The following is a 112,768-nucleotide window of genomic DNA, read 5'->3' as shown; positions in this document are numbered from 1 at the left end:
ACCGCACGATGGCGCAGGGGTTCGCGGCCGCCGCCGCCGATGCCGGCATCGCCCGCGTGGTCTACCTCAGCGGCCTGCACCCCTCGGGCGAGCTCTCCGAGCACCTCGCCTCGCGGGTCGAGGTGGGAGAGATCTTCCTCGCCGGTCCGGTGCCGGCCACCGTCCTGCAGGCCGGGGTGGTCCTCGGCGACGGTTCGGCGTCCTTCGACATGCTGCGCCACCTCACCGAGCGGCTCCCCGCCATGGTCGCGCCCAAGTGGGTCGACAACCGGATCCAGCCCATCGCCGTCGACGACGTCGTGCACTACCTCGTCGGTGCCGCCGACCTCCCCGCCGACAGCAACCGCACGTTCGACATCGGCGGGCCCGAGGTGCTGACCTACGCCGACATGATGCAGCGCTACGCGCGGGTGGCCGGCCTGGGCCGCCGGCTGGTCGTCTCCGTCCCGGTGCTGACGCCCCGCCTCGCGGGCCTCTGGGTCGGGCTCGTCACGCCGATCTCGGCCGGCATCGCCCGCCCGCTGGTCGGCAGCCTGGTCCACGAGGCCATCTGCCACGAGCACGACGTGGAGGACGCGATCGGCCCTCCGCCCGGCGGCCTGGCCAGGTTTGACGAGGCCGTCCGCGCCGCGCTGCGCACCGTCGACCCGCTGCTCTGGCGGCGCACGGTGCAACGCACGGCGGGCACCGTGGCGGCCGCGGCCGTCGTGGGATCGCTGCTCACCGACCCGAAGTCGCGCTGGTACGCCTCCCTCGACAAGCCGTCCTGGCAGCCGCCACCCGCCGCCTTCCCGGTCGTCTGGACCGGCCTCTACGCCGAGGTCGCCCTCCTCACCGCCGCGGCCTCGGCCGTCCTCGCCGAGCGCGACCACCCCGACCAGGCCCGCGACCTCGAACGCGCCCTCGCGGTCAACATGGTCCTCAACGCCGGGTGGACCGGGCTGTTCTTCCGCGCCCACCGCCCGTGGGTGGCCGCCGCCGAGTGCGCGGCCCTGACCGTGAGCAGCGTGGACCTCGCCCGACGTGTGGCGCCAGCCGGACGGGGTAAGGCCACCGGACTGCTCGCGTATGCCGGGTGGTGCGCCTTCGCGACCGCCCTCACCACAGCCATTGCCCGACGCAACCCGCAGCACTGACCACAGGAGCACCTGAATGCCCACCGTCCGACGCACCGTCACCACCACGGCCCCGCCCACCCGGGTGCTGCCCTACCTGCTGGACTTCGAGAACGCCGTGGAGTGGGACGCCGGCACGGTCAGCTGCGAGCTGCTGTCCGGCGACGGCTCCCCCGGCACGGTGTGGCACAACGTGTCGAAGTTCGCCGGGCGCACCGTCGACCTCGACTACACGCTGGAGAGCGTGACCGACCACGGCTTCGTCATCGTGGGTCGCAACGAGACCACCACCAGCCGAGACACGATCACCGTCTCCCCCGACGGCACCGGGTCGTCGGTCGACTACCAGGCGGAGTTCTCCTTCACCGGGCTCGGCCGCTGGCTGTGGCCGGTGGCGATGCCGTTGCTCACCAAGCTCGGCAACGACACCGCCCGCACCCTCAAGTCGGCCCTCGACCGGCTGTAGCCGTGCCGAGGCTGAGGAAGGTCTCGCCCCAGTCGAAGGGCTGGCGGCGCCGCCGCGCGGGCAAGGGTTTCGTCTACCTCGACGAGACCGGTGCCCGTCTTGGCGCCGCTGACGTCGAGCGGATCCGGTCGCTGGCGATCCCACCGGCGTGGGAGGACGTCTGGATCTGTCCGCTGCCCCAAGGACACATCCAGGCGGTGGGTACGGACGTCGCGGGCCGGCGCCAGTACCTCTACCACCCGGTCTGGCGGCTCAAGCAGGACCAGACGAAGTTCGACCGGGTGCTCTCGGCGGCGGCCAAGCTGCCGGCGGCCAGGCGCCGGATCCTCAGTGACCTCGCCCTCGAGGGCATGCCGCGCGGTCGGGCCGCCGCCACGGCGGTGCGGCTGCTCGACCTCGGGTACTTCCGCATCGGCAACGACGCGTACACCCAGGACAACGGCTCGTTCGGTCTGACCACCCTCGAACGCCAGCACGTCCGGCGACGCGGTGACGTCATCGTGTTCACCTTCGTCGGCAAGTCGGGCATCGAGCACACGATCGAGATCGACGACGCCGCGGCCATCGAGGCGCTGGACCGGATGCGTCGACGCAAGTCGGCGAGCCGGCGCCTGCTGGCCTACCAGGACGCCCGGCGCTGGGCCGACCTCGACTCCACGGCCGTCAACGCCTACCTGGGTGAACTGCTGGGCGGTGAGCTGACTGCCAAGGACTTCCGCACCTGGCACGCCACCGTGCTGGCAGCGGTCGCCCTCGCCGCGAGCGACGAGCCCGGCGACACCCCGGCGTCCCGCAAGCGCGCGATCAAGGCAGCCGTCGACGAGGTGGCGGGGTACCTCGGCAATACCCCGACCATCGCCAAGAACTCCTACATCGACCCGCGCGTGCTCGACCGCTACGAGTCGGGCTCCACCATCGACGTGGACCCGTCGCGCTACCGCACGCCCGAGCGCCGCCAGGCCGCCATCGAGAAGGCCGTGCTCGCGCTCCTGTCCGACGCCTGAGCGGCTCGCCCGGCTCGGTCGACCTGACCGAGCCGGGCGAGCCCGGTGGCCAAGGTGACTCGTCGCGGGTGCCGCGCCCCGGGACGTCGGGCACCCGGCATACCATGGCGCGGTGAGCGAAGAGCAGAAGAAGCCGGAGAACCGCGCCCGCCCCACCACGGACGAGTTCCGTGCGTTCGTCGCCGAGGACTGGGCGCCGCGCCGCCCCGGGCCCAGCGCGCTGAGCGAGGCCGCGCGGTATGCCGCGGCGCGGCGCGAGGCGGTCAGCGCCGCGTTCCAGGGCGACCGGCTGGTGATCCCCGCCGGCGGCCTCAAGGTCCGCAGCAACGACACCGACTACGTCTTCCGGCCGCACAGCGCGTTCGCCCACCTCACCGGGCTGGGCGGCGACCGCGAGCCCGACGCCGTGCTCGTCCTCGAACCGCGCGATGACGGCACCCACGAGGCCGTCCTCTACTTCCGTCCGCTGGCGGGTCGCGACACCGACGAGTTCTTCGCCGACGCCCGCTACGGCGAGTTCTGGGTCGGGGCACGTCCGACCATCGAGGACATCGAGACCGAGCTCGGGGTGACCGGGCGCCACATCGACGAGTTCTCCGACGCCGTGGTCAAGGACGCCGGTGAGGTGACGGTGCGCCTGGTCCGCGACGCCGACCGCGACCTCACCCGTGAGCTCGACACCGCGCGCACGTCGGTAGCGACCTCCGCGACGGCCGAGCAGGACGACCTCACCGAGGCCGACGACGAGCTCGCCCACTTCCTGTCGACCCTGCGCCTCACCAAGGACGAGTGGGAGGTCGAGGAGATGCGCAAGGCGGTCGCGGCGACCCACCACGGGTTCGAGGCCGTCATCGCCGACCTGCCCGAGGCCATCGCCAAGGGCCGCGGCGAGCGCTGGGTGGAGGGCGTCTTCGGCCTCACCGCGCGGCACGAGGGCAACGGCGTCGGGTACGACTCCATCGCCGCCGCCGGCGACCACGCCACCACCCTGCACTGGATCAAGAACACCGGGGAGCTGCGTGACGGCGACCTCATCCTGCTCGACGCCGGGGTGGAGGTGGAGTCGCTGTTCACCGCGGACATCACCCGCACGCTGCCGGCCAACGGCACGTTCACCGACGCCCAGCGCGAGGTCTACGACGCCGTCTACGCAGCCCAGGAGGCAGGGCTCGCCGCGGTCAAGCCGGGCAACAAGTTCTCCGACGTCCACGCCGCCGCGATCACGGTCATCGCGGAGCACCTGCACGCCTGGGGCCTGCTGCCCGAGGGCGTCTCGGTCGAGGACACGCTCGACAAGGAGCACGGCCAGTACCACCGCCGCTGGATGGTGCACGGCACGAGCCACCACCTCGGGCTCGACGTGCACGACTGCGCCCTGGCCACCCGCGAGGAGTACATGGACGCCGAGCTGCTGCCGGGCATGGTGCTGACCGTCGAGCCGGGGCTCTACTTCAAGGCCGACGACCTCAAGGCACCGGAGCGGTTCCGGGGCATCGGGGTGCGCATCGAGGACGACGTGCTGGTGACCGAGGACGGCCACGAGAACCTGTCGGCAGCCATGCCGCGCAGCTCCGCCGACGTGGAGGCCTGGATCCGCGCCGTCCAGGGCTGAACCATTATTTGGGGCGCGACTCCTCCCGCCCGCCCTCGTTCCTCGGGCAGGCAGCGGGAGGTCGTCGTCGCGCCCGTATCCCTAGCGTCGTTCGACGACGTCGAGGGTGAGGGCCTTGTCGACGCCGGCCGCCTGGCCGCCCCAGCCGAGGATCATGCCGATCAGCTCGGCCGGCTTGGGGAAGGTGTCCGGCAGGGCGTCGTTGTAGGCCCGGTGCGCCTCGAGTGACGCGACGGCCTGGTCGACGTGGTCGCCCACGTCGACGTAGTGCGTGGCGGTCGGGGAACCCGCGAAGCAGAGCCGCTTGACGTTCCAGGGCTCGAAGCCCTCCTCGACCAGCTCAGGGAAGATCCAGCGGTTGCCGGCGTCGGCCACGGCATCGGCGCAGGCGAGCCCGACGGCCCGGTGGTCGGCCTGGTTGAGCATTCCCTGGACGAACCGGTCGCCGTAGTGCCCCGTGATGACGACCTCCGGCTTGCGGCGGCGGATCTCCCGGGCGATGTCGCGCCGCAGGGCCAGCCCGTACTCGACGTTGCCGTCCCGGTGGGTGCCGAAGTCCACCTCGGTCACCCCGACGATCGCGGCGCCGTCGCGCTCCTCCTGCTCGCGGACGCCGGCCGCCTCGTCGGGGTGCATGGTGTCGATGCCGGCCTCACCCCTGGTCAGCAGGAAGTAGGTCACCGTCTTGCCGGCTGCCGTCCACCTGGCCACCCCCGCGGCCGTTCCGTACTCGATGTCGTCCGGGTGCGCCACCACGCACAGGACGGATGCGAAGTCGTCGCCGAAGTCGGCGAGAGCGGGCTTGTCCCCTCCGGTCTCAGTCATGGACCAGAGGGTATGCCGCGCGGGCGGGTCCGCGCCCCCCCGTGGACGCCCCACCCCCGCGAGTCTTTGAGCGATCCGACGGGTCCTGGTCCGCCGGATCCTGCAAACTCTCGCGCGCCCCGCGGCCTCAGACCGTCGGGGGCGTCTGCTGCGCCTGCTCGGCGGCGGCCCGCTGGCGCTCGGCCTCGCGCGCGGCGTCGACCTGCGCCTGCGCGGCCGCCATCGGGTCCATCTTGGTCAGGAGCTCACGACCCTGGGCCGCGAACTTGTGCTCCACCAGGACCTCGTACTGGGTGGCCACGACCTGCATCACGGAGGTGAAGTCACGCGTGCCGCCGGTCAGGGCGTAGCCGATGAGCGCCCACACCAGACCGAACACGGCACCGAACGCCACCGTGAGGAGCACGCCGATGAAGCCTGCTCCGTTGCCGGTGTCGAACAGCGCGAAGATCAGGCCGACGAACAGGCCGAGCCACGCGCCCGAGACGAGCCCACCCACCGCGACCCGGCGCCGGGTGAGCCGACCAGTGACCCGCTCCAGCTGCTTGAGGCCGGTGCCGACGATCAGGACGTTCTGCACCGGGAACTCGTGGTCGGAGAGGTAGTCCACGGCCTTCTGGGCCTTCTCGTAGGTGTCGTACCGCCCGAGGGACATCGGGTACTCCAACGCCAGGACCGCGCGGGACCTGGCCATGGCATTCGGCTGCGTGCTCATGCCACCAGTGTGTCAAAGCCCGCTGGTAGTCTGCTGGACGGTACCCGATCGCCACCTGAGCGGTCCGCGCGAGCCAGCCGCGCGGCATACCTCAGCTCTTGAGCTTGAAGTCCTCGAGCAGGCGGCGGCCGATGATCATCTTCTGGATCTCGGCGGTGCCCTCACCGATCAGCAGCATGGGCGCCTCGCGGTAGAGGCGCTCGATCTCGTACTCCTTCGAGTACCCGTAACCGCCGTGGATGCGGAAGCTCTGCTCCACCACGTCGGCACAGTTCTCGGCGGCGAGGTACTTGGCCATGCCGGCCTCGAGGTCGTTGCGCGCGCCCGCGTCCTTCAACCGGGCGGCCTTGACCATCATCTGGTGGCTTGCCTCGACCTTGGTCGCCATGTCGGCGAGCCGGAAGAGGATCCCCTGGTGCTCGGCGATCTTCTTGCCGAAGGTCTCGCGCTGCTGGGCGTAGGCGATCCCGAGCTCGAAGGCCCGCATCGAGACGCCACAGGCCCGGGCGGCGACGTTGACTCGACCCACCTCGACGCCGTCCATCATCTGGTAGAAGCCCTTGCCCGGCTCGCCGCCGAGGATCTGGGCGCTGGTGGTGCGGTGGCCCTCCAGCACCATCTCGGTGGTGTCGACGCCCTTGTAGCCCATCTTCTCGATCTTGCCGGGGATGGTGACGCCCTGGGCGGTCTCGCCGAAGCCGGCCGTCTTGTCGATGAGGAAGGTCGTCATGTTCTTGTAGACCGAGTCTGCGCCGAGGTCCGTCTTCACCAGCACCGCAACGAGATTCGCGCTACCGCCATTGGTGAGCCACATCTTCTGGCCGGTGATCGACCAGTTGTCGGTGTCTGCGTCGCGGACGGCCTTGGTCCGGATCGCCGAGACGTCGGATCCCAGTCCCGGCTCGCTCATCGAGAAGGCACCGCGGATCTCGCCGGTCGCCATCTTCGGCAGGTAGCGCTGCTTCTGCTCCTCGGTGCCGTGCTGCAGCAGCATGTAGGCGACGATGAAGTGCGTGTTGACGATGCCGCTCACCGACATCCAGCCGCGGGCGATCTCCTCGACGACCAGCGCGTAGGTGAGCAGCGACTCGCCCAAGCCGCCGTACTCCTCGGGGATCATCAGCCCGAAGATCCCCATCTCCTTCATGCCCTCGACGATCTCGGTGGGGTACTCGTCCTTGTGCTCGAGCTCCTGCGCCACCGGGATGATCTGCTCGTTGACGAACTCGCGCACGAGCTTGACCAGCTCCGTCTGCTCCTCGGTCAGGCCGTCGGTCTGCTGGAGTCGGGACATGGGGTTCGCCACCTTGCGATGTTGGGATTCAGATTCGGGGGATCAGGACCTCCCGCGAGTATGCCGAGTGGCCCAGTCCCAGCACAGGTTCAGGCCGTGTGAGCCTCCCCACCCAGACCGCACCCTTACCGGGTCCCGGTAAATCAGTGGCGGCAGGCGTGGGGGGTCTGCCACGATCATCCGGTATGCCGCGCGGCACAGGCCCGCGCGCACGACTCCCTGAGGGGAACGAAGGAGGCACGAGATGTCCACGACTGTCCTGGGCGCGCCCGCTGCCCTTTCCCTTCGTTCGATGGAGTCCACCCATGCAGTTCCAGGAGCACCTCTCCTTCTCGTTTGACAGCCTCCCCGACGCACCCCCCGAGGGTGAGCGTTGGTCCAGCTGGGACGGTGCCACGCACGGTCCGAAACCCCGACCCGACTGGGTCATCACCGCGCTCGGCGCGGTCGAGTCCGACCTCGGCGTCCTCAAGACCGGCAAGGAGGCCGACGTCCACATCGTCCGGCGCTGGCTGCCGGACGGCACGACCACGCCTGCCGTCGACTCGTTCCTCGCCGCCAAGCGCTACCGCACCGGTGAGCACCGCCTGTTCCACCGCGACGCCGGCTACCACGAGGGGCGGCGGGTCCGTCGCAGCCGCGAGATGCGGGCGATGTCCCGGCGCACCGAGTTCGGCAAGGAGCTGCTCTCGGGCCAGTGGGCCATCGCCGAGTTCGAGGCGCTGGCCACGCTGTGGGAGATGGGCCTGCCCGTGCCCTACCCCGTGCAGCTCAGCGACCGCGAGATGCTCATGGAGTTCATCGGCGGCGAGGGCGAGGCGGCCCCACGCCTGGCCCAGACCCGACCGTCCGCCGACCTCCTGCCGGAGCTGTTCGAGCAGCTGCGCACCTCGATGGTCACCTTGGCCAGGCGCGGCTGGACGCACGGCGACCTCTCCCCCTACAACGTGCTGCTCCACGACGAGCGGCTCGTGATCATCGACTGGCCCCAGATCGTCGACATCATCGGCAACCCTCGGGGCTTCGAGTTCCTCGAACGCGACGTCGCGAACATGTGCCGCTGGTTCGTCAGCAGGGGGCTCGAGGTCGACGAAGGCGAGCTGCTCGGTGACCTCGTCGCCGAGGCGACGTCGCGCTGGTAGCCGGCCACGCGGCATACCGGGGTCCGGCGCGCCGCGTCCTAGGGTGAGGCCATGGCCACGATCACCCGCCGCGCCCTGCTCGCGGGGGCCGGCGGCGCGGGCGTCCTGGCCGCGGCGGGATGTCGCGGCCAGGACGTGTCGGGGGTCACCGTGCGGTCCGGGTCGTTGCGCAGCACGCACTGGCCGGGTCGCGACATCCACTGGCAGGTCGCGCACCAGACCGAGGGCGACCCCCAGACCCAGCCGGTCGTGGTCGTCCTGCACGGCAAGGGGGGCGACGCCTCCCACGCCTTCCGGGTCCTGAGGCTGCAGGAGCACGTCCGCTCGGCCGGCGTCACGCTCGCGTCGGTCGACGGCGGCGACTACTACTGGCACGCCCGACGGGCCGGCATGGACACCGGTGCCATGGTCGTCGACGACTTCCTGCCGCTCGTCGCCCGTGAGACCGGGTATGCCGGGAAGGTCGCCTTCCTCGGCTGGTCGATGGGCGGCTACGGATCGCTCCTCCTGGCCAGCGAGCTCGGGCCCGACCGCGTGTTCGCGGTGGTGGCCGAGAGCGCGGCGCTGTGGACGGACGCGGGCCTGAGCGCAGCAGGGGCCTTCGACGACCGGGAGGACTTCGAGGCGCACGACGTGTTCGACCGGAGGCGGACCGCCGTCCTGGCGAGGATCCCGGTACGGATGGACTGCGGTCGCTCCGACCCGTTCGTGCCCGGCAACACCGCCTTCGGCCAGGCCCTGCCGTCAGCGAAGCTCACCTTCGACGAGGGTGGGCACACCGCGGGGTACTGGACGAGCCACGGCGGCCCGCAGCTGCAGTGGGTGCGCCAGCAGTACGACCGTCAGTAGACGACGACGCGGCTGCCGATCGGCATGAGGTTGTCGGCCCAGATCATGTCCATGGCGGGGTTGCTGACCCGCGCGCAGCCGTGCGAGGCGGGGTAGCCGGGGACACTCCCTGCACCGTGCACCGCGATCCCGCCGTTGAAGTAGCGCGGACGCCACAGGTCACCCAGGGGGCCCTTGTCGAGGTGGTTGACGGAGCGGTAGGTGCTGAAGGTACCCACCGGCGTGGTGGCGATCCGGGTCGAGCCCTGGCTCGTGTAGCTCTGACCGCTGCCGGTGCTGGTGTTGAGGATCGTGGTGACCTTGCCGCCCCGCACGACGAGCAGCAGCTGACGGGCTTTGTCGATCTCGATGCCGGTGCCCCCGATCCGGGACTGCGGGCGCACGCCGTTGAGCAGTGCGCGCCGGGTCGCGGGTCCGAAGACGCCGTCACGGCCGAGTCCGGCGGCCTTCTGCAGGGCCATCACCGCCTGGGAGGTCAACCCGCCGTACACGCCGTCTGCCGATCCGTTCCAGTACCCGAGCGCGGTCAGGCGCTGCTGGACCTCCTTGACGTACGGCCCCTTGTCGCCCGCGTAAAGCGTGTCTCCGGCGGTGGGCTCCGGCTTGGGAGTGGGCTTGGGTGGGGTCGGCTTGCTGGTCGGCTTCGGCACCGTCGTGGTGGTCGTGGGTGCGGGGGTGGTGGAGGTCGGCTCGGGCGTGGTGGTTCCCGAGTCCGTCGGGACGGGGTCGACCGTCGTCGGGTCTGGTGTGGCGGGGTCGTTCGCGGAGGTCGCGCCCTGGGCCGCTGAGGGGGTGGCCGAGGTGCTCTTGCCGAACGTGATGCCGCCGCAGCCGCTCAGCGCGAGCGCGCCGACCAGCACCGACGCGGCCAGCCCGGCCCGTGATCGAGTCCGCCTGCAGTCCATCGAGTCCCCTTCCTGGCCGGTGGATGCGTCCACCGGCGACGACCTGTCAGTCATGGTGACGCACGCGGCGGCGTTTCGGTTGTCCACCGCGCCGAGATCGTGACCATGCCGAATCGTGACCAGGCGGGATCGTGACCAGGCGGAGTCGTGACCAGGCGGGATCGTGACCACGGTGAGCTGCCCGGCCCCGGGCGGCGGTCCCTGCCGCACCGCCCCGGGCCGGGCACCATGTCCCCCGACATGGCGCGGTCGCTCTCCCCGAGAGCGACCGCACTCACCAAGACGCGGCCGAGGCCGGAAAGGTTGCCTCGATCTCCCTGTTGATTTCTCAACCAGGGGGGCCAGCTCGGGTCAGCCCTCCGCCAGGGCGGTGATCGCCTCGTGGATGGCCAGCACCCGCCGGGCGGTCTCGACGTGCAGGCTCTCGACAAGGCGCCCGTTGAGTGTGACGACACCCGCACCGGCGCCGGCCTCCCACGCTGCCAGCACCGCCCGCGCGTCCTCCACGGCCGCCTCGTTCGGCGCGAACGCCGCGTTGCACGGCTCGACCTGTCCGGGGTGGATCAGGGTCTTGCCGTCGAAGCCGAGCTGCCGCCCCTGCACGCACTCGGCGACGAAGCCTTCGGCGTCCTTGACGTCGTTGAACACACCGTCGAGGATCACCGTCCCGGTGGCCCGAGCCGCCAGGAGGCACAGCGACAGCCCGGTGAGCAGCGGGGCGCGCCCGGGTACGTGCTCGGCGTGCAGCTCCTTCGCGAGGTCGTTGGTGCCCATCACGAGCACGGAGAGGCGGTCGGAGGCCGCGGCGATCTCCTCGCAGTGCAGCATCGCCCGGGGGGTCTCGACCATGGCCCAGAGCGCGGTGCGTGCGGGAGCGCCCGCTGCCTCCATGGCGGCGACCAGGGCGCGCACCTCGTCGCCCGACCCCACTTTGGGCACCACGACGGCGTCGGGACCGGCCGCACAGGCCGCACGGAGGTCGTCCTCGTGCCACTCGCTGCCGAGGCCGTTCACCCGGATCGCGAGCTCACGACGCCCGTACTCACCCGACCGAGCCGCCGCGCAGGCGTTGGCGCGCGCCGCGTCCTTGGCGTCGGGGGCGACGGCGTCCTCGAGGTCGAGGATCAGGGCGTCGACGGCCAGCGTCTTGGCCTTCTCCAGTGCCCGTTCGTTGGAGGCCGGCAGGTAGAGCACCGAACGGCGCGGACGGTAGGCCGTGGCGGCGACCACCTCAGGCACCGTCGCCGTCACGCGGGGCCGGCTCGGCGGCATACAGCGTCGCGAGCTCGGGGTCGGTGGCGGCGAGCCGCTCGGCGAGCTCGAGCATCACCTGGCACTGCTTGAGGGAGGCGTCGTCCTCCATCTTCCCGTCGAGCATGACCGCGCCGGTGCCGTCACCCATCGCCTCGACCACCCGGCGGGCGTGGGCGACGTCCTCCGCGGACGGGCTGAAGACGCGCTTGGCGATCTCGATCTGCACGGGGTGCAGCGACCAGGTGCCGACACACCCGAGCAGGAAGGCGTTGCGGAACTGGTCCTCGCAGGCGACGACGTCCTTGATGTCGCCGAACGGCCCGTAGTACGGGAAGATCCCGTGCATCGCACACGCGTCGACCATCCGCGCGATCGTGTAGTGCCACAGATCCTGTTGGTACGTCTGACGACTCGCGTTGATGTCACCGTCCACGGGGTCCGCACGCACGAGGTAGCCGGGGTGGCCGCCGCCGACGCGGGTGGTCTTCATCCGACGGTCGGCTGCGAGGTCGGCCGGGCCGAGGGAAAGCCCCTGCATGCGCGGGCTGGCACCGGCGATGGCCTCGACGTTGGCCACGCCGCGGGMCGTCTCGAGGATCGCGTGCACGAGGATCGGTCGCCGCAGTCCGGCGCGCGCCTCGAGCTGGGCGAGCAGGCGGTCGACGTAGTGGATGTCCTCCGGCCCCTGCACCTTCGGCACCATCACGACGTCGAGCTTGTCGCCGACCTCGGTCACGAGGGTGGTGAGGTCGTCCAGCACCCAGGGGCTGTCGAGGGAGTTGACCCGGGTCCACAGCTGCGTGGAGTCACCGAAGTCGGTGGCCCGCGCGATCTCGACGAGTCCGGCGCGCGCGGCCTCCTTGCGGTCCGCCTTGACGGCGTCCTCGAGGTTGCCGAGCAGCACGTCCACGGTGCCGACCATGGCCGGGATCTTGGCGGCCATCTTCTCGTTGCTCGGGTCGAAGAAGTGGATCACGCGAGAGGGGCGCGAGGGCACCTGCGTGAGCGGGGTGGGAGCACCCACCGCCAGCGGGGCGAAGAAGTCCTTGGGGCTGCGCACGCGGCGACGCTAGCAGCGACAGTCTCACCGCGGTTATGACACAGTTCACGTGTGACCGAGCCCGCGCGCGAGCCTGCCGATGTCGGCACCGCGCCGACGCAGCCCGAGGGCACCGTGACCACGCCCCCGACCGTCACGCCGGTCAACGTCACGCCGGTCAACGTCACGCCGGTCAACGTCACCGCGCTGTTCTCGGAGGCCGCGACGAAGTCGGGGCTGATGTGGGTCCAGCCTCCCGGCGAGCGTGCGTGGCCGTTCTGGCACGCCTGGGCCGACGACACCGTGTATGCCGTGTCGGGGCCCGGCGAGCAGACCCTCCCCTGGCTCCCGGGCGAGGTGCTGCTGATCCTGAGGAGCAAGGACACCGGCGGTCGGCTGCTGACGGTGCAGGCCACCGTCCACGAGATCGCCCCCACCGACGAGGCCTGGGGGCCGGCGACCGAGGCGCTGCGAGCCGGTCGCCTCAACGCCCCCGAGGACGCGGTCGAGCGGTGGGCGCGCGAGTGCACGGTGCGGGCGCTGCGGCCGTTCGGCGCCCCGGTGGAAGGGCCCGGTTCGTACCCCACGACCTCCGGGGCCGCACCCGTGCCACCCAGCGAGGCGACGACCGCCACCTGGCGCCCGTGGCACTGGCGGGGACGCCCGCGGCGGCGGCGCGGGAACCGCCTCCCGGACGACGGCTGACCAGCCGGTTAACCTTGCGGCGTGAGCACTCCGTCGCGCGTCTTCGTCGGCCGCCTGACCAGCCTGAGCGTGTTCGACCCGCTCGGTGACCAGGTCGGTCGCGTTCGCGACGTCGTCGTCACGTTCGGCGCCTCCCGCCGCCGTCCCCGCATCATCGGCCTCGTCGTCGAGGTGCCCGGGCGGCGCCGCGTGTTCGTGCCGATGACCCGCGTGACGTCCGTGGACGGCGGACAGGTCATCACCACCGGCCTCGTGAACATGCGCCGGTTCGAGCAGCGCACCAACGAGGTGCTGGTCATGGCCGAGATCCTCGAGCGGCCGGTCACGGTGCACGACCCCGAGGGCGACTACGAGGCCACCGTCGAGGACGTCGCCATCGAGCGCGAGCGCAGCCGCGACTGGGCGATGTCGAAGGTCTTCGTGCGACAGGGCGCGGGGCGCAGCTCGCTCGGGCCGTTCCGCCGCCGCCGTGGGGCCACCGTGCTGGTACCCGTCGAGGACGTCACCGGCATCCACCAGTCCACGGCCGGGCAGTCGGCGGCGATGCTGCTGGAGACCTACGACGACCTGAAGTCAGCCGACCTCGCCGGCGTCATCCACGACCTGTCCCCCAAGCGCCGGGCCGAGGTGGCCGAGGCGATGGACGACGACAAGCTCGCCGACGTGCTCGAGGAGCTCCCCGAGGACGACCAGGTCGAGATCCTCGAGACGCTGCCGGTGGAGCGTGCCGCCGACGTGCTCGAGGCGATGGAACCCGACGACGCGACCGACCTGCTGCACAACCTCACCGCGGAGAAGCAGGAGGAGCTCCTCCAGCTCATGGAGCCGGACGAGGCTGCCGACCTGCGCCGGCTGCTGACCTACGACGAGGAGTCGGCCGGCGGCATGATGACCACCGAGCCGGTCATCCTCGGTCCGGAGGCCTCGATCGCCGAGGCCCTGGCCGTGGTGCGCCGGGCGGAGATCTCGCCGGCCCTCGCGTCCACCGTCTACGTCTGCCGGGCACCCCACGAGACCCCCACCGGCAAGTTCCTCGGCATCGTCCACATCCAGCGGCTGCTGCGTGAGCCGCCCCACGGCGCCATCGGCGGCATCCTCGACAAGGAGATCGAACCGCTGACCGCGGATGCCCCACTGGGCCAGGTGACGCGGATCCTGGCCACCTACAACCTCGTCGGCGTGCCGGTGGTCGACGGCGACGGCCGGCTCATCGGTGCGGTCACGGTCGACGACGTCCTCGACCACATCCTCCCCGACGACTGGCGTGAGGACCGGCACGAGGTGACCCATGGCTGAGCGCGACCGCCGGGTGGCCTCCAACCGGCTCGACCAGCCCCGTGAGGTCCGCAGGGCCCTGCTGCCACGTCCCACGATGAGCCAGGAGACCTTCGGGCGGTGGAGCGAGCAGTTCGCCCGCTTCATGGGCACCGCCTCGTTCCTCATCGCGATGACGGTGTTCGTCGTCTTCTGGGTCGTGTTCAACCTCGTGTCGCCGAAGGACTGGCGGTTCGACAACTACCCGTTCATCTTCCTCACGCTCATGCTGAGCCTGCAGGCGTCGTATGCCGCGCCGCTGATCCTGCTCGCCCAGAACCGCCAGGCCGACCGCGACCGCGTCGCGCTCGAGCAGGACCGCGCCCGCGACGAGCGCAACCTCGCCGACACCGAGTACCTCACCCGCGAGGTGGCCTCCCTGCGTCACGCGATGGGCGACGCCGCCACCCGCGACTTCCTCCGCTCCGAGCTGCGAGGGCTGCTCGACGAGCTGGAGGACCGCGGCCTCGAAGTGCGCCGACGTGAGGCAGATGACAGCCCCTCGAGCGCGACCGGTTCTTCGAGGGAGCTGGGCGCGACCTAACATGGGGGCATGTGCCCCAGCCCCAGTGACGCCCCGAGCGACGCCCGCAGTGACGCCCTCGGCGACAGCGGGTCTGCGGCCGCCCCGGTGACCGACGACGCCCTCCTGCAGGCGCTGTCGACGGTCATCGACCCCGAGATCCGCAAGCCCGTCACCGAGCTCGGCATGGTCGAGAGCGCCACCGTCGACGCGACCGGCCGGGTCGCCGTCACGATCCTGCTGACCGTCTCCGGCTGCCCGATGAAGGACACGCTGACCAAGGACACCACCGCGGCCCTCACCAAGGTGCCGGGCGTCACCGCCGTCGACGTCACGCTGGGCGTGATGAGCGACGAGCAGCGGGTGGCCCTGCGCCAGCAGCTGCGCGGCGGCAACGCCGAGCGCGAGATCCCGTTCGCGAAGCCCGGCTCGCTCACCCGCGTGTATGCCGTGGCGTCGGGCAAGGGCGGGGTCGGCAAGTCGTCGGTCACCGTCAACCTCGCCGCCTCGCTCGCCCAGAGCGGGCTGCGGGTGGGGGTCGTGGACGCCGACGTCTACGGCTTCTCGGTGCCCCGGATGCTCGGGGTGGAGCACAAGCCGACGCAGGTCGACGACATGATCCTGCCGCCCATCGCGCACGAGGTGAAGGTCATCTCGATCGGGATGTTCGTGCCCGGCAACCAGCCCGTGGTGTGGCGCGGCCCGATGTTGCACCGCGCGCTCCAGCAGTTCCTCGGAGACGTCTTCTGGGGTGACCTCGACGTCCTCCTCCTCGACCTGCCCCCGGGCACCGGCGACATCGCCATCTCCGTCGCCCAGCTCATCCCCAACGCCGAGATCCTCGTCGTGACCACCCCCCAGCAGGCCGCGGCCGAGGTCGCCGAGCGGGCGGGATCCATTGCGCTGCAGACCCACCAGCGCATCGTCGGGGTGATCGAGAACATGTCCTGGCTGGAGCTGCCCGATGGCTCCCGCCAGGAAATCTTCGGATCGGGCGGCGGTCAGGCCGTGGCCGAGTCACTCACCCGCGCAGTCGGAGCCGAGGTGCCTCTCCTCGGGCAGATCCCGCTCGACGTCAACCTCCGCGAGGGCGCCGACCAGGGCACGCCGGTGGTCCTGCGCAACCCGGAGTCGCCGGCCGCGGTGTCGCTGCGTGCGATCGCTCGCGGGCTGGCCACGCGCTCGCGCGGGCTGGCTGGGCGCTCGCTCGGCCTCTCCCCCGTCGGCCGCTGACCCCCGTTCTTTTCTGCAACCTGAGCGCCCTCTGGGGCGCTCAGGTTGCAGAAAAGTACGGGGGTCAGTCAGGTGGCGTCGTCGTCGTAGGGCGTGGCCTTGGCCGCGTCGTGCCCGCCAGTGCTGCCCCGGTAGGGCGACGGTGACCCGTCCGACTCCATGGGGGTGGGGTCGAGCAGCGCCTCCCGCACGATGCGGCGCGGGTCGTACTGGCGCGGGTCGTACTGACGCCAGTCGATGTCGTCGAACTCCGGTCCCATCTGCTCACGCAGCTGGCCCTTCGCGCCCTCGGCCATCGCCCGGGCCTGGCGCACCAGCCGACCCAGCTTCGCGGCATACTCCGGAAGCCGCTCGGGGCCGAGGATCACCACCGCCAGCACGATGAGCGCGATGAACTCCCAGCCGTTGATGTCCACCATGACGTGCCCTCGCCTACTTGCCTGAGCCGGACAGGGTCAGGGTGACGCTGATCGTCTGGCTGCCACGGCGCACCTTCATCGACACCTTGTCTCCCACACTCTTGGCCCGGATCGCCACGACGAGGTCGTCGGGGTTGGTCACCCGGCGTCCGTCGAACTCGATGATGACGTCACCCGCCTTGATGCCGGCCTTGCCTGCCGGGCCCTGGGGGTCGACCGGTGCCCCGCTGTTGTCGCTCTCCTTGGACAGGATCCGCACCCCGTCGCCGGTGAACTCACGGTCGAGCACCACCCCGATGACGGGGTGCTGGGCCGAGCCGGTCTTGATCAGCTGCAGGGCGGTCTTGACCACCTGGTCGCTCGGGATCGAGAAGCCCACGCCGATGTTGCCGGACTGGGTGTCGGTGGCCCCCGGGATGCGGGCGATGGCGGAGTTCACGCCGATCACCTGACCGGCCATGTTGAGCAGTGGCCCGCCGCTGTTGCCGGGGTTGATCGCGGCGTCGGTCTGGATCGCGTTGATGTACGACTGCTGGTTGCCGTCACCGCCCGGGCTGACGGGTCGGTTGAGGGCGCTGACGATCCCGCTGGTCACGGTGGACTCGAGCCCGAGGGGGGCTCCCACCGCGATCACCTGGTCACCGACGACGACGTCCTTCGACGAGCCCATCACCAGGGGCACGAGGTCGGTGCGGTTGGTCTTGAGGACGGCCAGGTCGTAGGAACCGTCACGCCCTGCGATGGTCGCGTCGATCTCGGTGCCGTCGGCCAGCTCCACCTTGATCGTGCCGCTGCTGGCGGCGCTCGCGACGACGTGGTTGTTGGTGATGATGTGGCCGTCGCGGTCGAGCACGAAGCCGGACCCGGTGCCCCCGCCGTCGGCCCCGTCGACCTTGATGGTCACGACGCTCGGCAGGGCCTTGGCGGCGATGTTGGCGATCGAGCCCTCGGGTCGGGCCGTCGAGCCGGCCCCGGCGGACGGGATGGAGGAGGGCGTGCGGTCGAGCCGGCCGAAGTCGACGCGGCCGGTCGCACCCAGCCAGCCGCCGAACACGCCGCCGAGGGTCGCGGCAACGAGGGCGGCGGTAGCCGCGACGGCCACGAGCGCACCCCAGCCGGGTCCCTTCTGCTGGGGTGCACTGGCCTCCGGCGGGTGGTGGCCGACCCACGGGGCGGGCTGGCCGGCATACCCGGCGTCTGCGGTGGAGTGGCTGATCGGGTCCCAGCCCTCGCTGGTGCGCTGGGCCGCTGCGGCGTGGGCCGGCTGCCCGGCCACCTCGGTCGGGAAGCCAGTGGGCTCCGCGACGGGCGCGGACCCGGCATCCCCAGCCGACGGGTGGGTGGTGGGCTGTGGTGTCACCTCGTCGAAGGGCCACCCGGTCGGCTCGGCCGCCCAGACCGGACCGGCAGCCGGCTCCGGCGACGACGCTGCCCCGGCGCCCGGGTGCCCGTGCAGCTCCTGGGTGTGGGACAGGTCGACGGGCTGGGTGTGGTCACCCGAGCCGCGCCCGGGAGGCGCCCACGGGTCCCAGACCGGCTCGACGGGCGGCGGGGCCATGGGCGCAGGGACGGGGGCAGGGACGGGGGCAGTCGGCTCGGACCCGCCGGGCTGGTGGGACCACGCGCGGGGGAACGAGCCGAGAGCCGAGCCGGGAGCCGAGCCGGGAGCCGAGTCGGAGAGGGCGTCGGATGCGGGGTCGGACGAGCTGGACGCGCTGGCGAGGGGGTCGGCGGGCGTCGGCCGGTCGTGGCCCTCCAGGTCTCGCTCGTCGCTCATGGGGTCGATTGTGCCGAACGACCACGCACCGTGCCCACGGTGGGTGTGGTCGAGGGGCCTGACGGGGAGCCGCCGAGGCCGGGCACCGTGAAGGCTGCCGTCGCGAAACCGGGGGTGACGGGCCGGGCCCGCTGCACCGCCGGGGGCGCCGTGGGGTTGCTCGGGGTGAGGCCACCGCTCACCACCAGGCTGAGGGCGGCAGCCGCGGTGGCTCCCGCCGCGAGACCGGCATACACCGTCGCGCGCCCGGCCGAGCGGTGCAGGGCCGGCGTGCCACGGTCGACGACGCGGACCGGTGCCACGGGGACCGGCGGCACCATCGGAGCACGCGGCGAGGTCGAGCCGCCCGGGTGCGCAGCAGGCATCTGAGTCGCCAGGGCCAGCAGCATCCCGCGCAGGTCACCCGGGAGCGGTGAACCCGCCGAGGAGCGCAGGGCGGCCAGCACGCGCCGCTCCTCGTCCACGGCCGCCCGGCAGCACTGGCACGCCACGACGTGGCGGTCCCACCGCAGCAACGTTGCGTCATCCATCGCCCGGTCGGCATAGGCCGTCAGCTGGTCGCCGAGGCAGCGGCCGCGCGAGGCGAACGACGCGCTCGCGCCCCCGGTCCACCCGGGGCGGCTCATCGCGATCCCGGCACCGCCCGGCCGAGCACCGGGATCCGGCGCCTGGTCACGGGCGCACGGTCGGCGTCCACGGCGGGACGGGCGAGCTTGGGGTCACGGTGCGCGAGGGCCTCGCGCAGCTGGGCGCGCCCACGGTGGATGCGCGAGCGCACGGTGCCGAGCTTGACACCCAGCGTCGCCGCGATCTCCTCGTAGGACAGGCCCTCGATGTCACAGAGGACGACAGCCGCACGGAAGTCGRGCGAGAGGGCGTCGAGCGCGCGCTGCACGTCGTCGTCGAAGTGGGTGGCGTCGAAGGCGGCCTCCGGGCCGGCCTCACGGGTGGGCAGCCGGGCCGCGGACTCGTCGGACAGCGCGTCGAACCGGATCCTCTGCTTGCGACGCATCTTGTCGAGGAAGACGTTGGTGGTGATGCGGTGCAGCCAGCCCTCGAACGTGCCCGGCTGGTAGCTGTGCAGCGAGCGGAACACGCGGATGAACACGTCGTGCGTGAGGTCCTCGGCGTCGTGCGGGTTGCCCGTGAGGCGGTACGCGAGGCGGTAGACGCGGGCGGAGTGCTGCTCGACGATCTCCTCCCAGGTCGGCGGCACCCAGGCGGGTCCCTCCTGGGCGTCCCCCTGGACGTCCTGCCGGGCCGTACCGATCGTGTCGGTCGCGGTCACGTCCCTCACCTCCGTCGGGCGCCGGGCGGCGCTCACACCTGTCATTCGGTCCAGACGACCGAGTGGCTTGCATCGTTCCCCACCAACCTGAGCATTCCCTGTATGCCGCGGTGCCCGGCTCGGCGCGTGCGCGGCAGTAGGGTTTCCCGCATGAGCGCACAGAAGCCGGCCAGCTGGGCCTACGCCGAGGAGTTCGTCACCGAGAACGAGGTGATCGAGTCGGCGCGGCGGCGCGGCGAGGAGCTGGGGGCCACCCCGGTCGGCAACGGCGCGGGAGTGCTGCTGCGGCTCCTCGCGGCTGCGGTCAAGGCCAAGTCGGTCGTCGAGGTCGGCACCGGCGCGGGCACCTCGGGGCTGTGGATGCTGCAGGGCATGCCGGAGGACGGCATCCTCACGACGATCGACGTCGAGGCCGAGCACCAGGGTGTCGCGAAGAAGGCCTACGCGGAGGCCGGCATCGCCCACCAGCGCACCCGCGTCATCACGGGTCGGGCCCTCGACGTCCTCCCCCGCATGACCGACGGCGCCTACGACATGGTGGTCATCGACGGCGACAAGGTGGAGTACCCCGAGTACGTCAGCCACGGCATCCGCCTCCTGCGCTCGGGCGGCGTGCTCGTGCTCGACAACATGCTCTGGCACGACAAGGTCGCCGACCCGGCCGCGCGCGACCAGCAGACGTCGGTGCTGCGCGACCTCGGCAAGGCCCTGCGCGACGACGAGCGACTCATCCCGGCACTGTTGCCGGTGGGAGACGGCGTGCTGGCGGCCGTCAAGCGCTGACGTCGGGCAGTCGCTGACGTCGGTCAGGCGGCACCGGGGCCGGGGCCGCGGCGGAACCGCCCCGGGCCCTCGGCGATGGCGACGACCTCGAACGGCTCGATGAGGGTCGGGGCCGAGCCGATGATGGCGCTGCCCGCGGACTCGGCCGCCGTCGCGGAGAACTCCCGCTGGAAGTCGTCGCGGTAGACCTGTTCGTCGAAGACGTAGGTGCCCTCGAACCACTCCCCCTCGACCATCCGCCAGGTCTTGAAGGCCAGGCCGTCGAGGAACATGAACTTGGCCATCGACGTGCCGACGACGTAGTCGCGCAGCTCCTGGGCCACGCCCTCGGGCGCCGACTCCAGGGACCAGCGCACGCTCAGTCCGTATCCCGCGTTCATGCCATCTCCTCCAGCCAGGTGAGCAGCAGGCGGGCACCGAAGCCCGTCCCGCCCTTGGTGAGGAGTCCGCGGTCGACGTCGGAGCGACCCACCCCGGCGATGTCGAGGTGTGCCCAGCGTCGCGCGCCCACGAACTCGCGCAGGAACAATGCTGCCGAGATCGACCCGCCCCCGCCTCCGATGCCCGCGATGTGGTTGATGTCGGCAACCTCGCTGTCGAGAGCAGCCCGGTAGTCCTCCACCAGCGGCATCGGCCAGAGCAGCTCCCCGGTCGCCTCCCCGGCGCCCACGAGGGCCCGGGTGAGGGCGTCGTCGGTCGCGTAGACCGGCGCCATCGAGCGGCCCAGCGCCACGCGGGCCGCACCGGTGAGCGTCGCGATGTCGAGGAGCACCGTCGGGTCGAGGTGGAGGTCGGCGTAGGCGAGTGCGTCGGCCATGACGATGCGGCCCTCCGCATCGGTGTTGCCGATCTCGACGGTTCGCCCGCCGTACTGGGTGACGACGTCACCGGGCCGGTATGCCGCGCCGCCCACGGCGTTCTCGGCCAGGGCCAGGAGCCCGGTCACCTTCACCGGCACCGCGAGCTCGCGGCAGGCCGCCAGCACCGCGAGCACGACGGCAGCGCCGCTCATGTCGGTCTTCATCGCGAGCATGCCGTCGACGGGCTTGATGTCGAGGCCGCCGGTGTCGAAGGTGATGCCCTTGCCGACGAGGACGACCCGAGGGGTCCTTGCCGTCGCGCCGTCCGGCGTGTGGTCGAGCTGCACCAGGCGAGGTGGGGTCGCCGAGGCTGCCCCGACCGCCAGCAGGCCGCCGAAACCCTCGGCCCTGAGCTCCCGCTCGCCCCACACCCGCACGTCCAGCCCGGTGCGGCCCGCCAGGGTGCGGGCCTGGGCAGCGAGCCACGCGGGGTTCTTGGTGTTGGAGGGCACGACTGCGAGGTTGCGGGCCAGCATCGTCGCGCGGGCGCGCACCACGCTGTGCCGCACCGCGGGCTCGTCGTAGGACCCAACCAAGGCGATCTCGGCGGCGGGCGCGGTGGCCGGTGCCGCGCCGTCGCGCACCCAGCGGGGACTGGAGTACCCCCCGAGGGCGAGGCCCTCGGCGAGCGCGGACTGCGCCGCGCGAGCGGCTCCACTGCCGACCGTGGCGACCAGGGCGGCACGGCCCTTGGCGGCGCGACCGAGGGCGGCACCGGCGGCACGCAGGTCGGCACTCGTGGCCCCAGCGACGCCGACCAGCAGCACCCTGCGCGCCGGACGCTCACCGGGAGGAAGCGGGATGGTCGTGACCGACCCGGCGTCCGACTTCGGCTCGTGGGTGGCCGTGACCCCTGCGACGTCGAGCCCCACGAGCGCGAGCGCCCGGGCGGTGGCGCCGGACGGCGTCAGTCCGCCGGACGGGACAGGAAGGGCCAGGAGCAGGTCGGCGGGGTCGAGGTCGGCGAGGACGTCGGCCAGGGGTTCCGCGGAGACGGTCCAGGCGCTGGCTGCGGGGTCGAGCAGTTCGAGTGCGCGCACGGACCCGACCCTACCCATCCGGCGCCACCCCGAGGCAGCCCGCCCGAGCCGACCCGGCCAACCCGCCGGAGGTTCGCCCGCGGCATACCCCGGCATGCGCGAGGACCCCCGTCGGCAGGTGCCGATGGGGGTCCTCGAAACGTGCGGTGGGGACTACTTGAGGCCCTCGCAGTTGGTGATCGCGTCACCGAGGGCACGGACCTCGTCAGGAGTCATCTCGACGACGAGTCGACCGCCGCCTTCGAGGGGCATGCGCAGGACGATGCCGCGACCTTCCTTGGTCACCTCGAGCGGGCCGTCGCCGGTCCTCGGCTTCATTGCCGCCATGAGTGTCCTTCCGTTTGGCGTGGGCTGCTGCTGGCCACGCGGATCCACGCCAGTACCTGTGATCAGCCCCGCGCGCGCCAGATTTGCTCCATTATCCCGTGAACCACCTCACAGGCGAAATCCGGGTCCGACGGCGGTCCGGCAGGATGACGGCATGACCGACACGACCGCCGACCCGACCAGCCAGCCGGGCTCCCTCGTCCTCGTCGAGCGCGACGGCGCGGTGGCCACGGTGCGCTTCAACCGACCCGATGCGATGAACTCGCTGGACATCGCCACCAAGGACGCGCTGGTCAGCGCCCTGACGGAGGTGGCGGAGGACCCCGCCGTGCGCTGCGTGGTGCTGACCGGCAGTGGCCGCGCCTTCTGCGTCGGGCAGGACCTGCGCGAGCACATCACCCTGCTCCAGGACGACGACCCGTCGCTGTGGGACACCGTGGCCCGCCACTACAACCCTGTCGTCGAGCTGCTCGCCACCATGAACAAGCCGGTCGTCGCGGCGGTCAACGGGGTCGCGGCCGGAGCCGGGGCAGGTTTTGCGCTTGCCGCCGACTTCCGCGTGATGGTCGACACCGCCGGGTTCAACCTCGCCTTCGCCGGGATCGCGCTGTCGTGCGACTCCGGCTCGTCCTGGTCCCTCCAGCGGATCGTCGGCCCGGCCAAGGCCAAGGAGCTGCTCCTGCTGCCCCGCACGGTCCCGGCCGACGAGTGCCTGTCGCTGGGTCTGGTCACGAAGGTCGTCGCAGCCGACGAGTTCGACGCGGCCGTCCGCGAGCTGGCCACGACCCTGGCAGCCGGGCCCACCCTTGCCTACGGCTCGATCCGCCGCGCCGTCGCCTTCAGCGCCGGTCACGGCCTGAGTGAGTCGCTCGCCAACGAGGGCGACTACATGACGCTCACCGGGGCGACGTCCGACCACCGGGCGGCGGTGGCCGCGTTCCTCGCCAAGGAGAAGCCGGTCTTCACCGGCGAGTGACCGCGCCCCCCCACCCCCCCCACCCAGCACAGGTTCCTCGGTGGCGGACACCGTGCAACCTGTCCCTCAGCCAGCAACGTTTGCTAGCAAAGGTTGCTCGGGATCAGGGTGGGGCGGACGCCCAGGGGGTGTAGGTCAGCAGGGTGCAGGTGAACCAGAAGAGGCCCACCAGGAGGGCCAGGGCGACCACGCCCACCCGGCGGCGCCAGTGCGCCACGACCTTGGCGCCGGTGGAGGTGCGCATGGCCACCGAGGCGACCACCGCAGCGAGGGGGAAGTCGAGCAGCAGGAAGCGCCACATGCTCGTGATCGGGCGCACCACGGCGAGCAGGTACAACGGGTACGCCAGCGCCCAGACCCGCAGCTCCACGGCGAGCCAGCGGCCGTGCCGACCGAGGATCAGCGCGATGTAGGTCGCGACGAGCGCCACGAGGATGACCACCCCGACGATGCCGTGCGCCTCCCACGCCCACGACAGCCACAGCACGAAGGGACCCGACTCGGGCTTCTGGCCCCAGGCCGCCTGCACGTCGAAGAAGGCCTTGGGCAGACCGCTGGTGATGCCGACGACGACGGGCCACGCGACCGACGACACCCCGGTCGCCACGAGCAGGAGCAGGGCGGTCACCCGCTGGCCCCCCACCGGAGTCACCCCGGCGGCGCGGTCGTCGCGCCACCGCAGGACCAGGTGGGCGATGGCCGCACACGCGATGCCGGGCGCGGCCGACCGGGTGAAGCCCAGCGCGAGCACGAGGACGGCGACCCAGGCGTAGCGACGCTGCATCAGCAGGAGCAGCGACCCCGCGATCAGCACCCCCGCGAGCGCCTCGGTGTAGGGCATCACGAGGATCCCGGTGGCCGGGTACAGGCACCAGAGTGCGCCGCTCACGAGCGCGAGGCGCTCCCGCGCCGGCTGGGGCGAGGCGTGCAGGGCGAAGTTGAAGCACCGCCAGACCAGGAGGGTGCACACCGCACCCAGCAGGAGGTTGAGCGCCACCCCGGCCACCTCGAACGAGACCCCCGCGACCATCAGCCCGCGGACCAGGAAGGGGAAGGCCGGGTAGAACGCCCACGCGCTGTACGTCAGCAGGCCCGTGTCAGGGTCGGCGGGGAGCGGGACCGGGTAGCCCTGGGTCGCCACCCGCCGGTACCAGATGCTGTCCCAGTTGCCGAGGATGTCGCCCACGGTCGGGTCGAGGTGGCCCACCCCGGCCGGTGTCTGGAACCACGTCGCGGCCACCCACATGGCGAGCAGGACGATGACCCGCGTCACGGCATACACGAGGAGCAGGAAGACGACGGGGCGCCGAAGGGCCCACCGGCCGACCACTGCGCTGCGGCCCTGGGAGGTCACCACGGCCCGCAGCCCGGTCACGGTCACGGCGGGTAGTCCGAGGGCGGGACGTACACGAGGAGCTTCCAGATCCACAGGGCCTGTCCCGCGACGCCGAGGGCGACGAGCACGCCCGCGCGCGCCCACAGCCACCGCGCGCGGCGCTCGACCCACGCCCCGCCGAGGACCACGGCAATGAGGGGAAAGAGCGGGATGGCGTAGCGGAAGATGCTCGTGAAGGGGTCGAGGACCACGGCGAGGTAGGCCGGGTAGGCCAGGCACCACGTGCGCAGCTCGGGGCCGAGCCGGGTCGCCCAGGGACCGCAGGTGAGCACGACGATGGTCGTGGCCAGGGCGGCCAGCGCGACCGGGCCGTAGACGGCCGCGCCGTCGAAGTCGCGAAAGGCCCACTGGGACATGCCGAGCCAGGGCTTGAAGGGGGTGATGACGCCGCCGACGCGCCAAGCGGCCATGGTGTCGGTGTAGGCGCTGCGGACCCCGGTGGCCTGCCACGCGATCAACGGCCAGGCCACGGCACCGACGGCGGAGGCGGCCAGGGCGAAGGCGCCCGCCGCGTACTCACCGGGCTCGATCGGGTCGACGGCCCGCCTGCGCCACCGGAGCAGGAGCGCCACCGCGACGACGACCGCGACCGGCACGGCGATCGGCCGGGTGATGCCCAGCAGGAGGGCCAACGCGCCGGTGAGCACCCAGTTCCGCTGCACCAGTGCCCAGAGCACACCGCAGAGCACGAGCATGGCGATCGCCTCGGTGTAGGCGATCTGGAGCGAGACGGCCGCCGGGAAGGCTCCCCACACCGCGACCGTGGCGAGCGCGACCCGGGCCCCCAGGCGGTCGGCGAGCAGCTGACCCATGATGACGGCTGCCCCCAGGCCGCAGACCAGCGACAGCGCGGAGGCCACGACCGGGAAGCCGAGACCGGTCACCGTCATGAGCAGCCGGGCCAGCAAGGGGAAGAGCGGGTAGAAGGCCCACGCGTTCTGGGCGACCCGACCGCTGCCCGGGTCGATGGGCAGCGCGTGCGGGTAGCCGTTGAGCGCGATGGAGCGGTACCAGCTGCCGTCCCAGAGCACCGTCATGTCGATCGGCTCGACCGTCGGACCGGTCCAGTCGGGCATGACGACCTGGTCACGGCTGGCCAGCACGAGCAGCAGGGCCGACACCACCCGCAGCGCGAGGTAGACCAGGGCCACCCTCACCACGAGGGTGCGCATCATCGGGCTCCGCCCGCCCGGTGGCAGCCCGCGAGGTGGTCGTCCACGAGCCCGCACGCCTGCATCGCGGCATACATCGTGGTCGGTCCGACGAAGACGAAGCCGGCCTTCTTCAGGGCCTTGGCCAGCGCGACGGACTCCGGCGACGTGGCCCGGAAGTCAGCGGTCGTCTGCGGCGGGACGTGGTGGTCGGGCGCGTGCGACCAGACCAGCTCGTCAAGGCCTCCTGCCTCGCGCAGGGCGAGCACCGCGGCGGCGTTCCTGATCGCGGCGTCGACCTTGAGCCGGTTGCGGACGATGCCGGTGTCGGCCAGGAGGCGAGCCCGGTCGTCGTCGTCGAAGCGCGCCACGACCTCGGGGTCGAAACCGGCGAAGGCGGCGCGAAAGCCCTCGCGCTTGCGCAGGATGGTGATCCACGCGAGCCCCGACTGGAACGCCTCCAGCGTCAACCGCTCGTAGAGCGCCCGCTCACCGTGGACGGGCACGCCCCACTCGGTGTCGTGGTAGGCGAGGTAGTCAGGTGTCGACCCCGCCCAGGCACAGCGCGTGACACCGTCCTCGCCGACGACGAGTCCGCTCACCGCCCGACCTCCGGCTCGCCCGACGGCGACCCCTGAGCACGCTGCACGGCTCGCGCCAGCATGGCGTCGACCGCGCGCCCGTAGAGCCAGTCGCTCGCCCGGGACAGCAGGGGGGCGAACAGTCGCTTGAACGGCAGCGGCCTCACGACGACGTCCTCATACCAGTCGAGACGAGTGCCGGCACCCTCCGGTTCGACCCGCACCTCGGCCCAGCCGCCGAGCAGCCGACCCGTCTTGACGACACGGAAGGACCCCCGCCCGTCCGCTCCCGGAGGGGTCCAGGCGGACACCAGCATCGAGTCGGAGAACCCGACCCGACCCAGCCCGCTGACCCCCGCGAACGCCCAGCCGAGCCGGGGCTCGCCCGCATCGACCCGCATGCGGGTCAACGGCATCCAGTCGCCGTATGCCGCGAAGTCGGTCACGACGTCCCACACCGTCGCGGGTGGCGCGGCGCACAGGCGGGTGAGGTGGAAGTGGGCCATGGTCAGCGGTGCTGGTCGCCGGCCTCGAGCTCCGCGATCCGGTCCTGGAGCCGGTCGAGCACCGCGTCCACCTGGTCCATCCGGTAGCCGCGCAGGGCGGTGTCGAAGCGCACGGCGGCGATCTCGCCGGACCCGAAGTCCTCGGACAGCACCGGGTCGGCCTGGGTGGTGGTGGCCTCGGACAGCGGGTCGTAGCCGAGCCGTCCCACGACGAGCGCGGCGAACCCCCCGACGAGGAGGACGCCGACGGCGAGGAAGAAGACCCAGATCACCGGCCGATCGTCGCACGACTTGCTGACGACGACCTACTCAGCCCGCCGTTCCGAAGCCACGAACGTCGTCGTCGGACCGGCTGATCGCGCTGCGGGTCAGCATCTCGACGAACTGGGGCACGTCCTCCGGGGCGAGGCGGAGGGTCGCCCGGCACACGGTGTCCTGCCAGATCGAGAGGACCACCCGCCCGGACTCCGGGTGACCGGAGATGCGCAGCGTGCGACCGGTGACGTCACGGCCGACGATGACGTCACCATGTCGCGGCAGCGGCGAGATGGTCACGAACCCATCATCCGGTGCGCCGACCCGTCCCGTCCATCCCCCTTCGGGTCGGCTGCCCGGGGACCACGCCAGGGCGCGTTCTGGGGCACGACCCCGTCGCGGCTCCTACTCGGGCCGCTTCGGCGCCACCCGGTCGTCGCCCTCGGACACGAGCCGGACCGCCTCGTCCACGTCGTCGGTCAGGTGCAGCAGCTCGACGTCCTTGGCGCTGACGGTGCCGGTCTCGAGGACGGTGCCCCGGAGCCACTCGAACAGCCCGCCCCAGTACTCCGTCCCCATCAGCACGATCGGGAACGAGGTGACCTTCTGGGTCTGCACCAGCGTGACCGCCTCGAACAGCTCGTCGAGGGTGCCGAAACCGCCGGGCAGGACGATGAACCCCTGGGCGTACTTCACGAACATCGTCTTGCGGGCGAAGAAGTAGCGGAAGTTCACGCCGAGGTTCACGTGCTCGTTGAGCCCCTGCTCGAACGGTAGCTCGATGCCAAGCCCGACCGACGCCCCGCCGGCGTCGCGAGCGCCCTTGTTGGCCGCCTCCATGGCGCCGGGACCGCCGCCGGTGATCACGGCATACCCCTGCTCCACCAGCCGGCGCCCCACCTGGGTGGCCAGCTCGTAGAAGGGGGTGCCGGGCTTGGTGCGGGCCGACCCGAAGACGCTCACGGCAGGACCCAGCTCGGCGAGCGCGCCGAAACCCTCCACGAACTCGCTCTGGATCCGCATCACGCGCCACGGGTCGGTGTGCAGCCAGTCACTCGGGCCCCGGCTGTCGAGCAGTCGCTGGTCGGTGGTCGTGCCGGGCACCCGCGAACCACGGAGCGTCACCGGACCGGTGTGGTACTCGTACTCGTGCCGTGTCGCGCCGGCGGTGCGGGTGTCCTCGTCCTGCGTCTCGTCGTTCACGCAGCCAAACCTACGCGAGCGGCTCACCCCAGCCCGCGCCGACGGGGCCGTCGCTATGGTCGACGACGTGGACACCACCCTGCAGGACACCACCGTCCGAAGACTGCGCGCCATCGCCCTCGACCGCCAGCGCAGCGGTCGGGTCCCAGGGGTGGCAGCGGCGGTCGTCCGCCGTGGCGAAACCCTCTGGTCCGACGGGGTCGGCACCGTCGACGTGACGTCGCCCCGCGTCCCCGGCCCGGACGACCAGTTCCTCATCGCCTCGAACACCAAGACCTTCACGGCGGTGCTCGTGATGGCGCTGCGCGACGAGGGCCGGCTCGACCTCGACGACACCCTCGACCAGCACCTGCCCGGGGTGGAGCACCGGGCCACGGTGCGCCAGGCCCTCTGCCACGCCAGCGGCCTGGCCCGCGAACCGCTCGGCGACATCTGGGAGACGCTCGAGCAGCCCGACGCCGCCACGTTGCTGCGCGACTTCAGCTCGATCGAGCGGGTCGGCCGCCCCCACGACCGCTGGCACTACTCCAACGTCGTGTATGCCGTGCTGGGCCAGCTCGTGGAGCGCCTCGAGGGCCGTTCCTGGGAGGAGTCGCTGCGGGCCCGGATCCTCGAGCCCCTCGGGATGACCCGCACGACGGTCGGCTTCGACGACGGTCCCCGGGCGACCGGCTACCACGTGCAGCCGTTCCACGACGTCCCTCGCGTGGAACCGGTGCTCGACCTGCGGGCGATGGGGCCGTGCGGCGCCCTCGCCAGCACCGTGACGGACCTCGCGACGTGGTCAGGCTTCGTGGCCGCCCCCGACCCCGCCATCCTGTCGCCCGACACCCTCGAGGAGATGTGCCAACCGCAGCTGATGGTCGACCCCGACGACTGGGGCGGAGCGATGGGTCTGGGCTTCTTCCTGATGCGGTCGCCGGGCCAGCGCACCTGGGTCGGTCACACCGGCGGCATGCCGGGCCAGGTGACGGGAGTGTTCACCCACCGCGAGAGCGGCACCGGCGGCATCGTGCTCATGAACAGCTCGTCCTCCCCCGACCCCGCCGCCTTCGCGATCGCCCTGGGTGAGCACGTCCTCGACCACGACCCGGCCGAAGCGGAGCCGTGGCGTCCGGGCACCTCAGTCCCCGAGGACCTGGCGCCACTGCTCGGCCGTTGGTTCTCCGAGGGGTCGGGCTTCACCTTCTCGGTGCGGGAGGGTCGGCTCGAGGCGCGCGCTGACGCAGCGCCCACCGACCGTGCGCCGTCGGTGTTCGAGCGCCTCGACGGCACGACCTTCCGCACCGTGTCGGGACGCGAGCGTGGTGAGACGCTGCGGGTCACCTACGACACCGACGGCACGGTGCTCAAGCTGAACTGGGCGACCTACCTGGTCACCCGTGCCCCGTTGGGGTTCGGCGAGTCGCTGGAGGGCTGACGCGACGGCGGCGCTCCGCGGCATACCCCTTCGTCAGGCGAGCCAGCGCAGCAGCGCGGTCTCCGCGGACTCCAGCTGCCCGACCGGCACGCGCTCGTCGTCGTGGTGGGCGAGGTTGGGGTCACCCGGGCCGAAGTTCACCGCGGCGATGCCCATCTCGGAGAACCGGGCCACGTCGGTCCACCCCTCCTTGGCGATCACGGGTACGGCGAGGGCGTCGACGAACGCCTTGGCGGCGGGGAGGTCCAGCCCGGGGCGGGCACCCGGGGCGTTGTCGAGGCAGACCACCTCGTACCCGTCGAAGAGGTCCGTCACGTGGCGCAGCGCCTGGTCGGCGGTCTTGTCCGGGGCGTAGCGGTAGTTGACCGTCACCACGCACTCGTCGGGGATGACGTTGCCGGCGATGCCGCCCCGGATGCCGGTGGCGTTCATGGCCTCGTGGTAGTCGAGCCCGTCGACGGTCACGGTCGAGGTCTCGTACGCCGTCAGGCGCGTCAGGACGGCATTCGCGTCGTGGATCGCGTTGCGGCCGTTCCACGGGCGAGCCGAGTGGGCGGCAACGCCCCGCACCGTGACCTCGACCCTCAGCGTGCCCTTGCAGCCCCCCTCGACCTGGCTCGCGGTCGGCTCGAGCAGCACCGCGAAGTCGGCGTCCTCGATCAGCTCGGGGCGCTGTTGCTGCACGTGGAGCAGCCCGTTGTACTGGCTGTCGATCTCCTCGCCCTCGTAGAAGACGAAGGTGAGGTCGCGGCTCGGCTCCGCGACCAGGGCTGCCTTGAGCTGGACGGCGACCCCGCCCTTCATGTCGACGGTGCCCCGGCCGACGAGGTCGTCACCGTCACGTCGGGTCGGGAGGTTCGCCGGCTCCTTGGTGAGGGGGACGGTGTCGATGTGGCCGGCCAGGACGACCCGCTCGTCGCGACCGAGCTCGGTGCGGGCGACCAGGGTGTTGCCGATCCTCGTCACCGTCAGGTGCTCGAGCGCGGACAGGGAGGCCTCGATGGCGTCGCAGACGGCGGCCTCGTCGCGGCTCACCGACTCGATGTCGCACAGCGCCGCGGTGAGGGTGACGATGTCGGCAGACAGGTCGAGAGCGGCAGCAGGCGTGGTCGCGGTGGAGGCCATGGTCGCCACCATATCCATCCGCCCGTGCGCCCCAGACCGGCCTCCGGGTTGGTCTCAGGCACACGACCACTTCTCGTAGGCTTGCCCCATGAGCAGCGCACGCAGGGCCTGGGGCCACGGACTCGCGACCATCCACGACAGTGGCGCGGTCCTCGACACGTGGTACCCGCAACCGGCCCTCGGCGAGCGCCCGGCGCAGGCAGCTGTCCCGGCCGAGCTCGAGGCGCTGGTCGCCAAGGACGACGTCCGCAAGGTCCGCCGCGAGGTCGTCACCACCGAGATCGACCTCGACGCCGCCCCTGCCGACCCGGCCGACGCCTACCTTCGCCTCCACCTGCTCTCCCACACCCTCGTCGCCCCCAACACCATCAACCTCGACGGCCTGTTCGGCGTGCTGGTCAACGTCGTCTGGACGACCCAGGGTCCTTGCGCGGTCGACGGCTTCGAGCTGGTCCGCGCCGCCATGCAGGCGCGCGCAGCGGTGCAGGTCCTCGGGGTCGACAAGTTCCCGCGGATGGTCGACTACGTCGTGCCCGCCGGGGTGCGGATCGGCGACGCGGACCGCGTGCGCCTCGGCGCTCACCTGGCGTCGGGGACGACCGTGATGCACGAGGGTTTCGTCAACTTCAACGCCGGCACCCTGGGCCACTCGATGGTCGAGGGCCGGATCAGCCAGGGTGTCGTGGTCGGCGACGGCTCCGACATCGGCGGCGGGGCGTCCACGATGGGCACGCTCTCCGGGGGCGGCACGGACCGCGTCAGCATCGGCGAGCGCTGCCTGCTCGGAGCCGAGTCGGGTCTCGGCATCGCCCTCGGCGACGACTGCGTGGTCGAGGCGGGGCTCTACCTCACGGCCGGCACCAAGGTCACGCTGACCGACGGCCGGGTGGTCAAGGCGCGTGAGCTGTCGGGCCAGTCCAACCTGCTCTTCCTGCGCAACTCCGTCACCGGCACCGTGGAGGCACGCGCGCGCGACGGCCACGGCATCGTCCTGAACTCGGCCCTGCATGCCAACGACTAGGCGCGGGGGCATCGTCCTCGCGGAAGAGCGGCCCCGCTCGCGGCGGCGCCGGTTCGTCACCCGTCTCGTGCTGGTGCTGCTCGCCGGAGGTCTCGTGGGCGCCGGCGTGGTCGGTGCGCGCGGGCTCGTCGCCAACTTCGGCGGGCCACGCTGCCAGGCGACCGCAGCGGGTGCGAGCGTCAGCTTCGACCCCAGCCAGACGGCATACGCAGCCACGATCGAGGCGGTCGCCGAGAAGCGGCGGCTTCCCGCGAGGGCTGCCACCATCGCCATCGCCACGGCGATCCAGGAGTCCAAGCTGCGCAACCTGCGCTACGGCGACCGCGACTCGGTGGGGCTCTTCCAGCAGCGGCCGAGCCAGGGCTGGGGCACCGTCGACCAGATCCTCGACCCGGTCTACTCCACCAACAAGTTCTACGACGCGCTGGTGAAGATCGACGGCTACGAGAGCATGCGGATCACCGAGATCGCGCAGAAGGTGCAGCGCAGCGCCTACCCCGAGGCGTACGCCGACCACGAGACAGAGGGCCGGCTGCTCGCGTCCACGCTCAGCGGCCACTCCCCCGAGGGCATGGGCTGTCGACTGGACGACGCCACGTCCGGAGACCCCGCCGCACTGCAGTCCGCGCTGTCGAAGGAGCTCGGCGTCAAGGCCACCGTCCGCGGGCGCACCCTGACCGTGGCCGCCGGTTCCGAGCGGGCCGCCTGGAGCGCCGGCGCGTATGCCGTGGCGAAGGCCTCGCTCCACGGCGCCACCTCGGTGCAGGTCGGCTCGCGCGAGTGGACCCGCACGCGCAACTCGTCCGGGTGGGAGTGGCACGACGCGAAGAAGCGCAGCACCCCCACCACGGTCACCGTCACCTTCGCCGGCTGACCCCGCCCCTGCGAGCAACCTTTGCTAGCAAGGGTTGCTCGTTCGCGGACAGGTTGCACGGTGTCCGCGAACAAGGGACCTCTGCTGGGATGGGCGCTGGCGCAGGTTGCCTGACGGCGCTGGAACGGTCAGCGGCCGTCCATGGCGACGTAGTCGCGCTCGGTGGCGCCGGTGTAGATCTGGCGCGGACGGCCGATCTTGGTCTGCGGGTCCTCGATCATCTCGCGCCACTGGGCGATCCAGCCGGGCAGCCGGCCGAGGGCGAAGAGCACGGTGAACATGCGCTCCGGGAAGCCCATCGACTTGTAGATCAGGCCGGTGTAGAAGTCGACATTCGGGTAGAGCTTGCGCTCCACGAAGTAGTCGTCCTCGAGGGCGCGCTGCTCGAGCTGGAGCGCGATGTCGAGCAGCGGGTCGGAGACGCCGTCCTTGGTGAGGATCTTGTCGGCCGTCTTCTTGATGATGGCTGCGCGCGGGTCGTAGTTCTTGTAGACCCGGTGGCCGAAGCCCATCAGCTTGACGCCGTCTTCCTTGTTCTTGACCTTCTTGACGAAGGTGTCGACGTCGCCACCCTCCTGGTGGATGGTGTTGAGCATCTCGAGCACGGCCTGGTTGGCGCCACCGTGCAGCGGCCCGAAGAGCGCGTTGATGCCGGCCGAGACGGACGCGAACAGGTTGGCGTTGGACGACCCGACCAGGCGGACCGTCGATGTGGAGCAGTTCTGCTCGTGGTCGGCGTGCAGGATGAGGAGGAGGTCGAGTGCCTTGACCATGTCCTCGTCCATGTCGTAGGGCTCGGCCGGGAAGCCGAACGTCATGCGCAGGAAGTTCTCCGGCAGCGACAGGGAGTTGTCCGGGTAGAGGAACGGCTGGCCGACCGACTTCTTGTAGGCGTACGCGGCGATGGTGGGCAGCTTGGCCAGCAGCCGGACCGTGGAGATCTCGACCTGCTCCTTGTCGAACGGGTCGAGGCTGTCCTGGTAGAAGGTCGAGAGCGCCGACACGGCGGAGGACAGCACCGGCATCGGGTGGGCGTCGCGGGGGAAGCCCCCGAAGAACGCCTTGAGGTCCTCGTGCAGGAGCGTGTGGCGCCGGATCTTCTGGTCGAAGTCGTCGAGCTGGGCCTGGCTGGGCAGCTCGCCGTAGATGAGGAGGTAGGAGACCTCGAGGAAGCTGGACTTCTCGGCGAGCTGCTCGATCGGGTAGCCGCGGTAGCGCAGGATCCCCTCGTCGCCGTCGATGTACGTGATGGCGCTGCTGCACGACGCGGTGTTGACGAACCCACTGTCGAGCGTGACGTTGCCGGTCTCCTTGAGGAGCTTGGAGACGTCGTAGCCGTTGTTGCCCTCCGCCGCCTTGACCAGGGGGAGGTCGAGCGTCTTGCCACCGGCCGTCAGGGTGGCGCCAGCAGTTGCGTCAGTCATGCGAAATCCATCCTCCACGTGATGCGGGCGCCCAGATCCGTGTGCTGCCGGGCGCTTCCCGCGCACTGCGACGCTACCCCACGACCAGCGACCTCAGGGAATCGACCTGACTACCCTGCGAGACGCTCGGCCGCCGCGGCGATCCGCTCATCGGTCGCGGTGAGGGCGATGCGCACGTGCTCACGGCCGGCTTTGCCGTAGAAGCTGCCAGGAGCCACGAGTATGCCGCGGGCGGCCAGCGCGTCGACGGTCGCCCAGCAGTCCTCGCCCCGCGTCGCCCAGAGGTACAGGCCCGCGTCGGAGTGGTCGACGCGCAGCCCGAAACCTTCGACGGCGGCGCGCAGCGTGGCCCGCCGCGCGGCATACCTGGCCTTCTGGTCGGCCACGTGGGCGTCGTCGCCGAGGGCGACGGTGAGGGCCTGCTGCACCGGCCACGGCACGATCATCCCCGCGTGCTTGCGGACCTCGAGGAGCCGGCGCACGAGCGTCACGTCGCCGGCCACGAAGGCCGCCCGGTAACCCGCGAGGTTGGACTGCTTGCTCAGGGAGTAGACCGCCAAGAGCCCTTCGTGGCTCCCGTCGTTGACCCGCGGGTCGAGGATGCTCGGCGTGGTCGCCGACGTGTCGCCGCGCTCGGTCGCCGACCGCCAGTCGAGCTCGGCGTAGCACTCGTCGCTGGCGACCACGACACCGTGCTGACGCGCCCACGCGACCACCTTGGCAAGGTGCTCGAGGCCGAGGACGCGACCCGTCGGGTTGCTGGGGCTGTTGAGCCACAACAGCTTTGGTGTCGTGGCGGCGGTCAGGGGACCCAACGCGGCCAGGCCGTCGACCACCTGGGGACGAGCGCCGGCCAAGCGGGCACCCACGTCGTAGGTCGGGTAGGCGATGCCCGGGAAGCCCACCACGTCGCCCTCCCCCAGGCCCAGAAGGGTCGGCAGCCACGCGACCAGCTCCTTGGAGCCGATCGTCGGCAGCACGCCGTCGGGGTCGAGGTCAGGCACCCCTCGCCGGCGGGCGAACCACGTGGCCACGGCCTCGCGGAGCTGGGGGGTGCCGTAGGTCTGCGGGTACCCCGGCGCGTCAGATGCAGCTCGCAGCGCCTCCTGCACGACGTCGGGAGTCGGGTCGACGGGCGTGCCGACGGAGAGATCGACGATGCCGCCGGTCGGCCCACCAACAGCGAGACTCGCCCGCTCCTTGTACGGAGCGAGCGAGTCCCAGGGAAAGTCAGGCAGAGCGCGCAGGCTCATGCCACTCACTCGTCGTGGACCTGCGGGGGCAGGTCGGCGATCAGCGGGTGGTCCTTGGGGATCATGCCGAGCTTGGCCGCACCGCCGGGGCTGCCGAGGTCATCGAAGAACTCGACGTTCGCCTTGTAGTAGTCGGCCCACTGCTCGGGGGTGTCGTCCTCGTAGTAGATCGCCTCGACTGGGCACACCGGCTCGCAGGCGCCGCAGTCGACGCACTCGTCGGGGTGGATGTAGAGGGACCGCTCGCCTTCGTAGATGCAATCGACCGGACATTCCTCGATGCAGGCCTTGTCCTTGAGGTCCACACAAGGCTGGGCGATCACGTACGTCATGGCGCACATACTATGCGGCTCATGTCGGCCGACGTCAGCAACCTCCCCCTCGGGTCCCGAGTCGTGGTCAGGTGGCGCCTGCCGGCCCCCGATCCGGCCACCGGTGCGACCCTCACGGACGCGGTTGGCACCCTCGTCGCGCGCGACCCGGAGACCGTTCGGGTCGAGACGTCACGCGGACCCGTGACCATCGAGCGCGCACGGGTCACCGCCGCGAAGGAGGTGCCACCCAAGCCGTCGCGACGGGGCGCCCCCCACCTGGCCCTGACGATCGAGGACCTCCAGCGGGTGATGACGCCGGCCTGGGGTGCGGTCGAGCGTGGCACCCTCGGCGCCTGGGCGCTGCGCGCCTCCGCCGGCTACACCCAGCGGGGCAACTCCGTGGTGCCCGTCGGCAGCCCCGGCCTGCCGCTCGCCGACGCCGTGGGCGACGTCGAGGACTGGTATGCCGCGCGCGGCCTCCCGGCCAAGTTCGCCCTCGCCGGGCCCGAGGGCTTCGACCCCGGCGACGACCCGCTGGGCGCCCTCCTCCTGGGCCGCGGCTACACGGTGGGGAGCCGCACCCTGAACCTCACGGCTGCCCGGGAGCCCGTCGCGGCCGCCGACCCGGGCGGCCCGGCGGTGACCCTCGCGAACGAGCTCACCCCGCAGTGGCTGGAGGCCTACCGGCTGACTCGCGCGACCGTGCCGGGAGCGACCGAGGCCGTCCTGCGCGACAGCCCGCGGGTGGTCTTCGGGAGCATCACGCCCGGAGGCGGCCTGTCGCAGCAACTCGGCCTGCGCGCCGCGGATGCCGCCGGCACCACGCCGATCGCGCTGGCGCGCATGGGGATCGGCGCGGGCTGGGCCGGGCTCGGCGCGGTCTGGACCGACCCGGCATACCGAGGGCGCGGGCTGGCGGCCCACCTCACCGCCGCCCTCGCCGCGCACCTGCGCAGGGAAGACATCGGCCTGATCCACCTCCAGGTGGAGCACGACAACGTCACCGCGATCCGCCTCTACCGGCGGCTCGGCTTCGACGTGCACTCGTCGTACGCCTACCTCACGCAGGGCTGAGCGACAGCTCCTGCCGGGGCCCTTGCGCGCGCTCGCACCCCGGCGTGGGGGCGGCCGGATTTCCGCTGGCGGGGAGGCTAGCCGGAGCGCCAGAGTGGCGCCATGACGTCACGCATCTCGCACACCAGCATCGACTCACGCAACGCCCACGACCAGTCGGTCTGGTGGAGCCAGGTCCTGGGCTTCTCCGAGGACCCCCGTGACCCCAACCTGCCGGGCCACGAGGAGTGCATGATCTTCTCCCCCGACGGCCGGCAGCGGGTGCTCTTCATCGAGGTGCCGGAGGGCAAGACCGTGAAGAACCGCGTCCACTTCGACCTCTGGCCCACCGATCGCACCATGAACGAGGAGGTCGAGCGGCTGGTCGAGGCCGGTGCCACCCTCGTCCACGACCTGCGCGACCACCACGGCCCCGGCACGGGCTGGGTCACCCTGGCCGACCCCGAGGGCAACGAGTTCTGCGTGCTGCGCAGCGAGTCCGAGCGCCCGGACCCCTACGCCCACCTCGTGAGGTAGCCGTAGGGGTCCGGGGCGCGCTGCCGTCCCAGGTCGGGTCGCGAGGCCGTGGGTCAGACGGTCGTGACCGACTGGTCGGGCACGAGCGTGCCGGACGTCCGCGACACCCGCGGCTGGCCCGTCCACCCGCCTCCCATGCCGATCATGCGGGTGACGTGCGCGGTACCGCCTGACACGGCCACGACCGGAACCGACTCGGGAGTGGCGGTGGCGCGGTTGGTCCAGGTGTTGGTGAGCAGTGCGGTGCCGCCCTGGACCATGACCAGCCCGGTGTCCTGCTGGTCCGTGAAGGCCGAGGGCCGGGCCATGCCGAAGTTGAGCTTGGTGTTGGTGAACGACACCCCGCCGCCCTTGACCACGACCAGGGCGCCGTACGCGGGCTGGTCCTTGTTGTTGCCCTCGATCACGCAGTCGCTGATGTCGAGGCCGCCCTGGTTGGTGTCAGCGCCGTCCACGAGGACGGCGCGCGCACCGTCGCGGGCGGTCAGGTACATGTTGGCCACGGAGGTCTTCATCAGGTTCTCGAACCGCATGAGGTACTGGCCGCCGTTCTCCCCGAACCACCCGTAGTTGATCTCGCCGTTCTTCCACAGGAAGTTGTCCGACCCGCGCAGCGAGAACTGGGATCCCTTGACACCCACGCAGGTCCACGTGCCGGAGAGGGTGTTGAGCGTCATCGCGTACGCGTTGCCGGGCATGCCGAGGACGTGCTTGAAGCCGTAGAACGACAGCTCGTGCAGGCGCGTGGCGTAGGCCGTGCCCGCGCTGTAGGGGTGGTGGTAGAACTGCGTCGCGCCGTTGCTGGACTTGAAGGTGATGCCGGCGATCATCACGTCGTAGGTGGTGCCCGTGCCGACCAGCCAGGAGTTCGCCCCGGTCCCGCAGTTGAGCGTGACGATGCACTGCGGCAGCGCCTCGGCGGTGTTCGCGATCTCCGGGTTCTGCCACCCGAGGTTCGGTCCGAGGATGCGCAGGCCCGAGAAGGTGGTGCGGGTCAGGCTGAACGAGTGGTTGCGCGCCGCAAGGCGGATCGGCCGACGCGGCGAAGAGCTGCGGGCCACGTCCAGCGCGGCGGTGAGGCGCTGGTCATCGGTGCCGGAGAACGAGTCGAGGAGGATCTCGCCCTCAGCGGTGGCCGCCGATGCGGGGGTCGTGCCGACGATGGCGGCCCCCGTCGTGGCGACTGCGACTGCGCCGAGGCGCTTGAGGACGGTTCTGCGAGTGGTGGGCAATGGGTCTCCTTCGGCCCCGTGGGGAGGGGGCCTTGCTGCGCGGTGGGCACGCTGGGGGAACGGTCCAGCGATCGCCGACCAGCACGAGTCAGGGCACGCGGCACGGCCACACGACGTGGGCACACGGGCATGACTGGTCACTCAGACGGTGGCGCCCCTCAGGACGCGCTTCCGACGGCAACCCTCCCTGCAGGAAGGCTCCGGACACCGGCCCAGCGGTGGGGAGTTCCCCACGCGGATCGACGTGGCAGGAGAGTAGCCAACGGCCTGTGTACGTGCGAAATCCACCTACCGGTCACCGCATGGTAAATCGGGACATAAGGGCACGCGGACGAGCGTCAGCGTGGCGGATCCTCGACGCCGTGGCCCATCGGCCAACCCCCTGACCAGCGGCGCCGCAGCCCCGACGGTCGACTCACCCGGGGAGTCGGAAGGCCGACACCCGAAACCGCCTCAGCCGGCACTCGGATGCGTGCAGGTGACCTTGTCCTCGGGGATGTAGTGGGTGTTGAAGCTCGACGTCTTCACCGTCTTGCCGGCCTTCTTGAAGACGCGGGTGACCGTCACGTCGAAGCCGGTGCTGGCCGTCTGGGGCACGCACCCGGGTCGGTCGTCGACGATCGTCTTGGGCTGCACCACGTTGCGACGCGGGCCCTTGATGGCCTCGATGTCCCAGACCTTCGTCCCGTGGAACGTCACGGTGATCGAGTTGGCGGTCACGGAGGCCTGGATGAGGATCCCGTAGCCGGTGTCGTTGGTCCACTTCTGGTCAACGTCGGGCCACGACACCGTGGCCTCGCGTCCCTCTGGGTAGCGGGAGATGTAGAAGCTGTGCGGCAGGTACTGGTCGATCCGCACGCCCGAGAAGAAGGCAGCGTTGAACGTCGTCGTGGACACCTGCGACACGCCGCCGCCGTAGTCCTTCTTCAGGCGCCCGTTCTCGATGACCGGTGCCGACGCATACCCCTTGGCCGCGGTGCGCTCCCCCAGGGTGGCGTTGAGGCTGAACTGCTGACCGGGCCCGACGTAGGTGCCGTTCAGGGTGCGCGCCGCGATGGTGATGTTGTTGGTGCGGGGCGGGTTGAAGGGGAAGTTCGTCGTGAACGTCGAGATGATCTCGCGCGGCTTGATCTTCTCGGCCTGCGCGGTGGTCAGCTTCGGCTGCAGGACCGCAGTCGTCACGACGGCGGTGCGGGTCGGGGAGGTCAGGGCGGGGACGAAGGTCGCCAGGACCGACTTCTCGTCGAGGGTCGCTCCGACGGCCGACGGCAGCACCACGGGAGTGGTCCCCTTGAACGTGATCTTGGCGTCACGCGGCTTCGCCTCGAGACCCGCAGCAGCGGCCGAAAGGCGCACGGCCGCAACGAGTTTGGTGTTGTCGATCGCAGGCACGAGCTTGCCCTCGGAGTCAGGCTTCATCGCCAGCGCGGGCGCGAACACGGCCGGCGCGACCGCAAAGGACTTGGCGCCGACCTTGACCGTGACGGGGCCGGACACCGCTGGCGTCGCGAACTCCGACACCGCCCGGTCGACCTCGTCGGCGCTGACCGCAGGGGCGACCGTGTCGACCTGGGGCTCGATCGGCTTGGTGCTCGGCCACCGGGCCTCGACCTCGTCGGCGGTCTTCCCGACCGAGATCGTGGAGCCTGCCACCGGCTTGACGACGGCGACCTTCCCCGCTGGGAAGGTCACTGCCGCCTGGACGACCTGGGTGTCGAGGGTGGCTTCCGCGCCCCGGATGGCAGCCTCGAGCCTGGGCCGGTCGACGGTGGTCTCGAGCTTCTCGGCGGAGCCCCCCGACAGGTTGTTCCACACGTCTGAGGGCTTGATGCTGAAACCGGAGAGGCCGTCGACGGTGCCTTCGTAGTCGATCGCGAGCCCGGCGGTCTTCGGGTCGAGCTGGAAGGTCTTGTCGCCCGCCTGGAGCGTGATCTTCGCGTTCTCCCTGGCCGCCAGGGCGCGCCGGAGGGTGTCCTGGGCGGACTGCGGGGACATGCCGCCGACGGGCACTCCTGCGACGGTGGAGTTGGAGGGGATGTGACGCCCGAGGAACCACGCCATCCCGAGGTACCCGGCCAGCAGCACCGCCACGGCGATGCCGAAGCGCAGCCCGGCCGAACCGCTGTCCTTCACGGGCAGACTCCCCTCACTTCAGCGCCTGGTAGCGGCTGCGGTAGTACACCAGAGCATCTGCGGCATGCTCGGCGCTCGCCAGCGAGACTACTTCGCCGACCACGATGCTGTGGTCACCTGCGGGGTGAACCGCCGTGGTGCGCAGCTCGAGGGTGGCCAGCGCGCCGTCGAGGAGGGCGACCCCCGTGGCGGTGCCGCGGTGGTGCGGGATGCGGTCCAGCTGGCCGTGCAGCGGTCGTCCCTGGGTGGAGAGCCACTGCGCGACCGACCGCTGGTCGGCGCCCAGCACGCTCACACCCCACACGCCCGAGTCGATGATGGCGTCGTGGAACCGTGCGTCGACCTCGACGCAGACCAGGACGAGCAGGGGGTCGATGGACACCGAGGTGATGGCGTTGGCGGTCATCGCGTGGTCGTGGCCCGCGCTGAAGGTGGTGAGCACGGTGACGCCGGTGGCGAACCGACCCATCGCCAGCCGGAAGTGGTCGCCGTCGACCGGAGCCAGCGGCGGCGCTGCCCCGCCGGCGTCGTCACCGGCGCCCACCGGGCCGGTGGTGTCAGCCGCGCTCACGAGGCACCGTCCAAGAGGTCGGTATGCCGCCTGCTCGCCACGGCGCCCGGCGCCGCGAGCAGGCCGGTGACCGGGTCGAGACGGGAGAATCCTTCACGGCCCGGGATCCGGGCGGCGATGTCGTTGGAGAGTGCGTAGGTGTCGCCCGATGCCGCCACCGTCACCTGCGTCACGTGCTCGCGGAGGGCAGCAACCTGGACGGGCACGAGCTCCGGGCTGACCACCTCGTGGGTGACGAGGTCGTCCGCGACGACGGACGGGGGGTAGTCGCCGGCCGGGTCGGGCAGCGCCCACCCGGTGCCGAAGGGCGGGTGCTCGGCCAGCCACTCGCGGTCCTGGCGGGCCCACGACTGCGGCACCAGCACGGCATACAGGGCCGGTCGCTCGTCGGCCGGGAGGGAGGCCACGGCAGCGCACGTGACGCGGTGGGTCTGGACGTGGTCAGGGTGGCCGTAGCCACCGCTCTGGTCGTACGTCACCACCACGTGGGGCCGCACCCGTCGCACGACCTCCGCCACGAGGGCAGCCGCCTGGTCGAGGTCGGCGTTGACGAAGGCCTCGGGGTTGGCAGCGCTCGGTGTGCCTGCCATCCCCGAGTCGCGGTAGCGGGACAGGACACCGGTGCGGGGGTCGGCGCCGAGCACCTCGTGGGTGACACCCAGGGCGGCCATCGCTGCTCCCAGCTCCTCGAGGCGGTGCGGTCCGAGGGCGTCGTCGTGGGCGGCGTCGAGGTGCTGCAGGGCGGGCGGGATGACCTCGCCCTCCTCCCCCAGCGTGCAGGTGAGGACGTGGACGCGGTGGCCGTCGTGCACGTAGCGGGCCATGGTGAGCCCGGTGGTCAGCGTCTCGTCGTCCGGGTGGGCATGGACGAACAGCAGGCGTGCGGGGTGGGCGCTCACGTCGCTATTCCACACCTACGGCCGCGAGGTCGACGAACCCGCCCAGCGCCTCGTTGGCCGCGAGGCCCGTCACCGCGCTGCCCGCAACGAAGAGGGACTTGCGCTGGGCCAGCGCGACGAACGCCCCGCTCTGGGCCAGCTTGGCGTCGAGGGCACTCCAGGCCCCGGCTCGGGCGTCTGCATCCGAGAGGCCGCCGATCCGGGTGATCTCGGCGTTGACGGCGGCGTCGGCGAAGCCACCGAAGTCCCTGCCGTTGCCACTGTCGGAGAGGTTGATGCGGCTGTCGAACAACGGGGGGATGACCGTCGAGGCGGACGGCCATGCGGGCGCCCAGTTGGCCCAGAAGACATCGGTCTCTGCGGAGCGTGCGGGCTTGGACACCTCCGCGAAGTAGTCCTTCTCGATCGGCTGGAGGTCGACCGTGAAGCCCGCGGACTCCCACCCGTTGACCAGCGCCGCCATCGCCTTGTCGGCAGTCGGTGTGGAGCGGTACGAGACCCGGATCCTGACCGGCAGGGTGAGGCCGGACTCCTGCAGCGCGGCCTTGGCGCGCGCCGCGTCTCCCGTCGGCCCCGCACCGACGGGATCGGAGTCGGTGTGGCCGGGGAGGGCTGGTCCGATGAGGGAGTAGGCCTCCGACGCGGCACTGGCCCCGCCGAGCGCGTTCACGTAGCCCTCGCGGTTCGTCGCCAGCGCCAGCGCCTGACGCACCTTCGGGTTGCGCATCACGCCCTTGCTGACGTTGGGCGCGAGGTAGTCGACGAACTGGCCCTGCGGGTTCACCGAGCGCGCCTTGAGGGCCTGGTCGGTGAGGACGTGCTGCTGCATCGCCGGGGGCGCGGAGTCGAGCGTCACGGCTCGGCGGTGGACACCGGAGTCGTTGATGACCTGTTGCACGGCGGTCTGCGACTCGGTGCCCTCGACGTAGTCGATGACCGTGGGCTTCGCCTGCCGGATGGGGTCCGAGGCCTTGTTCCAGCGCGGGTTCCGCTCGAAGGTGCCGCCCGCACTGGGGTCCCACGCACCCTTGAGCTGGTAGGGGCCGTTGGAGAACACGGCATACGTGCCGTCCGCACCCTTGTCCTGGGACTGCTTGACCGGCGCGAAGACAGGTAGGGCGACGACCTGGTTGAAGTCGGCCATCGGCGTGCTCAGGCGGAAGGTCACGGTGGTCCCCTCGCACGAGACCGCCTTGTCGAACGCCGCCTGGCCCTTGGCGTCCTTGGCGAACGGTCCTGGGTAGACCGACGACCCGTCAGCCTTGCGCGGGATGTCGAGGTAGGCCAAGGGGTAGTTCAGCCCCTCGGAGGCGAACGGTGCCGCGAACGACCTGGAGATGCCGTAGCGGACGTCGTCGCAGGTGACCGCGGAGCCGTCCTGCCAGGTCACGCCGTCGCGCAAGGTGAACGACCAGCGCCTCAGGGAGGTGTCGACGGTGCCGGCATCGGTGGCGAGGTCGCCCACGACCGCACGTTGCCTGGCGGCATCCGGACCGGCGGGGAAGGCGGTGAGCGTCCGGGTGAAGACGCGACCGGCGAAGGCGATGTCCTGCGGGGTGGAGATCCGCTGGGGGTCCCAGGTCGCGACCGGACCCAGCGACAGCACGGTCAGCTGCCTCGCCGGACCCCCGTCACTGGAGCCGCCGCCCGGCGTGCCGGTGCAGGCCCCCACCGTGAGTGCAACCGCAGCCGCACCCACGGCGAGGACCGTGGTCCTCCGTGGTCGGGGGACCTGCATCGGAGCCCGCACGCCTCAGGCGTTGCGCGCCCGGGCGGCGCTGCGGGCGCGGACGGTCTGGTCGAGCTCGACCTTGCGGATGCGGACGGCCTCGGGGGTGACCTCGACGCACTCGTCCTCGCGGCAGAACTCGAGCGACTGCTCCAGGCTGAGGTTGCGCGGGGGCACGATCTTCTCGAAGTTGTCCGAGGAGGAGGCGCGCACGTTGGTGAGCTTCTTCTCCTTGGTGATGTTGACGTCCATGTCGTCGGCGCGCGAGTTCTCGCCGACGATCATGCCCTCGTAGACCTCGGTCGTCGGGGAGACGAACAGCGTGCCGCGCTCCTGGAGGTTCACCATCGCGTAGGCGGTGACGACCCCGGTGCGGTCGGAGACCAGCGAGCCGCTGGTGCGCGTCGTGATGGTGCCGAACCACGGCTCGTAGTCCTCGAACACGTGGTGGGCGATGCCCGTGCCGCGGGTCTCGGTGAGGAAGAGCGTGCGGAAGCCGATGAGCCCGCGCGACGGCACGAGGAACTCCATCCGGACCCAGCCGGTGCCGTGGTTGGTCATCTGCTCCATGCGGCCCTTGCGGGCGGCCAGGATCTGGGTGATCGGGCCGAGGAACTCCTCGGGGGTGTCGATCGTCAGGCGCTCGACCGGCTCGTGCGTCTTGCCGTCGACCTCACGGGTGACCACCTGCGGCTTGCCGACGGTCAGCTCGTAGCCCTCACGGCGCATCTGCTCGACGAGGATGGCCAGGGCGAGCTCGCCACGACCCTGCACCTCCCAGGCGTCGGGCCGCTCGGTGGGGAGCACGCGCAACGAGACGTTGCCGACCAGCTCCTTGTCGAGGCGGTCCTTGACCATGCGGGCGGTGACCTTGGAGCCACGCACGCGACCCACCATGGGGCTGGTGTTGGTGCCGATCGTCATCGAGATGGCCGGCTCGTCGACGGTGATGACCGGCAGCGGGATCGGGTTCTCGGCGTCCGCGAGGGTCTCGCCGATCATGATCTCGGGGATGCCCGCGATGGCGATGATGTCGCCGGGGCCGGCCGACTCGGCGGGCTTGCGCTCGAGCGCCTCGGTCATCAGCAGCTCGGTGATCTTGACCCGCTCGACGGTGCCGTCGACCTTGCACCAGGCGACGTGCTGCCCCTTGCGGATGGTGCCGTTGTGCACGCGCAGGAGGGCCAGGCGGCCGAGGAAGTTGGAGGCGTCGAGGTTGGTGACGTGGGCCTGCAGCGGCGCCTCGTCGTCGTAGACCGGCGCGGGGATCGTCGACAGGATCGTCTCGAAGAGGGCTTCGAGGTCCTCGGCGTCCGGGAGGCCGCCGTTCTCGGGCCGGTTCATCGACGCACGGCCGTTCTTGGCCGACGCGTAGACGATCGGGAACTCGATCTGGTGCTCGTCGGCGTCGAGGTCCATGAACAGCTCGTAGACCTCGTCGACGACCTCGGCGATGCGGCTGTCGGGGCGGTCGACCTTGTTGATGCAGAGCACCACGGGCATCTTGGCGGCGAGCGCCTTGCGGAGCACGAAGCGGGTCTGCGGCAGCGGACCCTCGGAGGCGTCCACGAGCAGCACGACGCCGTCGACCATCGACAGGCCGCGCTCGACCTCGCCACCGAAGTCGGCGTGACCGGGGGTGTCGATGATGTTGATGGTGGCACCGTCGGCCAGGCCCGCATCGGCGGCCGCCTTGCCGGCGTAGTGGATGGCGGTGTTCTTCGCGAGGATGGTGATCCCCTTCTCGCGCTCCAGGTCACCGGAGTCCATCGCCCGCTCGTCGACGTGCTGGTGCTCGCCGAACGCACCGGCCTGCCAGAGCATCTTGTCGACCAGCGTGGTCTTTCCGTGGTCGACGTGGGCAACGATGGCGACATTGCGGATGTCACCGCGGGTCTTCATAGGCATGAGCACCATTGTCTCAGGCTTTCGAGCACGCCTTGACCACGCGCGCCTGCCCGCGTGAGCACACCCACACACCCGACCGCGCCAGGTGGGGTATGCCGCGCCGCCAGCTCCGCGGCATACCTCACCGTGACCGGGTCCAGGGACTTGTGGTGACTACACCCCGAGACCTTTCCGGGGTGTAGCCACCCTTTGTCGCTAAACCCGATGAAGGTGGGGAGCGATGGCGTCGACGATCGGGAGGTCCGCCGGGAGCCAGGACACGACATACAGCTCGTCGGCGCCGAGCCAGCGCAGCTCGTCGTGGTCCTCGATCGGCGCGGGCTCACCGGAGGTGACGGCGGCGAACCACACCGTCATCGCCCAGGACTCACCGAGCGGCCACCGACCGCCCTCCAGCGGTCCGGGCACCCGCTTTCCCAGCGCGACGTCCACCCCGAGCTCCTCGCGCAGCTCCCGGTGCAGCGCCTCCTCGGGGCTCTCCCCTGGATCGACCTTGCCGCCCGGGAACTCCCAGCCCCCCGCCAGCGCGGGCGGCTCCGTGCGCCGCGCTGCGAGCAGCCGGGTCGGGCGGTCGAGGTCGTCGACGACCGCGGCACCGACCACGGCCGTCACGGGTGCCCGGTCGGGTCGGCTCGTCATGCCCCCACTGTGCCATTTGTCCGGGGCCGGCGACCCCTTGCACTTTTCGTCCGAGCCCGACCAGCGCCTGAAGGATCTGCGCCGTCGCGTCACGATTCGGCATCGGGTTGTTGTGACACACCCATGCGAGCCGGATGATGGGCGCCGAGCGGGCCTGTGCGTTCGAACCCCCGGACACGACGTCCGACGCTACGCTGCCCGACGAACTACCGGTCCACGGTCGTCAACATTGGAGGTGCACGCCACCCATGAGTGCTCCTGTAGAGCTCGAGCCGGGCTCCACTCCCGCGACGCCCGAGAGCGTCCTCGAGGGCGCCGGCAAGATCGAAGGGCGCTCGCTCGGCCAGATCGCGTGGGGTCGTCTCAAGCGCGACAAGCTCGCCCTCGCCGGCGGGTTGGTCGTGGTGGTGCTGATCGTGGTCTCCCTCTGCGCGCCGCTCATCGTCGGCCTCATCGGCCACCCGCCGAACGAGTTCCACCAGAAGCTCATCAACCCCGACACGCAGGTGCCGATCGGCAACTACGGCGGCGCGTCGCTTGACTACCCGTTCGGCCTCGAGCCGGTCAACGGCCGTGACCTGTTCAGCCGCGTCCTCTACGGCTCGCAGATCTCGCTGCTGATCGCGTTCCTCGCGACGCTGGTCTCCGTGGTGATCGGCACCGCCCTCGGCGCCATCGCGGGTTTTGCCGGGGGGATCGTCGACATGCTGATCAGCCGGACGATGGACATCTTCCTGGCGTTTCCCATCCTGCTCTTCGCGCTGGCCCTGGCCGGCGTCATCCCGGACCACGCGTTCGGGCTCAAGGGCGACGCCCTCCGGATCTCCGTCATCATCTTCATCATCGGCTTCTTCAACTGGCCCTACGTCGGCCGGATCATCCGCGGACAGACCCTGTCACTGCGCGAGCGCGAGTTCGTGGATGCGGCCCGCAGCCTCGGCGCACGGTCACCTCGTGTGCTGGTCAAGGAACTGCTCCCCAACCTGGTCGCGCCGATCCTCGTCTACTCGACGCTGCTGATCCCGACGAACATCCTCTTCGAGGCAGCGCTGTCCTACCTGGGGGTCGGTGTCCAACCGCCGCGGGCCACCTGGGGCGGGATGCTGTCCGACGCCGCGCAGTGGTACCAGGTCGACGCCTGGTTCCTCCTGCCACCCGGCCTGGCCATCTTCGTGACGGTCCTGGCCTTCAATCTGTTCGGGGACGGCCTTCGTGACGCCCTCGACCCACGGGCACGGTAAAACCCACCGCGCCCACGCAGTTCCCTCCTACACCGAACAAGGAGCGCAACCACACATGATGAACAAACGCATTCTGGCGACCGCCGCGGCATCTGTCCTTGCCCTGGGGTTGTCCGCGTGTGCCAGCAACTCGGGAGGTTCGGGCAGCTCAAGCAGCTCGGGCGGCGCCGAGGCGAAGGCGACCGCCAACGCCGCTGTTGGCAAGGTCTTCCGCCCGTCCGACACCAAGGGCGGCACGCTCCGGTTCGGTATGGCGGGTGACTGGGACTCGGTTGACCCTGGCGACACCTACTACGGTCTCTCCTGGAACTTCCTGCGCAACTACGCGCGGACTCTTGTCGTGTTCAAGTCGGCCCCTGGCTCCGCCGGCACCGAGCTCGTTCCGGACCTCGCGACGTCCTTGGGCAAGGCGAGTGACGGGAACAAGACCTGGACGTACACGCTGCGCGACGGCCTGAAGTACGAGGACGGATCCCCGATCACGTCCAAGGACATCAAGTACGCCGTGGCACGCCAGCTCGACAAGGACACCTTCCCGAACGGGCCGACCTACTTCAACGACTTCCTGGCGAACGTCCCGAAGGGCTACTCGGTCTACAAGGACAAGAACCTCGACAACCTGAAGGCCATCGACACCCCGGACGACAAGACCATCGTCTTCCACCTCAAGACGGGCTTCGCCGGGTTCGACTACTTCGCCCAGCTCCCGGCCACGGCGCCGGTGCCGGTGGCGAAGGACACCGGCACAAAGTACCGCGAGCACGTCGTCTCCAGCGGTCCGTACAAGTTCATCACGTACCAGTTCGGCAAGCGCTACGAGCTCGACCGCAACCCCAACTACGACCCCAAGACCGACCCGGACTCCGGCCGCAAAGCCCTTCCGGACAAGCTCACCGTGGAGCTCGGTCTCAACGCGCCCGACATCGACAACCGCCTCCAGGCGGGTGACCTCGACGTCGACATCGCCGGCACTGGAGTCCAGGCTGCCTCGCAGGGCAAGATCCTCGCGAGCGCGGACCTCAAGGCGAAGACCGACAACGCCGCTGCGGCCCGCACCTGGTTCACCGTGATCAACAGTGACGTGGCCCCGCTCGACAACGTGGACTGCCGCAAGGCCGTCGAGCTGGCCTACGACAAGACGGGTTACCAGCGCGCTTACGGTGGTTCGACCGGTGGAGACATCGCCACCAGCCTGATGCCGCCGGTCGTCCCCGGCCACGTCGACTTCGACCTCTACAACTTCAAGAGCAAGCCGGAGGGCGACGTCGCCGCCGCCAAGGCCGAGCTCGCGAAGTGTGGTCAGCCGAACGGCTTCGAGACCACCATCTCCTACCGCGCAGAGCGCCCGAAGGAGAAGGCAACCGCGGAGTCGCTGCAGCAGTCGCTGGCCAAGGTCGGCATCAAGCTGAACATCAAGCCGTTCCCGACGTCGGACTACACCAAGCTCTACGCCGGCAAGCCGGACTACGCCAAGGCCAACAAGCTCGGCCTGATCGTGTACGGCTGGGGCGCTGACTGGCCGGACGGCTTCGGCTTCCTGAGCCAGATCATCGACAGCCGCGTCATTCGCCCGTCGGGCAACACCAACCTCGGCATCAAGATCCCGGCCGTCGACGCCCTGATCGACAAGGCTCTCGCCGAGAACGACAAGACCGCACGCGAGAAGATCTGGGGCGACGCCGACAAGCTCGTCATGGACAACGCCGCAGTCATCCCGGGTGTCTGGTCCAAGGGTCTGCTGTTCCGTCCCGACAACCTGACGAACGTGTTCGTCAACGACGGGTTCAACCAGTACGACTACACGGCGATGGGTACGACCAAGAAGTAGCTCCACACCCACCCGCCAACGCCACAGAGAAAGAGGTGGGGCGTCGACGCGGTGGCGGTCAGCCGGAAGGTTGGCAGACCGCCACCGCGTCCTAGCCATTCACAGTGCTGACCTACATCATCCGGCGAGTCTTCGGTGCGGCGATCCTGCTCTTCATCGTGAGCGCGGTCGTGTTCTGCATCTTCTTCCTCGTCCCCCGCATCGGCGGTGCCACGGCTGACGACCTGGCATCTCGCTACGTCGGCAAGAGCGCCGGCCAGGAGCAGATCCACGCAGCCGCCGTGCGGCTCGGCTTCACCGACCCGCTCTGGGAGCAGTACGGACGCTTCGCGAAGGGCATCGTGGCTGGGGCGGACTACAACACGGGCGCGGGCGTGGACCACTGCCCTGCTCCGTGCCTGGGCTACAGCTTCGTCAGCCAGAACCCCGTGCTGCCAGATCTGCTCGACCGTCTACCGGTCACCCTGTCCCTCGCCTCCGGGGCGGCCTTCCTGTGGCTACTCGGTGGCGTGGCGACGGGTGTCGTGTCGGCACTGCGCCGCGGCAGCGCCCTGGATCGGTCGATGATGGGCGTCGCCCTCGCGGGCGTCTCCCTCCCCATCTTCTTCACCGGTCTGCTCAGCCTCAGCGTGTTCAGCTACGCCCTCGGCATCACCGCACCGGGCGGCGCGAACCCGATGGAGGCGAGCAACCCCCTCGACTGGGCCTATCGCCTGATCCTTCCGTGGATCACGCTGGCCTTCCTGTACGCCGCCGCCTACGCGCGACTCACGAGGGCCGGCATGCTCGAGACGATGAACGAGGACTACATCCGCACGGCCAGGGCCAAGGGGCTCGGCGAGCGGGACGTCGTCATCAAGCACGGCCTCCGAGCGGCCCTCACCCCCATCCTGACCATCTTCGGCCTCGACCTCGGCCTGCTCCTCGGCGGTGCCATCCTCACCGAGACCACGTTCTCCCTGCCGGGCATCGGTCAGTACGCGGTGCAGGCCGTGACCAACAACGACCTCCCCAAGGTCCTGGGAGTGACGCTGATCGGCGCCTTCTTCATCATCTTGGCGAACCTGGTCGTAGACCTCCTGTATGCCGTCGTCGACCCGAGAGTGCGAGCCTCATGACCCAGACCACCGCCCGTACGGCGAGCCGCCCGGACGCGGTGGGGATTGGCGGCATGGGCGCGCCCGACAAGGACGCGTTCCTGTCGGTCCGCGACCTGCGCGTCCACTTCCCCACGGACGACGGGGTGGTCAAGTCCGTCGACGGCCTGTCCTTCGACCTTGCCCGCGGGAAGACGCTCGGCATCGTCGGCGAGTCAGGCTCCGGCAAGAGCGTGACGAGCATGTCGATCATGGGGCTGCACAAGCCCGGAACCGTCACCATGTCCGGTTCCATCCTGCTCGACGGCGAGGAGCTCGTGGGCGCCACCCCCGGCCAGATCCGGTCGCTGCGGGGCAAGAAGATGGCGATGATCTTCCAGGACCCGCTGTCCGCGATGCACCCGTTCTACACGGTGGGCCACCAGATCATCGAGGCCTACCGCGTCCACAACGACGTCCCGAAGGCGACGGCGCGCAAGCACGCGATCGACCTGCTCGAGCGCGTCGGCATCCCCCAGCCCAGTTCGCGGGTGGACGACTACCCGCACCAGTTCTCGGGGGGCATGCGGCAGCGTGCCATGATCGCCATGGCCCTGTCGTGCGACCCCGACCTGCTCATCGCCGACGAGCCCACCACCGCGCTGGACGTCACCGTGCAGGCCCAGATCCTCGACCTGGTCCGCGATCTGCAGACCGAGTTCAACTCGGCCGTCATCATCATCACCCACGACCTCGGGGTGGTGGCCGAGCTGGCCGACGACATCATGGTGATGTATGCCGGCCGGTCCGTGGAGTACGCCTCCGCCCAGGAGATCTTTGAGCGTCCCCAGCACCCCTACACCTGGGGCCTCCTGGGATCGATGCCACGCCTGGACCGCGAACGCTCCGAGCGGCTGCTCCCGATCAAGGGCACGCCCCCGAGCCTCATCAACGTCCCGTCGGGGTGCCCCTTCCACCCCAGATGCGCGTTCGCGGACCGCACGAACGGCCTCTCGATGACGGAGCGCCCGGCCTTCCGCGAGAGCATCCCCGGGCACTACGTCGCATGTCACCTCGACGACGGGGAGCGGCAGCGGATCTGGGAGACGGAGATCCTGCCGAAGCTGTGATCCCGTCGCCGCCGCCAGACGAGCCCATTGCCGACCCCGCCCACCTGGGAGCCACATAGTGAACGAGACGTCCGACACCACCAAGACCACGCCGTCGCGCGCCGCGACGAGCGGCGAGGCGCTGCTGTCGGTCACCAACCTGACCAAGCACTTCCCCATCAGGCGCGGGCTGCTGCAGCGCCAGGTGGGGGCCGTGCAGGCCGTGGACGGGCTGACGTTCGACGTGGCCAAGGGCGAGACGCTGTCCCTCGTCGGGGAGTCCGGCTGCGGCAAGACCACGACGGGCCGCATGCTCACCCGCCTGATCGAGCCCACCGACGGGAAGATCGTGTTCGACGGTCGGGACATCACCCACCTGTCGACCGGCAAGATGCGGCCGCTACGGCGCGACGTCCAGATCATCTTCCAGGACCCGTACGGCTCGCTGAACCCGAGGCACACCGTAGGCACCATCGTGGGCGCCCCCTTCCAGCTCCAGCGGGTCAAACCCAAGCAGGGCACCAAGAAGGCGGTGCAGGAGCTGCTCGAGCTGGTGGGGCTCAACCCGGAGCACTACAACCGCTACCCCCACGAGTTCTCCGGCGGCCAGCGGCAGCGCATCGGCATCGCCCGGTCGCTCGCCCTGCGCCCCAAGCTCATCGTCGCCGACGAGCCGGTGTCAGCCCTCGACGTCTCGATCCAGGCCCAGGTCATCAACCTGCTCGAGGACCTCCAGGACGAGCTCGGCCTCACCTACGTCGTGATCGCTCACGACCTCTCGGTGGTGCGGCACATGTCCGACCGCGTCGCCGTCATGTACCTCGGCAAGATCGTCGAGCTGGCCGACCGGGACGAGCTCTACTCGCGGCCCATGCACCCGTACACCACAGCGCTGCTCTCGGCCGTGCCCATCCCCGACACCAGCCGCCGGACCAAGCGGGAGCGGATCCGCCTCCAGGGCGACGTGCCGAGCCCCATCAACCCCCCGGCGGCTTGCCGCTTCCACACGCGCTGCTGGAAGGCTCAGGAGATCTGCAGCACCCAGGAACCGCCCTTGGTCGCGCTGGCCCCGGGCCACCAGGTCGCGTGCCACTTCCCCGAGAACGCCTCACCGGTCTCCCCCAGCGCCGGCTCCGCGTCCGCAGTGAGCGCCTCGAACTGAACCGCGCGGCATACCCGGGGCTCTGGCGGAGGCGACGACGCGGGTGAGGTGAGGCTGGGCTTCGATGACAGGCGTGGACATCCTTGCCAGAGTGGGAGCCATGAGCCGACTGCTGACCGATGAGGAGATCGGGCGCCAGCTGGGCGACCTGCCCGGGTGGACCCGCAAGGGTGACGAGATCACCGCGAGCTATGAGGCGCCGGACTTTCCCGCCGCGATCCGACTGGTCGACGAGGTGGCCGTGGAGGCCGAGGACATGCAGCACCACCCCGACATCGACATCCGTTGGCGCACAGTGAAGTTCGTGCTGTCGACCCACTCCGAGGGTGGGCTCACCCAGCTCGACGTCGAGCTGGCACACCGGGTGGCTCAGGCCGCCGCACGTCTGGAGGCGAACGCTGATGGCTGAGGCAGTGACGCAGGTCGAGCCCCACGACGGCGAGCAGCACGATCAGGGCATCGGGGCTCGGCTCAACTGGTTGCGGGCGGGGGTGCTCGGGGCCAACGACGGAATCGTCTCGACGGCGGGCATCGTCATCGGGGTCGCGGCCGCGACGGTCGAGCGCTCGACGATCGCGACAGCGGGCATCGCCGGGCTGGCGGCCGGGGCGATGAGCATGGCGGCCGGCGAGTACGTGTCGGTGAGCACCCAGCGGGACACCGAGAAGGCGTTGCTCGCCAAGGAGCGCCGCGAGCTGCGCGAGATGCCGGAGGAGGAGCTGGCGGAGCTGACGCAGATCTACGAGGACAAGGGATTGTCGCCCGAGCTGGCTGCCGAGGTCGCCCGCCAGCTCACCGACCACGACGCGCTCGGCGCCCACGCCGAGGCGGAGCTGGGCATCGACCCCAACGCCCTGACCAACCCGTGGCACGCCGCCTGGGCCTCGATGTCGGCCTTCACCCTCGGGGCGATCCTCCCGCTGCTGGCGATCCTGCTGCTGCCGGCCGCTGCGAGGATCTGGGTCACCGCCGGCTCGGTGGTCGTGGCCCTGGCCTTCACCGGCTGGGGCAGCGCGCGCCTGGGGAAGGCACCCGTGCGCCCGGCCGTGGTGCGCAACGTGGGCGGCGGAATGATCGCCATGCTGGTGACGTACGGGATCGGTGCACTGGTCGGTACCCAGATCTGAGGCCGACCGCAGCGGCACTGCTGACCCGGGGAACTCCGGGCACCCGGGGGACGTTCACCGAACTCCTCCCCCACCAGAAGGTCCGGTGATCCACCCAGCCATGTCTGGCTACTGGCTCGACATTGCCCTCGTCGGAGCGCTCGTGCTCCTCAACGCCGTCTTCGCGGGAAGTGAGATGGCGTTGGTCTCCCTGCGGGAGGGCCAGCTGCGCCAGCTGGAACGCGCCGGCGGCGCCCGCGGTGAGCGCCTCGTGCGGCTCGCGCGGGACCCCAACCGGTTCCTCGCGACGATCCAGATCGGCATCACCCTGGCCGGGTTCCTGGCCTCGGCGACGGCCGCCGTGTCACTGGCCGAGCCGCTCGTGCCCCACGCAGGATTCCTCGGCTCCGTGGCCGAGCCCGTCGTCGTGGCCGCCGTGACCCTGGTGCTGGCCTTCGTGACCCTGGTGCTGGGCGAGCTCGCTCCCAAGCGGCTCGCGATGCAGCTCGCCCTCCCCTGGGCCCTCACCGTGGCCCGGCCGCTCGACGTGCTCTCAGCCCTGTCGCGACCGGCCGTCGCGGTGCTCAGCGCTGCCACGGATCTCGTCGTGCGACTCCTCGGCGGGAAGTCGGAGACGGCGGTGGAGGACATCTCGGCCGAGGAGCTGCGCGACCTGGTCACCAGCAACCCGGGCCTCGACTCCGCACAGCGCGACATCATCAGCGGCGCACTCGACCTGCATGAGCGGCTGGTGCGTCACGTCCTGGTGCCCCGAGGATCGGTGCTCTCGCTCGCCAGTGACCTGACCGTCGCGCAGGCGCGCGAGACCATGGCTGCCGCCGGGCACTCCCGTGTGCCGGTCACGCTGGGGCACCACCTCGACCGCGTGCTCGGCATCGTCCACTGGGGCTCGGTCGTCGACGGCGACGACGACCTGGTCGGCACCCGCGTCCAGCCGGCCCTCATGCTTCCCGACACGGTGCGGCTGTCCGACGCGCTGCGCCGCTTCCGTGAGGAGCGCCAGCAGATGGCGATCGTCGTCGACGAGCACGGCTCCGTCGACGGCATCGTGACGCTGGAAGACCTCCTCGAGGAGGTGGTCGGCGAGATCTGGGACGAGACCGACCCCGACCCGGCCGACGCGACCGTCGGTGCAGACGGCACCCTCAGCCTCCCCGGCACCTTCCCCGTCCACGACCTCCCTGACGTCGGGGTCGAGCTCGGGCTCCCCGCGTCAGTGGACTACTCCACCGTCGCCGGGCTGGTCCTCAAGGTCCTCGGACGCGTCCCCGAGCGGCCGGGCGACGTCGTCGCGGTCGGGGCCTGGTCCATCGAGGTCACCGCGACCGCACGCCACGCGGTCACCGAGGTGCGGCTGCGCCCGGCCGATCCGGCCACCGACCCTGGCGAGGGGTGACCCGTCGGGGTGGCGAGCACGCGGCATACCCGGCGAAGATCCCCCCGATGACGCTGGACAGGGGACAGCGGGCGGGTTTGAATGCGCTGGTCGCCCACCGGGGTGACCAGACTGTAGGGAGTCCGCATGAAGCTTCGTCGCGCGCTGGCCGTTCTCGGCATCAGCACCGCCATGGTCGGGGGCACCAGCCTCACCGCATCAGCCATCACGGGGGGTGACCTCGACGGCAACGGCCACCCGAACGTGGGCATGATCGCGTTCTACGACGCGACGGGGAGGTTCCGCTGCAGCGCCACCCTGGTGTCGCCGACGGTCCTCGTCACCGCCGCGCACTGCACGGACGGCACGCTCGGGAAGACCGCCGTGACGTTCAAGTCCGTCGTGGCCGAGGCCCCGCCGTCGCCGCTCCCGGCGGCTGCCAACCCGGCCGCCGGCTACACGTCGGCCGAGCTCAAAGCGGCCGGCTTCCTCAGCGGCACGGCTCACACCCACCCGGGATACTCCAACTTCACCGACCTCAAGAACTGGAACGACGTCGGCGTCATCGTCCTCGACGCCCCCGTGGTCGGCATCGCACCCGCGACCATCGCGCCGACGAACTACCTCGACAAGTACACGCCCAACGTGCTGAACAAGACGCTCTTCACAGCGGTGGGCTACGGCACCGAGGTGCGTCAGGCGGAGTCCGGCCCGCAGAAGCCGACCCCGATGTCCTACCCGATCGTGCGTCGGGTCACCGACGAGGTGGGCCAGAAGCTCACCCCGCAGATCCTGCAGGTCAACGGCAACGAGAACGACCCGCGCGGTGGCGGTGGCACCTGCTTCGGCGACTCCGGCGGCCCGTCGTTCAACGGCGGCTACCAGGTGACCGTGACCAGCTACGGCTATACGTCGAACTGCCGCTACCTCGGCGGTCTCCAGCGCATCGACATCCCCGTGGTGCAGACCTGGCTCGCCGGGTTCGGGGTGGGCCACGCGGCCTGACCCGACCTGACCACGACGTGGCGGCGCTCCCTGGTGGGCGTCGCCACGTTCGTCGTCCCCCCCGTTCTCGCAACCTGAGCGCCCCAGGGGGTGCTCAGGTTGCGGGTCTGCGGGTCTGCGGGTCTGCGGGTCTGCGGGTCTGCGGGTCTGCGGGTGGTCAAGCCTGCAGGTCAGCCGCGTCGCTCAGCCGCCTGGTCTCCCGGACCAGCGCTGGCTCCACGGAGCTCCTCGAAGGTCGGGCCGGACCGCGAGATCGCGTCGAGCAGGCCGGCGAGCGGCCCCGGCAAGGCGTCGAGGTCGAGCGCGCCGGCCAGTGCCCCGGCCATGAGCTCCTTGCGGCCGGAGGCGGCCCCCGCGAACCGGTGGACCCGGTCGTGGAAGGACCCTGTCACCCAGGCCGGCTGCTGGGCCAGCATCGCGAACCGCTGGCTGAGGCCGAGCTCGTCCAGCACCGCGCGCGTGCCGTCCTCACCCAGGTGGCGCACCAGCTCGTCCTCGAGGTCGCGGTCGCAGACCTGGAACCCCCACCACGGCAGGTCGGCAGCGCTCTCGACCGCGCACCCGGCCCGACGCAGCGCGCGCACGAAGAACGGCGCCTCCGGGGCGTCGCACATGCCCAGCACGCGCGGGCTCTCGGCGGCTGCCGTCGCGGCGAGGAGGTGTCGGCGGATGTTCGTCGCGCCGTGCATGTCGACCAGCTCGACCCCGCGCTCCTCGAGGGGCAACCCGACGCGCTGGGCGACCACGCGGACTGCGGCGACGTCCGAGGCTCCCTCCAGCAACACCCAGACGAGCGCGCCCTGACGGAGCGGCCCGGGCGGCGAGGCGGTCATACCGGTCAATCTGCCAGATCCACCACGCTAGGCGCCCCGACATTTCCGTCTCCCGGCACCGCGGCGGCGGGGCTACCTCAGCGGGGCAGCGCCTGCCCCGGGCACGCCGTGAGCACCCGCACCATGGCATCGCGCTCGGCCAGGGTGACGGTGAGGGCGTAACGCTGCTTGACCGCGATCTGGCGAGCGACGTACGCGCACCGGAAGGCCTTGCGCGGTGGCAGCCAGGTGGCGGCATCACCGTCGCCCTTGCGCTGGTTGGTGGGACCGTCGACCGCAAGGAGGTTGAGCGGGTCGTTGGCGAACGCCGTGCGGCGCGCCGTGGACCACCGCTGGGCGCCCTTCTGCCAAGCGTCCGACAGCGCAACGACGTGGTCGATCTGGACGGCGTTCGAGGTGCCCTGGCCGCGCACGAAGGCGATCACCGTCCCGGTGTACGGGTCGTTCAGGGTGCCCTTGAGCACGACACAACCTCGAGTGCCGGGCTTGAGGGTGGTGCGGGTGAGGTCGCGGCGCAGGATGTCGTTGCGCGTGTCGCAGCCGTTGCGGTCGACATCGGCCCATGCCTGCCCGAAGAGGTCACGCTCGTAGCCGGACCTGGGCGCCCGGCCCTTGATCGTCAAGGTGGCCAGGGTGGTGACGGCGGATCCGGGCCGGACCGTCGCCTCCGCGGCGGGCGTGGCCTGCGCCGTCGTATGCCGCGTGGTCGGCGCGTCCGACGGGCGGAGACTGGTGGCGCTGTCAGGTGAGGACGTGGTGGTGGTCGGCGCGACGTCGGTCCCTGACCGGGCCCCAGTGGTGACTGGGGACCCGGAACCGGCGTCGACCGACGCGCGGCTCGTGGGCGACGCGATCGAGTCAGCGCTCGCGGGCACACACGCGGACAGGGCGAGAACGGCGAGCACCCACCCGGCCACGGCGGGACGGTTGCGGTCGGGACGACGGATCATCAGGTGGGACAAGCACTTTCACTCGGTGGCGACCACGCTAGGTCCCGCCCGGCACCGCATTCGCGCAAACCGGAGGATCCTGCCCGAACGGACGAGGACCCAGTCTCCGAGCTGTCCGGTGGGTCGCTCCCAGCGGACCGGTCCGGCTGAGTCGACGCACTCGGCGCGGGGCCCGTGGAGGACCCCGCGCCGAGGCGACAGCCTGGAGACTCGACGATCAGAGGGTCGTGGTCGCCACCGTCAGGGTGAGCAGCCGACTCTGGCCGCCCCACAGTGCGTACAGGCCGCCGGTGCCGGTGCCGGTCTGCGTCACCGAGGTGATCGCCCCCAGCCCGCTGTTGCCGGGGCACCCGTCTCCGACCGCGGGAACGGACCCGCCGGTCGACGTCACTGCCCCGTAGCCGGTGAGGTACCACCCGGTCATCGGTCCCTGCTTGCCGCTGCTGTTGTTGCGGGAGTCGCTGCCGACGGTCGCCGTGACGGATGAGCGCTTGGTGTTGGTGATGACGTGGTGGCCACCGGGGTTGTCGAACTCGCACACGACCTCGTAGGTGGCCGTGCTGTCGTAGGCGAACGTCAYACCCCCGACGTTGTCCTGCATGGCCTTGTTGTTCCAGGCGTAGGCGCTCTGGACCTCGCCCTTACCGACCCAGCCCACGCCGGCCGAGTCCATCGTGTAGGCCGACGCCGACCCCGCCGCTGCCAGCAGCAGACCGGCTCCCATCGCGGCCGCGGCCACAGTCTTCCTGAACATGAGCAGTCCCATCGTTCGCGGGCAACCCCTGCGGTCCCCCTATGGCGAAGGATGTCCCCACCAGGTGCGTCGGGTATGGATTTGGTCAAGAGCGGGTCAAGGCAAGGCCAACATCGAACCGATCAGTCGAGGACATCCGCGACTAAAAGCACATACCGACCTTGGGGTCTCGAGGCCCTGCCCTGAGACCCCAAGGGTTGACGCCGCTGGCCACCGGCTGCGTCGTACGAACGGGCGAGGGCCGGGTGAATCCCGCTCCCGACCTCCTCCGGTTCTCGATACTGACACCGTGGTGCGCGAGGGCTTCGCGGAACTCCTCGCGAGGGCACAGGCCGGGGACGAGGAGGCCTTTTCACGCCTGTGGCTGGACCTGAATCCTCGTCTCGTGCGCTACCTCAGCTTGGAGCCCGGCGGAATCGCGGAAGACCTCGCCGCCGAGACCTGGGCGTCGGTGATCAAGGGACTTGGTCGATTCAGGGGCGATGAGATCGCTTGGCGGGCTTGGGTGTTCGCCACCGCACGCCGGCGGGCTCTCGATGCTGCCCGGCGTCGGTCGCGGCGGCCACGGGAAGTCCTCAGCGACGCACCGGACCAGTCAGGCGTCGTTCCCGACACCACCGACGCCGTGGTGGAGGGCCTGAGCCCGGGATCTGCGCTCGCCCTGCTATCGACGCTGCCTCCTCTGCAGGCCGAGGTGTTGGCCCTGCGGGTGCTCGCGGGCCTGCCGGTGGAGGCCGTTGCGGCCATGGTGGGCAAGAGCCCGGGGGCTGTCCGGGTGTCTGCCCACCGCGGTCTGCGGGCGCTTGCCGCCTCGCTGCGCAGTCAGGGTGTAACGCGCTAGCGAGGAACGGCGCTTTACCGGTGCGATGACAATCCTCACCGACCCCTGCGGCAGCGACGACGAGCACGAGCTCTCGGACGCTGATCTCGAATCGATGCTCAAGGGTCACCGCCCGCTCGGAGCTCCCCCCGAGGCACACCGGGTGGCCGACGTCATGAACGCCCTGACGGCACCGCCCGAGCGCACCGAGCTGGTGGGGTACTCCCAGGCCATGGCCACCTACGGCAGGGCATTCGCCCGGCCCCGATCGCGAAGGATCGCGATGATCTCCTCAGCAGCTGGACTCAAGGCCTTGGCATCTGGCGCTGGCGCTGCAGTCGCGCTCGGTGCAGTCGCGACCGTCGTGTTCGCGTCGGGTGCGATGGGGCCGTCGAGAGACACCCTCGTGACGCCGGTGGCCACGAGCGCGACGACCGGCGCCTCGCCGACGACACCACCGAAGGCCGAGAAGACCGACACCCCCGTCGGTCCCGACGCGTCCGGGCCCGCCGCCTTCGGGCTGTGCAACGCCTGGACCCACCACCAGTCGAAGGACAAGGACAAGCCGGGCAACTCGGTCGCCTTCCGGAACCTCGCCGAGGCGGCCGGCGGGGAAGCCAAGATCGCGGCATACTGCGCCAAGGTCCCCCACCCTGGTTCGTCAGGCGCCACCAAGACGCCCAAGAGACCCTCGACGTCGTCAGGCACGGCAAAGCCGGGCAAGGCGCCGGCCACGCCGCCGGGCAAGAGCCCCAGTGGGACCGGGCGGACTCCCTCGACCAGCCCGACGTCCACGACAGCGGCCCCGACTCTGACCCCACCCACACCGGCGGCGACGCTGCCCACGATCGCGCCATGAGTCGGCCCCATCCCCGGCTACCGGGTGTCATGCGTGCCGTGCTCCCCACCCAAGGTGCCGAGCACGGTGCAGTCGCAGTCACCGTCGCCGTCCTGCTCGTGGTCCTGGTGGGGATAGGAGCCTTCACCGTCGACTTCGGGATGTCGTACGCAAGCACCCGTCGGCTGCAGGCTGCGTCGGATGCCGCGGCGCTGGCAGCCGCGAACGTCTTCGCCGACAAGCCCGGCAGCTGCGCCACCATCCTTGCCACACCCGCCTGGACTGCCGAGGCAGCCAGCGCCGCCGCGGCCATCCGCGCGGACAACCGGCCAGGCAGCACCGAGGCCGGCTACAGCGCCACCTGCACCACCAAGGGTTCCATCCAGGTCAGGTACACGTCGGCCGGGTCGACGCCCTCCCTGCTCGGCGGGCTCTTAGGTCACAGTGGGCCCTACGACTCCTCGCGACCCGCAACCGCCATCGTCTCGGCGCCGTCCGAGGCGGTCGGTGTCCGGCCGTACGCGGTCTGCGGCAGCCAGCTGCCCGCGGTCATGCCGTCCGCGGTGTTCCAGATGACGCTCCCCTCGACCGGGAACTCCCTGTGCCCCGGCGCCAGCAGCAGCGGCAACTGGTGGTCGATCGACTGCCCGGAGGTGGGGAGCAACAGCAACACCTACCTCGGCACGGCCACGGAGTTCGGCTGCACCGACCCGGTATCGGTCGTCCCCGACCAGTCCCCCAGGACGGGCTCCGCGCTCCGCACCTACCTGGAGAGCAGCTGCCCGGCGAAGTCCAGCTCCTGCCTGGGGGCAAACAGCGGGAACCTCGGAGGAACGCCGATCCTGCAGGCCTGGAACTCCCTGGTGAGCACGCACAAGCACATCCTGCTGCCGGTGTTCTGTGGGGTTCCCCCCTGCGACCAGGCAGCGGTGGTCAATGCCGGCGGCAACAACGCCATCTATCCCGTCCAGGCCCTGCTGGGTGTCGTCGTGTGCGGCTACCACTTCGGCGGCCAGGACAGCTCAGCGCTCAGCATGACCGGCGAGTGCGCCGGACCGACGAACAACCCCGCATCGTTGACGCCTGCCACCGGGGGCAACCAGGACAACTACCTCCTGCTCAAGGCCGTGAAGATGCGGCTTGCCGGCACGAGCGACGAGAGTGACTGTGCACTCGGCAGCACCTGCGACCTGCAACAGCGGCAGGTCTACCTGATCGAGTAGCGATCGTGGCCCCGTTGGTCGACGCCCGAGCCTGCGCCTGACACGTTCCGAACAGCTTCGCTCCCCCGTCCCGGGGGCCGTTCTCACTCAGATGAACAGCAGCTGGGCGCCTTCGGTCTTCTCGATGAAGTCACTGGCACTGATGATGGCCTCGACCTCGTCGTAGAGGTCGTCCTCGGTCAGGTGGTTCATGTCAGCCGACATCCGGCAGGCCCAGAGGTGACCGCCGGAAGCCACGATCTGCTCGAGGAACTCAGGCACCTCGGGCACATCGAGGTCGGCGATCGACTTCTTGAGCTTCGAGGTGGCCATGTGGGTGATACCGGGGATGCCACCCAGGCCTTGCGGCATGTGCGTCGCGGTGTTGCCGAGGGGCGTGAACTTCAGGTCGTTCATGGTCTTCTTGTTGATGATGTCGAAGCCCCAGAAGGTGAAGAACATGTGCGTCTCGACACCTTCGCCCAGGGCTGCGTTGGCCAGGATGAGTCCCGGGTAGGCCATGTCGAGGCTGCCCTTCGAGCAGATGATGGCCAGCTTGCGCCCTTCGCTGGCCGGGGTGTCGAAGCTGGGGACGATGAGTGGTGCCGTGTCGGCGATCGTCATGACGGACCTTTCTTCCTTGATCGGTGGCTCTGGTGAGACGTGCGGGAGCGTGGGCCTGGCAGGCGTGCTCACACGCAGCCGTGCGGCTTGGGGAGACCTGCGATGTAGGCCATCTTCTTGGCCGGCTTCTGAGGGAAGAGCTGGAACAACTGCTTGGTCGGTATGCCGCCGGCGACGGTGACGCGACGCAGGGTGGGGGTCTCCCCCTGGGCTGCGAAGTCCTGCCGGAGAAAGCGGATCGCCTTCCAGTGCTCGTCACCGAGGTCGATCCCGATCTGGGTGGCCAGGGCCGTGCCCAGCGCCTCGTCCCATTCCGTGGGGTCGGTGAGGAAGCCCTCGTCGTTGACGTGGACCTGCCGGCTGTTGATCGTGGTGACGGGCATCGTGCTCACTCCTTGTCTGTTGCCATGACGGTTTGTTCCTCGACGGGGGCGACCTTGCCTGCCATGGACATCAGGGCCGGCAAGGGCAGCGGTCGACCGGGCAGGAGGACGTTCCAGTAGATCCATCGGAACGCCAGCTTCCCGAGGTGGTTCGCCCTGGTCTCCTTGAGCAGGCTCATGGGGCCGACGATCGGGAGCGGGTACCGGCCCGGCAGCGGCTGCGTGTCGTAGTTGAAGTCGATGAGCAGGCCCTTCCCGTCCCCGGACTCGACGAAGCAGTTGGCGTGCCCGTCGAAGGAGCCCTTCATCGGGAGGCCCTCGACGTGGTCGAGGAAGTTGTGGACGAAGATCTCCACGGCGAAGTGCGCCACCGAACCGGCCTTGGAGGCAGGGATGTTGGACGCGTCGCCGACGGCGAAGATGTTGTCATGCTGCGTCGACTGCAAGGTGTGCTTGTCGACCGGCACGTAGTTGAGCTCGTCTCCGAGACCTGAGCGTGCGACGAAATCGGCGCCCATGTTCAGTGGGATCGTCACGAGCAGGTCGAAGGGGACTTCGCGCTCGTCGTAGGAGACGATCGTCTTCCTCTCGTTGTCGACGCGCTCGATCATGAAGTCGGGCTCGACGAGGATCTTGCGCTCCTCGAGCATCGCCCCGAGGTGCTTGGCGGCGATCGGCTGGGTGAAGGCGTCGGACAGTGGCGTGGCGTAGACGAGCTCCACCTGGTCGCGTATGCCGCGCTCGCGCAACCAGGAGTCGGTCAGGAACGCGAACTCCAACGGCGCGACGGGGCACTTGATCGGCATCTCCGTGATGTGGATGACCAGTCGACCGTGGTCGAAGGACCGCATCGCGGTAGCCAGCGCCAGGGAGCCCTCGAAGGAGTAGAAGTCGAACACGCTCTTGCGCCATTCTTCGCCGAGCATCCCAAGGGTCTGGTCGGGCCGTGGCGTCGTACCGGTGGCGATGACGAGGTAGTCGTACGCCAAGGTGCGTCCGCCCTCGAGGAGCACCGTGTTGGTGTGGGGGTCCACACGGTCGATCTCGCCAAACACGAGCTCGACTCCGTCGGGGATGAACGCGTGCCGCTTCCGGGTCACCTGGCCAGGGGTGTAGGTGCCGAAAGGCATGAACAGGTATCCGGGTTGGTAACGGTGTTCGTCGTCGCGATCGACGACGGTGATGTCCCAGTCCGCCTGCGGCAGCCTGCGCCGCAGCTTGTTCACGATCATCGTCCCGGCAGTACCGCCACCGAGAACCAGCAGTCGCCTCATGCGTCTCACTCCTAGGTCCGGATCCCGCAGTACCGACGCTAGGGACGGCATCCCGGAGCTCACAGGGCAGAACGTCCCCCGTCCTGACGTCAGAGCAGGGAGGGGATGCTGCTGGCTGCGGTGTAAGTCGCGACGCCGATCAGCAGGACGGCGAAAGCCCGGGTGAGGTGGCGGGGCTGGACGCGGGAGGTGATGCGCCCGCCGAGCAGGCTTCCACCGATGGCGGCCGCGGCGAACGCCGTGATGAGCCGCCAGTCGAGGTGGCTGCTCCCGGAGGAGATCCGGGCGGTCAGGGCCGTTGCGCTGTTGACCGCGATGACCAGCAGCGAGGTGCCGACGGCCACCGGCATGGGAAACGCCAGGGCCAGGACGAGGGCGGGGACGAGGACGAAGCCGCCGCCGACGCCGAAGAACCCGGTGAGCAGGCCGACGGCGGTCGCGGTGACCACCACCTTGGCCAGCCGGGGGCAGACGCAGGTCAGGGGATGGAGGGTGAGGAAGGGTTCTGTGGTGGGGTCCTCGCGTCCGGCGGCCTTGCCAGGGCGCAGGGACCGGCGCAGCATCAGGCTTGCCACGACCAGCATCAGCCCAGCGAACGCGGTCAGGAGCACCTGCGCGGCGACGTGGGAGGCCAGGGCGGACCCGGCGAAGGACCCGGCGGTGCCGAGGGCGCCGAACATGAGTCCCTGGCCGAAGCGGACTCGGCCGGCGCGGGCGTGCGGCGTGAGGGCGATGAGGGAAGCCAGGCCCACGATGAGCAGTGAGCTGGTCGTGGCCACCCTGGGGTCCTGGTCGAGGACGTAGACGAGGGCCGGGACGGTCAGGATGGATCCACCGCCGCCGAGCGCGCCGAGCGCCAGACCGATGATCAGACCAAGGGGCAGCACCAGTGGTGACATGCGGTTCGTCTCTCCTCGGTGTCAGGGCCCGTCGGGGACGGGCGCAGGGGCGTCCGTCCCCGACGGGTTGACCGAGATCGCACGAAGGGGGGTTGCGAGTCTCGGTCGGGCGGGCGCCGTTCGACACGGGATGTCGACGACGCCCGGGCTCATGGTGTGGCCCGGCGGCCGGTCGTCCTCAGCCGCGGCCGAAGAGGCGGCCGAGGAGCGAACCTCCGCTGGAGGCGGCCATCTCCTCGGCGCTGTGTCCGGGGCAGCGATCGGCGCGGGGGACGCCGGCCATGACCTGGTCGACGTGCTGGCCGCAGCCAGCCCAGGTGGTCTTTCCGCAGACCTTGCAGTTCACGGGACGGCACATGCTGGTTCTCCTTCAGWTGGTCGGACGGTTGGGGAGGGGTGGGCTCGGGTGGTGCCGATCAGGCGGCTGGCGTGAGGAGCAGTCCGGCGTCGGCGGCCTTCTCGAAGCTGTCGTCGACAGCGACTACTGGTATGCCGCGGGCTGCGAGGACGGAGGCGGCGATGGACGCGCGGTACCCGCCGCCGCAGTGCACCCACACCTCACCGGCCGGCACGTCGTCGACTCGGGCGAGCAGCTCGTGCAGCGGGATGTTCACCGCACCATCGAGGTGAGAGTCGGCGAACTCGGAGGCGCGGCGGACGTCGAGGACGGTGACCGGACGGTGGTGGCGGACCTCGGCGAGGTCGGCGAACACGGCCCGCCCGAACCTGCCGAGCGGGCTGTCGGTCCAGTCGTCGGGCGTGCCGGTGGCGGCGCCGGCGAGGCGGTCGATACCGATTCGGACGAGCTCGCGTTGGGCCTCGGCCACCTGCTCGGCGGTCTCTCCGAGCAGGGTCAGTGGGGTGCCCCAAGGGATGAGCCAGCCGAGGTAGGTGGCGAACTGGCCGTCGAGGCCGAAGTTGAGGCTGCCGATGACATGACCGGCCGCGAACGCGGTGCGCGTCCGCAGGTCCACGACCCACTCGCCCCCTTGGATGCGTGCAGCAACGGTCTCCTTGTCGGCGGTCTCCGGGACGGACAGGTCGGGGGCGCCGGGTCCGGCGGTGTTGGCCGGGCCCATGTGTGCGTAGTAGGCCGGGTAGGCATCCAGTCCGGCGAGCGTGTCGGCGACCCAGTCCTTCTCGTCCTGGGTCAGCGCCGGGTTCTGGCGCCTCTCCGCTCCGATGGTGGAGGCGGTGGTCTCGCCGGTGGATCCGGCCGAGCAGAATGACCCGAAACCGTGGGTGGGGAGCACGTGGGTGTGCTCGGGCAGTTCGTCGGCCAGGCGGTGTGCGGAGGCGAACTGGTGGTGGACCAGGTCATGGGTGTGGTCGTGGCCGAGCAGGTCCGGGCGCCCGGTGGCTCCGAACAGCAGCGACCCGCCGGTGAACACCGCCACCGACTCGAACTCCGAGGAGTCCGAGGTGGGAGCCTCGAGCGCATAGGAGAGGTGGGTGAAGGTGTGTCCGGGTGTGGCGATGGCCCGCACCCGCAGGGTGGGAGACACCTCGACGACGTCACCGTCAGCGATGGGGATCCGGTCGTACGCGACCACATCGGCGCCGTTGACGTGGTAGGCGGCCCCGGTCGCCTCGGCGAGCGCAAGTCCCCCGGTCAGGTAGTCGTTGTGGATGTGGGTCTCGAAGACGTGGGTGATTCGCACCCCGGCCTGCGAGGCGAGGTCCAGGACGCGGTCGATGTCGCGCTGTGGGTCGACCACGAGGGCGACCTGCCCGTCGTGGGCCAGGTACGAGCGGTCACCGAGGGTGGGCGTGTCGATGGCGACGATGACGGGCGACCTCACAGACGAGTTCGAGGTGCTCATGAGTTGTCCTTCCGGAATGACTTCGGGGAACGAGGTGACTGGCCGAGCTCACCGCTCCCGATACCCAATGGGGTATGCCGTATCCCGCAACGGTAGTACCCCCGGGGGCATGCTCGTCAAGTCGAGCGTCTCGGCTGAGACGTACCCCACGGGGTATCCTCGACATGCTCGGGAATGGGCCGTACTGGTCATGCGCTATATACCCCGGTAGGTATAAGATCGCCACAACAGACCAAGGAGAAGCCCGTGAGCACCCAGACCCTGACCGGTCAGAACTTCGAGTCCACCATCACCGCAGGCGGCATCGTCCTCGTCGACTTCTGGGCGTCCTGGTGCGGCCCGTGCCGGCAGTTCGCGCCGGTGTTCGAGGCCGCCTCCACCCAGCACGACGACATCGTCTTCGGCAAGGTCGACACCGAGGCCGAACAGGCCCTCGCTCGCGCCGCCCAGATCACCTCCATCCCCACCCTGATGGCCTTTCGCGACGGCATCCTCGTCTTCTCCCAGCCGGGCGCCTTGCCCGCAGCGGCACTCGAGCAGGTCATCGAAGGCGTGCGTGGGCTGGACATGGATGACGTCCGCACGCAGCTCGCTGCCCAGCAGACCGCCTGAGATCCCCTGCACGACCTCGCCAGAAGGAGCACGACATGGGTTACGCCCTCAGCACCACCGTGGACCAGCCGTTCGAACAGGTGCTGACCGCCACGCGCTCGGCCCTGGCCGACCAGGGTTTCGGGATCCTGACCGAGATCGACCTCGCCGGCACGCTCAAAGCCAAGATCGGCGCCGACATCCCGGCAGAGGTCATCCTCGGCGCGTGCCGTCCCCCACTGGCCCACGCCGCATTCCTGGCCGAGCCGTCGATCGGGCTGCTCCTGCCCTGCAACGTGGTCGTTCGCGCCCTCGCGGATGGCGAAACCCTGGTCGAGGCGCTGGACCCCGAGAGCATGGTCACGATGACCGGCAACCGCGCCCTGGCCGACGTCGCAGCCGAGGCCCGCGAGCTACTCGTCAACGCCTTGGTGTCACTTGACGGCACCCTCACCGTGTGACCGCGTCAGCGTTCACACCCACCGAAGTTCCCCACCGCCCATCCCCGCAAAAGCCCCACGCAGAGGACGCCCCATGGTCACGCTCAACACCGACGACATGACACCCGTCATCAACCGCCTACGCCGGGCCCAAGGCCAGCTCGGCGGAGTCATCCGGCTCATCGAAGAAGGTCGCGACTGCAAGGACGTCGTCACCCAGCTTGCCGCAGTCAACCGCGCCCTCGACCGGGCCGGGTTCGCCATCGTCTCCACCGGCATGCGCCAGTGCCTCACCTCCCCCGAGGGCATCAACGCCGAGGACCAGGCCACGATGGAAAAGCTGTTCCTGACCCTCGCCTGAACCCGACGCGCCCGGAGGACCGTCGCGGCCCACGACTCCACGTTGAAGCGGAACGTCCCCCGCTGGGACGGGCAGCGTTGGACGCGGCGGGCTCAGGTCGCTGACGTGCGGAAATGGCGTTCGGCGTCGTTGACTCAGACTGGCCGTAGATGAACGTCTTGCGGCCTTCCCGCGGACCATCTCCCTTGCATTCGGCCACACCGGCCTAGTTGCGTGGCGGGTACGCGGGGGCGGCAGTGCGCAGGTCGGGCGCTATCGCGCTGAATCGCTCGCGCCGTGGTTACGGCGGGTAGAGGCCCGGCTCAACAGGCGAGTGGGCACAACGATCGCAGGCACCGGCTGGTCTGGCTCGTCCAGCGCGGCGACGAGCGCAGAGATCGCCGCGGCGCCCACCATCTCCGGATGCAGGTCGATGACGGTGACCGCGGGGCTGGCCGAGCGCAGAGCCGCGGTGTCGGTTGCGCCCACGAGGCCGAGCTGCGTCGGGATCGAAACTCCGGCGGCCTGAGCCGCAAGGAGGACTCCGAGTGCCAGGTCGTCGGTCGTGGCGTACACCGCGTCAGGGGCGTCCGCAGCGGTGAGGACTCGGCGGATCGCGCGCTGAGCTGCGCCGACCGTGGCGTCCTCGACCGTGACGATGTGCTCCGGCGACTCGTGGGAGTCCGTCCATGCCCTGTACGCCTGGATGGCGTCCCGCGCGTAGGACAGCGGCTGTCCCGTCGTCAGCAAGGCAGGACGCTCGTATCCCGCGCGGTGCAGGTGGTCGAGCACCTTGCGGGTCGCCGCGAAGTGGTCGTTGTCGACGTGCGGATAGCTGACGGGAGAACCGGCCACTCGGCCGGTGGTCACCACCGGTGCGCCACGCTCGCTCATCACCAGGAGGATCGGCTCGCTGCCGACCGGGTCGACCACCACGGCGCCGTCAGCGGGTAGTCGCCGCAGCTCCTCCACCGTCGCGCCGGCTGGGGCGACCACCACGGCCAGCCCTAGACGGAGAGCCTCCGCCGACGCACCATCGAGCAGCTGGTGAAAGTAGGCCGACGCCGGCACGAGCGTGGTGGGTGCATAGCCGGAGACCTGCAGCGCCACGAGCATGGATCGCCGGTTAGCCAGCCCTCGTGCCTGGACGTTGGCGGAGTAGCCGAGGTTCTCCGCCGTCTCCAGGACTAGCTCCCGCGTCGACTCCCGCACTCGCCCCTTGCCGTTGAGCACGTGCGAGACAGTCGTGACCGAGACGCCCGCTGCGGCTGCGACGTCCCTGATGGTGGGGATGATTCCCGTCAACACCCGGCCTCCCTGCCAAACGTTTGACCAGAGGGTACTCCGGTGGGCGCAGATCTCCGGGCGCCACCCCTTGACGGATGCCAAAGCGGTTTGGCATGCTCTCGCGCCAGAGGCATTCAGCTCTTCAACAGGAGGCCGGTATGGATGGCGCATCGAGTGTTGACAGGGTCGGCCACGTCGAGCAGGTGGGCTTCGACTACATCCCGGACTCCCAGCGGCACGGCACGCCGAAGGAGCTCTTCGCGGTGTGGGCTGCGGCCAACATCGCACCGCTCTACCTGCTCCTCGGCGGCATCCTCATGGTGCTGGGTCTCAACCTGTGGCAGGCCATGCTCGCGGTCGTCCTCGGGAACCTGACCTACGCTTTCACGGCGTGGCAGGGCATCGCCGGGCCCGCCGCGGGCACCCCGACGGTGACGATCTCGCGGGCCCAGTACGGCCCGCGAGGGAACCAGCTGTCGGCGTTCCTGGCGTGGTTCAACCTCGTCGCCTTCGAGGCCGTGAACTTCGTCGTGGGAGCCAGCGCGCTCAACATCCTGCTCGCCGAGATCGGCGTTCGGACGACGACACCGGTCAAAGCGGCCACGCTTGCGTTCGTCATTGTCGTCTCGTTCGGCCTCGCCTACTACGGCCACGCGACGATCGTGAGGTTTCAGGAGTTGGCGACATGGGCGCTCGGCATCGGCGCCGGCCTGCTGCTGCTGTTCGCCATGGGTCGCGTCGACTGGAGCTACACTCCGCGGCAGGGTCTGCACGGGTTCGCCGGGGTGGCGACCTGGTTCGTGGCGCTCGGGGTGATCGTGTCGGGCGCCATCTCGTGGTGCACCGTGCCCGCCGACTACACCCGCTACCTGCCGCGCAGCACCCGCCCTCGCTCGATCGTGTTCTGGACGACGATCGGCTGCTTCCTGCCCGCGACCCTGCTGTGCACGATCGCCGTCCTGGCAGGGACGCGCGTCGACATGAGCGACCCACTTAGTGCCATCAAGGAGATCGTGCCGGCCTGGTTCTACATCCCCGTCGTGGCCGTCCTGCTCCTGGGCTCCATGACGAACAACGTCCTCACCATCTACTCGTCGTCGATGTCGCTGCAGACGCTCGGGCTGAAGATCAAGCGCTACCAGGCCGTGCTCATCGACGGCGTGATCGGCACGGCGATGGCCTTCTACGCCACCTTCGTCACCGACTTCCTGACGGCGCTCACGGAGTTCCTCCAGCTTGCACTCGTCTGGTACGCGCCCTACACGGCCATCTTCATCGTTGACATCGTCCTGCGCCGTAACCACTACGACGGGGTGCAGCTACACGCCCGAGAGGGCAGTATCTACTGGTCGCGCAACGGTTTTCACGTCCCAGGCGTCGTGGCACTCGTCGCTGGCATGACCAGCGGGCTGCTCTTCTCGACGACGGCACGCTTCCAAGGACCGCTGAGTACGGCGTTGTCCAACATCGACCTCAGCTACATCGTCAGTGCGGTCGTCGGTGGTGTCCTCTACGCCGTCCTGCAGCGGCGCGCGCTTGCTGCGGCCGGGCTCACGGCGACGTCGGTGGTCTCGAGTCAGGCCGCCACCGCGCTCGTCGCGGACACGGTCGTGGCCGACGCCATCGTCACCGACCCGAAGGGGGCCTGACGTGGGGACCTCGTCCGAGACCGGCTCGACGACGAGCACGGCCTTCCTCAGCGCGGTCGACGCGGCAGACTTGGTGCGTCGCCGTGCAGTGTCGCCGGTGGAGTTGGTGCAGCAGACGCTCGCCGAGATCGACCGTCTGGAGCCGACGCTGCACGCCTTCGTGACGGTCGACCACGAGGGAGCCCTGCGCGCGGCACGGGAGGCCGAACGAGCGCTCGCCGCCGGCGAGGCACTGGGGCCGCTGCACGGTGTGCCGGTCGCCGTCAAGGACCTGGAGATGACCAAGGGACTGCTCTCGACGAGCGGGGCGACTGCCTACCGGCACCACGTGCCCGACGAGGACTCGATCCTGGTCGAGCGGTTGCGCGCCGCTGGCGCCATCATCGTGGGCAAGACGAACACCCCCGCCTTCGGGCTGCTTGGCGAGACCAAGAACCGGCTCGGCCCTCCGACGGGCAATCCGTGGGACCCCGCCAGGACGACGGGTGGTTCGAGCGGTGGTTCGGCGGCGTCCGTCGCCGCTGGCCTGGTGCCCGTTGGCACCGGCACCGACTCAGCCGGCTCGATCAACTGCCCCTCGGGGCTGTGCGGTGTCTTCGGCATCAAGCCGTCCCACGGTCGCGTCCCGATGATTCCCAACGCCGGAGACTCCCTGCTCTTCAACGACGGCGGGCCGCTGACTCGCACCGTCGCCGACGCGGCGCTGGTCCTGTCGGTGCTCGCCGGGCCCGACCGACGCGACCCCGTCGCACGTCGAGACGTGCCCCCCGACTACCTCGCCGCGGCACGTCGGCCCCTGCCCCCCGTGCGCGTCGCCTTCAGCGTTGACATGGGCCACTTCGCCGTCGACCCGGAGGTGCGGGCTGCCGTCGTGATGGGCGCCCGCCGCATGGCGGAGCTGGTCGGCACCGTGACCGACGTCGATCCGCCCGTCCCGAACCCGTGGGACATCTACACCCCGCTGTATGTCACGGACATGCGGCTCTCGCTCTCCGAGTTCGTCGCCGAACACCCCGAGGACGTCTACCCCGACACCTTCGCAGAGCTGGCGTCCGTGCCTTCCCTGTCGGCCGAGCAATACGTCGAGTCCTACCACCGGCTGCTTCAGTTCCGGTCGACCATGGCGGACTTCTTCGAGACCTACGAAATCCTCCTGACCCCGACGACCGCCGTCGCGGCCTTCCACCACGACACACCACCGTCGCAGATCGGCGGACGGCCTGTACCGGCCGGCTGGACGGGGTTCATGCCGTTCCAGATCACCTGGAACATGACCGGTCAGCCGGCGGCAAACCTTCCGGTCGGGTTCACCCGCGACGGACTCCCCGTGGGCATGCTCGCGGTCGCTCCTCTCGGACGCGAGGACCTCCTGCTCAGCGTCTGTGCCGCGTACGAGCACGCCTTCGGCTGGGCCGACCGACGCCCCAGCATCCACGCCGGCTGACATGCCGGTTCCACAGCTCCCGACCCCAAGGAGACCCCATGCACACCTGGCCGACGCCTGACTTCGCCGCCCTCCGCGCCCACCGTCGAGCCGTGGTGGCCGACACCATGCACGGTCTCGGGGTGGACCACCTGCTCATGACCGGCTTCGACACGATCCGCTACGTCACCGACTACCGGACGCAGATCATCGCTGAGGCGTTCGACTGGTTCGCCGCGGTCGCCGACGTCGACGGTGAAAGCGAGATCTTCGTGCCGTGGGTGGACGAGGTGCAGCACGACGCGGACGACGTCCCCGAGGGCGTACGCGCCATCCACCCCCTCCCGTCCTGGACGCCGGCCGTGCCTCACGCTGGCTACTGGGTCCGCGTGCTCGCCGACTGCCTGCGACGCCGTGGTGCCCGCCGGGTCGGCGTGGAGATGGTTTGGAGCGAGATCCTCGACGCCCTACGGCAGGAGCTCCCTGAGGTCGAGTTCGTGGCCGCCACGACGGCGCTCCACGACGCGCGGCTCGTCAAGCATCCCACCGAGGTCGAACTCATCGCCGCGGCGTGCACGGTCAACTCCAACGCCGCGGACGCAGCCCTACTCTCCGCGAAGCCGGGCATGTCCGACCACGAGGTACTCGCAGTAGCCATGGAGTCGCTCCAATCCGCCGGTGTCGAGTTCCTCAGCCACTCCCTCTGCAACGTCCGGCGGGGCAGCGGCGCCTGGTTCGCCGCGGGGAACGAACTTGCCGAAGGCGAGGCCTTTTTCTTCGACATCGGCTGCTATGGGCTCGGCGGCTACGCGTCCGACATGGCACGCACCGGTTTCGTCGGGGATCCGGGCGATGACCTCCTGGCCGTCCACGAGCAACTGCTCGCAGCCCACCACGTCGGCGAGGCGGCGGCACGACCGGGCGTCACGGCGTCCACGGTGCACGAGGCGGTCAACGACTACCTGCGTGGCCAAGGGCTGCCCACCACGCCGTACTCGATGGGGCACGGCGTCGGCCTGCGGGCCTGCGAGCTCCCCACGATCCACCGCGCGGACCGAATGGGTCGCGACCAGGTCCTGCGCGAGGGCATGGTCATCTCGCTGGAGCCCGAGACCACGGTCTTGCACCGTGGTCGTCCGACGGTCATCAAGGTGGAGGACAACTACCTCGTCGAGGCCGGGGGGCTGCGCCGGCTGACCCACGCGGCGTACGGCCGGTGACGTTGCGGCTGGCGGTCGCCCAGTGTCGACCGGCGCTGGGCGACACGGCTGCGAACCTCGCCCTCGCCGACGGGCTCCTTGCGAGCTTGCACGGGCGAGCCGACCTTGTGGTGCTCCCAGAGATGTTCGTGACGGGCTACCGGGTCGGGGGCCGGTTGGCTGACCTGGCCGAGCCCCCTGACGGGCCGGCCGTTCACGCCCTGTCGGCGCTCGCGCGGCGGTACGAGCTCGTCGTGGTTGCCGGCTTCCCGGAGCGGGACGGTGGGGATGTTTACAACAGCGCCTGCGTCGTCGACAGTGACGGCTCGCTCGCTGGCGTGTACCGCAAGACCCACCTCTTCGCCGACGAGGTGCGCTGCTTCCGATCCGGCACGGCCATCGAGCCGGTCAACACCTCTCTCGGTCGGCTCGGCGTCCTCATCTGCTACGACGTCGAGTTCCCCGAGGTCGCCCGCACGCTCGCCCTGCGGGGCGCCGAGCTGCTGATCGTGCCGACGGCCAACATGGCCCCCTACCTGCCGCAGCAGCGGACCTTCGCGCGGGCACGCGCCATGGAGAACTCGCTCCCACTGGCGCTCGCCAACCAGGTCGGCGACGACAGTGTCCACGCGTTCGTCGGCGGCAGCTGCGTCGTGTCTCGTGACGGAGACGTGCTGGGCGAAGCCGACGGCTGCGCAGAGTCGACCGTCGTGGCGGAAGTTGTTGCGGGCCGCGCCGGGGTCGGTGTTGAGGTCGACTACCTCAGGCACCGGCGGCCTGAACTGTACGCTGGGATCCCCGGCGGCCCCACTCAGCGCGGGTAGGGGAACCCCTGCGTCGACGTGTTGTCCAGCACCATCTGGTTGCCGACCTGACCTGCCTGGCCCGCCGCCGGGTCGACGTCCTCCAGGGCGTGCTCCGCGACCAGCTTGCCGCGGCCGTGTTGTCGGCGGCGCCGGTTGTAGGAGAGCCGAGCCACGACGACGCTCGACACCGACTCACACCTCCGGCCAACTGCCGAGGACCGGACTCGCAAGGCCGCTGGCGAACTCCTTGCGGACAGCACGCGGTCTCCGAGCGGTCGGACCTGCGTAGACGTTGTCAACTACACGTTGAAGCGGAACGTTGACGTGCTCTTCGAAGAAGCGTGGTCGTTCGGCGTACACGGGCTCTGACCTGCGCAAACAGTGCCGATCGTCCGCGAATCCACCGTGGACGATCGTGGTTCATTGTGGTGCTCGTGAGGGCAGATTGAGGGCAGAGCGTTCCTCCCGCGCCGACTCTCCAGGAGAGACATAGCCGACACGACTCACTTAAGACGGCGGCCGCCGCGCCGGAGGTGCTGCATACCGCCCAAAAAACGGGCATTGGCCGCCATGCGCTCCGGGGCCTGGAAGGTTCGGCTCCGAGACCTAACAGTTTCGTCAGACAGAGCGCCTGAGCGAGCCCAAATGCGGCTGCAAGCTGTTGCCGTTCAGCGGGGAGCCGGGCAGCCGAGGGCTGGCCCCACCGCGTCCGTGCAGTATGCCGCGTGGCGTGTGCCCGTCTTCCTCACGATCGCGAGGTGGCCGCCCAGATAATCCGCCACGCTGGCGGTGACCGGCGCCGCCGCCATGCTGGCAGCCCTCCAAGAGTTCCCGGATCCGGCCCACCCATGCACCGCCGAGGCGGAACGCAATGGTTGCGCATATGCAATCATTGCCTATACTGAAAGAATGACTAAGCCGGTCACTGTCTCTTTTCCGCCGCACGTGCTGCGGGAGTATGCACTGCTGGCTGACGGCGAACGAGGGGCCTTGGTCGGCCCCTGCGGGGACATCGTCTGGATGTGCGCGCCACGGTGGCACGACGATGCCGTGTTTGCCTCGCTGCTAGGCGTGCCGAGCTCCTACGCCGTGACGCCTGCGGACGACCGCTACGTGTGGGGCGGTCGTTACGAGGACGGCTCCCTGATCTGGCGAAGCCGGTGGGTGACGGGCACCGGCATCATCGAATGCCGTGAAGCCTTGGCCTTTCCGGGCGCCCCCGACACGGCGGTGCTGTTGCGCAGTGTGCACGCCCCGTCTGGCCCTGCCGAGGTGCGAGTTCTGCTGTCCCCGCGAGCCGAGTTCGGCCGGTTCGGCCTGTCGCGACTGGCCCAGCGTGACGACGTGTGGACGGCACGCTTGGGCCCCCTGTATGTCCGGTGGAGTGGCGCGGGCGCGGCCCGGAACGTGGGCGGAGGGGTGCTTGAGCTTGACCTTGTCGTGGCGGAAGGGGACCACCATGACCTGGTGTTGGAGGTGTCGACGACGCCGTGGGAGGGCCCGGCACCATCGCCGAACGTGGCGTGGGAGAGCACCGAGCACGCATGGGCCAGCGCCGTGCCTGACATGGATGTGACGGTCGCGGCGGACGACGCGCGTCAGTCGGTCGCGATATTGCGTGGTCTGACCAGCAGCACTGGAGCCATGGTTGCAGCGGCGACCATGTCCCTGCCTGAGCGGGCGGCCGAGGGCCGCAACTACGACTACCGCTACGCGTGGATCCGCGACCAGTGTTACGCCGGCCAGGCGATGGCCGGGTGCGGAAATCTCTCGCTGTTGGACTCCGCAGTCCGGTTCGTCAGTGGACGGGTACTCGCTGACGGGGACCAGCTGGCGCCCGCGTACACGGTGGTCGGCGGCCCGGTGCCCGAGGAGAGGTCTCTCGACATACCGGGCTACCCGGGCGGTGGCAGCACCGTGGGCAACTGGATCAATGGCCAGTTTCAGCTCGACAACCTGGGCGAAGTCCTGCTCTTGCTCGCCGCCGCCGCCCGGCACGGTCGGCTGGATGTGGACCACTGGCATGCCGCGGAGGTCACCGTCACCGCCCTTCAGGGACGGTGGCAACAGCCGGACTCGGGGATCTGGGAGCTCGATCGCCGGCGTTGGGCCCACTCCCGGCTCATGTGCGCAGCTGGGCTGCGGGCCCTGGGCGGGCACGCACCCCCGCGCCAGGGTGCGCAGTGGAACTCCCTGGCCGACGCCATCGTGGCCGATGCCGCAAAAGACTGCCTCCACCCCACTGGCCGTTGGCAGCGCTCCCCCGACGACGCGCGAGTCGACGCGAGCCTTCTGCTGCCTGGGATTCGTGGCGCTGTCGCGGCGTCGGATCCGCGCACGGTGGCCACCGTGCGGGCGGTCGAGCGCGAGCTTGGTTCGAAGGGCTACGTGTACCGGTTCAGGCAGGACGAACGGCCGCTTGGCGAAGCCGAGGGCGCCTTCCTTCTGTCCGGCTTTCACATGTCCATGGCGGTCCATCAGCAGGGACGCCAGACCGAGGCCATGCGCTGGTTCGAGCGCAACCGGGCAGCGTGCGGAGCCCCCGGCCTGTTTACCGAGGAGTACGACGTCGAGCAGCGCCAGCTGCGAGGCAACTATCCCCAGGCATTCGTCCACGCACTGCTCATCGAGGCAGCGACGCGACTCGCAGGACCCAGCACGGCACCGATGACCTGACCTGCGCAGCCGAACGAATCAGTCGCAGGCCATCACGCCCACTACGAGAGATGGAGCTCATGACCAACCAACAACGTAACGACCTATCAACCGACCAGGCACGCCCCGCGCGCCGGGTGGTAGCCGTGACCGGCGCGTCCGGTGGCATCGGCCGGGCCAGTGCGATCGCCTTCGGTCGGCGCGGAGACGCCGTGGCCCTGCTCGCCCGCGGAGAGCGCGGACTGGAAGCCGCAGCGGAGGAGGTCCGCGCGGTCGGAGGCCACGCACTCGTCGTGCCCACCGACATGGCCGACCCGGCCCAGGTCCAGGCGGCAGTCACGCGGATAGAGGACAGGCTCGGGGCCATCGACGTCTGGGTGAACGTCGCCTTCACCTCGGTCTTCAGCCGGTTCGACGACATCAGCCCCGAGGAGTTCACCCGGGTGACTCAGGTGAGCTACCTCGGCTATGTCTATGCAACCATGGCCATCCTGCCCCGCATGAAGCAACGCCGCCGAGGTGCCATCGTCCACGTCGGATCAGCGCTGGCATACCGAGGCATCCCGCTGCAGAGCGCGTACTGCGGCTCCAAACACGCCATCCAGGGCTTCCACGAATCCTTGAGGTGCGAGTTGCTGCACGACAAGAGCCCGGTCAAGGTGACCATGGTGCAGATGCCGGCGGTGAACACTCCGCAGTTCTCCTGGGTGTTGTCGCGACTGCCCCGCCGACCACAGCCGGTGCCCCCGATCTACCAGCCCGAGGTGGCCGCCGAGGCGGTCGTGTATGCCGCGGACCACCCTTCCCGACGCGAGTACTGGGTGGGGGGCAGCACCGTGGGCACCCTGGTGGCCAACGCCGTCGCGCCCGGACTGCTCGACCGCTACCTCGCCCGCACGGGCGTCTCCTCCCAGCAGACCGACAAGCCACAGCCCCCCGACGCCCCAGCCAACCTGTGGGACCCCGCCGATCAGGAGCGAGACTTCGGCACTCACGGCCGGTTCGACGGACAGTCGACCAGCCGCAGCCCCCAGGCGTGGGCATCGCGCCACCATGGACTCCTGGGGGCCGGTGCGGCACTGGTCGTAGGTGCGGTGACCGCGGCCCGAGCGCGGCGACGATGACGACGGCGACGGACCCCGGGATGCGCAGGACGATGCCGAGGTTCGGGTCGAGTGGTGACCGGCGATGAGGGTCATCGAGGCGGTCCGGCTGGCGTACGGGCTGGTCCTGATCGTGGATCCACAGCCCGCCGGGCGCGCCTTGGTGGGCCGCGAGCTGGACCGTCGGGCGTTGATCACCGCCCGCGTGCTGGGCGTCCGCCACGTGCTGCAAGCGGTGGCGCTGTCCCGCAGCGACGGGCCGCTCACCCGAAAGGTGAGCGGGGCCGTCGACCTGCTCCACGCCGGCAGCATGCTCCTGCTCGCCGCCTGGGCTCCCGGTCGGGGCCGCGTCGCCTTGACCGACGCGGCCATCGCCGCGCTCTTCGCCAGCGCTACGACGCCCACACGGGGGGCACGGACCGCGACACTGCGCGCCGGTACGCCCCCCACCAGCGGCGCGCGGGCTCGGGATCTGCTGGACCTACCCCCACCGGCCCACCCGCAAGGAACCAAGGTGCCTGACGACGAACCAGACCTCACCCACGGGGCTGCGGCACGAAGACAGCTACGAGCAGAACTTCAGGAGGCGGTGCACGACGTGCTTAAAATCGCCCCCGGTCGCACCCTGGACGAGACAAGAGCGGCACTAATGCGCGCCCTGCAGGCTCGTGGGCTGGCGCCACAACCCAGGCCCTGGATCGACGCCGTTGCCACCGACCTTGTCAACGGCAACATCTACGTCGTCAGCGGTCCCGCCATGCAGGACATCGGACTGGACCTGCCTCCCCACGGGCCGATCTAGACCTTCCTACCTAAGTGGGAAGCCCCAGCACGTACGCTTCGTCCCACTCCGAACGCTCCCCCGCGGCCCGCGCAAAGGACTCCAGAGCTTCTGCGAGGGCACGACGCCGAGCACCGCTCATGGTCGCCATCACCGCCAGAATCGACGCGCGGCGATACCCCATCACCCGCTCGACGACGTCGTGGCCAGCCGCCGAGAGATCCAAGACGAGGTAACGACGATCCACTGGGTCATCGCTGCGCTGGAGCAGGCCCGCCACGACCAACCGGTCGACCGTGCGCGTCGCGTTTGACGGGTGAACCCCTAACGCTTCTGCAACCTGCCCCAAGTTCAGCCGCCCACGACTAGCAACCAGAACCAGAACGCGAAGCTGCGGCAACGTCACGAGGTCCTCGACCTCCGCCACAGACTGCGCAATCACCCCGACCAGCACCCGCGCCGCGCGCATCACGGCATCAGCCTGCCGGTCTGGATCATCCGTCGTTGCCTGCACCTTGTCCCTCATGAGGACGACTATAGGGCGGCCTTTGCGCCGAGCCAATGATTGCGGTTGCGGCTTCATTGCTGTCGTGCGATTCTGGTAGGTAGTTGCATTAGTGCAATCATTGGTCTTAGGCACCGATACCCAGGAGTCCCAGTGCACATGCCCACCGAACGTCATGTACCCGGCACCGCCCGCGGTATCGACCGGCTGATCCGCAACGTGCGCCATGGGCGGTTCGAGCGCAGCCTCGCCGCGCTAACCGCAGCAGGTGCGGTGATCACGGCAGCCGAGATCTATTTCGAGCACGACAAGGCGAGCTTCGGCAACCCGTGGATGTGGTCCCCGGTGGCGCTCGGCCCGATCGGGGCTGTCGCGGGCGTTGCTGGAGTATTCAGCCACCGGGCCGCCAAGACAGCCTTGCCCATCGCGTCAGCGGCGATCGTGGTGAACGGCCTCCAGGGGACCTACCTGCACGCGAGGGGCGTCGCACAGAAGCCGGGCGGGTGGCGCAACTGGCGCTACAACGTGGAGATGGGACCACCCCTGCTGGCCCCGCTGCTCGTCACGCTCGTGGGCGGGATGGGTTTGGTCGCGGCCGTGCTGCGGAGGGAGAAGTGACCTCCGCGCGGCCCTCGCGTTCCTCGCGCACGACGCTGCCCCTGGACCAGGCGCACGGCGGCGGTCGCTACCCCGGCTTCGACACCCTCGCGCAATCCCGCCATTGGGACACCGCCACGACGGGTGTGGTCGCACCCCGCGTGGGCATCCCCGTCGACCTTCGCTTCTTCACGCCCGCGGAGGAGGCCCTGGCTTGTGCCCTGACAGACCTGCTACTCGGCCAGTACGAGGACCCCCGGGTACCCGTTGTGCGGATGATCGACGAACGCCTCGCCGAAGGCCAGGGCGACGGCTGGCACCACGCCGACATGCCGCCCGACGACCAGGCGTGGCGAGACAGCCTAGCCGCGCTCGACTCCGACGCCCACGACGCCTTCGGCGCCGGCTTCGCGACGTGCACGCGGGTTGAGCAGGACGCGACCCTCCGAGCCGCCCAGCACGCCACCGGATCGTGGCACGGCATGCCTTCTGCATCGGTCTGGAGCCTGTGGACCCGCTACGCAGACACGGCCTTCTACTCCCACCCCTGGGCCTGGGACGAGATCGGCTTCGGCGGCCCGGCCTACCCCCGCGGGTACAAGAACCTGGGCTTGGACGCACGCGAGCCCTGGGAGGTCGCGGACACCCGTCCGGGCCTCGACCCGACGCGCCCGGCCCAGGACCACCCCAGGAAGACGACCTAGTGGTGCGGGGCCTGGACACACGCGCGGTCCGTCAACGCAACGAGTCCGCCTGGTTGCTGCCCGCGGACGGACGCGACGTCAACCACCAGCTGCGCGCCGACATGCGCACCTTCGACGACGAGGACGAGGTGGACCTCGTCATCGTGGGCTGCGGCGCCGGCGGCTCCACCTTCATGCAACGCCTTGCCCGCCGGGGTTGGCGGGTGGTCGCCCTCGACGCGGGTCCGTTCTGGGACCCCGAGCGGGACTGGGTCAGCGACGAGGCCGGTTCGCACCACCTGTACTGGAACGAGCCGCGAGTGATCTCCGGCCAGGACCCGGTCCCGTTGGGCTCCAACAACTCTGGACGTGGTGTGGGTGGGTCGATGGTGCACTTCGCCGGCTACACGCCCCGTTTCCACCCCAGCGACTTCCGTACCATGTCCCAGGACGGCGTGGGGGCAGACTGGCCCATCGGGTACCAGGACCTGCGCCCCTACTACGAGGACATCGAGGGCGAGCTGCCGGTCGCCGGTGAGGACTGGCCGTGGGGGGACCCGCACCGCTACCCGCACTCGGCCCACCCGGTGTCCGGCAACGGTGAGGTGCTCCTGCGCGGCGCCCAGGCTCTCGGAATCGAGGCCAGGGTCGGCCCGGTCGCGATCGCGAACGGCCGGTTCGGTCACCGGGCACACTGCATCTACCGGGGCTTCTGCCTGCAGGGATGCAAGGTCAACGCCAAGGCCTCGCCACTCATCACGCACGTCCCCGACGCCCTCGCCCACGGTGCCGAGGTCCGCGCCGACTCGATGGTCACCCGGGTCGCGGTCGACGACCGCACTAGCCGCGCGACCGGGGTGCAATACGTGCGTCGCGGCGTGGAACGGTTCCAGCGAGCCCGCATGGTCGCGGTGGCCGGCTACTCCATCGAGACTCCGCGCCTGCTGCTCAACTCCGCCTCCGCACGGTTCCCCGACGGACTGTGCAACGAATTCGACCAGGTCGGCCGCTATCTGATGGTCCAGGGAGCGCCGCAGACCGCGGGACGGTTCGACGCCGAGGTCCGGATGTGGAAGGGCCCACCACCGGAGGCGAGCACAGAGGCGTTCTACGAGACCGACCCCACCAAGCCCTACAAGCGAGGCTTCTCAATCCAAACCGTGTCGCCGCTGCCGATCACCTGGGCCGAGCACGTCTCCGCGCAGGGCCACTACGGCGACGACCTGCGCCGCTACATGAGCGACTACCCCCACTGGGCCTGCCTGGGCGCCCTCTGCGAGTTCCTCCCGAGAGCGGACAACCGGGTCACCCTCGCCTCGGAGAAGGACCGCCACGGCATGCCGGTCGCGCACTTCTCCTACTCCCAAGGCGACAACGACCGGATGCTCATCCAAGCCGCCACCGAAGTCATGGAGTCCCTTCTCACGGCCGCAGGAGCCGACGAGGTCATCACCATCGACCGGTTCGCCCACCTCGTCGGCGGAGCCCGGATGGCCGCGGGCGAGGAGTACGGCGTGGTCGACGAGTCCTGCCGCACCTTCGCCGTCCCAAACCTATACATCACCGACGGCAGCGTGCTGCCGACCCAGGGCAGCGCCAACCCCGCCCTGACCATCATGTCCGTCGCGGCTCGAGCGGCGGACCTACTCGCTGCCGGCACCCGCAGCGGGCCACCGGACCCCGCTGCTCATGCGGGGCGGACCAGCCGCCGGGGTGCATCGGCCACGACGGCGTAAGAGCACATCCCCACCTTGACAACAGGAGTAGACATGGCTGCACAAAACGTCGCGGACCACCTGCTAGAACGACTGCGCGAGTGGGGGGTCGAGCACGTGTTCGCCTTCCCCGGCGACGGCATCAACGGCATCCTCGCCGCGTTCGGACGAGCCGACAACACGCCCCAGTTCGTGCAGTCCCGCCACGAGGAGATGTCAGCGTTCGAGGCAGTCGGCTACGCAAAGTTCAGCGGCCGCGTCGGGATCTGCATGGCCACCTCGGGACCGGGGGCGATCCACCTGCTCAACGGGCTCTACGACGCCAAGCTCGACCACGTGCCCGTGGTGGCCATCGTCGGCCAGACAGCGCGCAGCGGCATGGGCGGCGCCTACCAGCAGGAGGTCGACCTACTCACCCTCTTCAAGGACGTCGCGAGCGAGTTCGTCCACATGGTCACGGTGCCCGAGCAGCTGCCCAACGTGCTCGACCGCGCCATCCGCACCGCCATGGCGGAGAGGGCGCCGACGGCCATCATCATCCCCTCGGACGTGCAGGAACTGGAGTACTCCGCACCCACCCACGCCATGAAGATGGTGCCCTCGAGCATCGGCGTCCGGTGGCCGCAGGTCGTCCCAGACGACGGGGCGATCCGTGAGACCGCAGAGCTGCTCAACAGCGGCCGCAAGCCGGCGATCCTGATCGGCCAGGGCGCTCGTGGCGCCCGCGCGGAGATCGAGCAGGTCGCCGAGATTCTCGGCGCCGGGGTGGCGAAGGCCTTGCTGGGCAAGGACGTACTGTCAGACGAGCTGCCGTGGGTGACCGGCTCGATCGGCTTGCTGGGCACCCGACCCAGCTACGAGATGATGGCCGACTGCGACACCCTGCTGACCGTCGGGTCCAACTTCCCGTACACCCAGTTCATGCCCGCGTTCGGCCAGGCTCGCGCGGTGCAGATCGACATCGACGGCAAGTTCATCGGCATGCGATACCCGTACGAGCTCAACCTCGTCGGCGACGCCGCAGCGACGCTGCGGGCACTGATCCCGCACCTGCGCCGCAACGAAGACCGCGGCTGGCGCGAGACAATCGAGTCGAACGTCGCCGACTGGTGGGGGGCGATGGAGCGAGAGGCCAAGGTGGGGGCCGACCCGGTCAACCCGCAGCTGCTCTTCCACGAGGCGTCCCGGCAGCTGCCCACCGACGCCATGGTGGCAGCGGACTCGGGGTCGTCTGCGAACTGGTACGCGCGCCAGCTCAAGTTCCGAGGAGACATCCGGGGATCGCTGTCGGGGACCCTGGCCACGATGGGGCCAGGAGTGCCCTACGGCATCGGCGCGAAGTTCGCCCACCCGGACCGGCCCGCCGTCGTCTTCGCCGGCGACGGCGCCATGCAGATGAACGGCCTGGCCGAACTGATCACCATCAAGCACTACTGGCAGCAGTGGGCCGACCCCAGACTGGTAGTTGCCGTGCTGCACAATAACGACCTCAACCAGGTCACCTGGGAGATGCGGGCGATGGAGGGCTCACCCAAGTTCGTCGAGTCCCAACAGCTGCCCGACGTGGACTACGCCGGATTCGCCGAGAGCCTCGGTCTGTTGGCGATCCACGTCACCGAACCAGGACAGCTCGAAGAGGCCTGGCGTCAGGCGTTTGCGGCCGACCGCCCGACCGTGCTGGACGTGCACGTCGACCCGGATGTCCCACCGGTTCCGCCGCACGCGACGTGGACGGAGATGAAGGCCACGGCACGGTCGTTGCTCAAGGGCGACGAGGACCGCTGGGGCGTCATCAAGGAGGGCCTCAAGACGAAGGTCGCCGAGGTCATGCCCAGCGGCGGTGAAAGCTGATGTCCACCGCGCAAGACCGCCCTGCGGCGGCTGATCCAGCACGTCCCAGTCGCTCCGGCGGCACTGGGGGGGCACCGGAAGCGAACGCCGGCATAGGTGGCTTCATCCACGAACTGCGCCGCGGCGGCAACGGCATGCTGGTGCGCATCTGCGCCATCGCCGCGATTGGCGGTCTGCTGTTCGGCTATGACACCGGCGTGATCTCCGGCGCGCTGCTGTTCATCAAGAGTGACCTGCACGCCGGCACCCTGGCCCAGCAGTGGATCGTCTCCTCCCTGCTGCTCGGGGCAATTCTTGGTGCAGTCCTGTCGGGCTACCTCGCTGATGCGATCAGCCGAAAGTGGACCAAGGTCCTCTCTGGCTGCGTCTACGTCGTCGGTGCGCTGGGATGCGCGTTCGCGTTGAACCTGCCCATGCTCATCGGTTTCCGGTTCGTCTTGGGCATCTCGGTGGGTACCGCGTCGTTCGTGGCGCCGCTCTACATATCCGAGGTCGCGCCACCGCGGGTCAGAGGTGGCTTGGTCTCGTTCAACCAGCTGGCCATCACCTCCGGGATTCTGCTGTCCTATCTGGTCAACTTCGCGTTCAAGGGCGTGGAGAACAACTGGCGCTGGATGCTGGGCATCGCCGTCATCCCCGGCGCTGCCTTAGCCATCGGCATGCTGACCGTCCCGCACACGCCTCGATGGCTGATGGAGCACGACAGGGAAGACGAAGCGAGACAGGTGCTCCAACGGCTGCGCGCAGGAAGTCCTGACGCGGACGTCGACGGCGAGATCGAGGACATCAAGGAGGCTGCCAGAAGCGAGAAGAGCTCCAGGATCAAGGACCTGACGAAGTCCCGGCTGCGACCGCTGCTCTGGGTCGGTCTCGGGCTGGCACTGTTTCAGCAGTTCGTCGGCATCAACACCGTCATCTACTACGCGCCGACCATCCTGTCGGACACGGGCCTGACCAAGAGCGCGTCCATCACCCAAACCGTCTTCGTCGGCGTGACCAACGTTGTCTTCACCGCCATCGCGGTCCTGCTGTTGGACCGGGTCGGGCGCCGCAAGCTCCTGCTCATCGGCACGGTAGGACTGACCACCTCACTCCTGGTCCTGGGCGTCTACTTCTCCTCCAGCGCACTTCAAGCACACGCCGGCTACATCGCGCTCGTCGCGTTGCTGGTGTACATCGCGTCGTTCGCGATTGGGCTTGGCCCGGTGTTCTGGCTGATGATCTCGGAGATCTACCCCACCGGAGTGCGCAGCAAGGCCATGTCCGTGGCCACGGTCGCGAACTGGGCGGCCAACTTCCTGGTGGCGGCCAGCTTCCTCAGCCTTGGCCAGGTCATCACCCGACAAGGCACCTTCTTCCTCTACGCCGGCTTCGGTGTGCTAGCCATCCTGTTCTTCTTCCTCAGGGTTCCTGAGACGAAGGGCCGGTCATTGGAGGACATCCAGGGCGACCTCGTCGGCCATGACACGGCCTCCAGCGCATGAAGGCGCAGGTGGCCGCAGCGGGGTCTCGTCCAACGTCGAGGCCTGCCGTTGACGCCGTGGAGGTGAGCGTCTACACCGTGCCGACGGACGCGCCGGAGGCTGACGGGACGATGGCTTGGGATTCGACGACGATGGTGCTCGTGCAGGTCCGCGCCGCCGACACGGTGGGAACCGGCTGGACCTACGCGCCGGCCGCGGCAGGGGCGCTGATCGAGGAGCTCCTCAGTCCTGTCGTGCGTGACGAGGATCCGCTCGACGTGCCGGGCCTGTCTCAGGCAATGATCCGGGCGGTGCGGAACGCGAGCCGTCCCGGTTTGGCCTCCTACGCGATCGGCGCGGTCGACGTCTCCCTGTGGGACCTCAAGGCTCGACTGCTCGACCTGCCGCTGCACCGCTTGCTGGGCGCCGTCCGTACCCACGTGCCGATCTATGGCAGCGGCGGCTTCACCACCTACGACAACGCCCAGCTGGACTACCAGCTCGCGGGATGGGTCGAGCAAGGCATCCCCCGGGTGAAGATCAAGATCGGGGAGTCCTGGGGCGCGCGGACTGAGCGGGACCTGGCGCGGATGAGGCAGAGCCGCACCGTGATCGGCGACGACGTCGAACTGTTCGTCGACGCGAACGGCGGCTATTCCCGCAAGCGGGCTATCCGGGTCATGGACGCGGCAGCCGACCTCGACGTGCGATGGTTCGAGGAGCCCGTCTCCTCCGACGACCACGAAGGACTACGAGAAGTACGGGACGCCGTGGACGCCGACGTCACGGCCGGCGAGTACGGCACCGACCTGTACTACTTCCGCCGGCTGTGCCAGGCCGGGGCTGTCGACTGCCTCCAGATCGACGCATCACGGTGTGGGGGCATCACCGAGTGGCTGCGCGCAGCCGCGGTGGCAGCATCGTTCGGGCTTGAGGTGTCCGGCCACTGCGCCCCGCACCTGCACGTGTACGCCGCCGCAGCCACCCCCAACCTGCGTCACCTCGAGTGGTTCCACGACCACGTCCGGATCGAGTCGATGTTCTTCGACGGCACGCTCAATCCACAGGGTGGTGTGCTGGCTCCTCGCGACGACGCGCCCGGCCACGGCCTGACGCTTCGGGCCACGGACATCACCAAGTTCCGGGTCGCGTGATGGGGGTCGCACGAGAGCTGGGAGGGGTCGCCGGTTGGCTGGATGACCGCACCGGCGCTGCGAAGCCGACCGGATCCCTGCTTCGCAAAGTGTTCCCCGACCACTGGTCGTTCATGCTGGGCGAGATCGCGCTGTACTCCTTGCTGGTCCTTCTGGTCACTGGGACGTTCCTGACGGTGTGGTTCGTCCCAAGCTCTGCCCGAGTGGTCTACGACGGCTCCTACGTCCCACTGCGCGGGCTCACCGTGAGCGAGGCGTACCGGTCAACGGTCGACATCTCCTTCGACATCCGCGGTGGCCTGCTGATCCGGCAGATCCACCACTGGGCCGCGCTGCTGTTCACCGTCGCGATCGCCGTCCACATGATGCGGATCTTCTTCACCGGGGCGTTCCGCAAGCCGCGTGAGCTGAACTGGGTGATCGGGGTATCGCTTTCGCTGCTGGCGATCGTCGAGGGGTTCGCCGGCTACTCCCTGCCCGACGACCTGCTGTCCGGCACCGGGCTGCGTATTGCCAACGGGCTCATGCTCTCGGTCCCCGTGATCGGCTCATGGGTGGCGTTCGCCGTGTTCGGCGGTCAGTTCCCCGGTGAGGACATCATCCCGCGCCTGTACGCCGTGCACATCCTCCTGCTGCCCGCACTGCTGGTAGGCCTCGCCCTGGCACACGTGCTGATGGTCGTCATCCAGAAACACACCCAGTTCCCCGGCCCCGGCCGCACCAACCGCAACGTCGTCGGGTTCCGGCTCATGCCCATCTACGCCGCCAAGGCTGGCGGCTTCTTCTTCATCGTCTTCGGGGTCACCGCCCTGATCGCCGGGCTGGTCACGATCAACCCCATCTGGCTGTTCGGCCCGTACGACCCCACCGCGGCCTCCGCCGGGTCGCAGCCCGACTGGTACATGGGATTCGCCGAAGGTGCCTTGCGGCTCATGCTGCCCTGGGAGATCCACGCCTTCGGACACACTCTGAGCCTCAACGTGCTGCTCCCGGGTGTGCTGCTCATCCCGACCATGTATGTCCTGGCTGCCCTCTACCCCTTCCTGGAGCGTTGGGCCACCCGTGTAGGGCCCGAGGAGCACCATCTGCTCGACCGGCCACGGGACGCTCCGACCCGCACGGCCATAGGAGCGGCCGCCCTCGCGTTCTACATCTGCCTGTTCCTCGCCGGCGGCAACGACATCATCGCGCTCAAGCTCCACCTGTCGATCGAGGCAATCACCATGGTGTTGCGAGTGATGGTGTTCGCTGCGCCGCTGATGGTGGCGTGGGTGACCCGCCGGATCTGCCTGTCACTTCAGCGACGCGACCGCGCAGCCGTCCTGCACGGTCGTGAGACCGGGACACTATTGCGTACGGCTGGAGGCGGATTCTTCGAGGCGCACGAACGGCTGTCGCCATACGAGCAATGGCCCTTGGTGTCGCACGGACTACCCGACAGCACTGCGCGCCGCCCAGTGCTCGGGGCGAGCCCCAGCCGGCACCTCGAAACGGACCGGGGGCACGGTCCTCGACCTTCCACCGATCTCGCTGCGGAACACACCCTCGAACCCACCGCCGGCCCACTGCGGCGACTCCATCGGGCAGCCGCGCGACTGTACTTCTCCGACCAAATTTCCACCGCCTCCCCCGGAGATCAGCGGCACGCAGAAGACCTCCTGCAGGAGGAACAGGACGCCCTCCGCCATGAACGAGTCGGGGGCCCGACCCGGACCCGGCCCAGCTGATCACCCCGCAATCTTATCTGCGAGAGCGCATCTGTTGCGGAGTCACATCTAATTAGGCAGGCTGTTTGTAGGCCACGGACGCGAGCGCACTCGAGTGCGTCCTGAGGGCGCACAGCGGATGACCGTGCGAAGGAGCAAGCGATGACGGACTCGATCGATCGGATTGCGGACATCTGGGGTCCCCTGACCCCGCACGCGCGCGGCACGGCCTGGCCCGCCCGCGTCGACACCCACCTCGAGGAAGGGATCACCCCTGACTCCGTGGATCGTTGGGTCCAGTCGGCGTGCGTGCTGTGCAGCAACGGATGCGGGTGTGACATCGCGGTGAAGGACGGCCGGATGGTGGGGGTGCGGGGCCGTGGCGGCGATGTCGTCAACCACGGACGGCTGGGACCCAAGGGCTTGTACGGCAGCACCCCGTGGGCATCGTCCCCAGACCGCCTGACCCGGCCACTGGTGCGGCGGGACGGGGTCCTGGTGGAGACCGACTGGCAGACGGCGATGGGCAAGGTCGTCGAGGTGAGCAAGCGCCTTCTCGAGGAGAAGGGGCCGCTGTCACTCGGTTTCTACACCTCCGGGCAGCTGTTCATCGAGGAGTATTACGCCCTGGCCGTCATCGGCAAGGCCTGCTTGGGAACACCTCACATGGACGGCAACACGCGGTTGTGCACGGCCACGGCTGCGGCGTCGTTCAAGGAGAGCTTCGGCGCCGACGGGCAACCGGGCTCGTACACCGACATCGAGCACTGTGACGCGATCTTCCTGTTCGGCCACAACATGGCAGAGACGCAGACCGTCCTGTGGACCCGGATCCTGGACCGGACGCGTGGTCCGAACCCGCCGACCATCGTCTGCGTCGACCCACGCCGCACACGTGTCGCCGACGAGGCGATCCGCACGAGGGGCGTCCACCTCGCGGCCAAGGTTGGCACCAACCTGGCGCTGATGAACGCGTTGACCCGTGAGCTGGTCGTCAACGACTGGGTGGACCAGGAGTGGGTGCAGGCTCACACCGTCGGCCTGCAGGACCTGTTGGACACGGTCGAGCACTGCACCCCCGAGTGGGCCGGGGAGATCTGCGGTCTCGACCCTGCGGACATCCGGCGTGCGGCGCGAATCTTTGGTGAGAGCGACCACGTGCTGTCCACGGTCCTCCAGGGCTTCTACCAGTCCCACCAAGCGACAGCGGCCTCGGTCGCGGTCAACAACCTGCACCTCCTGCGCGGGCAGATCGGCAAGGTCGGCTCCGGTGTGCTGCAGATGAATGGCCAGCCGACGGCCCAGAACAACCGTGAGTGCGGAGCCGAYGGCGATCTGCCCGGCTTCCGCAACTGGGACAACGCAGCCCACGTCCAGGAGCTCGCCGACCTGTGGGACGTCGATGCGTCGGTCATACCCCATTGGGCTCCCCCGACCAACGCCATGGAGATCTTCCGCCACGCCGAGGAGGGCACCATCGGCATGCTGTGGGTGTCGGCGACCAACCCTGCGGTGTCCATGCCCCAGTCAGCCCGGATGCGCAAGATCCTCGGGGGCGACCAGTGCTTCGTCGTGGTGCAGGACCTCTTCCTGACCGAGACCGCGCAGCTGGCCGACGTGGTGCTCCCGGCCGCGGGCTGGGGCGAGAAGACCGGGACCTTCACCAACGTCAACCGCACCGTGCACCTGTCCGAGAAGGCTGTTGAACCCCCAGGTGAGGCCAAGAGCGACCTCGAGATCTTCACGCTGTACGCGGAGCTGATGGGCTTCACCGACCGCTCGGGTCGGCCGTTGCCGTCGTGGCGTACCCCTGAAGAGGCATTCGAGGCGTGGAAGGATGCGACGGCGGGACGCCCGGTCGACTACACGGGACTGAGCTATGACCAGCTCCGCGGCCCCAGCGGCATCCCCTGGCCGGTCAACGCCCAGACCGCACCCGACGGCACCGACCGGCTCTACACCGACGGCGTCTTCCCCACCCACACGGACGAGTGCGAGACCTACGGACACGACCTTCTCACCGGCGGCGCCGTCACCGAGACCGAACACCGCGCACTCGCCCCTTCCGGCCGCGCCTTCCTCAAGGGGTGCGAGTGGACCCCCGCCCACGAGGTCCCCAGCGACGAATACCCGTTGCTTTTCACCACAGGTCGGACCGTCTACCAGTTCCACACACGGACCAAGACCGGTAGGGCACGCAGGCTCAACGAGGCCGCGCCGGACGCCTGGGTCGAGCTCAGCGCCGAGGATGCGGCAGGGCTCGGTGTCACCGAGGGCGACGTCGTACGCGTCGAGTCACCTCGAGGCGCCATCGAGGTTCAGGCACGCGTGGGCCGCGTCATGCAGGGGGCGGTGTTCGCGCCGTTCCACTACGGCACGTGGGACCTGACCGCCTCCGAGGTGGACGGCCCGTCACGGCAGGCCAACGAGCTGACCATGACCGTGTGGGACCCCGTGTCCAAGCAGCCGTACTTCAAGACGGCCGCCTGCCGAGTGGTCAAGGTGCGCGACGGCGACGCCCCCTCCCCCGCACCCACCACGGCGGCCTCCGCTCCCGCGCAAGCCGACGTGCCACCGACCCGCGGAGGAACACCCACCTCCAGCCTCGTGCTCGACCCCATACCCCTATATCCGAACGACCCCGCGCAGGCACCCAGGTCCAGACGCGTCCCTGTCCTGCCGGAAGGCGACGCCGGAACGTCTGACGAGGACCGGTCATGAGCACCCACCTCGCGACCTATGTCGCGCTCATTCACGCCAGCGAAGCCACCTTGGCCGACTCCTTCGACATCATCGGCCAAGGACACGCAAACCATCCGGATGTCCTGTTCACCTGCCAGGCCCTGGCCACGATGAGCCGGAAGCACGTGGCGAAGCTGCAACCCGTGGTGGCCAGGTACGGCGAAGCCTCGGACGTCGAAGAACCACAACGCCTGCACGCCTCGGGTGTCGGAGAGGTCCGCAGCGGCGCCGTCGGCCTGCTGCGCGACCTGCAGGACCTCCACATGCTCGCGACCCTGGTCGACAGCACTTGGACGGTCATCGGACAAGGCGCACAAGGACTTCGCGACGAGGAGCTGCTGTCCATCGAGCAGACCGCCCGCAAGGACGTCTCCCGCCAGCTGGCGTGGCTAGTGACCCGGATGAAGTCCGCCGCACCCCAGGCCCTGATCGTCCCTCCCCCGGCCACTCCACTGGCATCCACCCTTCTGAGGACCTGAACGTGCTGCCGCACCTGCCCTTGTGGGCGGAACTCCTGCTCTTCGTCGCGAGCGCAGCCGTGATCTGGGTCGCAGGCATCCCGCTGTCGAACTACACCGACATCCTGGCCGACCGGCTCCACCTCGGTCAGGCGCTCGGCGGACTCATCCTCCTGGCCGTGGCGACCAACCTTCCCGAGATCGCCATCACCTACAGCGCAGCAGCCAGCGGGAAACTGGACGTGGCCGTGAGCAACATCCTCGGCGGCATCGCCATCCAGACGGTCGTCCTGGTCGCGCTGGACGCCTTCGGTGTCCGGGAACGACGACCGCTGACCTACCAAGCCGCGAGCCTGATCCTCGTCATCGAGGGCGCAGTCGTCCTTGCAGTGCTCGTCGTGGTGGTGATGGGCACACAGCTGCCCAAGAACCTCGTCGTCGCCCGGCTCACGCCCGACGTCGTCCTCATCGCGCTGGTCTGGGTAGCGGGGGTGATGCTGACCCAGCGAGCGGGTGGGAAGCTGCCGTGGTCCAACAGCGGTGAGGCGCCGGACAGCCAGCCCAAGCCCCGGGGTCACTCCCAGAAGACTCGTTCAGCCGAAGCGACCCGCAAGGGCGTCAGCACCACCCGCGTCGTCCTCGTCTTCGGCGCCGCAGCGATCGCGACCCTCGTCGCTGGTGCGCTCGCCGAACAGAGCGGCACCGCGGCCGCCGACCAAGTGGGCCTGTCAGGCGTGCTGTTCGGTGCGACCGTCCTGGCAGGCGCGACATCCCTGCCCGAGCTCAGCACCGGACTGAACGCGACCAAGCAAGGCGACTACAAGCTCGCCTTCGGCGACATCTTCGGCGGCAACGCGTTCCTGCCGGTCTTGTTCCTCCTGGCGGTCCTGGTCTCAGGGAAGGCCGTCCTACCCAACGCCCACGCGGCCGACATCTACCTCACGGGCCTCGCCGCGCTCCTCACCGTCGTCTACATGGCCGGCTTGATCTTTCGTCCGGCAAAGCAACACGCCCGCCTCGGCATCGACAGCATCGCCGTCCTGCTCCTCTACATCCTCGGTGTCATCGGACTCGTGGTCCTCCCGCAGTAGCGCCGATACTTGTGCGCGGATTGCCGCTGGACTCGTCTCCTAGCCGGACACGCCGATGAAGTCGACGAGGACGCCCGCGAAGATCTCGCCGACGGCTTGGCACCAGGGCGTGCCCGGACTCTTCGACGGCCGGCGTCGTTACTGCCCTCGACCGCCTTGGCACGACTTCGGGATGTCCGAGCCCAGCGTCGCGCCGTCGATTGGCTCCTGGACCAAGGCATCCCCGACCAGGACGCCGCTGAGAGGTCCGTGGACGACCACCCAGAACACATGCTGCCCTGAGGCCAACTAGCGTGACATTGGATGGCTTCGGCAAGCAGCTCTATCCGCGCCCTGGTGTCACCGTCACGCCCCGAGTCACCACACCGCCCTTCCCAACCCTCGTCGCCGTCGTACCCCCACCGAAATAGCCAACCCCATGTCCCACACACCTCATGCATTGTCGGGGAGGTTCCGGCGGACGAAATTCGCTCAACGGCGCCACACGTAGCCATCCCGTGGCCGACCTGCGGGCTGACGCAGGTGCTCCAAGTCGGTCAGGACGCTGCGCCACCGCGTGTCGACTAGGTCGCCGCGAGCCGCGCGGTCACCCAGTTCTCGCAGCACACGGCGGCAGGCGGCCGGAGAGGCGAGGACGGCGCGGACGTGGTCCTCGATCGAGACCTCGATGTCGATGTACCGGATGCCGATCGCTCCCCTGTCCGAGGCGCGTCGCTCCTCCGACGCCGCCCGGCGGCACTGCGGGGAACACCACCGCTTCGGTCGTCCGGGTCGACGTGGCCACGCCTCTGGGATCACCCGACCGCAGCGAGGGCACGCCCGGACTCTGCGGCCATCTCGCGTCACTGGTGCTGTTCCAGTCCGAGCGTCCAGGTGATCACGGTCGCTGCACGCCAGCGCAGGTGCTTTCCGATCCGGATCCCCTTCGGTCCGTATCCCGTCGTCCGCCACGAGTAGATCGTCTGCTTGGGCACCCCGAGGTAGTTGGCCAGGTCGTCGATGTCCCACAGCTCCTGGTACTCCATCGGCTTTGCCGGCCGACGGGCTGGCAGCGGAGGTGCGGGCCGTGACGTGCACCCTTCCGCGTTCTGCAGGTCCCTGAGGCTGTCCCACAGCCCCAGCTGCTCCTGGTCCTTGGCGTTCTGACTCATGACGACGATCTCCTCGCGGTGTTGGTGGGCTCTGCCTGTCGCTGACGAATGCCGACGGGTCGTCGTCGGTGGTCACTGGGAGGAATTGCTGACGGGGTCCGGCGACAACCGTCAATGTCCGGAACGGGCCACTAGTCGGCCTCGACCGTCGTCGGAGGCCCCGGCTAACGTGGCGAACCTCGGAAAGGAATGGCATGGCATTCATCGCGCAGCACCATGGGAATCTCGATGCCTGAGGGGATCAGCCGTCGCGGTCAGTCCTGGCGAGCCCGGTACCGAAACCCCGAGACGGGTCGGCAGCACGAGCGGTCGTTCCCCAAGCAGGCCGACGCCGTCCGGTGGAGGCGTCAGCAGCTCGATGCCCTGGATCGCGGGAGGTGGGTCGACCCCGAGGCCGGAAAGGTGTCGTTCATCCGCTACTTCGAGGCGTGGGAGTGTGACCAGATCTGGACCGACGGGACGCGACGGGCGATGTCACTGGCCTCACGGTCGACCACCTTCGCCGACGTCGACCTGCGTCGGGTCCGGCCCAGCCACGTCGAGGCGTGGGTCAAGTCCATGACGGTGGCCACGCCCGATCGACAGCGTGCACTGGCGCCGGGCACGATCAAGACCCGGTTCGTCAACGTGCGCTCGGTGTTCCGGGCAGCCGTGCGGGACGGAATGATCGCGATCGACCCCACGGCTCAGGTCCGACTTCCCCGCCAGCGCAAGCGCGAGTCAGCGATGACGATCCCCTCGCCCGATGTGGTCCGGCGGATCCTTGACGCCTCCGAGGCACGGTTCAGGGCGTTTGTGGGACTGTGTGCCTTCGCCGGCCTCCGCCTCGGAGAGGCCGCCGCGCTTCGGGTCGATGACATCGACTTCCTGCGCCGACAGGTCGACGTCAGCCGACAGGTGCAGCGCTTGAACGGCGGGGCGGTCGACATCAGGCTTCCGAAGTACAACTCCGAGCGCACCGTCCACATCCCCGACGCGCTCATCGAGATGCTCGCCCAGCACGTTGCGCTGGGCCTCTACAGTGACTGGCTCTTCGCGGGCGTCGACAACGTTCCACCCCACCAGAACACCATCGGCTACCGCTGGCGGGCCACGCTGTCCAGAGCTGGGGTCGAGGGCGTCCGACTCCACGACCTGCGGCACTTCTACGCGTCCGGGCTGATCGCCTCCGGCTGCGACGTCGTCGCGGTCCAGCGGGCTCTGGGCCACGCCAAGTCGACCACGACGCTGACCACGTACGCCCACCTATGGCCGACCGCCGAGGACCGCGTGCGCGACGCCGCGGCCCGGCTTGCCGCCGAGGTCCTCAGCGCTGGTGTGGGCACCGTGAGGGCAGGGGATGCCTAACCAGCGTCTGACCTGCGCCTTTACACGTTGAAGCGGAACTCGACCACGTCGCCGTCGGACATGACGTAGTCCTTGCCTTCCATGCGGACCTTGCCTGCAGCCTTGGCCGCGGCCATCGAGCCCATGGTGTCGAGGTCCTCGTACGACACGATCTCGGCCTTGATGAAGCCGCGCTGGAAGTCGGTGTGGATGACGCCGGCCGCCTGCGGCGCGGTCCAGCCCTGCCCGATCGTCCACGCGCGCGACTCCTTGGGGCCGGCCGTGAGATACGTCTGCAGCCCGAGGGTGTGGAAACCGGTGCGAGCGAGCTGGTCCAGCCCGGACTCCTCCGCACCGAACGACTCGAGCAGCTCCATGGCCTCCTCGGGCTCCATCTCCATGAGGTCCATCTCGAGCTTGGCGTTGAGGAACACCGAGTCGGCGGGCGCCACCAGCGACCGCAGCGAGTCCTGCAGCTCCCTGTCCGCCAGCTGGTCCTCGTCGAGGTTGAACACGTAGATGAACGGCTTGGTCGTGAGCAGCCCCAGGCCCCGCGCCTCGGCGAGGTCGACCCCGGCGGCCGCGCCCGCGGCATACAGGGTGTGGCCCTCCTCGAGCACCTTCTGCGCCGCGACGGCGTTGTCGAGGGTGGCCTTCTTCTCCTTCTGGATCCGTGCCTCCTTCTCGAGGCGAGGCACGGCCTTCTCGAGGGTCTGCAGGTCGGCGAGGATCAGCTCGGTGTGGATCGTCTCGATGTCCGACTCGGGCGACACCTTGCCGTCGACGTGCACGACGTCGCCGTCCTCGAACGCCCGCACCACCTGGCAGATCGCGTCGGCCTCACGGATGTTGGCGAGGAACTTGTTGCCCAGCCCCTCACCCTCCGACGCCCCACGCACGATGCCGGCGATGTCGACGAACGACACCGTCGCGGGCAGGATGCGTTCGGATCCGAAGATCTCGGCGAGCCGCTTCAGCCGAGCGTCCGGCAGCGGGACGACCCCGACATTCGGCTCGATCGTCGCGAACGGGTAGTTCGCGGCGAGCACGTTGTTCTTGGTCAGAGCGTTGAACATCGTGGACTTGCCCACGTTGGGCAGGCCGACGATTCCGATAGTGAGAGCCACAAGGCCGAGAGTCTACCGGCGGTCGCGAGTGCGGACGGACGCCCTGCTCGCCGGGTCAGTGCAGCTCGTGAGCCGCCTCGACGACGTGGTCGAAGACGTCGGTCGGTATGTGGCGTGGTCCTCGGGCGCGGCACGCCGCCAGGGCCGCCTCGGCCGCGTCGAGGGCCGCCTCCGCAGCGGCCAGCACCTCGCGGGCATCGTCGATGTCGAGCTGGATGCCCGGCTTCTCCGACGCACTGGCCTGGGCCCACTGCGTCTGGAGTGCCCGCAGCTGGTCGAGCACCGAGTCGCGCTGGACCTTGGCCTGGTTGACCGCCAGCACCTGCGCGGCGCAGAGGTCGATGCGGTGGTCGACCATCAGGGCTCCGGTGAGCCGCCAGTCCTGGGTGAGCACGGTCTGGCTCCCGATGGTGACGCTCTGCTGGAAGGTGAGCCCGAGGTTCTTCGTGGTGGTCGTGCTCGCGAACTCCGCACCGATCTCGTCGTCGAGGTTCAACGAGCCGACGCCCACCTTGACCTTCTCCCACCACGTCATCTCGTCCGAGCCGGCGCTGTGCACGGCCGAGCTCACTTCCTCGCGCACCGCGGCGGTGGCCGCCGCCACCACCTCGTCGTCGTCGCTGGCCAGGTCGAGCAGGTGCGCCGCGACGGCGTCAGGCAGCGCCTCGACGTAGCGGTTGTACGCCGCGACGACCACGTGGTCCGGGGTCTCGTCGTTCTCCAGCAGCGAGACCACCGCGATGGCCTTGCGGAGCGTGTCGCCCGCGTCGAGCTGGGTCCGCACCGTCCCCGCGGCGCTCGGCACCGCGAGCCCGGTTCCCGCGGTGACGTTCTGGGCGAGGACGGTCCGCGGAGTGTTCGGATGGTTGGCCCGGACCGGTGTCGGCGTGCCGATGGTCTGGTCGGTGACCCACATCAGCACCGGCCACAGGTACGGCTCGGAGCCTCCCGAGGCATCCCCCTGCACCCGGCACTGCAGGTTGTCCAGCCTGAGCTCGATCTTCGTCATGACAGCTCCCCCCAACTCGGTCCGTGTGGGAAGGAGGCGTGACGACCCGCGCAGATACCTCCGGGGTCAGCTTCGTGCCGACGGCGGCGCGGACGCCCTGGCGAGCTGCCGTGACAGCGCCACGAGCCGCCCCTCGCTGTCCCACACCTCCGCGTCCTCCTCGAGGAAGCCACCGGCCAGCGTGCGGTTCGTGAGGTTCACCCGGAGCCACCCCGGCGCCGGGCGCGCCCGCACGTGCGCCGTGAGCTCCAGGGTGGGTGTCCACCCGGGCAGCCCCAGCTCGAAGGCCACCGGCGGCAGCGCGTCGACAGCCAGGAGCAGCAGCAGCGGGTCGGGTTCGCGGCCGTCCGCCATCCGCAGCCAGCCCCTGATGGTGCCGTTGCCCGACGGCTTGCCCATCGCCCAGCCCGTGGTCGCCGGGTCGAGGCGCATGTCGAGGCGCTCGAGCAGCGAGGCGTGCTTGAGGAAGTCGGGTGGCGCCTGGGCCGCCGACACGCACTGGTCCGGCGGCGGCAGGTCCGGCGGCTGGGCGGAGGTCGTGAGGTCGCCGTCGACCGACGCGAGGTCTCCGTAGGTGGCCAGGAAGCGCACGCGCTCCACCTCGCCGCCCTGCCCGTCGTCCTGCAGCAGCGAAGCCTGGCCCGTCGACACCGCCCTCCCCCGGCGCACGACCGACGTGCGCACGGTGGCGGGGCCGGGAGTGCCGGGCGTCAGGTAGTAGGCGCTGATGGCCAACGGGTCCGGGTGACCGGGACGGTCGCCATCCGTGGCGCCGAACTCCGCGGCGAGGGCGCGGCCGGCGATGGCCAGCAGCACCCCGCCGTTGACTCCGCCTCCGATCCGCCAGCCCTCGCCGAGGGCGGCGTCGTAGACGCCCCTCTCCCCGTCGCGTGCCGAAACCGCTGAACCCGTGTCGAACTCGCTGCTCACGAGCTCAGTCTCACCCAGAAGGGCAGCCGCCGCGCGGCATACGTGGTCGACCTCACCTCACAGCGCGGGGAGGCCGTCCTCGAGGTATGCCGTGGGGCCGGCGTGGGCGGAGAGGAAGGCGAGCAGGCGCTGGTTGTAGGGCGCCACCCGCTGCTCCCACTCCTCCTCGTCAGCGAAGTGCAGAGATCGAATCTCCCTGCGCTCCAACGTGGTCCGGGCGATGAGGTCCTCGTCGGCGACTCCGAGGTCGAAGACGAAGACGGTGGCGTCACTCCACCCCCGCCACGGCGGCAGCCAGTTGACCGCGAGCAGGCCACGCACCTCGACGTCGATCGCGAGCTCCTCCCTGACCTCGCGGACGACACACTGTGCGGGCGACTCGGACGGGTCGACCACGCCCCCGGGCAGGTCCCACTCGGCCTTGTAGGTGAGCTCGCACAGCAGCACCCGGCCGGCAGGGTCGCGCAGCACGCCCTGGGCGATGGCGCGCTTGGTGGGCAGCGAGGAGTTGAGCAACGCGATGAAGCCGTCACGACTGTCGGGCTCGGCGTCGTCGTGGAGGCGGGCGAGCACCATGGTGTCGACCCGCTCGCCGGGACCGGTCAGGGCGCCGCGGGCCACGCCCTCCTTGCGCAGCCCGGCGCGCAACGCCGCCCGCACCCCGGCCCGGTCGGTGTTGGCCACCCGCACCTCGATGCGTTGCACGTCGAGGGCCTCGAACGCCCAGGCGACAACGAGCCGCAGGGCGCGCTCGATGATGCCGACCTCGCGGTACTCGGCCACGACGGCCCAGATCAGGTCGGCGTCGCCCGAGCCGTCGTCGACCACCTCGACGCGCCCCACCTGCTCGCCCTCCCAGACGACGGCGAAAGCCGAGGCGCCGTCGTCGTCGACCGGGACGCCCCGGAGCACGAGGTCATCACCGTCACGGAGCTCGGGGGTGGACACCCGGCCAGCCTAGACACGGCTGTCGGCACTGGATGGCATGGTCCTGTCCATGGAACTCGTGGGCATGCTCATCCTCGGCCTCGTCGTCGGTGGCGCCGCGGGGTGGTGGAGTGCGCGCGGCTCGGCTGCGGCCTCCCTCGCGTCCGCCCGCACCGAGGCCGACCTCCTCCGTGAGCGGGTGGTCGACCTCGAGGCCGCGGTCTCCGACGACGCGCAGACGGCTGCCGCCCTCGGGCCGCTCCGTGACGCCCTCGTGCGGGTCGAGCAGCAGGTGGGCACGCTCGAGCGCGACCGCACCAGCCAGTTCGCCGCCCTCGAGACGACCATGGCGGCGGTGCACGAGTCCACCACCGCACTGGGCCGGCAGACGCAGTCACTGGCCGGCTCGCTCAACTCCTCGACGGTGCGCGGCGCCTGGGGCGAGGTCCAGCTCCGCCGGGTGCTCGAGCACGCCGGCATGCTCGCGCGCTGCGACTTCGACGAGCAGGTCTCCCGCGTGAGCCGGCACCAGCGCCAGGTGCGTCCGGACGTCGTCGTGCGGATGCCGGGCGACAAGTTCCTCGTCATCGACTCCAAGGCCCCGATGGGCGCGTTCCTCGGCGCGCAGGCGGACGACCTCCCGGGGAGCGAACGCCGAGACCTCCTGAGGTCGCACGCTGCCTCTCTCAAGTCACACGTCACGTCGCTCGCGGCCAAGGACTACTGGACCGCGTTCGAGAACTCCCCCGAGATGGTCGTCTGCTTCGTGCCCAGCGACGCCATGCTGGCCGCCGCGCTCTCGGCCGACCCGGCCCTCCACGAGGACGCCATGGCCCGCCGCGTCGTCCTCGTCGGCCCGGGGTCGCTGCTCGCCCTCCTGCGCACCGTCGCCTTCACGTGGCAGCAGGACGCGCTGACGGCGCACGCCCGTGAGGTGATGATCCTGGGCCGCGACCTCTACGACCGTCTGGGCACGCTCGGCAGCCACACGATGCGCATGGGCACCGCCCTCCAGCGGTCCGTCGAGGCCTACAACCAGCTGGTCGGGGCACTGGAGTCGCGGGTGCTCGTCTCAGCGCGCCGGATGCACGAGGCCGGAATCGTCGAGCAACCGCTGCCGAGCCCCCAGCCGCTCGAGGCGGGCCCCCGCGTCCTGACAGCCATCGAGCTGATCGAGGCAGCCACCGCCGAGGCGCAGCGCCCTCAGCTGGACTTCGACGACCCCGAGATGCCACCGAGGTGGACCGGCAGGGAGTCGACCGCGTAGACGATCGACTGGTCGCGGAACTGCAGTGACTCCGGGGCAGCGGCCAGGGCGAGCTCGGGGAAGCGGCGGACCAGCCGCGGGAAGGCGATGCGCAGCTCGAGGCGTGCCAGCTCCGCACCGACGCAGCGGTGGAACCCGTAGCCGAACGCGACGTGCGGCGACGGCGGGCGGTCGGGGTCGAAGGTCCCCAGGTCTGGGCCGATCCGGTGGTCCCGGTCCGCCCGGCTGAGGGCCGCGATGACGACGTCGCCCTTGTGGATCGTCTTGCCGAACAGCTCGAGATCCTCCTTGGCGAACCTCGGGAAGGCGATCTGCACGACGCTGAGGTACCGCAGCATCTCCTCCACGACCCGGTCGATGGCGGTGTCGTCGTCGCGGACGACCTCGAAGTGCTTGCGGTCGCGCAACAGCACCAGGGAGCCGAGGGCCAGCATGCTGGCGGTCGTCTCGTACCCGCCGGTGAAGACGCCGTCGGCCAGGCCCGCGACCTCCTCGTCGCTGACCTCGTCACCCACGGCCGCGAGGATCCGGCCCAGCAGGCCGTCACCCGGGTCGACCCGCTGCTTGCGGGTGGCGTCGAGCAGGAAGAGCTGGCTCTGCGAGATGGCCCCGAACGCCCCCGCGCCGCCCGCGGTGACGTCGAAGCGTGCATGGCTGAGGGTCCGGAACCGTTCGYGGTCCTCCACCGGCAGCCCGAGCAGCTCGCAGATGACGAGGAACGGGATCGGGAAGGCGAAGTGCTCGACGAGGTCGACGACGGGCCCGTTCGCCTCGATGAGGTCGAGCTGGGCGTCGACGATGGCCTCGATCCTCGGGGCCAGCCGGTTGATCCGGCGCATCGTGAACTCGGGGGTCAGCAGGGCCCGGAGGCGGGTGTGTTCGGGCGGGTCGGTGAACCCCAGGCCACCGACGCTCGCGCCGGCAGCGCCCACGTAGGGCCGGATGTCGTTGCTGAACCTGCGCTGGTCGGCGAGGACGGCCTTGGCCTCCTCGTGACCGGAGACCAGCCAGATGTTCATGCCGAACATGTGCGCCAGGCGGTGGACCGGCTCAGGGGCGCTGGCACCGATCCGGTGCACGGGGTCCAGACCGGACCGCCGCAGCGGGCGGAGCAGGCGGCGCGGAACGGCTTCGAGGCTCGTCAGGTCGACGGGACCACCGCCGGTGGCCCGGGCGATGAGCCGCTGCGTCAGGCGCGCCCGCGCAGTGGTCAAGCCGATCATGGGTCAGACGGTACCCGCGTGGCGACGTCGCGAAGGGCAGGCTCTCAGTAACCGGTCCCGCGTCGTGACCGAAGCCGCTCGTCCCCCTGCCGCACTTCTTGCCACCCGCCCCTCACCGATGCCCGAAATGCCCGACCCCGTGACGCACAGGTGGCAACAGGTCACGCCCCCGCCGCACTTCTTGCCACCCACCCGTCACCGATGCCCGAAATGCCCGACCCGGTGACGCACAGGTGGCACCACGTCGGTGCGGCGAGGAGGGCGTCAGTGCAGAGAGCCGGCCTCTTCGAAGGCGCCGTCGTGCCGCATCTTGTCGCTGAGCCCGCGCGCTTTGAGGTCCCGCCGGATCTCGTTGGGCAGCGAGAACAGCAGGCTCTCCTCGGCGGCCACGACCGGCTTCACGTCCGCGTAGCCACGATCGGCGAGGTAGGTGAGGACGTCCCGCACGAGCAGCTCGGGGACCGACGCCCCGGAGGTGACGCCCACCGTCGCGACGCCCTCGAGCCACGCCTCGTCGATCTCCTCGGCGTAGTCGACGAGATGGCCGGCGCGGGAGCCGTGCTCGACCGCGACCTCCACGAGTCGCACCGAGTTGGACGAGTTGCGCGATCCCACGACGATCATCAGGTCGCACTCCGGAGCCATCTGCTTGACCGCGAGCTGACGGTTCTGGGTGGCGTAGCAGATGTCATCGCTGGGCGGGTCCTGCAGCGACGGGAACCGTTCGCGCAGTCGGCGCACCGTCTCCATGGTCTCGTCCACCGACAGCGTGGTCTGCGAGAGCCAGACGACCTTGTCCGGGTCGCGCACGCTGATGTTGGCGACGTCGTCGGGGCCGTCGACCAGGGTGATGTGCTCCGGCGCCTCGCCCGACGTGCCCACGACCTCCTCGTGCCCCTCGTGCCCGATCAGCAGGATGTCGAAGTCGTCGCTGGCGAAGCGGACCGCCTCGCGGTGCACCTTGGTGACCAGCGGGCAGGTCGCGTCGATCGTCTTGAGGTTGAGGGCCTTGGCTTCCTCGTGCACCACCGGGGCGACCCCGTGCGCGGAGAAGATGACGGTCGCGCCCTCGGGCACCTCGTCGGTCTCCTCGACGAAGATCGCGCCACGCTTCTCCAGCGTCGTGACCACGTGCTTGTTGTGCACGATCTCCTTGCGCACGTACACCGGGGGCCCGTACAGCTCGAGCGCCTTCTCGACGGTCACCACGGCCCGGTCGACGCCCGCGCAGTACCCGCGCGGGGCGGCCAGCAGCACGCGCTTGGTGGCCTGGTCAGTCGTCTGGGTCATGGCTCCATCGTAGGTGGCCGTCGACGGCCACCCCAATCCGCCGTGAGGGTATGCCGCGCGGTCACCTCCCGGCATACCTCGAGTTCCGGGGCTGCGCGCCCCGGTCTCCGCCCAGTCCGCGCGGAGCAAGCGCCCTGTGGGCAGTGCGGGCCGGTAGCATCGAAAAGTCACGGTTTGTGCAGCGAGGGTCACCGTCTGCACGGCAGGTTTCGGGGGAGGGACTCTTGATGGGGGCACGGACCATGCAGGCACGAGCAGTCACACATCGGGGTGCCAGGGTCGGGGCAGCCATCCTGGCCGCCACCGTCGCCGTGGGGAACGTCGCGAGCGCACCCCATGCCTCGGCAGCGACGGCCACGTCTGCAGCCGCGTCGACGGCGAGCGCTGGCACTGCCTGCTCGCTCACGGTCAGCATGCACGAGGCCGGCGGGACCTCGCAGCACGCCCGCGTGACGGCGACCCAGCCCCCGACCCTCGAGTACCTGGCCGCCGGGCCGGCAGGCTACTGGGCAGGCCGCGTGCCGAGGTTGGCCACCAGCGAGACGTACGAGCTGAACGTGCCGGCTTACTGGAACACCACAGGCTTCGTGGTCATCGGCGACTCCCTCTACCTCTCGTCCTACGACACCCAGCAGGACCAGACCACCCTCGTGAACACGCCCGTCCTCAGGCGGATCGGCGGTGGTTGGTCCACCATGCGCGCCATCGAGCTGTCCCAGTACGACCGCGGCGACACCAGCTCGACCAACCGCAGCAACCTCTACGCCCTCGACGGTCAGGGTGTGCTGTTGCGGTGGAAGTCGAGCACGGTCGGGGGTAGCTGGACGTGGGTCGACAAGGCGTCCTTCGCAGGATTCGGCTCGGTCAGGTCCATGACCCTGATCAGCCAGACCGCCACCTACGACACCCTCCTGATGAACACCCGCGGTGGCGCCCTCTACACGGTGCACGTCCCTGTCACGTCGCCGATGAAGCCGGTGGTCAAGCTGGTCCGTTCGGCCGGGTGGGCCTTCACGCAGCTGCTGGCCTCTCCGTGCGGGAGGTACGGGACCCTCGTCGTCGGCGTGGCAAGCAACGCCGTCCCGTCGCTCTTCGCCGTCGGACACGCGACCGGCACCAGCACCGTGATCGTCGGTCTCGGCAAGCCATCGGGCGCCCTGGGAGGCAGTGCGCTGCACGAGCGGGTCGCCCCCGCGTGGCTGACCCCGCCCCACAACGGGGAGTGAGGACTGCGGGCACGCCTGACCCGGTGACGCCCACACCTCCTAGAGTGGGCGCGTGAGCGGCCCAGACCAGCGACCGGCGCTGCCCGAGAAGGCCGCCGACACCACGGCGGAGTCGCCGTGGCCGGTGCGACTGCTCAGCATGCGCATCGCGGAGTACGTCGAGAAGATGTCGGTGCTGTGGGTGGAGGGCCAGGTCGTCCAGCTCACCCGCCGGCCGGGTCAGCGCACCGCGTACATCACCCTGCGCGACCCCGACGTCGACATGTCCCTCTCGGTCGCCATGCAGGCCAACGCCCTCGACGCGATGCCGACCCCCCTCACGCAGGGGGCGCGCGTCGTCCTGCAGGCCAAACCCGTCTTCTGGACCCAGCGGGGCTCCCTCATGCTCGACGCCCGACAGATCCGCCCCGTGGGCGTCGGCGAGCTCCTGGCCCGGGTCGAGCACCTCAAGCGCACCCTGGCGTCCGAAGGCCTGTTCGACCCCGACCGCAAGAAGCCGCTGCCGTTCCTGCCGCGCACCGTCGGGCTGGTCTGCGGGCGCGCCGGGGCGGCCGAGAAGGACGTCGTCGAGAACGCCCGGCGCCGGTGGCCCACGGTGCGGTTCGAGATCCGAGAGGTCGCGGTGCAGGGCGCCAACGCGGTGCAGGAGGTGATGGCCGCGCTCGCCGAGCTCGACGCCCACCCCGAGGTCGACGTCATCGTCATCGCCCGAGGAGGGGGCTCGGTCGAGGACCTCCTGCCGTTCAGCAACGAGGCCCTCGTCCGCGCGGTCGCCGCGACCCGCACCCCCGTCGTCTCGGCGATCGGTCACGACGTCGACACCCCGCTCCTCGACCACGTCGCCGACTGGCGGGCCTCCACCCCCACCGACGCGGGCAAGCGGGTGGTGCCCGACCAGCAGGCCGAGCGGCACGGCATACGTCACTCGCGCGACCGGGGACGGCGCGCGCTGCACGCGCGGATCGCCAGCGAGCGACGCCACCTCATCGCCCTCCGCTCACGGCCGGTCATGGCCCGCCCGGCCGCGATGATCGACGCCCGGCGCCAGGAGCTCGACGCACTGACCGACCGCGCCCACCGCCGCGTCCTCGCGTCGGTCCACCGGGCGGCGGACCAGGTGGCCCACCTGCGGGCCCAGGTCAGCACCCTGTCGCCGTTATCGACGCTGGAGCGCGGGTATGCCGTCGTGCAGCACCGCGACGGACGCGTGGTCATGGACCAGGCCGAGGTGACGGTCGACGAGGTGCTCCGGGTGCGCGTGGCCCGGGGCGACTTCGCCGCGAGCGTCGTCGGGCTCCCGCACACCTCGGGTTAGGCTCCTTCACCATGGCCAAGGGAGCAGACAAGGCGACGCCCACCGTCGAGACCGACGCGAACGCCGATGTGGCAGAGCTGTCCTACGAGCAGGCCCGCGACGAGCTCATCAGCGTGGTCGCGCAGCTCGAGGGCGGCCAGCTCGGGCTCGAGGAGAGCATGCGCCTGTGGCAGCGGGGAGAGGCCCTGGCGGCGCACTGCAGCACCTGGCTCGATGGCGCCGAGGCCGCGCTCACCCAGGACGAGGACACCGACCCGGCGCGGTCCGACTGAGCGGCCGAGGGGTCGCCCGCCGGTGTGAGTCAGCTGCTGGGCACGGGGCGGAGCGTCTCGGCGAAGGCCGTCAGCTCGTCGAACGTGCCGGTGCCGGTCACGATCGTGGTGAGCTCGGTGGGGGTCTCGGCGCGGTGGACGAGGCTGTTCTGCACCTTGCCGCTGCGCACGTAGGTGCCCCAGGTCTTGCCGGCCACCTGCACCTCACCGGTCTTCGCGGCACGGTTGGTCTGCGCCGACACCCACTCGTCGGTGGCGTCCTTGGTCTGCTCGATCGCGATGTAGTTGCCCGTGGGTGACTGGTAGCCGGCGTGCCAGGTCATGAGGCCACCGGTGGAGCGGACGTAGCGAACGCTCGTGGCCTTCCACCCGTCGGGCAGCGCCTCCGGTCGTTCGATCGGCCACCCGCTCGACCTCGCCACGTCCACCGAGGTCCCCGCGACGTCAACGGGCGGCTGCGAGACGCTGTTGACCCGTGGCACGATCGCGATGAGGGCGGCCACGATCGCGCCGATCACGACCAGCGACCGGACCATGTTGGCCACGGAGCCGTTGGCGTAGGAACTGCGGGGCGCTGGCGTGCTCACTCCCCCATCGTCCACGACCGGGGCACCCGGCGCCAACCGCCCCCGCCACCGATAGGCTTCGAAGCGCTCACCCGCCGTCGCGTGAAGGATCGATGCATGTCCGAGCAGCACCTCCCCTCGTCCCTGCGCGTCGGCGTCGAGGCGCCCGATCGCAACCTCGCCCTCGAGCTGGTGCGGGTCACCGAGGCGGCCGCGATGGCCGGTGGTCGCTGGGTAGGGCGGGGCGACAAGAACGGCGCCGATGGTGCTGCCGTCGAGGCCATGCGCGCGCTGATCAGCACGGTCTCCATGAAGGGCGTCGTGGTCATCGGTGAGGGCGAGAAGGACGACGCCCCGATGCTCTACAACGGCGAGGAGGTCGGCGACGGCAACGGGCCCGAGTGCGACGTCGCGGTCGACCCGATCGACGGCACGACCCTCACGGCCAAGGGGCAGTCCAACGCCGTGTCGGTGCTCGCGGTGTCCGACCGCGGCAGCATGTACGACCCGTCTGCCGTCTTCTACATGGACAAGCTCGTGACCGGGCCGGAGGCGGCCGAGGTCGTGGACATCCGCCTGCCCGTCGCCGAGAACATCAAGCGGATCGCCAAGGCCAAGAAGGAGACCGTCGAGGACGTCACCGTCGTCATGCTCGACCGCCCGCGCCACCAGAAGCTGGCCGCCGAGGTGCGCGACGCCGGTGCGCGGCTGCGCTTCATCTCCGACGGCGACGTGGCGGGGGCGATCATGGCGGCCCGCGACGACACCGGCATCGACCTGCTCCTCGGCATCGGCGGCACCCCCGAGGGGATCATCACGGCGTGTGCGATCAAGTGCCTGGGTGGGGTGATCCAGGGACGCTTGTGGCCGCAGGACGACGACGAGCGGCAGCGCGCCGTCGATGCCGGCCACGACCTCGACCGGGTGCTGTCGACCGACGACCTGGTCACCGGCGAGAACTGCTTCTTCGTGGCCACCGGCATCACCGACGGTGAGCTGCTCAAGGGCGTCCGCTACCGCGCCGGCGGAGCCACCACCCACTCGTTGGTGATGCGTTCCAAGTCGGGCACCATCCGGCTCATCGAGAGCCACCACCAGCTGGCCAAGCTGCGCGCCTACTCGTCCGTGGACTTCGACCACGCCGGTCCTGGCGGTGTCGCGTGAGCCCGCGGCTGCTGGTGGTCGGCGAGGCCCTGGTCGACATCGTCGCCGAGCCCTCCGGGGAGCGCACCGAACACGTCGGGGGCAGCCCCGCCAACGTCGCCATGGGCCTGGCGCGGCTGGGCCACGACGTCGACTTCGCGGGCTGGCTCGGYCGTGACGAACGCGGCGAGCGCATCACCGCCCACCTGGCCGACCGCGGGGTGCGGGTCCTGCCCGAGAGCTTCGGCGACGACCCGACGTCCACAGCGGTGGCGACCCTCGACGAGAGCGGTGCCGCGTCCTACGAGTTCGACCTCTACTGGGACCTGCCGACGATCGCCCTCCCCGAGGGCACCGGCCACGTCCACACCGGCTCGATCGCCACCGTCCTGCTGCCGGGCGCCGCCAGCGTCACCGCAGCCCTCGAGGCCGTGCGCGCCACCGGCACCGTCTCCTACGACCCCAACATCCGCCCGAGCATCATGGGCGACCTCGAGCCCGTGCGCGTGCGGGTCGAGGAGCTGGTGGCCCTCAGCGACGTGGTCAAGGCCAGCGAGGACGACCTCGAGCTCCTGTATGCCGGCCAGTCGCCCGAGCAGGTGATGGCCAGGTGGGTGGGCCTCGGCGCCGGGATCGCCGTGGTCACGCTGGGTGCGGACGGCGTGGTCTACCGCGTGGCCGGCACCCCCGAGCTCGGGCGTGCGGGCACGCGCGCCGAGCGCGTGGTCGACACCGTGGGTGCGGGCGACTCGTTCATGGCCGGACTGGTCTCCGGGCTCGTGGTCGCCGGCCTGCTGGGTGACCCGGGTGCGCGCGACCGGCTGCACAGCGCGACACTGGAGGAGGTCCGGCCCGCTGTCGAGCGAGGCCTGGCCACCAGTGCCGTGACCGTCGGCCGGGCCGGCGCCTACGCCCCCGCACTGGACGAGCTGTAGCCCACCCCGCGGGCGCCGCCGACTGGACGAGGCAGCGGTGACGCGGAACCGACGACAGGAGCACGACGACCCCATGGCCGAGTTCGAGTACGAAGACCTGCTGCCGACCGGTCCGGACCAGACCGAGTACCGGCTGCTGACCACCGAGGGCGTCACCACCGTCGAGGGCCCCGGCGGGCGCACGTTCCTCCAGGTCGAGCCGGAGGCGCTGCGGACCCTGACCGAGACGGCCATGCACGACATCGCGCACTACCTGCGCCCGGCACACCTCGCCCAGCTGCGCCGGATCATCGACGACCCCGAGGCCAGCAACAACGACAAGTTCGTGGCGCTCGACCTGCTCAAGAACGCCAACATCGCGGCCGGCGGCGTGCTCCCCATGTGCCAGGACACCGGCACCGCGATCGTCATGGGCAAGCGCGGCCAGCAGGTCCTGACACCGGGCTCTGACGAGCGGGCCATCGCCGAGGGCGTCTACGACGCCTACACCCGGCTCAACCTGCGCTACTCCCAGATGGCCCCCATCACGACCTGGGAGGAGCAGAACACCGGCTCCAACCTGCCGGCCCAGATCGAGCTCTACGCCGACACCGCCGAAGGGCACGAGACGGCCTACAAGTTCCTCTTCATGGCCAAGGGCGGCGGCAGCGCCAACAAGTCATTCCTCTATCAGGAGACCAAGGCGGTCCTGAACCCCGAGCGCATGCTGGCGTTCCTCGACGAGAAGCTGCGCAGCCTCGGCACCTCGGCCTGCCCGCCCTACCACCTCGCCATCGTCATCGGCGGCACCAGCGCCGAGTTCGCCCTGAAGACGGCGAAGTACGCGTCAGCCAAGTACCTCGACGAGCTGCCCCGGGAGGGCTCGATCACCGCACACGGCTTCCGCGACACCGAGCTCGAGGAGCAGGTGCTGGAGCTGACCCGCAACTTCGGGATCGGGGCCCAGTTCGGCGGCAAGTACTTCTGCCACGACGTGCGGGTGGTCCGACTCCCCCGACACGGAGCCTCGCTCCCGATCGCCATCGCGGTCTCCTGCTCGGCCGACCGACAGGCCCTCGGCAAGATCACCCCCGAGGGCGTGTTCATCGAGGTGCTCGAGAAGGACCCTGCGCGGTTCCTGCCCGAGACCACCGACGAGCACCTCGAGGACGAGGGCGACGACGTCGTGCGGATCGACCTCAACCGGCCGATGGACGAGATCCGCGCCGAGCTGACCAAGTACCCCGTGAAGACCAGGCTGTCGCTGTCCGGACCGCTCGTGGTCGCCCGCGACATCGCCCACGCCAAGATCAAGGAACGGCTCGACGCTGGCGACGGGATGCCGCAGTACCTCAAGGACCACGCGGTCTACTACGCCGGACCGGCCAAGACACCCGAGGGTTACGCCAGCGGGTCGTTCGGCCCGACGACGGCCGGGCGGATGGACTCCTACGTCGATCAGTTCCAGGCCGCCGGGGGCTCGATGGTGATGCTCGCCAAGGGCAACCGCTCCAAGCAGGTCACCGACGCCTGCGACACGCACGGCGGGTTCTACCTCGGGTCGATCGGCGGGCCCGCGGCGCGGCTCGCCCAGGACTGCATCAAGTCTGTCGAGGTGCTGGAGTACCCCGAGCTAGGCATGGAGGCGGTGTGGAAGATCGAGGTCGAGGACTTCCCGGCCTTCATCGTCGTCGATGACAAGGGCAACGACTTCTTCGCCTCGACCATCAAGCCGATGGCGATGTCGATCCCGAAGCGCCCGGGACTGTTGTGACCACCAACCCGTCATCCAGCGAGGAGACGCCTGTGAGCGAGAGCGTGAACCCCATCGAAAACCCTTCAACCGCAGGAAGTTTCGACGACCTGCTCGCCGCAAACCGCACCTACGCGGCGACTGACTTCTCGACGGGCGGCTTCGACGGCATCGCCCACGCGGGCGTCGCGATCGTCACCTGCATGGACTCGCGGATCGACCCGCTGAGCCTGTTGGGCCTGTCACCCGGCGACGCCAAGATCTTCCGCAACCCCGGTGGCCGCGTCACCGCCAATGCCCTCGAGGCGCTGGTGCTCGGGGTGCACCTGCTCGGGGTCAACCGCATCCTCATCGTCCCGCACACCCGCTGTGCGATGGCGAGCAACACCGAGGCCGAGCTGCGCGAGCGGGTGGGCGCCTCCGCAGGTCAGGACGCGTCGTGGCAGGGCTTCCACGTCGTGGAGAACCAGCGCGGCGCGCTGATGGCCGACGTGCGAGCGGTGCGCTCGCACCCCCTGATCGGCGACCAGGTCGCCGTCGGTGGGTTCATGTACGACGTCGACACCGGCCTGCTCGAGCAGCTGGTCTGACGCCCGACGTCACCGTCCCGCTCAGGCGAGCGAGATGGTGACGTCGATGTTGCCGCGGGTGGCCTTGGAGTAGGGGCAGCGCTCGTGCGCGGCGTCGACCAGCTGCTGAGCGGTGCCACGGTCGAGCCCGGGCACCTCGGCGACCAGGTCCACCGCGAGGCCCACGCCCGTGTCGGTCTTGCCGAGCGTCACCGTGGCGGTGACGGTCGAGTCAGACGTGTCCAGGCCCATCGCCGTCGCCACGGAGTTGAGGGCGTTGCCGAAGCACGCGGCATAGCCGGCCGCGAAGAGCGTCTCGGGGTTGGCCTTGGGGTTCGCCTTGCTGCCGGGCTTGCCCAGCCAGAGGTGGACGACGCCGTCAGCGCTCGAGACGTGGCCGGCCCGGCCGCCCTGGGCGGTGGCGGCGGTCGAGTAGAGCGGCTCGGTCAGGGACTCGTGGGGCATCAGCAGGCTCGCATTCGGTGTCGGCGGACGGGGACATCCTCGACGCGGATGCCGCAGAGGACAACGGGGGCGGCGCACCCGGGATTCCGGAACGCTCCCGTCCACCGGGCGTCCTAGGCTGTGACGATGCCGACACCGATGCGCCACCTCGTCATCGGCGGCGGGATCATCGGGCTGGCCGTCGCCGATCGGCTGTGCCGCGAGCGTCCGGGGGCAGAGGTCACCGTGGTCGAGAAGGAGTCGACCTGGGCCACCCACCAGACGGGACGCAACAGCGGGGTCATCCACTCGGGCCTCTACTACCCGCCGGGCTCGCTCAAGGCGGCCTTCTGCCGCGCCGGTGCAGCCTCGCTCACCGCCTTCGCCGAGGAAGAGGGCATCCCCCACGAGATCTGCGGCAAGCTCGTCGTGGCGACCCGCACCGACGAGCTGCGCGGCCTTGAACGGCTGCACCAGCGCGGCCTGGCGCACGGGCTCGCGGTCACCCGGCTCACCCGCGCCGAGGCGCGCGAGCACGAACCGCACGTCGACGCGCTGGCGGCGCTGCACGTCCCGGAGACCGGCATCATCGACTACCCGGCAGTGTGTGCAGCCCTCGTGCGCCGGCTGGAGCGAGCCGGCGCGACCCTGTTGCTGGACACCGAGGTCCTTGGCCTGGGCGGCCACGGCACTGCGGGTCGGGGCGCGGGGGCGTCGGCAGAGACCGTGGTGCGGACCAGCCGCGGCGAGCTCCCTGCCGACCTCGTGGTGGTCTGTGCCGGTCTGCAGGCAGACCTGGTGGCGCGACGACTCGGTCACCGGCCTTCCGCGCGGATCGTCCCCTTCCGCGGCGAGTACTTCCAGCTGCGCCCGGACGCGACCCACCTCGTCAGGCACCTCGTCTACCCCGTGCCCGACCCCGACTTCCCGTTCCTCGGCGTCCACCTCACCCGCGGCACCGACGGTCAGGTCCACGCCGGCCCCAACGCGGTCCTCGCCCTCGCCCGTGAGGGCTACGACTGGCGCACGGTGCGTTGGCCCGACCTGCGGGAGACCCTGACCCAC

111 protein-coding genes (2 of these 111 cut by a window edge) are annotated in these 112,768 nt (G+C 70.1%); 59 read left to right on the top strand and 52 right to left on the bottom strand.

What is annotated here, in order from left to right; all coding sequences use genetic code 11:
• The 4 genes from AC1DX8_RS01125 to AC1DX8_RS01110 all read left to right on the top strand — a co-directional run.
• Positions 1–1,136: the 3' portion of a tryptophan-rich sensory protein gene (locus tag AC1DX8_RS01125; RefSeq protein WP_477628060.1), read on the top strand. Its footprint begins 274 nt before the window's first position; the window shows 1,136 of its 1,410 coding nt (coding positions 275–1,410); the start codon falls outside the window, past its left edge; its stop codon occupies positions 1,134–1,136.
• Between the two features lie 16 nt (positions 1,137–1,152).
• Positions 1,153–1,581 (top strand): SRPBCC family protein, encoded by a 429-nt coding sequence (locus tag AC1DX8_RS01120; RefSeq protein ID WP_477628059.1) that lies wholly within the window; start codon positions 1,153–1,155, stop codon positions 1,579–1,581.
• A gap of 2 nt (positions 1,582–1,583) precedes the next feature.
• Positions 1,584–2,585 carry a DNA topoisomerase IB gene (locus AC1DX8_RS01115; protein ID WP_477628058.1) on the top strand — a complete coding sequence of 334 codons (1,002 nt, stop codon included), beginning with the start codon at positions 1,584–1,586 and terminating at the stop codon, positions 2,583–2,585.
• Between the two features lie 112 nt (positions 2,586–2,697).
• Positions 2,698–4,197, top strand: coding sequence for an aminopeptidase P family protein (locus AC1DX8_RS01110; RefSeq protein WP_477628057.1), 1,500 nt, complete (start codon positions 2,698–2,700; stop codon positions 4,195–4,197).
• Between the two features lie 81 nt (positions 4,198–4,278).
• On the opposite strand, the gene AC1DX8_RS01105 is transcribed toward AC1DX8_RS01110, so the two are convergent.
• The 3 genes from AC1DX8_RS01105 to AC1DX8_RS01095 all read right to left on the bottom strand — a co-directional run bounded on the left by AC1DX8_RS01105 (position 4,279) and on the right by AC1DX8_RS01095 (position 7,031).
• A complete protein-coding gene (locus AC1DX8_RS01105) occupies positions 4,279–5,022 on the bottom strand; it encodes a PIG-L deacetylase family protein (RefSeq protein ID WP_477628056.1) in 744 nt (247 codons plus the stop codon).
• Positions 5,023–5,149: 127 nt separating this feature from the next.
• The gene (locus AC1DX8_RS01100) at positions 5,150–5,737 is read right to left on the bottom strand and encodes a YflT domain-containing protein (protein WP_477628055.1); all 588 of its coding nucleotides are present in this window, start codon (positions 5,735–5,737) and stop codon (positions 5,150–5,152) included.
• Between the two features lie 91 nt (positions 5,738–5,828).
• Positions 5,829–7,031, bottom strand: coding sequence for an acyl-CoA dehydrogenase family protein (locus tag AC1DX8_RS01095; RefSeq protein WP_477628054.1), 1,203 nt, complete (start codon positions 7,029–7,031; stop codon positions 5,829–5,831).
• 305 nt (positions 7,032–7,336) lie between these two features.
• Here AC1DX8_RS01095 and AC1DX8_RS01090 point away from each other — a divergent pair, with 305 nt between their 5' ends.
• The gene (locus AC1DX8_RS01090) at positions 7,337–8,173 is read left to right on the top strand and encodes a serine protein kinase RIO (RefSeq protein WP_477628053.1); all 837 of its coding nucleotides are present in this window, start codon (positions 7,337–7,339) and stop codon (positions 8,171–8,173) included.
• A gap of 51 nt (positions 8,174–8,224) precedes the next feature.
• A complete protein-coding gene (locus tag AC1DX8_RS01085) occupies positions 8,225–9,022 on the top strand; it encodes an alpha/beta fold hydrolase (protein WP_477628052.1) in 798 nt (265 codons plus the stop codon).
• Here the strand turns inward: AC1DX8_RS01085 and AC1DX8_RS01080 are convergent.
• The 3 genes from AC1DX8_RS01080 to AC1DX8_RS01070 form a co-directional block, all read right to left on the bottom strand.
• A complete protein-coding gene (locus AC1DX8_RS01080) occupies positions 9,016–9,927 on the bottom strand; it encodes a L,D-transpeptidase family protein (protein WP_477628051.1) in 912 nt (303 codons plus the stop codon). The two genes, AC1DX8_RS01085 and AC1DX8_RS01080, sit on opposite strands and share 7 nt — an antisense overlap.
• Before the next feature lie 351 nt (positions 9,928–10,278).
• Positions 10,279–11,178 carry an HpcH/HpaI aldolase/citrate lyase family protein gene (locus tag AC1DX8_RS01075; RefSeq protein WP_477628050.1) on the bottom strand — a complete coding sequence of 300 codons (900 nt, stop codon included), beginning with the start codon at positions 11,176–11,178 and terminating at the stop codon, positions 10,279–10,281.
• Positions 11,159–12,241, bottom strand: coding sequence for an HpcH/HpaI aldolase/citrate lyase family protein (locus AC1DX8_RS01070; protein ID WP_477628049.1), 1,083 nt, complete (start codon positions 12,239–12,241; stop codon positions 11,159–11,161). The genes AC1DX8_RS01075 and AC1DX8_RS01070 overlap by 20 nt, the downstream gene beginning before the upstream one ends.
• A gap of 51 nt (positions 12,242–12,292) precedes the next feature.
• On the opposite strand from AC1DX8_RS01070, the gene AC1DX8_RS01065 reads away from it, so the two are divergent.
• The 4 genes from AC1DX8_RS01065 to AC1DX8_RS01050 are packed head-to-tail and all read left to right on the top strand — an operon-like array spanning position 12,293 to position 15,995.
• On the top strand, positions 12,293–12,925 hold the full coding sequence (locus tag AC1DX8_RS01065) for a hypothetical protein (protein ID WP_477628048.1): 633 nt from the start codon (positions 12,293–12,295) through the stop codon (positions 12,923–12,925).
• Positions 12,926–12,946: 21 nt separating this feature from the next.
• Positions 12,947–14,221, top strand: coding sequence for a magnesium transporter MgtE N-terminal domain-containing protein (locus AC1DX8_RS01060; RefSeq protein ID WP_477628047.1), 1,275 nt, complete (start codon positions 12,947–12,949; stop codon positions 14,219–14,221).
• Entirely contained in the window at positions 14,214–14,783 is a 570-nt protein-coding gene (locus AC1DX8_RS01055; RefSeq protein ID WP_477628046.1) for a DUF1003 domain-containing protein, read from the top strand. The genes AC1DX8_RS01060 and AC1DX8_RS01055 overlap by 8 nt, the downstream gene beginning before the upstream one ends.
• A gap of 9 nt (positions 14,784–14,792) precedes the next feature.
• Positions 14,793–15,995 carry an Mrp/NBP35 family ATP-binding protein gene (locus tag AC1DX8_RS01050; RefSeq protein WP_477628045.1) on the top strand — a complete coding sequence of 401 codons (1,203 nt, stop codon included), beginning with the start codon at positions 14,793–14,795 and terminating at the stop codon, positions 15,993–15,995.
• A 68-nt stretch (positions 15,996–16,063) separates the two neighbouring features.
• On the opposite strand, the gene AC1DX8_RS01045 is transcribed toward AC1DX8_RS01050, so the two are convergent.
• Genes AC1DX8_RS01045 through sigE form a run of 4 tightly spaced genes read right to left on the bottom strand, consistent with a single transcriptional unit; the run spans position 16,064 to position 19,479 of the window.
• Positions 16,064–16,414, bottom strand: a complete 351-nt coding sequence (locus tag AC1DX8_RS01045) for a twin-arginine translocase TatA/TatE family subunit (protein ID WP_477628044.1) — start codon at positions 16,412–16,414, stop codon at positions 16,064–16,066.
• Between the two features lie 13 nt (positions 16,415–16,427).
• A complete protein-coding gene (locus tag AC1DX8_RS01040; RefSeq protein ID WP_477628043.1) occupies positions 16,428–18,191 on the bottom strand; it encodes a S1C family serine protease in 1,764 nt (587 codons plus the stop codon).
• Positions 18,188–18,817 (bottom strand): anti-sigma factor family protein, encoded by a 630-nt coding sequence (locus AC1DX8_RS01035; protein WP_477628042.1) that lies wholly within the window; start codon positions 18,815–18,817, stop codon positions 18,188–18,190. Before AC1DX8_RS01035 ends, AC1DX8_RS01040 begins: the two co-directional genes overlap by 4 nt.
• Entirely contained in the window at positions 18,814–19,479 is a 666-nt protein-coding gene (gene sigE / locus AC1DX8_RS01030; protein ID WP_477628041.1) for an RNA polymerase sigma factor SigE, read from the bottom strand. The genes AC1DX8_RS01035 and sigE overlap by 4 nt, the downstream gene beginning before the upstream one ends.
• A 150-nt stretch (positions 19,480–19,629) precedes the next feature.
• Between sigE and AC1DX8_RS01025 the strand changes: the two genes are divergently transcribed.
• Positions 19,630–20,262, top strand: coding sequence for an O-methyltransferase (locus AC1DX8_RS01025; protein WP_477628040.1), 633 nt, complete (start codon positions 19,630–19,632; stop codon positions 20,260–20,262).
• 23 nt (positions 20,263–20,285) lie between these two features.
• Here AC1DX8_RS01025 and AC1DX8_RS01020 read toward each other — a convergent pair whose 3' ends face one another.
• From AC1DX8_RS01020 to AC1DX8_RS01010, 3 genes are all read right to left on the bottom strand, one after another.
• Positions 20,286–20,642, bottom strand: a complete 357-nt coding sequence (locus tag AC1DX8_RS01020) for a hypothetical protein (RefSeq protein ID WP_477628039.1) — start codon at positions 20,640–20,642, stop codon at positions 20,286–20,288.
• On the bottom strand, positions 20,639–22,162 hold the full coding sequence (locus tag AC1DX8_RS01015; protein WP_477628038.1) for a leucyl aminopeptidase family protein: 1,524 nt from the start codon (positions 22,160–22,162) through the stop codon (positions 20,639–20,641). The genes AC1DX8_RS01020 and AC1DX8_RS01015 overlap by 4 nt, the downstream gene beginning before the upstream one ends.
• A 153-nt stretch (positions 22,163–22,315) precedes the next feature.
• Positions 22,316–22,489: a DUF3117 domain-containing protein gene (locus AC1DX8_RS01010; RefSeq protein WP_082592686.1), complete on the bottom strand. Its 174-nt coding sequence runs from the start codon at positions 22,487–22,489 to the stop codon at positions 22,316–22,318.
• A 154-nt stretch (positions 22,490–22,643) separates the two neighbouring features.
• Here AC1DX8_RS01010 and AC1DX8_RS01005 point away from each other — a divergent pair, with 154 nt between their 5' ends.
• Positions 22,644–23,465 carry an enoyl-CoA hydratase/isomerase family protein gene (locus AC1DX8_RS01005; protein ID WP_477628037.1) on the top strand — a complete coding sequence of 274 codons (822 nt, stop codon included), beginning with the start codon at positions 22,644–22,646 and terminating at the stop codon, positions 23,463–23,465.
• A 103-nt stretch (positions 23,466–23,568) separates the two neighbouring features.
• On the opposite strand, the gene AC1DX8_RS01000 is transcribed toward AC1DX8_RS01005, so the two are convergent.
• From AC1DX8_RS01000 to AC1DX8_RS00970, 7 genes are all read right to left on the bottom strand, one after another.
• Positions 23,569–24,846, bottom strand: coding sequence for a hypothetical protein (locus tag AC1DX8_RS01000; protein ID WP_477628036.1), 1,278 nt, complete (start codon positions 24,844–24,846; stop codon positions 23,569–23,571).
• Positions 24,843–26,036, bottom strand: coding sequence for a hypothetical protein (locus AC1DX8_RS00995; protein WP_477628035.1), 1,194 nt, complete (start codon positions 26,034–26,036; stop codon positions 24,843–24,845). Before AC1DX8_RS00995 ends, AC1DX8_RS01000 begins: the two co-directional genes overlap by 4 nt.
• A complete protein-coding gene (locus AC1DX8_RS00990) occupies positions 26,033–26,614 on the bottom strand; it encodes a DNA-3-methyladenine glycosylase I (RefSeq protein ID WP_477628034.1) in 582 nt (193 codons plus the stop codon). Before AC1DX8_RS00990 ends, AC1DX8_RS00995 begins: the two co-directional genes overlap by 4 nt.
• Positions 26,611–27,099, bottom strand: a complete 489-nt coding sequence (locus tag AC1DX8_RS00985; protein ID WP_477628033.1) for an SRPBCC family protein — start codon at positions 27,097–27,099, stop codon at positions 26,611–26,613. The genes AC1DX8_RS00990 and AC1DX8_RS00985 overlap by 4 nt, the downstream gene beginning before the upstream one ends.
• A gap of 2 nt (positions 27,100–27,101) precedes the next feature.
• The gene (locus tag AC1DX8_RS00980) at positions 27,102–27,371 is read right to left on the bottom strand and encodes a DivIVA domain-containing protein (protein ID WP_477628032.1); all 270 of its coding nucleotides are present in this window, start codon (positions 27,369–27,371) and stop codon (positions 27,102–27,104) included.
• 37 nt (positions 27,372–27,408) lie between these two features.
• Positions 27,409–27,654, bottom strand: coding sequence for a hypothetical protein (locus AC1DX8_RS00975; protein WP_477628031.1), 246 nt, complete (start codon positions 27,652–27,654; stop codon positions 27,409–27,411).
• Between the two features lie 105 nt (positions 27,655–27,759).
• Positions 27,760–28,557, bottom strand: coding sequence for an LOG family protein (locus AC1DX8_RS00970; RefSeq protein WP_477628030.1), 798 nt, complete (start codon positions 28,555–28,557; stop codon positions 27,760–27,762).
• 67 nt (positions 28,558–28,624) lie between these two features.
• On the opposite strand from AC1DX8_RS00970, the gene AC1DX8_RS00965 reads away from it, so the two are divergent.
• Positions 28,625–29,977 carry a serine hydrolase domain-containing protein gene (locus AC1DX8_RS00965; protein ID WP_477628029.1) on the top strand — a complete coding sequence of 451 codons (1,353 nt, stop codon included), beginning with the start codon at positions 28,625–28,627 and terminating at the stop codon, positions 29,975–29,977.
• Positions 29,978–30,010: 33 nt separating this feature from the next.
• On the opposite strand, the gene dapE is transcribed toward AC1DX8_RS00965, so the two are convergent.
• Positions 30,011–31,102, bottom strand: coding sequence for a succinyl-diaminopimelate desuccinylase (gene dapE / locus AC1DX8_RS00960; RefSeq protein ID WP_477628028.1), 1,092 nt, complete (start codon positions 31,100–31,102; stop codon positions 30,011–30,013).
• A gap of 88 nt (positions 31,103–31,190) precedes the next feature.
• On the opposite strand from dapE, the gene dapD reads away from it, so the two are divergent.
• Together dapD and AC1DX8_RS00950 are read left to right on the top strand one after the other, a co-directional pair.
• Positions 31,191–32,123, top strand: a complete 933-nt coding sequence (gene dapD, locus AC1DX8_RS00955) for a 2,3,4,5-tetrahydropyridine-2,6-dicarboxylate N-succinyltransferase (RefSeq protein WP_477628027.1) — start codon at positions 31,191–31,193, stop codon at positions 32,121–32,123.
• Positions 32,110–32,997 (top strand): hypothetical protein, encoded by an 888-nt coding sequence (locus AC1DX8_RS00950; protein WP_477628026.1) that lies wholly within the window; start codon positions 32,110–32,112, stop codon positions 32,995–32,997. Before dapD ends, AC1DX8_RS00950 begins: the two co-directional genes overlap by 14 nt.
• Positions 32,998–33,125: 128 nt before the next feature.
• Here the strand turns inward: AC1DX8_RS00950 and AC1DX8_RS00945 are convergent, their stop codons facing one another.
• The 3 genes from AC1DX8_RS00945 to fdxA form a co-directional block, all read right to left on the bottom strand.
• Positions 33,126–34,421 carry a citrate synthase gene (locus AC1DX8_RS00945; protein WP_477628025.1) on the bottom strand — a complete coding sequence of 432 codons (1,296 nt, stop codon included), beginning with the start codon at positions 34,419–34,421 and terminating at the stop codon, positions 33,126–33,128.
• Positions 34,422–34,531: 110 nt separating this feature from the next.
• A complete protein-coding gene (gene dapC, locus AC1DX8_RS00940; RefSeq protein ID WP_477628024.1) occupies positions 34,532–35,674 on the bottom strand; it encodes a succinyldiaminopimelate transaminase in 1,143 nt (380 codons plus the stop codon).
• A 5-nt stretch (positions 35,675–35,679) separates the two neighbouring features.
• The gene (gene fdxA, locus AC1DX8_RS00935; RefSeq protein ID WP_477628023.1) at positions 35,680–36,006 is read right to left on the bottom strand and encodes a ferredoxin; all 327 of its coding nucleotides are present in this window, start codon (positions 36,004–36,006) and stop codon (positions 35,680–35,682) included.
• A 21-nt stretch (positions 36,007–36,027) separates the two neighbouring features.
• Here fdxA and AC1DX8_RS00930 point away from each other — a divergent pair, with 21 nt between their 5' ends.
• Both AC1DX8_RS00930 and AC1DX8_RS00925 read left to right on the top strand, forming a co-directional pair.
• The gene (locus AC1DX8_RS00930; protein WP_477628022.1) at positions 36,028–37,062 is read left to right on the top strand and encodes a GNAT family N-acetyltransferase; all 1,035 of its coding nucleotides are present in this window, start codon (positions 36,028–36,030) and stop codon (positions 37,060–37,062) included.
• Positions 37,063–37,164: 102 nt separating this feature from the next.
• Positions 37,165–37,578 (top strand): VOC family protein, encoded by a 414-nt coding sequence (locus tag AC1DX8_RS00925; protein ID WP_477628021.1) that lies wholly within the window; start codon positions 37,165–37,167, stop codon positions 37,576–37,578.
• A 53-nt stretch (positions 37,579–37,631) separates the two neighbouring features.
• Here AC1DX8_RS00925 and AC1DX8_RS00920 read toward each other — a convergent pair whose 3' ends face one another.
• The 7 genes from AC1DX8_RS00920 to AC1DX8_RS00890 form a co-directional block, all read right to left on the bottom strand.
• Positions 37,632–38,810, bottom strand: a complete 1,179-nt coding sequence (locus tag AC1DX8_RS00920; RefSeq protein ID WP_477628020.1) for a hypothetical protein — start codon at positions 38,808–38,810, stop codon at positions 37,632–37,634.
• 453 nt (positions 38,811–39,263) lie between these two features.
• The gene (locus tag AC1DX8_RS00915; protein ID WP_477628019.1) at positions 39,264–40,943 is read right to left on the bottom strand and encodes a VanW family protein; all 1,680 of its coding nucleotides are present in this window, start codon (positions 40,941–40,943) and stop codon (positions 39,264–39,266) included.
• A 13-nt stretch (positions 40,944–40,956) separates the two neighbouring features.
• Complete coding sequence (locus tag AC1DX8_RS00910; protein WP_477628018.1) at positions 40,957–41,514, bottom strand: flavin reductase family protein; 558 nt, start codon at positions 41,512–41,514, stop codon at positions 40,957–40,959.
• On the bottom strand, positions 41,511–42,413 hold the full coding sequence (gene mshB / locus AC1DX8_RS00905; RefSeq protein WP_477628017.1) for an N-acetyl-1-D-myo-inositol-2-amino-2-deoxy-alpha-D-glucopyranoside deacetylase: 903 nt from the start codon (positions 42,411–42,413) through the stop codon (positions 41,511–41,513). The genes AC1DX8_RS00910 and mshB overlap by 4 nt, the downstream gene beginning before the upstream one ends.
• Positions 42,414–42,417: 4 nt before the next feature.
• The gene (locus AC1DX8_RS00900) at positions 42,418–44,112 is read right to left on the bottom strand and encodes an ABC transporter substrate-binding protein (RefSeq protein ID WP_477628016.1); all 1,695 of its coding nucleotides are present in this window, start codon (positions 44,110–44,112) and stop codon (positions 42,418–42,420) included.
• 54 nt (positions 44,113–44,166) lie between these two features.
• A complete protein-coding gene (gene typA, locus AC1DX8_RS00895; protein ID WP_477628015.1) occupies positions 44,167–46,050 on the bottom strand; it encodes a translational GTPase TypA in 1,884 nt (627 codons plus the stop codon).
• A 195-nt stretch (positions 46,051–46,245) separates the two neighbouring features.
• The gene (locus AC1DX8_RS00890) at positions 46,246–46,689 is read right to left on the bottom strand and encodes a (deoxy)nucleoside triphosphate pyrophosphohydrolase (protein ID WP_477628014.1); all 444 of its coding nucleotides are present in this window, start codon (positions 46,687–46,689) and stop codon (positions 46,246–46,248) included.
• Positions 46,690–46,937: 248 nt separating this feature from the next.
• Here AC1DX8_RS00890 and AC1DX8_RS00885 point away from each other — a divergent pair, with 248 nt between their 5' ends.
• The 9 genes from AC1DX8_RS00885 (at position 46,938) to AC1DX8_RS00845 (ending at position 56,612) form a co-directional block, all read left to right on the top strand.
• Entirely contained in the window at positions 46,938–47,930 is a 993-nt protein-coding gene (locus AC1DX8_RS00885; RefSeq protein WP_477628013.1) for an ABC transporter permease, read from the top strand.
• Positions 47,931–47,985: 55 nt separating this feature from the next.
• Positions 47,986–49,758 carry an ABC transporter substrate-binding protein gene (locus AC1DX8_RS00880; protein ID WP_477628012.1) on the top strand — a complete coding sequence of 591 codons (1,773 nt, stop codon included), beginning with the start codon at positions 47,986–47,988 and terminating at the stop codon, positions 49,756–49,758.
• Between the two features lie 104 nt (positions 49,759–49,862).
• Complete coding sequence (locus tag AC1DX8_RS00875; RefSeq protein ID WP_477628011.1) at positions 49,863–50,876, top strand: ABC transporter permease; 1,014 nt, start codon at positions 49,863–49,865, stop codon at positions 50,874–50,876.
• The gene (locus AC1DX8_RS00870) at positions 50,873–51,964 is read left to right on the top strand and encodes an ABC transporter ATP-binding protein (protein ID WP_477628010.1); all 1,092 of its coding nucleotides are present in this window, start codon (positions 50,873–50,875) and stop codon (positions 51,962–51,964) included. The genes AC1DX8_RS00875 and AC1DX8_RS00870 overlap by 4 nt, the downstream gene beginning before the upstream one ends.
• A 58-nt stretch (positions 51,965–52,022) precedes the next feature.
• Entirely contained in the window at positions 52,023–53,105 is a 1,083-nt protein-coding gene (locus AC1DX8_RS00865) for an ABC transporter ATP-binding protein (RefSeq protein ID WP_477628009.1), read from the top strand.
• Between the two features lie 100 nt (positions 53,106–53,205).
• Positions 53,206–53,514: a 4a-hydroxytetrahydrobiopterin dehydratase gene (locus AC1DX8_RS00860; protein ID WP_477628008.1), complete on the top strand. Its 309-nt coding sequence runs from the start codon at positions 53,206–53,208 to the stop codon at positions 53,512–53,514.
• Positions 53,507–54,232 carry a VIT1/CCC1 transporter family protein gene (locus AC1DX8_RS00855; protein WP_477628007.1) on the top strand — a complete coding sequence of 242 codons (726 nt, stop codon included), beginning with the start codon at positions 53,507–53,509 and terminating at the stop codon, positions 54,230–54,232. The genes AC1DX8_RS00860 and AC1DX8_RS00855 overlap by 8 nt, the downstream gene beginning before the upstream one ends.
• 100 nt (positions 54,233–54,332) lie before the next feature.
• A complete protein-coding gene (locus AC1DX8_RS00850; RefSeq protein ID WP_477628006.1) occupies positions 54,333–55,628 on the top strand; it encodes a hemolysin family protein in 1,296 nt (431 codons plus the stop codon).
• A 126-nt stretch (positions 55,629–55,754) separates the two neighbouring features.
• Complete coding sequence (locus tag AC1DX8_RS00845) at positions 55,755–56,612, top strand: trypsin-like serine protease (RefSeq protein WP_477628005.1); 858 nt, start codon at positions 55,755–55,757, stop codon at positions 56,610–56,612.
• Between the two features lie 170 nt (positions 56,613–56,782).
• Here AC1DX8_RS00845 and AC1DX8_RS00840 read toward each other — a convergent pair whose 3' ends face one another.
• The 3 genes from AC1DX8_RS00840 to AC1DX8_RS00830 form a co-directional block, all read right to left on the bottom strand.
• The gene (locus AC1DX8_RS00840) at positions 56,783–57,445 is read right to left on the bottom strand and encodes a TOPRIM nucleotidyl transferase/hydrolase domain-containing protein (protein WP_477628004.1); all 663 of its coding nucleotides are present in this window, start codon (positions 57,443–57,445) and stop codon (positions 56,783–56,785) included.
• A 77-nt stretch (positions 57,446–57,522) separates the two neighbouring features.
• Positions 57,523–58,395, bottom strand: coding sequence for an HNH endonuclease family protein (locus tag AC1DX8_RS00835; protein WP_477628003.1), 873 nt, complete (start codon positions 58,393–58,395; stop codon positions 57,523–57,525).
• Between the two features lie 217 nt (positions 58,396–58,612).
• Complete coding sequence (locus AC1DX8_RS00830; RefSeq protein ID WP_477628002.1) at positions 58,613–59,149, bottom strand: hypothetical protein; 537 nt, start codon at positions 59,147–59,149, stop codon at positions 58,613–58,615.
• A 289-nt stretch (positions 59,150–59,438) separates the two neighbouring features.
• On the opposite strand from AC1DX8_RS00830, the gene AC1DX8_RS00825 reads away from it, so the two are divergent.
• From AC1DX8_RS00825 to AC1DX8_RS00815, 3 genes are read left to right on the top strand one after another with little or no spacing between them, the layout of a single operon-like run.
• A complete protein-coding gene (locus AC1DX8_RS00825; RefSeq protein ID WP_477628001.1) occupies positions 59,439–59,990 on the top strand; it encodes an RNA polymerase sigma factor in 552 nt (183 codons plus the stop codon).
• A 25-nt stretch (positions 59,991–60,015) separates the two neighbouring features.
• Positions 60,016–60,828: a hypothetical protein gene (locus AC1DX8_RS00820; protein WP_477628000.1), complete on the top strand. Its 813-nt coding sequence runs from the start codon at positions 60,016–60,018 to the stop codon at positions 60,826–60,828.
• Complete coding sequence (locus AC1DX8_RS00815; RefSeq protein ID WP_477627999.1) at positions 60,825–62,030, top strand: pilus assembly protein TadG-related protein; 1,206 nt, start codon at positions 60,825–60,827, stop codon at positions 62,028–62,030. Before AC1DX8_RS00820 ends, AC1DX8_RS00815 begins: the two co-directional genes overlap by 4 nt.
• An 87-nt stretch (positions 62,031–62,117) precedes the next feature.
• Here AC1DX8_RS00815 and AC1DX8_RS00810 read toward each other — a convergent pair whose 3' ends face one another.
• The 6 genes from AC1DX8_RS00810 to AC1DX8_RS00785 all read right to left on the bottom strand — a co-directional run bounded on the left by AC1DX8_RS00810 (position 62,118) and on the right by AC1DX8_RS00785 (position 67,012).
• Positions 62,118–62,633 (bottom strand): DsrE/DsrF/DrsH-like family protein, encoded by a 516-nt coding sequence (locus AC1DX8_RS00810; protein WP_477627998.1) that lies wholly within the window; start codon positions 62,631–62,633, stop codon positions 62,118–62,120.
• 68 nt (positions 62,634–62,701) lie between these two features.
• Positions 62,702–63,016, bottom strand: a complete 315-nt coding sequence (locus tag AC1DX8_RS00805) for a TusE/DsrC/DsvC family sulfur relay protein (protein ID WP_477627997.1) — start codon at positions 63,014–63,016, stop codon at positions 62,702–62,704.
• 5 nt (positions 63,017–63,021) lie between these two features.
• Positions 63,022–64,290, bottom strand: coding sequence for a type III sulfide quinone reductase, selenoprotein subtype (gene sqr, locus AC1DX8_RS00800; protein ID WP_477627996.1), 1,269 nt, complete (start codon positions 64,288–64,290; stop codon positions 63,022–63,024).
• Positions 64,291–64,379: 89 nt separating this feature from the next.
• Positions 64,380–65,189, bottom strand: a complete 810-nt coding sequence (locus AC1DX8_RS00795) for a sulfite exporter TauE/SafE family protein (protein ID WP_477627995.1) — start codon at positions 65,187–65,189, stop codon at positions 64,380–64,382.
• A 178-nt stretch (positions 65,190–65,367) separates the two neighbouring features.
• Positions 65,368–65,547: a hypothetical protein gene (locus AC1DX8_RS00790; RefSeq protein ID WP_477627994.1), complete on the bottom strand. Its 180-nt coding sequence runs from the start codon at positions 65,545–65,547 to the stop codon at positions 65,368–65,370.
• Positions 65,548–65,605: 58 nt separating this feature from the next.
• Positions 65,606–67,012, bottom strand: a complete 1,407-nt coding sequence (locus AC1DX8_RS00785; protein WP_477627993.1) for a rhodanese-like domain-containing protein — start codon at positions 67,010–67,012, stop codon at positions 65,606–65,608.
• A gap of 246 nt (positions 67,013–67,258) precedes the next feature.
• On the opposite strand from AC1DX8_RS00785, the gene trxA reads away from it, so the two are divergent.
• From trxA to AC1DX8_RS00770, 3 genes are all read left to right on the top strand, one after another.
• Positions 67,259–67,624 carry a thioredoxin gene (gene trxA / locus AC1DX8_RS00780; protein WP_477627992.1) on the top strand — a complete coding sequence of 122 codons (366 nt, stop codon included), beginning with the start codon at positions 67,259–67,261 and terminating at the stop codon, positions 67,622–67,624.
• Positions 67,625–67,659: 35 nt separating this feature from the next.
• Positions 67,660–68,064: a DUF302 domain-containing protein gene (locus tag AC1DX8_RS00775; protein ID WP_477627991.1), complete on the top strand. Its 405-nt coding sequence runs from the start codon at positions 67,660–67,662 to the stop codon at positions 68,062–68,064.
• Positions 68,065–68,137: 73 nt separating this feature from the next.
• The gene (locus AC1DX8_RS00770) at positions 68,138–68,404 is read left to right on the top strand and encodes a metal-sensitive transcriptional regulator (RefSeq protein ID WP_477627990.1); all 267 of its coding nucleotides are present in this window, start codon (positions 68,138–68,140) and stop codon (positions 68,402–68,404) included.
• A gap of 252 nt (positions 68,405–68,656) precedes the next feature.
• Here the strand turns inward: AC1DX8_RS00770 and AC1DX8_RS00765 are convergent, their stop codons facing one another.
• On the bottom strand, positions 68,657–69,691 hold the full coding sequence (locus AC1DX8_RS00765) for a LacI family DNA-binding transcriptional regulator (RefSeq protein ID WP_477627989.1): 1,035 nt from the start codon (positions 69,689–69,691) through the stop codon (positions 68,657–68,659).
• A 137-nt stretch (positions 69,692–69,828) separates the two neighbouring features.
• Between AC1DX8_RS00765 and AC1DX8_RS00760 the strand changes: the two genes are divergently transcribed.
• Genes AC1DX8_RS00760 through AC1DX8_RS00745 form a run of 4 tightly spaced genes read left to right on the top strand, consistent with a single transcriptional unit; the run spans position 69,829 to position 74,765 of the window.
• Positions 69,829–71,319, top strand: coding sequence for a purine-cytosine permease family protein (locus tag AC1DX8_RS00760; RefSeq protein WP_477627988.1), 1,491 nt, complete (start codon positions 69,829–69,831; stop codon positions 71,317–71,319).
• A gap of 1 nt (position 71,320) precedes the next feature.
• Positions 71,321–72,763 carry an amidase gene (locus AC1DX8_RS00755; protein WP_477627987.1) on the top strand — a complete coding sequence of 481 codons (1,443 nt, stop codon included), beginning with the start codon at positions 71,321–71,323 and terminating at the stop codon, positions 72,761–72,763.
• 38 nt (positions 72,764–72,801) lie between these two features.
• The gene (locus AC1DX8_RS00750; RefSeq protein ID WP_477627986.1) at positions 72,802–73,962 is read left to right on the top strand and encodes a M24 family metallopeptidase; all 1,161 of its coding nucleotides are present in this window, start codon (positions 72,802–72,804) and stop codon (positions 73,960–73,962) included.
• Positions 73,959–74,765, top strand: coding sequence for a carbon-nitrogen hydrolase family protein (locus AC1DX8_RS00745; protein WP_477627985.1), 807 nt, complete (start codon positions 73,959–73,961; stop codon positions 74,763–74,765). The genes AC1DX8_RS00750 and AC1DX8_RS00745 overlap by 4 nt, the downstream gene beginning before the upstream one ends.
• Here the strand turns inward: AC1DX8_RS00745 and AC1DX8_RS00740 are convergent.
• The gene (locus tag AC1DX8_RS00740) at positions 74,753–74,935 is read right to left on the bottom strand and encodes a hypothetical protein (protein ID WP_477627984.1); all 183 of its coding nucleotides are present in this window, start codon (positions 74,933–74,935) and stop codon (positions 74,753–74,755) included. The genes AC1DX8_RS00745 and AC1DX8_RS00740 overlap by 13 nt on opposite strands.
• Positions 74,936–75,536: 601 nt before the next feature.
• Between AC1DX8_RS00740 and AC1DX8_RS00735 the strand changes: the two genes are divergently transcribed.
• The 3 genes from AC1DX8_RS00735 (at position 75,537) to AC1DX8_RS00725 (ending at position 79,307) form a co-directional block, all read left to right on the top strand.
• Positions 75,537–77,423, top strand: coding sequence for a glycoside hydrolase family 15 protein (locus AC1DX8_RS00735; protein WP_477627983.1), 1,887 nt, complete (start codon positions 75,537–75,539; stop codon positions 77,421–77,423).
• Between the two features lie 50 nt (positions 77,424–77,473).
• A complete protein-coding gene (locus AC1DX8_RS00730; RefSeq protein ID WP_477627982.1) occupies positions 77,474–78,526 on the top strand; it encodes an SDR family oxidoreductase in 1,053 nt (350 codons plus the stop codon).
• Positions 78,527–78,590: 64 nt separating this feature from the next.
• Positions 78,591–79,307 carry a hypothetical protein gene (locus AC1DX8_RS00725; RefSeq protein WP_477627981.1) on the top strand — a complete coding sequence of 239 codons (717 nt, stop codon included), beginning with the start codon at positions 78,591–78,593 and terminating at the stop codon, positions 79,305–79,307.
• Positions 79,308–79,317: 10 nt separating this feature from the next.
• On the opposite strand, the gene AC1DX8_RS00720 is transcribed toward AC1DX8_RS00725, so the two are convergent.
• A complete protein-coding gene (locus AC1DX8_RS00720; RefSeq protein WP_477627980.1) occupies positions 79,318–79,812 on the bottom strand; it encodes a MarR family winged helix-turn-helix transcriptional regulator in 495 nt (164 codons plus the stop codon).
• Between the two features lie 138 nt (positions 79,813–79,950).
• Here AC1DX8_RS00720 and AC1DX8_RS00715 point away from each other — a divergent pair, with 138 nt between their 5' ends.
• The 10 genes from AC1DX8_RS00715 to AC1DX8_RS00670 all read left to right on the top strand — a co-directional run bounded on the left by AC1DX8_RS00715 (position 79,951) and on the right by AC1DX8_RS00670 (position 93,251).
• Positions 79,951–80,409, top strand: a complete 459-nt coding sequence (locus tag AC1DX8_RS00715) for a hypothetical protein (RefSeq protein WP_477627979.1) — start codon at positions 79,951–79,953, stop codon at positions 80,407–80,409.
• Positions 80,406–81,092 (top strand): gluconate 2-dehydrogenase subunit 3 family protein, encoded by a 687-nt coding sequence (locus AC1DX8_RS00710; protein ID WP_477627978.1) that lies wholly within the window; start codon positions 80,406–80,408, stop codon positions 81,090–81,092. The genes AC1DX8_RS00715 and AC1DX8_RS00710 overlap by 4 nt, the downstream gene beginning before the upstream one ends.
• 2 nt (positions 81,093–81,094) lie before the next feature.
• Positions 81,095–82,807, top strand: coding sequence for a GMC family oxidoreductase (locus AC1DX8_RS00705; RefSeq protein ID WP_477627977.1), 1,713 nt, complete (start codon positions 81,095–81,097; stop codon positions 82,805–82,807).
• 33 nt (positions 82,808–82,840) lie between these two features.
• Positions 82,841–84,637, top strand: a complete 1,797-nt coding sequence (locus AC1DX8_RS00700) for a thiamine pyrophosphate-requiring protein (protein ID WP_477627976.1) — start codon at positions 82,841–82,843, stop codon at positions 84,635–84,637.
• A complete protein-coding gene (locus AC1DX8_RS00695) occupies positions 84,637–86,121 on the top strand; it encodes a sugar porter family MFS transporter (protein ID WP_477627975.1) in 1,485 nt (494 codons plus the stop codon). Before AC1DX8_RS00700 ends, AC1DX8_RS00695 begins: the two co-directional genes overlap by 1 nt.
• 62 nt (positions 86,122–86,183) lie before the next feature.
• The gene (locus AC1DX8_RS00690; RefSeq protein ID WP_477627974.1) at positions 86,184–87,254 is read left to right on the top strand and encodes an enolase C-terminal domain-like protein; all 1,071 of its coding nucleotides are present in this window, start codon (positions 86,184–86,186) and stop codon (positions 87,252–87,254) included.
• On the top strand, positions 87,254–88,981 hold the full coding sequence (gene qcrB / locus AC1DX8_RS00685) for a cytochrome bc1 complex cytochrome b subunit (RefSeq protein ID WP_477627973.1): 1,728 nt from the start codon (positions 87,254–87,256) through the stop codon (positions 88,979–88,981). The genes AC1DX8_RS00690 and qcrB overlap by 1 nt, the downstream gene beginning before the upstream one ends.
• A 141-nt stretch (positions 88,982–89,122) precedes the next feature.
• Entirely contained in the window at positions 89,123–91,681 is a 2,559-nt protein-coding gene (locus tag AC1DX8_RS00680) for a molybdopterin oxidoreductase family protein (RefSeq protein WP_477627972.1), read from the top strand.
• Positions 91,678–92,181, top strand: a complete 504-nt coding sequence (locus AC1DX8_RS00675; protein ID WP_477627971.1) for a hypothetical protein — start codon at positions 91,678–91,680, stop codon at positions 92,179–92,181. Before AC1DX8_RS00680 ends, AC1DX8_RS00675 begins: the two co-directional genes overlap by 4 nt.
• 2 nt (positions 92,182–92,183) lie before the next feature.
• Positions 92,184–93,251: a sodium:calcium antiporter gene (locus AC1DX8_RS00670; RefSeq protein ID WP_477627970.1), complete on the top strand. Its 1,068-nt coding sequence runs from the start codon at positions 92,184–92,186 to the stop codon at positions 93,249–93,251.
• A gap of 842 nt (positions 93,252–94,093) precedes the next feature.
• On the opposite strand, the gene AC1DX8_RS00665 is transcribed toward AC1DX8_RS00670, so the two are convergent.
• Positions 94,094–94,402 carry a helix-turn-helix transcriptional regulator gene (locus AC1DX8_RS00665; protein WP_477627969.1) on the bottom strand — a complete coding sequence of 103 codons (309 nt, stop codon included), beginning with the start codon at positions 94,400–94,402 and terminating at the stop codon, positions 94,094–94,096.
• 228 nt (positions 94,403–94,630) lie between these two features.
• Here AC1DX8_RS00665 and AC1DX8_RS00660 point away from each other — a divergent pair, with 228 nt between their 5' ends.
• Complete coding sequence (locus AC1DX8_RS00660) at positions 94,631–95,749, top strand: tyrosine-type recombinase/integrase (protein WP_477627968.1); 1,119 nt, start codon at positions 94,631–94,633, stop codon at positions 95,747–95,749.
• 20 nt (positions 95,750–95,769) lie between these two features.
• On the opposite strand, the gene ychF is transcribed toward AC1DX8_RS00660, so the two are convergent.
• The 4 genes from ychF to AC1DX8_RS00640 form a co-directional block, all read right to left on the bottom strand.
• Positions 95,770–96,855 carry a redox-regulated ATPase YchF gene (gene ychF / locus AC1DX8_RS00655; RefSeq protein WP_477627967.1) on the bottom strand — a complete coding sequence of 362 codons (1,086 nt, stop codon included), beginning with the start codon at positions 96,853–96,855 and terminating at the stop codon, positions 95,770–95,772.
• 55 nt (positions 96,856–96,910) lie between these two features.
• A complete protein-coding gene (locus tag AC1DX8_RS00650; protein WP_477627966.1) occupies positions 96,911–97,864 on the bottom strand; it encodes a hypothetical protein in 954 nt (317 codons plus the stop codon).
• Positions 97,865–97,930: 66 nt separating this feature from the next.
• The gene (locus AC1DX8_RS00645; protein WP_477627965.1) at positions 97,931–98,794 is read right to left on the bottom strand and encodes a thioesterase family protein; all 864 of its coding nucleotides are present in this window, start codon (positions 98,792–98,794) and stop codon (positions 97,931–97,933) included.
• A gap of 57 nt (positions 98,795–98,851) precedes the next feature.
• Positions 98,852–99,742, bottom strand: a complete 891-nt coding sequence (locus AC1DX8_RS00640; RefSeq protein WP_477627964.1) for an NUDIX hydrolase — start codon at positions 99,740–99,742, stop codon at positions 98,852–98,854.
• Between the two features lie 49 nt (positions 99,743–99,791).
• Between AC1DX8_RS00640 and AC1DX8_RS00635 the strand changes: the two genes are divergently transcribed.
• On the top strand, positions 99,792–100,988 hold the full coding sequence (locus AC1DX8_RS00635; RefSeq protein WP_477627963.1) for a DNA recombination protein RmuC: 1,197 nt from the start codon (positions 99,792–99,794) through the stop codon (positions 100,986–100,988).
• Here AC1DX8_RS00635 and AC1DX8_RS00630 read toward each other — a convergent pair.
• Both AC1DX8_RS00630 and AC1DX8_RS00625 read right to left on the bottom strand, forming a co-directional pair.
• On the bottom strand, positions 100,925–102,211 hold the full coding sequence (locus tag AC1DX8_RS00630; protein WP_477627962.1) for a cytochrome P450: 1,287 nt from the start codon (positions 102,209–102,211) through the stop codon (positions 100,925–100,927). The two genes, AC1DX8_RS00635 and AC1DX8_RS00630, sit on opposite strands and share 64 nt — an antisense overlap.
• Before the next feature lie 264 nt (positions 102,212–102,475).
• Positions 102,476–103,501: a 4-hydroxy-3-methylbut-2-enyl diphosphate reductase gene (locus tag AC1DX8_RS00625; protein ID WP_477627961.1), complete on the bottom strand. Its 1,026-nt coding sequence runs from the start codon at positions 103,499–103,501 to the stop codon at positions 102,476–102,478.
• Between the two features lie 242 nt (positions 103,502–103,743).
• Here AC1DX8_RS00625 and AC1DX8_RS00620 point away from each other — a divergent pair, with 242 nt between their 5' ends.
• The 3 genes from AC1DX8_RS00620 to AC1DX8_RS00610 are packed head-to-tail and all read left to right on the top strand — an operon-like array spanning position 103,744 to position 106,314.
• Positions 103,744–104,727, top strand: coding sequence for a hypothetical protein (locus AC1DX8_RS00620; RefSeq protein ID WP_477627960.1), 984 nt, complete (start codon positions 103,744–103,746; stop codon positions 104,725–104,727).
• Positions 104,728–104,779: 52 nt separating this feature from the next.
• Positions 104,780–106,042 (top strand): exodeoxyribonuclease VII large subunit, encoded by a 1,263-nt coding sequence (xseA, locus tag AC1DX8_RS00615; RefSeq protein WP_477627959.1) that lies wholly within the window; start codon positions 104,780–104,782, stop codon positions 106,040–106,042.
• An 11-nt stretch (positions 106,043–106,053) separates the two neighbouring features.
• The gene (locus AC1DX8_RS00610; protein WP_477627958.1) at positions 106,054–106,314 is read left to right on the top strand and encodes an exodeoxyribonuclease VII small subunit; all 261 of its coding nucleotides are present in this window, start codon (positions 106,054–106,056) and stop codon (positions 106,312–106,314) included.
• A 29-nt stretch (positions 106,315–106,343) separates the two neighbouring features.
• Here the strand turns inward: AC1DX8_RS00610 and AC1DX8_RS00605 are convergent, their stop codons facing one another.
• Positions 106,344–106,901, bottom strand: coding sequence for a DUF4245 domain-containing protein (locus AC1DX8_RS00605; protein ID WP_477627957.1), 558 nt, complete (start codon positions 106,899–106,901; stop codon positions 106,344–106,346).
• 96 nt (positions 106,902–106,997) lie between these two features.
• Here AC1DX8_RS00605 and glpX point away from each other — a divergent pair, with 96 nt between their 5' ends.
• The 4 genes from glpX (at position 106,998) to AC1DX8_RS00585 (ending at position 111,280) form a co-directional block, all read left to right on the top strand.
• Positions 106,998–108,044: a class II fructose-bisphosphatase gene (gene glpX, locus AC1DX8_RS00600; RefSeq protein ID WP_477627956.1), complete on the top strand. Its 1,047-nt coding sequence runs from the start codon at positions 106,998–107,000 to the stop codon at positions 108,042–108,044.
• On the top strand, positions 108,041–108,958 hold the full coding sequence (locus tag AC1DX8_RS00595; protein ID WP_477627955.1) for a carbohydrate kinase family protein: 918 nt from the start codon (positions 108,041–108,043) through the stop codon (positions 108,956–108,958). Before glpX ends, AC1DX8_RS00595 begins: the two co-directional genes overlap by 4 nt.
• Before the next feature lie 73 nt (positions 108,959–109,031).
• Entirely contained in the window at positions 109,032–110,711 is a 1,680-nt protein-coding gene (locus AC1DX8_RS00590) for a fumarate hydratase (protein WP_477628221.1), read from the top strand.
• A 32-nt stretch (positions 110,712–110,743) separates the two neighbouring features.
• The gene (locus AC1DX8_RS00585; protein WP_477627954.1) at positions 110,744–111,280 is read left to right on the top strand and encodes a beta-class carbonic anhydrase; all 537 of its coding nucleotides are present in this window, start codon (positions 110,744–110,746) and stop codon (positions 111,278–111,280) included.
• 21 nt (positions 111,281–111,301) lie between these two features.
• Here the strand turns inward: AC1DX8_RS00585 and AC1DX8_RS00580 are convergent, their stop codons facing one another.
• Positions 111,302–111,724, bottom strand: a complete 423-nt coding sequence (locus AC1DX8_RS00580) for an Ohr family peroxiredoxin (protein ID WP_477627953.1) — start codon at positions 111,722–111,724, stop codon at positions 111,302–111,304.
• A 126-nt stretch (positions 111,725–111,850) separates the two neighbouring features.
• On the opposite strand from AC1DX8_RS00580, the gene lhgO reads away from it, so the two are divergent.
• A protein-coding gene (gene lhgO, locus AC1DX8_RS00575) for an L-2-hydroxyglutarate oxidase (RefSeq protein ID WP_477627952.1) crosses the window boundary here: on the top strand, positions 111,851–112,768 show its 5' portion. Its footprint extends 309 nt past the window's final position; only the first 918 of its 1,227 coding nucleotides appear in the window; its start codon is at positions 111,851–111,853; its stop codon lies off the right edge, out of view.

The organism is Pedococcus sp. P2_A3 (assembly GCF_056405035.1).
The sequence above is the reverse complement of the archived record's forward strand: the minus strand, read 5'-3'. Positions and strand labels throughout refer to the sequence as shown.

What these genes read in the sequence shown, in the direction of transcription:
- AC1DX8_RS00695 (WP_477627975.1), top strand. Translation starts at nt 84,637, where the DNA reads ATGTCCACCGCGCAAGACCGCCCTGCGGCGGCTGATCCAGCACGTCCC.
- AC1DX8_RS00770 (WP_477627990.1), top strand. Translation starts at nt 68,138, where the DNA reads ATGGTCACGCTCAACACCGACGACATGACACCCGTCATCAACCGCCTA.
- AC1DX8_RS00785 (WP_477627993.1), bottom strand. Translation starts at nt 67,012, where the DNA reads ATGAGCACCTCGAACTCGTCTGTGAGGTCGCCCGTCATCGTCGCCATC.
- AC1DX8_RS00665 (WP_477627969.1), bottom strand. Translation starts at nt 94,402, where the DNA reads ATGAGTCAGAACGCCAAGGACCAGGAGCAGCTGGGGCTGTGGGACAGC.
- AC1DX8_RS00985 (WP_477628033.1), bottom strand. Translation starts at nt 27,099, where the DNA reads ATGGCCCACTTCCACCTCACCCGCCTGTGCGCCGCGCCACCCGCGACG.
- AC1DX8_RS00725 (WP_477627981.1), top strand. Translation starts at nt 78,591, where the DNA reads ATGAGGGTCATCGAGGCGGTCCGGCTGGCGTACGGGCTGGTCCTGATC.
- AC1DX8_RS01025 (WP_477628040.1), top strand. Translation starts at nt 19,630, where the DNA reads ATGAGCGCACAGAAGCCGGCCAGCTGGGCCTACGCCGAGGAGTTCGTC.
- AC1DX8_RS00795 (WP_477627995.1), bottom strand. Translation starts at nt 65,189, where the DNA reads ATGTCACCACTGGTGCTGCCCCTTGGTCTGATCATCGGTCTGGCGCTC.
- AC1DX8_RS00730 (WP_477627982.1), top strand. Translation starts at nt 77,474, where the DNA reads ATGGAGCTCATGACCAACCAACAACGTAACGACCTATCAACCGACCAG.
- AC1DX8_RS00845 (WP_477628005.1), top strand. Translation starts at nt 55,755, where the DNA reads ATGAAGCTTCGTCGCGCGCTGGCCGTTCTCGGCATCAGCACCGCCATG.
- AC1DX8_RS01100 (WP_477628055.1), bottom strand. Translation starts at nt 5,737, where the DNA reads ATGAGCACGCAGCCGAATGCCATGGCCAGGTCCCGCGCGGTCCTGGCG.
- AC1DX8_RS00925 (WP_477628021.1), top strand. Translation starts at nt 37,165, where the DNA reads ATGACGTCACGCATCTCGCACACCAGCATCGACTCACGCAACGCCCAC.
- AC1DX8_RS00775 (WP_477627991.1), top strand. Translation starts at nt 67,660, where the DNA reads ATGGGTTACGCCCTCAGCACCACCGTGGACCAGCCGTTCGAACAGGTG.
- AC1DX8_RS01050 (WP_477628045.1), top strand. Translation starts at nt 14,793, where the DNA reads ATGTGCCCCAGCCCCAGTGACGCCCCGAGCGACGCCCGCAGTGACGCC.
- AC1DX8_RS00650 (WP_477627966.1), bottom strand. Translation starts at nt 97,864, where the DNA reads ATGACGAAGATCGAGCTCAGGCTGGACAACCTGCAGTGCCGGGTGCAG.
- AC1DX8_RS00930 (WP_477628022.1), top strand. Translation starts at nt 36,028, where the DNA reads ATGTCGGCCGACGTCAGCAACCTCCCCCTCGGGTCCCGAGTCGTGGTC.
- AC1DX8_RS00820 (WP_477628000.1), top strand. Translation starts at nt 60,016, where the DNA reads ATGACAATCCTCACCGACCCCTGCGGCAGCGACGACGAGCACGAGCTC.
- AC1DX8_RS00885 (WP_477628013.1), top strand. Translation starts at nt 46,938, where the DNA reads ATGAGTGCTCCTGTAGAGCTCGAGCCGGGCTCCACTCCCGCGACGCCC.
- AC1DX8_RS00700 (WP_477627976.1), top strand. Translation starts at nt 82,841, where the DNA reads ATGGCTGCACAAAACGTCGCGGACCACCTGCTAGAACGACTGCGCGAG.
- AC1DX8_RS00880 (WP_477628012.1), top strand. Translation starts at nt 47,986, where the DNA reads ATGATGAACAAACGCATTCTGGCGACCGCCGCGGCATCTGTCCTTGCC.
- AC1DX8_RS01055 (WP_477628046.1), top strand. Translation starts at nt 14,214, where the DNA reads ATGGCTGAGCGCGACCGCCGGGTGGCCTCCAACCGGCTCGACCAGCCC.
- AC1DX8_RS01090 (WP_477628053.1), top strand. Translation starts at nt 7,337, where the DNA reads ATGCAGTTCCAGGAGCACCTCTCCTTCTCGTTTGACAGCCTCCCCGAC.
- dapD (WP_477628027.1), top strand. Translation starts at nt 31,191, where the DNA reads ATGAGCAGCGCACGCAGGGCCTGGGGCCACGGACTCGCGACCATCCAC.
- AC1DX8_RS00890 (WP_477628014.1), bottom strand. Translation starts at nt 46,689, where the DNA reads ATGACGAGCCGACCCGACCGGGCACCCGTGACGGCCGTGGTCGGTGCC.
- AC1DX8_RS00590 (WP_477628221.1), top strand. Translation starts at nt 109,032, where the DNA reads ATGGCCGAGTTCGAGTACGAAGACCTGCTGCCGACCGGTCCGGACCAG.
- glpX (WP_477627956.1), top strand. Translation starts at nt 106,998, where the DNA reads ATGTCCGAGCAGCACCTCCCCTCGTCCCTGCGCGTCGGCGTCGAGGCG.
- AC1DX8_RS00790 (WP_477627994.1), bottom strand. Translation starts at nt 65,547, where the DNA reads ATGTGCCGTCCCGTGAACTGCAAGGTCTGCGGAAAGACCACCTGGGCT.
- dapC (WP_477628024.1), bottom strand. Translation starts at nt 35,674, where the DNA reads ATGAGCCTGCGCGCTCTGCCTGACTTTCCCTGGGACTCGCTCGCTCCG.
- AC1DX8_RS01020 (WP_477628039.1), bottom strand. Translation starts at nt 20,642, where the DNA reads ATGAACGCGGGATACGGACTGAGCGTGCGCTGGTCCCTGGAGTCGGCG.
- AC1DX8_RS01035 (WP_477628042.1), bottom strand. Translation starts at nt 18,817, where the DNA reads ATGAGCCGCCCCGGGTGGACCGGGGGCGCGAGCGCGTCGTTCGCCTCG.
- AC1DX8_RS00580 (WP_477627953.1), bottom strand. Translation starts at nt 111,724, where the DNA reads ATGCCCCACGAGTCCCTGACCGAGCCGCTCTACTCGACCGCCGCCACC.
- AC1DX8_RS00995 (WP_477628035.1), bottom strand. Translation starts at nt 26,036, where the DNA reads ATGATGCGCACCCTCGTGGTGAGGGTGGCCCTGGTCTACCTCGCGCTG.
- fdxA (WP_477628023.1), bottom strand. Translation starts at nt 36,006, where the DNA reads ATGACGTACGTGATCGCCCAGCCTTGTGTGGACCTCAAGGACAAGGCC.
- AC1DX8_RS00815 (WP_477627999.1), top strand. Translation starts at nt 60,825, where the DNA reads ATGAGTCGGCCCCATCCCCGGCTACCGGGTGTCATGCGTGCCGTGCTC.
- AC1DX8_RS01040 (WP_477628043.1), bottom strand. Translation starts at nt 18,191, where the DNA reads ATGAGCGACGAGCGAGACCTGGAGGGCCACGACCGGCCGACGCCCGCC.
- typA (WP_477628015.1), bottom strand. Translation starts at nt 46,050, where the DNA reads ATGCCTATGAAGACCCGCGGTGACATCCGCAATGTCGCCATCGTTGCC.
- AC1DX8_RS00660 (WP_477627968.1), top strand. Translation starts at nt 94,631, where the DNA reads ATGCCTGAGGGGATCAGCCGTCGCGGTCAGTCCTGGCGAGCCCGGTAC.
- AC1DX8_RS01095 (WP_477628054.1), bottom strand. Translation starts at nt 7,031, where the DNA reads ATGTCCCGACTCCAGCAGACCGACGGCCTGACCGAGGAGCAGACGGAG.
- AC1DX8_RS00620 (WP_477627960.1), top strand. Translation starts at nt 103,744, where the DNA reads ATGCAGGCACGAGCAGTCACACATCGGGGTGCCAGGGTCGGGGCAGCC.
- AC1DX8_RS00810 (WP_477627998.1), bottom strand. Translation starts at nt 62,633, where the DNA reads ATGACGATCGCCGACACGGCACCACTCATCGTCCCCAGCTTCGACACC.
- AC1DX8_RS00760 (WP_477627988.1), top strand. Translation starts at nt 69,829, where the DNA reads ATGGATGGCGCATCGAGTGTTGACAGGGTCGGCCACGTCGAGCAGGTG.
- AC1DX8_RS00750 (WP_477627986.1), top strand. Translation starts at nt 72,802, where the DNA reads ATGCACACCTGGCCGACGCCTGACTTCGCCGCCCTCCGCGCCCACCGT.
- AC1DX8_RS01120 (WP_477628059.1), top strand. Translation starts at nt 1,153, where the DNA reads ATGCCCACCGTCCGACGCACCGTCACCACCACGGCCCCGCCCACCCGG.
- qcrB (WP_477627973.1), top strand. Translation starts at nt 87,254, where the DNA reads ATGGGGGTCGCACGAGAGCTGGGAGGGGTCGCCGGTTGGCTGGATGAC.
- AC1DX8_RS00610 (WP_477627958.1), top strand. Translation starts at nt 106,054, where the DNA reads ATGGCCAAGGGAGCAGACAAGGCGACGCCCACCGTCGAGACCGACGCG.
- AC1DX8_RS01105 (WP_477628056.1), bottom strand. Translation starts at nt 5,022, where the DNA reads ATGACTGAGACCGGAGGGGACAAGCCCGCTCTCGCCGACTTCGGCGAC.
- AC1DX8_RS00855 (WP_477628007.1), top strand. Translation starts at nt 53,507, where the DNA reads ATGGCTGAGGCAGTGACGCAGGTCGAGCCCCACGACGGCGAGCAGCAC.
- AC1DX8_RS00835 (WP_477628003.1), bottom strand. Translation starts at nt 58,395, where the DNA reads ATGATCCGTCGTCCCGACCGCAACCGTCCCGCCGTGGCCGGGTGGGTG.
- dapE (WP_477628028.1), bottom strand. Translation starts at nt 31,102, where the DNA reads ATGGCCTCCACCGCGACCACGCCTGCTGCCGCTCTCGACCTGTCTGCC.
- AC1DX8_RS00715 (WP_477627979.1), top strand. Translation starts at nt 79,951, where the DNA reads ATGCCCACCGAACGTCATGTACCCGGCACCGCCCGCGGTATCGACCGG.
- AC1DX8_RS01085 (WP_477628052.1), top strand. Translation starts at nt 8,225, where the DNA reads ATGGCCACGATCACCCGCCGCGCCCTGCTCGCGGGGGCCGGCGGCGCG.
- AC1DX8_RS00720 (WP_477627980.1), bottom strand. Translation starts at nt 79,812, where the DNA reads ATGAGGGACAAGGTGCAGGCAACGACGGATGATCCAGACCGGCAGGCT.
- AC1DX8_RS00805 (WP_477627997.1), bottom strand. Translation starts at nt 63,016, where the DNA reads ATGCCCGTCACCACGATCAACAGCCGGCAGGTCCACGTCAACGACGAG.
- AC1DX8_RS00950 (WP_477628026.1), top strand. Translation starts at nt 32,110, where the DNA reads ATGCCAACGACTAGGCGCGGGGGCATCGTCCTCGCGGAAGAGCGGCCC.
- AC1DX8_RS00840 (WP_477628004.1), bottom strand. Translation starts at nt 57,445, where the DNA reads ATGACCGCCTCGCCGCCCGGGCCGCTCCGTCAGGGCGCGCTCGTCTGG.
- AC1DX8_RS00850 (WP_477628006.1), top strand. Translation starts at nt 54,333, where the DNA reads ATGTCTGGCTACTGGCTCGACATTGCCCTCGTCGGAGCGCTCGTGCTC.
- AC1DX8_RS00635 (WP_477627963.1), top strand. Translation starts at nt 99,792, where the DNA reads ATGGAACTCGTGGGCATGCTCATCCTCGGCCTCGTCGTCGGTGGCGCC.
- AC1DX8_RS01010 (WP_082592686.1), bottom strand. Translation starts at nt 22,489, where the DNA reads ATGGCGGCAATGAAGCCGAGGACCGGCGACGGCCCGCTCGAGGTGACC.
- AC1DX8_RS01005 (WP_477628037.1), top strand. Translation starts at nt 22,644, where the DNA reads ATGACCGACACGACCGCCGACCCGACCAGCCAGCCGGGCTCCCTCGTC.
- sqr (WP_477627996.1), bottom strand. Translation starts at nt 64,290, where the DNA reads ATGAGGCGACTGCTGGTTCTCGGTGGCGGTACTGCCGGGACGATGATC.
- AC1DX8_RS01045 (WP_477628044.1), bottom strand. Translation starts at nt 16,414, where the DNA reads ATGGTGGACATCAACGGCTGGGAGTTCATCGCGCTCATCGTGCTGGCG.
- AC1DX8_RS01080 (WP_477628051.1), bottom strand. Translation starts at nt 9,927, where the DNA reads ATGGACTGCAGGCGGACTCGATCACGGGCCGGGCTGGCCGCGTCGGTG.
- AC1DX8_RS00625 (WP_477627961.1), bottom strand. Translation starts at nt 103,501, where the DNA reads ATGACCCAGACGACTGACCAGGCCACCAAGCGCGTGCTGCTGGCCGCC.
- AC1DX8_RS00870 (WP_477628010.1), top strand. Translation starts at nt 50,873, where the DNA reads ATGACCCAGACCACCGCCCGTACGGCGAGCCGCCCGGACGCGGTGGGG.
- AC1DX8_RS00945 (WP_477628025.1), bottom strand. Translation starts at nt 34,421, where the DNA reads ATGACTGACGCAACTGCTGGCGCCACCCTGACGGCCGGTGGCAAGACG.
- AC1DX8_RS00860 (WP_477628008.1), top strand. Translation starts at nt 53,206, where the DNA reads ATGAGCCGACTGCTGACCGATGAGGAGATCGGGCGCCAGCTGGGCGAC.
- AC1DX8_RS00675 (WP_477627971.1), top strand. Translation starts at nt 91,678, where the DNA reads ATGAGCACCCACCTCGCGACCTATGTCGCGCTCATTCACGCCAGCGAA.